This window comes from Collimonas sp. OK307, assembly GCF_900113705.1.
Classification (GTDB): domain Bacteria; phylum Pseudomonadota; class Gammaproteobacteria; order Burkholderiales; family Burkholderiaceae_D; genus Collimonas.
In genome coordinates this window covers 631,607-746,949 of sequence record NZ_FOQI01000001.1, presented here as the reverse complement: position 1 = coordinate 746,949, position 115,343 = coordinate 631,607, and the positions used below count along the sequence as shown (strand labels likewise).

Below are 115,343 nucleotides of genomic sequence, written 5' to 3'. Positions count from 1 at the left end.
CCCTTTTCAGGAAATCCAGTTGCGTTCATTGGCAATCCGTAGGAAATCATTGACATCTTCTTTTAATCCGGCGACTGAAAACGCGCGTTCCAGGTCGTGTGTGATCGTCTGAACGTCGCGCTCGCCGTCGCAGAGTTTGAGGATCTCGGCGGCGCTGCGATTCAGTTTTACCATGCCTTCGGGGTAGAGCAGGACGTAGTCGCTTTGTGCGTCTTCCCACTGCAGTCGAAACAGCCTGGATAATTTTGGTTTTTCTGGCGGAGCATTCATGATGGTTCCAATGCAAAAATGGAATTAATTCAGGGATAAGCCTTTTCGATTGCATCCAACATGCTCCATAGCACGTCGAGTTTGAATTGAAGTATTTCCAGCGCGCGTTCCTGCTGCACACGCGTGACGAAATGATCCAGTGTCACTTGCAGGCCATGTTCGACGTCGCGCTCGGCCAGCGAGATACGGCTGCGGAAGTACTGCAAGCCGTCAGGTTCGATCCATGCGTAATGCCGGGGCCAGTTGGCTAACCGATCCTTGTGGATTTTGGGAGCGAACATTTCAGTAAGCGACGAACAGACGGCCTCCTGCCATGGCGCACAGCGCGCGAAATTGACATAGGCGTCGACCGCAAAGCGCACACCGGGGGCAACATGCTGCAATGACCACACCTCATCGCCCGGAATGCCGGCTGCCATGGCGAGCCGTGCCCAGGCTTCGATGCCGCCCGCATTGTCTTCCCAACCGTCGTGGTCGAGTATGCGTTGTACCCATTTGCGACGGGTTTCGCGATCAGGGCAATTGGCAATGATTGCCGCATCTTTTTGCGGGATCCTGATTTGATAATAGAAACGATTGGCGATCCATCCGCGTACCTGGTCACGGCTGAGCAAACCTTCGTTCATCTTGACGTTGAACGGATGATGAATGTGATAGCCAGCTCCTTTGGCGCTTAGCTGCGCTTCGAATTCGGTGCGATTCCAGGCCGGCAAGATGTTACTTTTCATTGCGTCGTTCATAGCGTGATTTCCATTCCGTCAAATGCGACTTCAATCCCGTGCTGCGCAAGTATCGCGCGCTCAGCGGAGTTTTCGTCAAGGATCGGGTTAGTGTTGTTGATATGAATCAGGACCTTGCGCGTATCGGGAATCGCGTTCAGGACCTCTATCATTCCGCCCCTGCCGGATTGCGGCAGATGTCCCATGTCGGCGGCCATCTTTTTTGAAAAACCCAGCTGTATCATTTCGTCGGCGGTCCAGAAGGTGCCGTCCACCAGAATACAATCGGCGCCATGCATCGCCTTGAGGACGTGAGGTTCGGTCTCGCCCAGGCCGGGAGCGTAAAAGACTTTCTTCCCGGTCTTCTTATCCTCGATGACCAGGCCCAGATTATCTCCAGGCTGCGGCATTTCCCGATGCGGAGAGTAGGGCGGCGCCTTGCTTGAAAGGGCCAGCGGAGTGAAGCTGATATCCGCTATCCGCGGCAATTCCACCGGTGCGGCGTTGTGATTGGCGGTGAGCATATGCCATTGGACACCGCAATAGTGCGACAGCACGTGTACCAGCGGCAGGCCGCCGGTAAGGTCGTCCCAGACTGCGCTGGTGCAATACAGCGGAAGCGGTTTTCCTTCGCGCAGCATTAATAATCCGGTGACATGGTCGATCTGCGCGTCCATCAGCATCACCGCAGCGATGCCGGTATCGCGCTTGCCGCGTGCCGGCTGCAAAGCCGGATTGGCGCGGATTTGGGTCAAGATGTCTGGAGAGGCATTGATCAGTACCCAATCGCTGCCATTGGATGACACGGCAATCGACGATTGCGTACGTGCGCGGGCGTTGACACTACCGTTGCGTACACCATTGCAGTTACGGCAGTTGCAATTCCACTGAGGGAAGCCGCCACCTGCTGCAGATCCTAATACGATGATTTTCATTGTGCTTTCGCGTAAGCCTTGAATGAAGCGCGGTAACCGTTTTACGGTCGCCGCGCGGTCCTCATGAATCAGAGGCGATTAATAGCTGAGGAATAACAACTAAAGATTAATAACGAAGGATTAACGATTGGCGATATACATCGTGATTTCAAAGCCGAAACGCAGGTCGGAAAATTCAGGTTTGCTCCAGGTCATGATTGTCTCCATTCAATTAGAAAAATAACGGGTACGATTTGTGATTGCATGTCAGCATTGCCGATCGTACTTCTTGAAAACTGATGCAATCATGTCGATAAACGCAAGTTCCATGCCGAAGACTTTTCCTGAGCCTGTGCAAGTCGGATATCTGCCCGTAGGCGACGGCCATCGCTTGTATTTCGCCGAATACGGCTGCAGCTTCGGTCCGGCCGCAGTGGTGTTGCATGGCGGTCCGGGCAGCAGTTGTCACGCGGGCATGCTGGACTGGTTCGATTTATCGCGCCAGCGCGTGGTTCTGTTCGATCAGCGCGGTGCGGGACTGAGTCTGCCTGCTGCTTCGCTGGCGCATAACCGGACCTCCGACCTGATTCAGGATATAGAACGCTTGCGCGAACACCTGCAGATTGCCCGGTGGATGGTCGTAGGCGGCTCGTGGGGCGCTGCGCTGGGAGTCTTGTATGCCGGGCGTTACCCGGCACGATTGAGCGCCCTGGTGCTGCGCGGGGTGTTTCTAGCCAGTCCTCGGGAAATGACCTGGTTTTTCCAGTCGCTGCAGGCGTTGGCGCCGGAGGCCTGGGCAGAACTGACAAGTGGATGGAGGCGAGAGCAAAAGAACAATGTGCTCCAATTCCTGACAGCGCTGTTGCAGAATGGAACAGTGGAGCAACAACGCGATGCCGCGATGCGGTGGCGGCGCTACGAGAATGCGTTGATGCAGGCGATGATCGGCGCATCGGCTGCACCCGGTTCAGTTGAGGCCGACCCGGCGGCTGTAGCGAAATACGTGGTGCAATCGCACTATCTGTTTCAGGGTTGCTTTACCAGCGAACGGGAGTTGTTCCGTGCCGCGCGTAATGCGGCGGCGGTGCCGGCCATTTTGATTCATGGCACGCGCGACTGGATCTGTCCGCCCGAGAATGCATGGCGCTTGCGGCGGTTCATGCCGCACGCAGAACTGCGGTGGATCAATGGGGGAACGCATACCCCGGCAGATGCGGCGATAAAGGTAGCGTTGACGCAGGCTATACGCGATCTGGGATGAATCGCCCGAATGGTGATTCCGGGCCGATGGCCAGCCTTAACCGCAGCGCCAGGATTTTATTTTTGGGGAGGAAGTTTTCGGTAAATGGTGTTGCGGGATACGCCCAGTGCCTTGGCCGTGGCGGATACATTGCCGCCGTTGGACTCCAGCGCTTGCTGGATGACCGAGATTTCCATCTCTTCAAGATTGGCGCCGTTGGACACCCGCCAGTTCGTGCTTTCTTCCGGTTTCGGGGTGCGGCACAGGTCGATGTCGTCAAGGAAATCGTCCGGCAAGTGCTGGCGCTGAATGACATTTTCCTGGTCGGCCATGACGATCGCGGTGCGCAACAGGTTCGTCAGCTGACGGAAGTTGCCCGGCCAGTTGTGTTGCTTGAACAGTTGCATGATTTCTGGCGAGACCGTATAGGTTTTTCCCGAAGATTCTGCCAGCAATATTTTTTCTACGACCGTTTCGATGTCGGTCCTCTCGCGTAGCGGCGGCAACCTGACCACCAGGCCATTGAGCCGATAGTAGAGATCTTCGCGAAATTCACCCTTGGCAATCATCTCCCGCAGATTGCGATTGGTCGCGCAAATGAGTTCGATATTCACGGGAATCGATTTGGTGCTGCCCAGCGGCGTGACCATACGTTCCTGCAGCACACGCAGCAAGCGGGCTTGCAGGCTGAACGGCATATCGCCGATTTCATCCAGGAAAAGCGTACCGCCGTTACCTTGCAGGATCTTGCCGACGGCGCCTTTTTTGCGGGCGCCGGTAAAGGCGCCGTCCTCGTAGCCGAATAATTCCGACTCAATCAATGTTTCCGGGATCGACGCGCAATTGACGGCCACGAAAGGGCCGTTGGCGCGTGGCGAATCATTGTGTATCGCTTGTGCCAGCAACTCCTTGCCAGTCCCGGTTTCACCCATGACCAGAATCGGGATGTCGCGTCCCAACACCTTGTTGACCTTGTCAATCAGCGCGGCGACCTGCGGATCGCCGGTGTTCAGATAGCGCAGGCCGGACAGGCGCCTGGCGTTCTGGTTCGTGGCATGGGCGGATGGAGAACCCAGGTTGCCGCTTCTGGCACCATCTCTGGCGCCATCGTCATTGTGGCGGACCAGCTCGGCTGACTGCTGGAATATGCTGTTGGTGGTATTCAGTTCCGCGCGTCCATAGACGCGCACGCCGCTGGGCATGCAAAGATTGAGCAGGCCAGGCATCGCCGTGCGGTAGTGGTCGAAGAGGGCCGAAATGGGCAGGCCGAACAGGGAACTGAAAGTGTGCGATTGCAGTGCCGAGAGCGACAAGCCAAGCTGGAACAGGCCGGTCTTGTTGGCGGAAAGAAAACTTCCGCTAGGCGAGAACGAGGCGATGCCTTCCATCAGCGTGCCGATGAATTCCGGCCTGGTGTTGAAGTGCAAAGTGATCGAATGCTGGAATGCGGTTGAAAACAAGTGATTTTCTATCATCTGCGCAGACATGCGCACCAGCGCCATAGTGTGCTTGTGAAAACTGGACTGGTCGCCCGTTACATCCAGCACGCCGATCACATTGCCCTGATGATCGGAAATTGGCGCTGCGGAACAGGTCAGGAAGTGATTGGCTTGCAGATAATGTTCGTTCGCGTGGATTTGCACCGGTTGGTTCTCGACGATCGCAGTGCCGATCGCATTGGTTCCCTTGCTCGCTTCGGACCAGATGACACCCGGTTTCAACGCAACCCGGTTGGCTTTTTCCAGGAAGTCGTCATCGCCCAGGGTATGCACGATCAAGCCGTTGACGTCGGTCAGTATGACCATGTTGTGCGTATTGATGATTTGTTCGTACAGCGTTTCCATTACCGGCAACGCATGTGCATGCAGGATGCGGTTCTGTTCCAGCAATAGCGAGAAATCAGTCCGCGCGATGGGACTGAAATCCGGTTTTTCCGTTTCGGACAAACCGTAGGCGATCGAACGTTGACGGGATTCTTCTATCATCATATGCGCATCGCATGCAGAAAACGTGCCACTGTTTGCGACGGCCGTAGATACGCCCTTGGACGAACTTTTATTCGTTTCTTTAATTATCAATCGTGACACGACTTGTCTCCTGCGGAACTCCTGCTGAATTGGCTGCTGAATCTGCAGTTGTTCATTTTTTTTATTTTGTATTGTTGATTAATGTAGCACCTGTTCAGTTATGTGACAGGAAAATCGTGTTGGATACGGAAATCCCGCTGGCACGGCAATTGCTGAATTCTCCTCATTCTTTTAAAAAACTGTTGAGGAGACTGTATGAAAACCATCCGAACCATCCTTTCAGCGTGTGCTTTGCTGGCCGCTGCATCCATGCCCCTGACGGCGTCGGCGCATGGCGACGTAACCCCTCAGGCTATGGACACCAAGACCTTGCCAGCACTCGGTACCGAATGGCGAGACGAAAATCCTTACCGCGGCCAGAAAGAGGCTATAAAGATCGGCACCTCGGGTTACGCTGAAAATTGCGCGCGCTGCCATGGATTGCAGGCGCAATCCGGTGGCATCGCTCCCGACCTGCGTTTGCTGGATCGCGATTGCGTCGACCTGAAAGGAGATGTCAAAAAGCAAGCTTGCTACAAAGAAACTGATAAATATTTCCTGACATCCATCCGCCACGGGAAAGTGCGTAACGGCGCGGTCTACATGCCGCCGTTCGAAGGCATCCTGAACCAGGAAGCGATGTGGTCCATCAAGGCTTACCTTGAGACTGTGCGCGCGATTAAATAATCGACGCGGTCGCGCCGCCGGTTGCAATCCGGCTGGCGCGATCATCCGGCATATAACTGCCGATACCAAACACCGGAGCGCCGCACCATGACCAAAATTTCTTACAGAGCCTGTATCGCGATACTGGCGCTCGTTTGCCTGTTCCTGGGTATTAGTCCACCGGTAAGAGCCGGCGAGGATTTTTCAAAAATAACGCAGTCGGGTATTTTGAAGGTGGCTGTGTACAACGAGTTCGCGCCATTTTCGTCGGGTGATGGCGGCATCGACATCGATCTGGCCGAAGCGCTGGCGAAAAAAACGGGATTGAAGCTGAGTCTGCTGCCATTTCCCGCCGGTGACGATCTCGACGAAGATTTACGCAATATGGTGTGGAAAGGCCACTATCTAGGATACGGTCCGGCCGATGTGATGCTGCATGTGCCGGTAGACCCGCGTCTGATGAAGCAGAATGACAAGGTCGAAATTTTCGCGCCATATCATCGCGAGGTAGTACGCCTCGTTACAGACGTGCGCAAAGTGCCGCAATTCGAGAATCTGGATTCGATCGCCGGGAAAAAGATCGGCGTGGAAAAAGTGTCGATAAGTGCGGTCGTGCTGCTCGGTGCGGAAGATGGGAAATTCCGGGATGACGTAAAAATCTACCCGACGGCAACGGCGGCACTGGAGCAGCTGAAAGCAGGCGGGCTGGATGGCGTTGTTGCGAACCTGTCGGAAATCGAATCGGTGTTGAGAGCCGATCCGAATTATCGCATCAGTGAAGTCACGTTCCAGCGATTGCCGCCCAAAGGCTGGGTGGTTGGCATGGCGGTGAAGAAGAGCGATCCGGAGCTCGTCAAACTATTGCAAGACGCGACCAATGCGTTGGTGACATCCGGCGAGATGGCGGCAATTTTTGCCAAACATGGCGTGAAAGTCCTCGCCCCTTGATATTCCCGCTGTTCTGATAGCACAAACAGAAAAACAAAATAATGAGACATGTTCTTGGGACATTGCCGCCGGGGGTCCCCGTCAGACGTAAAATTGTTGTCGTTCTTGCTACTGCATTCGCCGGTTGCTGGTCCGCTCAGGCACTTGCCGACAATCCGGCCGAAGCCATGGAGTTGCCGACAATTGAAGTAATTGGCACTACGCCGTTGCCCGGGCTAGGTACCCCGATTCGTGACGTCGCTGGTAACGTGCAGGTCTTTACACGCAAGGATCTCGCCACTCAGCGACAGGGTAATCTGGCTGAATTCCTGGAGCAGAATCCGACCAGCGTCACCGTCAATTCGTCGCAGGGTAATCCGTTTCAGCCGGACATCAGCTTTCGTGGATTTACCGCATCGCCGCTGCTTGGCTTGCCGCAGGGCTTGTCAGTGTTTCAAGACGGCGTGCGCATCAATGAGGCGTTCGGTGACGTGGTTAACTGGGATCTGTTACCGCAATCGGCGATTTCCAGCATCCAGCTGATTCCCGGATCGAATCCGATTTTCGGTCTCAATACGCTCGGCGGGGCGTTGGCGATCTACACTAAAAGCGGTGCACAAAATCCCGGTGGGGCAGTGGAAGTATCGGCTGGTTCTTTCGGGCGCAAGACGGTCGAATTCGAACAGGGCGGAAAGTTTGGGGCCGGTGGCAATCTGGATTATTTTTTTACCGGTAATTATTCCAAAGATAATGGCTGGGCCGATCACAATCCGAGCAAGGTGCAGCAGTTCTTCGGCAAGGTGGGCTACCAGACCAGCACCACCGATCTGGACATCAGCCTGAGTGCCGCCGACAATTCGCTGCAAGGCACGCAGGCCTTGCCGATGTCGTTTTCCAACAATATCCGCCAGGCTTATACCTATCCCGATAGCAACCAGAATCAGCTTGGGTTCTTGACGGTGAAGGGTAGCCACTTCATAAACGACAAGGTGCTTATCAGCGGCAATCTATATTATCGCCACTACAAGAACAGCGGTTTCAGTAGTAATGTCAACGGTGATGGCGACCAGGCAGATGCTGCCGCAGGCCCGGTCGATATGGCGCAGGCAACGAATAATCGCTCGGAGATCGATCAGGCCGGATACGGTCTTGGCCTGCAAATGACCTTGCTGGGCCAGTTGGCCGGCAAGAAGAACCAGTTTGTAATGGGTGCTAGCGGCGATTTCGGCGACGCCCGCTTTACTCAGGCAAATCAGGATGCTGAATTCACGCCGGATCGCGGTACGGTCGCCACTGGTGATTTTCATCAGGCCACAGATGCCAAAACCCGCAACAGTTATTACGGTATTTTCTTCTCGGATGCGCTATCGATGACTGACCGCTGGACGCTGACATTGTCCGGGCGCTACAACCTGGCGCGTATCAGCATTGCCGACCAGACCGGCGAGTCACCGAAGCTCAATGGCGACCATCAGTTTTCGCGTTTCAATCCAGCCATCGGCGTGAACTACAACCCGACATCGAAGCTGACTATCTATGGCTCCTACAGCGAAGGAATGCGCACACCGACGCCGGTGGAACTGACTTGCGCAGATCCGGATGCGCCGTGCCAGCTGCCCAATAACTTCATTGCCGATCCGGCGTTGAAGAAGGTGGTTTCTCGCACACTGGAGTTAGGTACCCGAGGTAAATTCGGCGAGGAGTCGCAATGGAGCGCGGCGCTCTACCGAACCGATCTGGACGACGATATTCAGTTCATCAGCAGCAATGGCATAGCTACAAATGCCGGTTATTTCCAGAATGTCGGCAAGACGCGCCGACAGGGGCTTGAACTGTCTGCAAGCACCCGGTTTGGCGCATTAGGTGTGTCTGCCCACTATAGTTTCATCGACGCGACTTTCCAGTCGCCGTTTGCGGAAAGTAGTCCGAACAATTCTACCGCGGACGCCAATGGTGTCATTCAGGTCAAGCCAGGCAACCAGATTCCCGGCATTCCACGTCACTCTTTCAAGCTAAGGCTTGATTACGATATTAGCGAAAAATGGTCGATCGGCGCCAACGGCATCCTCAATAGCGCCATATTTGCACGGGGCGATGAAAACAATAGCGACACCCAAGGCAAAGTACCTGGCTATGGTGTGGTCAATCTCGATACCCGCTACAAAATCAGCCATGATCTGGAATTTTTTGCACGCGTCAACAACCTGTTGAACAAACAGTATGCAAATTTCGGCATTCTTGGCCAGAACTATTTCAACGGACCTAACCAGTCGTATGACGCCGTCAATCCCACTATCGAACAGTTTCGCGGCTATGGCGCGCCGCGTGGAATCTGGTTAGGTCTGCGTTATAGCTGGAAGTGATAGTGCCGGGTGCGCCTGGCGTGGCATTCAACAGCTTCGGCGGTTTTTTATGATTCTTTGTTACTTCACTTGAGGATTTAAGCTCGATCAACCTGGCATTCGTAACGATATCCATCAGTTGCTCGACGATGTCACCGATGGTCGTATCCTGCTGAGCTGCCAGTCGCCTTAGTTTCTTGTGATGTCTTTCGTCGATGTTCACAACCAGCTTTACTTCACCCGCACGCACCAGTCCATCCTTCGCAAAACACAGCCAGTAGATGGCAACGCAAGCGATTGCACCGAGAAGAAAAAGTTGGAATTTTGCTGAATCTCGTTCGCCATGAAGCCAGAGTTCACCCCCTGCGGCCAAGCTCACCAGCAAGGCAGACGACCAGACGATCGCGACTAATATCAGGATTCTTTTTTCTCGCCCAACCTCGTCATACAGGAAGCGTTTTCGAAGTAGCTGACGGAATTCTTTCATAGAATTCTCCTTTATATGCACAACGGAACGTTGCGCCGGAGGCCTTGCCCGATGGCGGGGCAAAAGAATTATCCGATGCGCGTCCCTCTCTCCCAAGTAGCCAACATAGTACATTTTCACATGAAAACAATGTATTTTTCCCTTGACGCAGGCTGCTGGCAAGAGATGGCTGCCATTTCGCCTGCAGTAAATCCAAAGCGTTACGAGCGGTTTGGCGCGTGGTAGGATCGCTCCTCTTGAAAAATGAGGTGCAGTGATGGAAGTAAAAAGCTATCCCTATAAGGGACATGCGGTAATCCCCCGGCTGGAACAACAGGGCAGCGGTAAATATGCGGCGTGTTTTACGATTCAGGCGGGCAAAGATGGCGCTGGTGAAACACGCTACGTGCGTATTTCGCCGACTAATGAATTCGATACCGAGGACGATGCAATTTCCTACATTCTCGATTTCGCAGGCGACTGGATCGACGAAAATCCGATCTAGCTGGACGCCATCTCTATACCCGCAAGCTTGCAATCCGACCTCTCGGTGTTTTTCCAGGTTCTATAGTCTTTTTCATCCTTTGCCCGTAGAAACGAGGCGGATGCCGCGCCTGCCTGGGCGCAGGCAACCTTGGCCAAGCCGCTGCGTTTAGCTATTTCATATTGCGTCACGGTGTGAAATGCCGCGTTTCTGTCAATGGCACGTGTACTTTCCCTGGCCACTACTTCAATACCGTCACAGAAGAAATACCAAATGCCAGGGGCAAGAGCGATAAAACAGAAAATCGTTTGTGCTGCGCTTAGATCCTTGCCTCTCACTATGTCTGCCTTCCAATATTGCTCATCGCAAACTATTGAAATCAGGGTGTTATCGACTTCTGATCTTGATCAGGCTGATCGTTAAATTAATTTTTTATCAATTTCTGGCATGTTAATTTAATTTTCAAAAAAAACAATGGTATAAAATTGACAATAGAGAAATAAATCATTTGATTACGTTCGATTGAATGTGTTTTTCATGCGATAAAAGCACGTGTTATTTGAATGGTATTGACGATGGATTCAGGTGAAATTGTGCCTTGGAGTAATCGGCAAGCAAAATCAGAAACGCGCAAACCTGGGTGAGCTGAGGCGAGTGCTGGTACGCCTGCAGCGGCTGCTGGCGCCTAAACCGGCTGCCTTGTTCCGGCTGCTGCAAAGGCCGCCGAACTGGGTGGCTGAAATCGATCTGCAGGAACTGCGCCACGCCACGGAAGAGTTTTCAGTGGTATTGCATGACATCGCAATGCTGCAGGAACGCATCAAATTGCTGCAGGAAGAAATTGCGCGCGCGTCAATGAGGGAAATAATCGTAGCCTGTTCGTGCTGACGATTGTCACGGTGCTGGCTTTGCCGATCAATATCATCGCCAGCCTGCTTGGCATGAATGTGGGAGGTATCCCGTTGGGCCAAGATCCGCAAGGCTTCTGGATCATCGCCACCTTTACGGCGGTCGCCGGCTGGCTGGCCTTCAGGAAGCGTGGGGAGGAATAGCGTTAGCGTCGCTCACGGAATAGAAAAATTCTCTGTATCATCGACGTCGCGGAAATTCACCGGCTGAGCCGCCTATCCCAGCATAACCCAGCATAAAGGAAAATCTCATGTCCAGTCATGTCGCTACTATCGAGTGGCAACGAGCGGATGCGGTATTCGTTGACAACCGATATAGCCGTGCTCACCAGTGGCAGTTCGACGGCGGGGCGGTAGTACCTGCATCGAGTTCGCCGCACGTGGTCAGGGTGCCTTTGTCGAATCCGGCGAATGTCGATCCGGAAGAGGCTTTTGTAGCCTCCTTGTCGAGTTGCCACATGCTGTGGTTCCTCGACATCGCGCGTAGCGCAGGTTATGTGGTCGACCGTTATGTCGATCACGCCACCGGTCACATGCAACGTGGCGCAGATGGTAAAAGCTGGATCGCATTGGTTGAATTGATGCCGGCGGTGGTTTTCTCCGGCGCCAAGATTCCGGATGACGCCGGGCTCGAGCAGTTGCACCACAAGGCGCATGAAGAATGTTTCCTGGCGCGCTCGGTGAAGAGCGAAATCCGGATCGCAGGCACATGGAGCCATGCTGCGTGATGAGCGCCATCTGGCCATCCTTATCCTGATTAGCGCGGAGGCGGGTAAAATACCGGCGGCGCATGCTTGCCGCCCGAGCCGGGATTCGCTGGTGCGGGCGTTGGCAAACTGCCACTATAAGATGTTTAAACAGGAACAATAATGGCAAAGAAGAATGAAGAGCTGGATCCGGAAACGCTGGCTTTGATCAATTGGTGCATTGAAGTCGAAGGCTTTCTGGTAGCCGGCGGCGCCACGCTGGAGCAGGCGCAAGAACATATCGAAGAGCAGGTGGAATGGTTCACCGACCAGTTTTATGATGGCTTGACGCCGGAGCAGGCCGCCAAAGCGGCACTGAGCGATTAACCTTTAGCGACTAAAGATGTTTGCCGAGGCGCGTTTGTCACAATGAATCAACATGAAATAGGGCGCGGCATCAGCTTGTCGGTCGGTGCCTCGATGCTGTTCGCCTTATTGTCCGGCTACACAAAATTGCTGGCGCCGCTCGACGGCCTCGATATATTTGCGTGGCGTGTGGTATGGACGGTGCCCGGCGCGCTGGCTTTGCTGGTCCTGCGCCAGCGTTTGCCGCAGGCTGGCGTCTTGTTGCGCCGTCTGGCTCGCGAACCCTTGACTTGCATTGCCTTGGCGGCAGCAGCAGCGTTGCTCGGGCTGCAGGCTTGGATTTTCATGTGGGCGCCTTTGCACGGCCGCGCGCTCGAGGTCTCGCTCGGCTATTTCCTGCTGCCGTTGACGATGGTGCTGGTCGGCCGCTTCTATTATCGCGAGCGACTGGATCTCCTCCAATGGCTGGCGGTCGCTTGCGCGGTGGCCGGCGTGTTGCACGAACTGTGGCTGGCGCGCAGTTTTGCCTGGCCAACGCTGGTGGTGGCACTGGGCTATCCACCGTACTTTATCCTGCGCCGCAAGATCAATGCCGATCCGGTGGTGGCATTTGCGTTCGAAATGACTTTGCTGTTGCCAGTGGTCGCCATCATGCTGTATGTGCGTGATTCCTTGCCGGTGATTGCCCACCGGCCGGATATGTGGCTATACCTGTTGCCGGGACTGGGTTTGTTGAGCACCGTGGCGCTGGGCGCTTACCTGGGCGCCAGCCGGCTATTGCCGATGGCCCTGTTCGGTATCCTCGGGTACGTCGAGCCTGTATTACTGGTCGGCGTCGCCATCATTTTCCTTGGCGAATCCATGGCGCCGGGACAGCTGGCGACTTACATTCCCATCTGGTGTGCGGTAGCGCTGACTGCGGTGCACAGCGTGCGCTTGTTGCGCAAGCAGCGGGCCGGGCGGTACGCGGGGTAATCTTCACTGCGTGCGGAAACTCAGGAATCGGCATATTCTTCCTGTGATAGTTCATTTGGATAAATAATCGTGCAAATCACCACGCGCAAAAAATTTTCCGACGACGCACGTTTCTGGCGCAGCCCGCTGCTCCCGGATGCCGAACTGCTTACAGCGGAATTCTTCGATCAAGAATTCGCGCCTCACTGGCATGACGGTTTTTCGATTCCGGTCATTCAGGCGGGCGCCCAAACCTACCAATATCGTGGCACGCGCTGCCTCGCCAGCGCACGTTGCATCGCCGCCATCAACCCGGGCGAAGTGCATACAGGTGAACGTGCTACAGAAAATGGCTGGGCGTACCGCGCGTTCTATCCTTCGCTCGCCTGGATGCAGAACCTGGCAAGCGATATCGCCGGCCATCGGGTGAGTACGCCGTGGTTGGTCGATGGCGTGATTCATGATCCGGAAGTCGCAGGCAGACTCACGCTCGCACACCAGATGCTGGAGCAAAATGCGGACCCGTTATCTGCCGAAACGGCGTTGATAACCGCCTTCGCAATGCTGCTGAAGCGCCATTCAGTATTGCCGCCAGAGGTGCATGTCTTACACGCTGATACGCAGCGATTGCATTTGTTGCAGGCAAAACTTGCAGAAGAGTTGACTATCCCTGTCACGTTGACTGAACTCGCGGCAGTTGTCGGCCTGTCGCCATTCCATGTCGCCCGTTTATTTTCGCGCGGCGTCGGCATGCCGCCGCATGCATGGCGCAATCAGCTGCGGCTTAACCGTTCCCAAGGCTTGTTACGCCAGGGTTTGTCTGCGACCGATGTCGCCGCTGCTGTCGGGTTTGCGGATCAAAGCCATTTCGGGCGGCATTTCAAGCGCGCTTTTGGCGCTACGCCGGGGCGTTGGCAGTTAGCCACCGGTCAAAGTCATCGTCCTGTCACAAGACTGCTATAAGTTGACGCTCTGTGTCCGATGATCAGATAAATCATGTACAACAATAGCAAACGATTAATTATCCTTGATGCAGACGGCACGACTATCGATGCCTATAGCGCCATCGACAAGACGTTTTCCCGGCATGGCATGGTGATCGGCGATGAAGAGCGGTTCCAGAAGCGGCGCCGTCTGTTCAAATACCTGGGTGGCCTGAAAGAATTTCCGTCCAATCTGAAAAGGCAGATAGGCAAGCAGAGCCGCAAGCAATTGATCGCCACCCTGACCGAGGTGTACCGGGAAGAAGCACAACTGTATCCGGGTATCGCCGGGCTGCTGCAAAGCCTGATGGCGGACCCCGGCATCGCCGTCGGCCTGGTAACGCGGAACATGACCAACGAGCCGGAGCAGACGCTGAGGCTATTGTTCCGCCGGCACGATATCGATCTGGATGCCTTGGATTTTTTTGCCCACATTCCGTTGAATATGGAGAAAATGCAAGAATTCCGGGCGATTCGCGAGCGGTTGGACATCAACCCGGCGCGCGCCTACATCTGTGGCGATGAGCACAAGGATTACCTGGCCGCAATCGGCTCCGGCATGCATCCTTTCATGGTTTCCTACGGGTTCGAGAGTTACAAACGGCTCATCAAGAAGTTCATGGTGCCGGAAGAGATCATTTCCCGCTCGCCGGAGGAATTGTGCGGACGCGTGCGGCACGCCATGGGGTTGACGGACAGCGCCTGAAGACGCGCCACTACATAACGCAGCTCCCTGTTAGAATTTATTTCTATCCGCCGGCAGAGACCACGGATCGACTCTAAATAAAAATGCGGAGGCTCGTCATGCAGTCAGAAACCGAGTTGTCTGAAGATCAGTTGACGAAGAAGGCGGCATGGCGCCTGATGCCATTGCTGATCCTGGCGGCGCTCGGCGCCGGCGCTCTGATGGCTAAGCGCTGGCAGCGCAGGCGCTATCTGGCGGATGAGGATGATAGCGCGCGGCAGCGTTCGGTTGACTTCCAGGAAGATGGCAGCGAAGATCCTGGCGCGGGTATCGATCAGATGCTCGACATGCATCCTGATCACCTGGAAATGCCTCACGAGAAACCTCCTGCGCATTAACTTCGGCGTTTTCGGCGTATCAGTGAAAATCGCGGCTGCTGGTCCCTAGTTTGCCCAGCAAGGGCGACATGTCGATCAGCAGCTTGGCGACCAGATGCCTGACGCCATCCTGGGTTTGCCAGATACCGTTCACGCCCATCAGCCTCGCTCCGCGCAATTCCTTGCGCTGGCGATCGGCCAGGTCCGGCCAGACGATGACATTGACGGTGCCGGTTTCGTCTTCCAGTGTGACAAACACCACGCCTTTGGCGGTGCCGGGACGCTGGCGCACCGTGACGATGCCGCAAGCCCGAGCCAGCCGGCCGTTGCTGTATGTGTTGAGCACTTCAGCGGCCATGAAGCGCTGGGCGTTTAATCGCGGGCGTAGCAGCGCCAACGGATGACGACCCAGGGTCAAGCCCATTGAACTATAGTCGTTCAGCAGGTTTTCTCCCTCAGAGGGTGCTGCCAGCAGCAGTTCTTCTTCTGCCACCCGGGCCTGCTTCAGCAAACCTTTTTCCGGCGTGCTGACTAGCGCCTGCCACAGTGCCTGACGCCGATTGCCGACCAGCGGGGCGAGCGAATTGGCGGCCGCCAGCGCCTGCAATTGATCGCGCTTCAAGCCGCTGCGCAAGGCCATGTCATTCAGGTCGGTGAAAGCGCGTACTGCGCGTGCCGCTTCAATTTCTTCCGCATTATCGAAGTTCAGGCCGCGCACCAGGTTGAGTCCCAGCCGCACCGCCGGCCGGCCGCTTGAGGCCGGTTCCAGGGTGGCCTCCCAGTTGCTCAGGTTGATGTCGACCGGCAGCACTTCGACGCCATGCCGGCGTGCGTCTTGCACCAGTTGTGACGGCGAATAAAATCCCATCGGCTGGCTATTCAGCAGCGCTGCCAGGAAAGCTTCGGGTTCGTGGCATTTCAGCCAGGAACTGGCATAGGCCAGCAAAGCGAAACTGGCGGCGTGGCTTTCGGGGAAGCCGTATTCGCCGAAGCCCTGGATCTGGCTGTAGATAGCTTTGGCGAAATCTTCTTCATAACCGTTGTTGACCATGCCATCGATCAGCTTGCGTTCGAATTTGTCGAGGCCGCCTTTGCGCTTCCATGCCGCCATCGAACGTCGCAGGCTATCGGCTTCACCTTCGGTAAAGCCAGCCGCGATCACGGCGATTTGCATTACTTGTTCCTGAAAAATTGGCACACCTCGGGTTCTACCCAATGCTCCCTTTAATTCGGGTTTTGGGTAAACGATGTCCTCTTCCCTTTTTTTCCTGTTTTGCAGAAAAGGATGAACCATGCCGCCTTGAATCGGCCCCGGCCGGACGATCGCGACCTGGATCACCAGATCGTAGAATTTACGCGGCAGCAGGCGCGGCAACATGCTCATCTGAGCCCGGCTTTCAATCTGGAACACGCCTATGGTGTCGGCCTGGCAAATCATGTCGTAAGTCACCGGATCTTCACGCGGGATGTCTCTCATTTCGAAAGGTTCGCCGCGTTGCAGCGCCACCATCGCCAGCGCTCGCCGCAACATCGACAACATGCCCAACGCCAGCACGTCGACCTTGAGTATGCGCAGCGAATCCAGATCGTCTTTATCCCATTGCACTACGCTGCGATCCTTCATTGCGGCGTTTTCAATAGGCACCAGCCGCGACAGCTTGCCGCGCGCAATCACAAAGCCGCCCGGATGCTGCGACAGATGGCGCGGAAAACCCATCAGCGTATGGGACAGATCGGCCCATTGTTCTGCAATCGGTGTGTTTGCGGCCATGCCAAGCTCGCTGAAATTTTGCTGCAACTGCTGCTTGTCATCCCACCAGCGTTGCGATTTGGCGACCTGGTCGACCAGGCCCGGATCGACGCCCAGCGCTTTGCCGACATCGCGCAAGACGCTCCGCGGCCGATAACTGATGACTACCGCGGTAAGGGCGGCACGCCGCCGGCCGTATTTGTTGTAGATGTACTGGATTACTTCTTCGCGCCGCTGATGCTCGAAATCGACATCGATGTCAGGCGGTTCATTGCGTTCCCGGCTGATGAAGCGGCCGAACAGCAAGGTGCTTTGCGCCGGATCGACCTCGGTAATGCCGAGGCAGTAACACACCGCCGAGTTGGCCGCCGAGCCACGGCCCTGGCACAAGATGCCTTGTTGGCGGGCAAACTGGACAATGTCGTAGACCGTCAGGAAATAAGCTTCGTATTCGAGTTCATGAATCAGATCCAGTTCGTCTTCCAGCTGTTTCTGCACCACCGCCGGAATCTCATCGGAGAAACGGTCACGCGCGCCGATATAAGTTTGCTGGCGCAGATAGCTGGCCGGGGTATATCCCGGCGGCACAATCTCATCCGGATACTCATAGCGCAGCTCATCCAGCGAAAAGGTACAGGAGTCGGCTATCTCTATGGTTTGGGCCAGGGCGGCGGCCGGATATAGATTGGCCAGCCGCAGCCTGGCGCGCAGATGCTGTTCGGCATTCGGCGCCAGCGCATAACCGCATGCGGCGACAGACTTGCCGAGCCGGATTGCAGTCAGCGTATCTTGCAGTGGCTTGCGCGAGCGGCGATGCATGCAGACGTCGCCGGTGGCAACAACCGGCAAGCCGAGTTGCTGCGCGACTTGTTCAATTACGGCACGTTGCCGTTCATCGCCGACCTGATGCAGCATGGTCAGGCCTATCCAGCCGCGGCCAGGAAAAGTATCGCCTAGCCATGTCGCCTGGCGTATCAGCGTTGCGCTATCGATGCCATGCACGGGCAACAGGATCAGCTGGCAATCAGGTAACTGCCGCAGATGGGCGTTGGCGTTATCTGGCTGGTCCAGGTCTTGCGGCGTGAGCAGATAATGACCCTTGTCGGCGCGGCTGCGCGCCAATGTGATGAGTTCCGACAGATTGCCGTAGCCTTCGCGATTTTTCGCCAGTGCGATGAGGGAAAAAGCCGGGCTGCCATCGGCCTCATGCAGCTGGAACTGGCTACCGATCAGCAACGATATATGGTGTTTCTTTGCCTCCATATGTGCTCGAACCACACCGGCCAGCGAGCATTCATCGGCAATCGCCAATGCTCTGTAACCGAGCTGGGCGGCACGCTCTATCAGTTCTTCGGGATGCGAGGCGCCGCGCAGGAAGCTGAAATTCGAGACGCATTGCAGCTCTGCATATTCTGGCAGCATGGGCGGCGGCGCGGAGGAAAAGTTTTCGTTCATATGCAATAGCCGCGAATCAGGCAAACAAGCCATGCAGGAACCAACGAAAGTCATCGTCGTCGCGTTCGCGGTAGATCCAATAGCAAGCTGCGTCTTCGCCTTCCGCCACGAAGTAATCGCGTATGGTTGCCGCGCCATCCCACCAGCCGCATTCGATACGTTCCGGCCCTGACAGCAGGCGGAGGGGAGAACCATAAAACGGTCGGTTGTTACGCCACGTCAAGGCTAGCGGTTGTTGCAAGAGCCAGAATGGCCGCTGCGGCTGGATCTGCTGCAACGTTTCCTCCTGCGGTCGCTGGCGGCTATTGTCAGTCGCAGCTTGCCAGGCGTTGGCGATTTCCGGCCGGTGATCGGCTAGCGCGGCGGGTTTCAACACATTTTCGCTGCCGAGCCGCGCGCTTAACAGCTCCAGCAAGCGCGCATAAGCACCGGGTGCGCCGCCCGGTTCTGGAAACAGCGAAGCAGTCGGCGGCAGCATCGCTGCCACCTGCGATGCCTGCAAGCGCAAGGCAATCACGGGGGCATCGAGTTGTAGCCGGCCTAATCGTTCCTTTAACAAGCGCAGCAGATGTTCTTCATGCCATGCCGGTTCGGCCAGTGAGATTTCCAATGGCATGGGGGCGATTGCCTGGCGGCCGCGCTCATGTTCCAGCGATAGTAAAAAGCGCGACACTGCCAGTTGCTGCGCTACCAGCCAGCCGACCATTTGCAGGATCAGACGGCGTGCGGCAAACAGCACTGCTTCGGCATGTTCAATGCGGTCCGGTAGTTCCAGCCAGGCGCAGAATGTTTGCGGCGCCTGCACCCATTCAAACATTTCCGGCGCTGTGCCGTAGGCGCGATCCAGGGTTTCCAGGATGTGCTTGTCGCTGCGTCGCTGCAAGCCCGCGCGCGGTAATCTGCGTAAATCGGCAAGGGTCTGGCAACCGATACCCGCCAGCCACTCCTGGTAAGGACGTGCCGCTGGCAAGATCATGAACGGCAAAGCATCCAGCCGCCGCTGCATGCTGGCTAAACGCAAGCTGCGGCGTTGTCGGGCCAAGCCCGGCGCATGGCGACGATGGCGAGCCAGCAGCCATGCGCCTTGCGCGGTTGGCGCCATGCTGACATGGGGCGTGAAGCCAAGTGCCTGGATACTCTCGCGGATGCGGCGGCATAGTGCCAGCCGGCCACCGAAAGCACTCAGGCTGGCGCTGATATCGAGCAGCAGCGAATCTTCTTCAGCATGCGCCACTTCCGGCGTGTATTGCAGCAAGGTCAGCGCGATATCGTCGCGCGCACCTTGTTCGCGCGTCAAGTCCCGCTCGCATAGCGACGCCTGCGGCGCCAGCGCCAGCACGCCGCCGCGGCGCATGCCCGGCCGGATGCCGCTGGCAGCCGCGCTGGCGGTCATGGTCAGCACCTGGTCATGCTCCAGAACCGCGAGCATGCAGGGCTCAGACCAGCGCGGGCGCAATGTTTCCAGCGCCAGCAGCGGCAGGTGTATGCCTATCCAGAGAGCCATGATTGCGTGCGGTAGAAGTAGTTAGCGGAGTGGACGGAGTGAGTGGGGCAGCGGCCGCCGGCTCAGTCTCGGGTATGACTGCCGACAAGGGCAGGTAAAACGCGTGTTCGTGTTGCGGTCCTTTGCGTTTGAGTAGCTGGATTTCGACGCCGCCGCGCGCCGGCCGCAAGGTCAGGCGTAAAGGTGAAGGCGAGGATTCGTGGGCGGCGCTGAGCGGCCGCAGTACCCACAACATGGTGTCGCTGGCCTGGGCCGCCAGATGCAAACGGCGCAAAGCCTCACCCCGGATGTGCGGCTGCCACAACAGCAACGCGCCGCAACTGCCGTTACGCAACACCTGTTCCGCCGACCACAATGCATCGGCGCTGCGTGCGGCTTTTATCCATAACAGTTGCTCGCTGGCCAGGCCGGAGGCGTTCCAGGCGCCGATCTGCGGCAAATGCGGCGGTTGCAGCAAGACGATCCGGCGCTGCCGGGCAAGGCGCGCCAGCGCCGGCTGCAACAAGCGTATTTCGCCACTGCCGGCTTGTTGCAACAGCAACTCTATCAATGCCGAATGCGGCCAGCCGCCATTCGGCAACTCGCGGTCCAGGGCCGGGTAGCCGGAAGCGGTGACCACGCCCTGGTAAGACCCCATCTGGTCTGCGCGCCACAAGGCATGCGGCAACGTCGCAACGACCGATTGGGCGGCGGCGGAAATGCTGGATGGGGCGCTGGCGGGCATTGGCATGACGAGATGGCAAATTTTCAAGGCGAAATTGAGATACATATTATACTGTATGTATGTACAGTATAAATTCAATCTTGCTTTAGTCAATGCGACTGTCGATTGGTTTTGCCAGAGCAGTCATAAAGTTGCCAAATCGATCAGTGTGCTTGATTTTGCAGCCAATCTTGAGTGGCCTGAAAATACGCCGCAGCCCGATCCGCAAGCCAGCCCAATCCCGAGCACAGCACAAAATAAATCAAGCCGATGAACATGAATATCTCTGCCGGATAAATCATCACCCGGCTATTCACCTGTGCCGCCACGAACGACAACTCCCCGACACCTACAATGTAGGCCAACGAGCTGTCTTTGATCAGGGTTACCCATTGATTGACGAACGAGGGCAGCATCATTTGCAACGCTTGCGGCAGTACGATATGGCGCAGCGCCGACATGCGCGTCATGCCTAGCGACAGGCCGGCATCCCATTGGCCTGCCTTGATGCCGCTGATGCCGGCATGTACCGAGTGCGCCAGGTAGGCGCCGCCGATCAGCGCCAGGGCGCACATCACGGACAGGACGCCGGGCACGTTGATATGGAAAACAATCGGCAACAGGAAATAAGTCCAGAAAATCAGCATCAGCACCGGAATCGCCCGGAAGAAGCCGAGCACCATGGTCAGCAGCAGATGCGGCCAGCCGCGCGCCAGCGACAGGGCGATGCCCAGCACCAGGCCCAGCAACGCCGAAGCCAGCGCCGAGCCGATGCTGAGCAATACAGTCAGGGCTGCTCCGCCTAGCGGGCCGTCGGGATAGACGCCCCAAAGCAGGTACGGCAGGTTGTCCGTCAATACGCTGAATTGCATGTTCATCGCTGCACGTTGCCGGCAAGTTTCTGTCGGCGCCGGATCAGTTGCCCCATTGTTTCAATCAGCGCGATGGTGGCGATGTAAAACAAGGTCGCCACGCCGAAAGCCTGGAATGTCTTGAAGGTTTGCGCTTCTACCTGGCGCGAGGTGTAAGACAGTTCAGCCAGGCCGATGGTCATGGTCAATGAAGTGTTCTTGACGATATTCATGTATTGGCCAAGCAAGGGCGGCAGTGCGATGCGTATTGCCTGCGGCAGGATCACGTAACGTAATCCCTGCCAGCGATTCAAGCCGAGTGCCGCAGCCGCCAGTCTTTGCGCATCTGCAACGCCACGCATGCCGGCGCGGATTTCTTCGCTGACGTAGGCGGCGGAATACAGGCTCAGGCCGAAGATCGCGCAGAGCAGCTCGAACGATGGCCATGTCAATTTCAGATAAGGCCCCAGCGCCAGGCTATGTACTGTATTCAGCCATGCCACTGCAGATTCCGGCAACAGGCTGGAGACGCCGAAATACCAGAAAAACAGTTGCGCCAGCAGCGGGGTATTGCGGAATATGGAGAGAAAGCCGCGGGCAGGCAGTGACAGGAAACACCGCTGGCTGGAGCGTGCAGCTGCAATGACTATGCCCAGCAAGGTGGAAAGTACGCTGACTATGGCGGACAGCAGCAGCGTCAGCCACAGGCCGTCGACCAGCCAGCCCAGGTATTTGGGGGCCAGCATTTGCCCCAGGATCGATTGAAACTCAGTCATTTTTTACTTTGCTACAGGTAAACAAAAAACCACCGGTAACCTCGGGGCCTATTAGCACTCCCAAATTAAGTGCTAATAGGCCCCAAGGATTGCCGGTGCAAGACAGATACACGGTGGATGACTAGTTTTGACTCAGCTTGGTATCGCCGATCTTGAACAGGCGCGGCAACGGCGATTTGCTGTTGGGGCCGAACCACTTGTCGTAGATCTTGAGCGCGGTGCCATTCTTTTCAAATTCGTGCAGGGTCTCATTCAGTACATTGACCAGGCGGGTTTCACCCTTGGGCACGCCGATGCCTTCGTACTCTTCGGAAATGGCAAATGCCGGGATTTCATATTTTTCCTTATCCGGGATATTCGCCAGCAGTGCGATCAGCTTGGAGCCGTCCTGGGTGATTGCCTGGACGTTGCCGTTGCGCAGGGCGGCCAGGGCAAACGGGGTGTCATCGTATAGAACAACCTTGGCTGCCGGGTATTTCTCGCGCAAAGTGGTTTCCATGGTGGTGCCTTTGTCGGTTCCTATACGCAGCTCAGTAATTTGCGTTGCATTTTTCAGGACACCTTTCTTGGCCAGGAACTGCTGGCCGGAAGCGAAATAGGGAATGCTGAAGTCGATCACCTGGGCGCGCTCGGCGTTGATGGTGAAATTGGCGAAAACCACATCGACCTTGCCGGATGTCAGCAAGGGAATCCGGTTGGCAGGATTGGTCGGCACCAGTTCCACTTTGACGCCGAGCTTTTTTGCGACTTCGTTGGCGTAGTCGACATCCAGGCCGATGATTTTATTGGTCTTCTGATCGACAAAGCCAAACGGCGGATTGCCGTCGAAAGTGGCGACCCGCAATACGCCGGCCTTCTTGATGTCGTCGAGTTTGTCTGCATGGGCCAGTCCCGACAGCAGCGTCAGGCCGGTAAATAAGATGGCAAGTGATTTCATTGTTATGGTGGTCCCTGGTTGGCATTTCGATTTGTTTGGCGGAACGTGAAAAGCGATCGCCATGCAGGGCAGATTAACAAAACAACATATTGGTGTGAACGATCAAAGTTGCATTTGAATATTACAAGTTTGCGCGCCGTGTTCAGGCGATACCGGCCTGGCACGGAAACACCGTTAAAATGAGGGAAGTGGATGTAGGAAATTAATGTAGAAAACAGGTCAAGGAGCACAGGATATGGCAACAATGAAAAAAGTCGCTCTGGTTACAGGCGCAGGCTCGGGAATCGGCAAGCACATCGCTCTAGCCTTGCTGCGTAACGATTACAGCGTGGTGCTGGCGGGCCGACGCATCGCCGCATTGGAGGACACGATTGCCGCTGCAGGGGCGCTGGGTGCACATGCCTTGCCGGTGTCTGCGGATGTCAGCGATCCGGCGTCGGTCAAAGCGCTATTTGAAAAAGTCCGAGAGCAGTTTGGCCGGCTGGATCTGCTGTTCAATAATGCCGGTATCTTTACCAAGTCGGCATCGCTGGAAGATGTCGATTTCGCGCAATGGAAAGCGTCCGTCGATGTCAATCTGAGCGGCGCTTTCCTGTGTACGCAGGAAGCGTTCCGCATCATGAAGGTGCAAACGCCGGGCGGTGGCCGCATCATCAATAACGGTTCGATTGCGGCCCATGTGCCAAGGCCCAATTCGGTGGCCTATACCGCGACCAAGCACGCCATTACGGGTCTTACCAAGTCGACCTCGCTGGACGGCCGTAAATACAATATCGCCTGCGGCCAGATCGATATCGGCAATGCCGCCACCGACATGACTGAACGGATGGAGCAGGGCATCTTGCAAGCCAACGGCCAAATCGCCGTGGAACCGACGATGTCAGTTGAAAATGTCGCCAATGCGGTGCTGTATATGGCCAGTTTGCCGCTGGATGCGAACGTTCAGTTCATGACGGTGATGGCGACCAATATGCCGTTTATCGGGCGCGGATGATGCCACTGCCGCCATGGGACTGAACCGTCGTTCAGCTTCCGGGCCAACGTTAAATACTTCGTGGTAATAAAGGCGATGGCGTCAATGGCTTAGGACGCGAATGCAGTTGCACATAGGGAAAATGCCGGCGACCCGGTATATTCATGCTACGGCAGGGCGCGCCCGTGATCGGGGCTCATGCTTCACGGTTTGATCAATCGTTCCGCTAACGGGCGCTTGCGCCAATTTGAATGCCGCCTTTTAGTTGTCGATGCGCTGCAATACCGCAGCCAACGCCTCATCTTCAAGAATAGGGACCGTCGTTAATTCCATCAGGTCGCTCCACATCAATGAAAACTCCGCCATGGCTTTTGGATCGTCACTCTCAATCAGATCAAAGCCGCCGTTTAAGTCGACGCGTGTCCAGCGTCCCAGCAGCGTGACCCCTTTTGGCGGTAGTCCGCCAGTCTTTTTGAAGCGGGCAATACCTTCCTCGCGGATCTTCGGGTCGGCTTTCCAAGAGAACGTCGTTATGAATTTCATGGGATTTCTCCTTCGCCATCTGTGAAGCGCTGTCTTGCCAGCGATTTTGTCTTGACTCCTTCTCTTGCATTATCGTTTGAGCAGCGCGTTATAGCGTGCGAACCCGCACGCTAAACTGAATGCTAGGTCAGATTAAGCAAATATCAATCAGGCATTAAAAAGGTTTGAGCAAAGTTGGAAATCCGCGTCGATCACAGTTGATTCCTTGTCTGCGGGGAATTGAATCCTCGTTACGTCTTCAGTTCGACATTGAATGCTTCGCCGGTAGCAAAGAAGGCGCCGCCGGACAGATAGTGCAGCGAGCGTTGATCGTCAGCCGGGAAATGCCAGCGGCCTGCGGAAAAGGCGGCTGCATCGGCCCGGGCGGCGACCACTTCGGCGATAAACAGATCGTAGCGCTGCTGGTTGTGCGGTTCGGGAATCACCTTGCATTCGAGCCAAGCCAGGCAGCCGGACATTAGCGGCGCCGCAATTTTCTCCGCCGGGAACGTCGCAATATCCAGCGCGGAAAATTTGTCGCCGTCGCGGCCCGAACTGGATCCCACCGCCAACGTGGTTTCAGCCAGTGCCCGCGTCGGGATATTCAAGGCGAACTCGCCGGACGCTTCCACCAGTTCGCGGGTCAGGGTGCTGCTGTCGATCACCAGCAGCACTTTGGGCGGATCGAAATCGAGCGACATCGCCCACGCTGCCGCCATCACGTTGCTGACGCCGCCATGCGCGCTGGTGACGATGGTGGTAGGGCCGTGGTTGAGCAGGCGATAGGCTTTGGCCAGTTCTACAGCTTGAATATTTTGCATAAGATTCCAATGATGATGGTGGTGTGCTTTACGGCAATCTCTTATTTTATCCGTGTTCCAATTTTCAGAAATTCCTTACAAAATAAGGTCGGGTTTGTTCTTGACACACTTGTTATTAAATCTATACACTTCGGGCATTGCATTATATGGAGGTCCACTGTGGACTGTAGTTCTAATAGTAGAAGTGGATGGGTGATCAGCCCGGCACAGCCCGCATAGTTTTAGCAGACCTCCCTCCGCTACAGTTTTGCGCAAGCCGAGTTGTAGATGCGACCAGCAAGACCGCACTTTAAATCCCCATCCAATTATTCAATTCGGTTATTAACCGTTTTCCGCACTGCTATAACGAATTTTTCGTGCCTAGCCTGGTTTCGACCTCGCTCGTCCTGACTGATTACGTCATTGCCATTGCGGAAGTATTGGTTAAAGGAGATTGATGTGTCCCATCTTTCCAGACAAATAAATACGTCCCGGGCATGTGCGGCGTACAGCGCGGGCGTGCAACAAACATCGCACGCACGGTTTCCCTACCGCATCGTTACGCTCGTTCGTAGCGCGGACAGTGCCGCCATCAAAGACTTGTTGCGGTTATGCCTGCAAGATGGCCTGGCGCAATATGATTGTTATCAACGCTCTGTTTCGCGGTTTTTGAGCCGCATCACTATCGAATTACTGTGCTCGGTTAGTGAACGTGCAGCTTTGGTGCGGCTGGTGAATCGCCTGGGTTTGGAAAAAAGCGTGCGCAACATCCATTGGGAAAGCATCACGGAAAAATCACTACTGGCATCGCCAGGCAACGCACTGAAGGACCGGTATCGCCCGAATTCTTCAGCCCACTCACCAGCTGTCGGCAACCATGAACCGGTTGCCAACCCGGCGCGCTTATAAAGGAATGTTGACTTGGACTGTCCTCCCAGTTGTCCCTGTTGTAAGGCATCTCTAATACGCAAGCAAGGGCTGTGCAGTGTTGCCGTTTTTCTTCTGATATTGCTTTAGCCTGTCGCCGTTATTTTCCAGCGTCGACAGGCTAGCTGTTGATGAACTAGCGATCCGCTGGCATAACGATCACATATCGTTTGCTTCCACACCGCTGTCAGGCTGGCTAAAAACCTGCCTGGCGTCTTGTCATTGCGCATGCACCTCATGCGCGGCCCTTACTTGCCTCTGATACCGGCTCTCCATTCGAAGAGCCGCTAATCAATCACGACCATTTGAGGCAAATCATGACAATCAAATTATTCGCAACCAACAATCAACAGTCTCGCGCTGCAAACAAATCCAAAGGCTGGATTTTCGGCTGGACTGCACGCCAGGCCACTACAAATGTACGCGAGATACGTTCGCACGACCCTCGGCAACACACTCCGAATTACGGCATTTATGGGGCTTTGACGGGTAACAACGGTCATTGAGAGTTAAAAGAATCGCGTACGGAGGTGGGTATGCATCATCAATTTTTAAGCGCAAGAAACGCAGTATTGCTAGCCCTCGCTGTAGCCATGGCCTGGCTGTTTATTCTATTGAATATATTGTCGCCATTGGAGGTGGATAGCGCAAAGCAGGTGTACACCGCTCCCATCTTTATGAATCATTGATTGGCGTGAAAAAAATGGGTTTCATCAAGGCTGTGTGCTTGCAAATGTACACAAGAGGGCACGGAAAAATTAACTTCAACAAGTGTAACTAAAACTAAAGGATTTCATGGAAGGCGACAGCGAAGGCAGCGATAGGACGCCCGCTTGGATAGTCATCACGATAACCACAGCGGGCGGCCTTCGTCCAAGTATTTTTATCAACCGAACACGCTTAGTCGTGGCGCGGCGGGGGATGGTATTGTCTGAATAAAGACAGGATTTTCTCGCGCCAGCCACGCGGCGCAGGAGAATCAAATGACTCAGACACCACCGCATAAAACAGGTCAGCCCAAGCAGAAGCAGAAAGGATTCGTATCGACGTCGTCTGCATCGGAAGAAGAAATTTCGATGCGCGTAGCCGAAGAATCCGGAAAACCTTTTCAATCCACCTTTAATAGCACCAAAAGCTCGCCACTAGGCCTGTTTGCGCATGAGGCTGCGGAGCGTCTGCGGCGCTCCGGCCCAAACGAAGTCGCGCACGACAAGGCGCCACACGTGCTGGTGCAGCTGTTCCTAGCCTTTAAAAACCCCTTCGTGATCGTGCTGCTGGTACTGGCATGCGTCAGCTTTATTACGGATGTTTATCTGGAAGAGCCTGACGATCGTAGTTACACCGGCATCATTATCCTGGTGACGATGGTGCTTCTTAGTAGTTTCCTCCGTTTTTATCAGGAATACCGCTCGAATCAAGCGGCGGAACGGTTGAAATCCATGGTGCGTAACACTGCCGCTGTCCTGCGCCGGACGAATGATACCGCCAAGCCTGAGCGCCGGGAAGTTCCAATGCAAGAACTGGTGGTCGGTGATGTAGTCAGTTTGCAGGCTGGCGACATGATTCCTGCAGATATCCGGCTGTTTGCATCGCGCGATCTGTTCATCAGCCAGGCAATCCTGACGGGTGAAGCGCTGCCGGTCGAAAAATACGACACGCTCGGCGCCGTAGCGCAGAAATCCGCCAATGCCGATCCAAATACCAATGCCGATCCTGACAGCAAAGCGGACTTGCTTGATCTTTCCGATATCTGTTTCATGGGGACTAACGTCGTCAGCGGTACCGCAACCGCCGTGGTGGTGGCCACCGGCGCCAATACCTATTTCGGTTCGCTGGCAAAAAATGTGGTGAGCCATAAGCGTGTTGAAACCAGTTTCGATCGTGGTGTGAGCAGCGTTTCATGGCTGTTGATTCGCTTCATGCTGGTCATGGTGCCTGTCGTTTTCATGATTAACGGACTGACCAAGGGCGACTGGATGTCGGCACTGACATTTGCGTTGGCGGTGGCGGTTGGCTTGACCCCGGAGATGTTGCCGATGATCGTCTCGGCCAACCTGGCCAAAGGCGCCATGGCTATGGCGCGGCGCAAAGTGGTGGTTAAACGCTTGAACTCGGTACAGAATTTTGGCGCTATGGATGTATTGTGCACCGATAAGACTGGCACGTTGACGCAAGACAAGATCATCCTGGAACGTCATCTGGATATCGGTGGCAAAGAAGATAAAAATATCTTGCAACTCGCCTGGCTGAACAGTTTCCACCAAAGCGGGCAAAAGAATTTGATGGATATCGCTGTTGTCAGCCATGCTGATGAACGGGGCCCGGCCGCGAAACTCCTGCAGTACAGCAAAATCGATGAAATGCCTTTCGATTTCATTCGTCGCCGTCTGTCAGTGATAGTGGAAGATCAAGGCGGCGCACAGTTGATGGTGTCCAAAGGCGCCGTCGAAGAAATGCTGGCGGTGTGCACGCACGCGCAAGAAGGTAATGTCGTACAGCCGCTGGATGAAAAAACGCGTACCGAGTTGCTGGAAAAATCGCGGGAATACAACGAAGAAGGCTATCGTGTCCTGGTTGTCGCGACACGCCAGATTGATGCTGCGGATGCCAAGGCGCAGTACAAGACCTCTGACGAAGAGAAACTGGTTGTGCGCGGCTTCCTTACCTTTTTCGATCCGCCAAAGGACTCTGCCGCACCGGCCATTCGTGCTTTGCAGGATTACGGCGTTGCAGTCAAGGTGTTGACTGGCGATAACGCCATTGTGACGCTCAAAGTCTGTCGCGATGTCGGTCTTGATCCGGGTGTGCCCCTGGTCGGTCCGGAAATTGAGGCGATGGATGATGAGCGCCTGAATGATGCGGTCAAGTACACCACAGTCTTTGCCAAACTTACTCCCCTGCAAAAATCGCGCGTAGTCAAGGCGTTGCAAGCGAACGGCCATACAGTCGGCTTCCTTGGCGACGGCATTAACGACGCGCCGGCACTGCGCGATGCCGATGTTGGTATTTCCGTTGATAGCGGCGCGGATATTGCGAAAGAAACCGCCGATATTATCTTGCTTGAAAAGAGCTTGATGGTGCTGGAAGAGGGCGTCGTCAAGGGGCGTGAAACATTCGGCAATATTCTCAAATATCTGAACATGACTGCCAGTTCCAATTTTGGCAACGTGTTTTCGGTGCTGGTCGCGTCTGCCTGGCTACCGTGGGAGCCAATGCTGGCGGTGCATCTGCTGATTCAAAACCTGATCTACGACATTTCGCAAATGATGCTGCCGTGGGACAAGATGGATGAAGATTTCCTCAAGAACCCACGTAAATGGGAAGCCAAGAATATCCGCCGTTTCATGCTCTGGCTTGGCCCGACTTCATCGGTATTCGATATGACTACCTATGTCTTGATGTGGACAGTGTTTGGCGCCGGCGCCGCTTACTACGCAGGCACCGGAGACGGGGGGGCAAGCATCATGCATTCCGGCTGGTTTATTGAAGGCCTGGTTTCACAGACGCTGGTCGTACATATGCTGCGCACTCGCAAGATTCCTTTCATTCAAAGTACAGCGACATTGCCGGTGCTGCTGTCGACTTCGATTGCCATCGCGATCGGTTGCTACCTGCCGTTCTCGCCATTGGCTGCATCCATAGGATTCATCCCTCTTGATAAATCGTATTTCCTTTGGCTGATCGCCACCATGGTTGGTTACATGGTGCTGACTCAGTTAGTGAAGACGATCTATATCCGTCGTTACGGTCAGTGGTTCTAACCGCACATTAACTTGTAACAAGCAGTCGGGTGAAGCCCATCTGCCTGCTTGTTCATCGCGCATTCAACTCGTCAAAAAAAACAGGAATACAGATATGAAAAATTTATTAAGCGTCATTGGCAGCAGCTGCGCCATTGCATTCTCACCGGCTGTCCTGGCCCAAACCGCGATGCCGGAAGACGATAGGAAGGGCACTCCAAAGACCAGTGTTGTCTTTTATGGTGTGCTGGACGCCGGCGTTACCTTTGTCAACAATGAAGCTGGTCAAAGTAATAGAAAGCTGGATGGCGGGGTGATGGATCCCAATCACTGGGGCATGAAAGGTGTGGAAACCCTGGGGGGCAGGTTGCATGCGGTGTTCCAGCTGGAGAATAGCTTCAATCTGGACAATGGTTCATTGTCCTCGGAAGGCACATTGTTTGACCGGATTGCCATGGTTGGCCTGGGAAGCCGCCATGGCCAGGTGACTTTCGGCACTCAATTGGATTTGATTAATGACTATGTCACACCGTTCAACATTAGTGCCGGCGCAAGCGGTTATGCCGCCCATCAAGGTGATTTCGATCGCATCGCAGGTAATGCGATACAACGTTCAATCAAATTTTCCAGTGCCGAATTCGACGGTTTGACCTTCGGCGCCCTGTACTCATTTGCGGACAAGAGCGCCCACCCCGATGAAGATACTGCGGGCGGTGGCAGCGGTAGCGCATGGAATATAGGGGCACACTATGCCACCGGCCCATTTGCCATCGGCGCTTCCTATATGCAGCTCAATAAACCACGCGGCACAGAAGCTATCGGCCCTTATCAAAGCCTGGGCCTGTCAACTTTCCTGGGTCGGTCTACGTTCGAGATTGATCCGGAAACCGGCGACCGTACACCGATCGAGGATATGGCGATTGATCGCCAGAACATATTTGCCATCGGGAGCGCCTATGAAATTGGCGACTTCACCGCAATGATCAATTTCGCAGACATCAAATTCAAAGGTTACGGCAATACAGAAAATCTGCGCCTGATCGAAATCGGCGGTCATTATCATATCAGTGCTGCTCTTGACGGTACGCTGGGCTATCAGCGCATGCATGTGGCTGGTACAAAAGCAAACCAGGTGTCGCTGGGCCTGGATTACCATCTGTCCAAACGTAGCGACATCTACATCTCAGCGGACTATCGCAGAGCATCAGCCGGCGTGGCTGGTGTCATCGGCGAATCGTTCGAGCCGTCAAGCAGCAACGCGCAGGCGTTGCTGCGGGTTGGCATGCGTCATATGTTTTAAAGCACGGCGAATATTTTTGCCATGTCATTCCGATGTGTGTCGGAATGACATTTTTGGAGACCTGCAATTTCGCAACGGTCAGGATCATGAGGAGTTACGTGTTGCGCTCTTATTGGGTCTTGGTGACCTTGCTCAAATGCCGTGGCTGGTCAGGATCCATGCCACGCGCCACCGCCAGCTGTGCCGCCATTACGTAGAAAGCCTGGATTGCCACGATAGGATCGAGATCCGGAGTAGCGGCGACTGGCAACGTCAGGTCGCGTGTGGCAACATCGTCTGGTGCAGCCAGCAACACTTTGGCGCCACGTCCGCGCATTTCTTCGGCCAACTTGAGCAAACCGCCCTGGGTCGGTCCGCGCGTAGCGAAGATCAACAGCGGATAGCCTTCGTCGATCAAGGCCATCGGGCCATGTTTGATTTCAGCGCCGCTGAACGCCTCGGCCTGGATGGCCGAGGTTTCCTTGAATTTCAATGCCGATTCCAATGCCAGCGGCAGGCTGATGCCGCGGCCTACCACCATGATGCGCGACGAGGGCGCCAACACTTCGATGGCGGGTGCCCAGTCTAACTGGGTGGCGGCAGTCAATGCTTGCGGCAAGGCGTCGATGGCGGCCAGGAATGCGGCGTCGTCTTGCCAGTGCGCGGTGAGTCTGGCGGCAGCTACCAGGCTGGCGATAAAGCTCTTGGTGGCGGCTACGCTCAGTTCGGCGCCGGCATGCAGGGGCAGGGCCCATTCGGCGGCAGAGGCAAGCGGCGATGCGGCGTCGTTGACCAGGGCCACGGTGGTGGCGCCACTATCACGGAAATAACGGATAGGTTCGATCACGTCAGGGCTTTGGCCCGACTGTGAAATAGCGATGGCGAGTGCGTCGCGGGCGATCAATGGCGCTTTGTTCAGGGTCACCAGCGATAGCGGCAGCGAGGCGACAATCCGGCCCAGGCGCGCCATGATCAGATAGGCGCAATAATTGGCGGCATGGTCGGAACTGCCGCGCGCAACTGTCAGGATGGTCGATGGCGGTCCAGCCCTGAGGCGCTGTCCCAGTTCTGCGTAGCGGTCTCTATCCTGGCTGAGCTGCAAGGCGACATATTCTGCCGCCGAGCGGGCTTCTTTAAGCATCAACGAGGTCAATTTTTTCTCCTTCTACATATACGGCTTTGAGTTTGAGCTGGCGATCCAGCACCAGGATGTCGGCGAAGCAGCCTTCTTTGAGGCGGCCGCGTTCCTGCATGCCGAGATAGTCGGCCGGATAGGTGGAGACGCGCAGCGATGCCTCGGCTATTTCCAATCCGAGCGAAACCAGGTTGCGCAAGGCTTGGTCCATGGTCAGCGTGCTGCCGGCCAGCGTACCGTCGGCAAGGCGGACGCCGCCCAGGCATTTATGGACAACCTGGCGTCCCAGCATGTATTCGCCGTCCGGCATGCCCGAAGCAGCGGTGGAATCGGTGACGCAATACAGGCGCGGGATCGCCCGCAGCGCAGTCTTGATGGCGCCCGGATGGACATGCAGCAGATCCGGAATCAGTTCGGCATATTCGGCGTGGGCCAGGGCGGCGCCAGCCATGCCGGGTTGCCGATGATGAAATGAACTCATGGCGTTGAACAGGTGGGTAAACCCGGCGGCGCCATTTTTCAGGGCGGCCACGCCATCTTCATACGTACCCAGGGTATGGCCGATCTGCACCCGCATGCCGAGATTAGAGAGGGTTTTCACCAAGGCCATGTGGCCATTGATTTCAGGCGCGATGGTGATCAGTTTCAACGGCGCAAAACTGCGCAGCCAGTCTACCTGTTCCAAGGTCGCGGCAATCGCAAAATCGGGTTGCGCGCCGAGCTTGCCGGGATTGATATAAGGGCCTTCCAGGTGCGCGCCCAGCACACGCGCGCTACCTGCGCGGCGGCCACGACAGGCACGGCCGATTGCGCCCAGCGCAGCTTCCAGTTCTTCCGCCGGCGCGGTCATGGTGGTGGCCAGCATGCTGGTGGTGCCATGTTGTGCGTGCAGGCGCGAGACCACGTGCACTGCTTCGCCGGCCTCCATGATGTCCTTGCCGCCGCCGCCGTGGACGTGTAAATCGATAAAGCCGGGCAAAATATAATCGCCGTCGGCCGGCGCATGGTCCAGCGCTTCACCGCGGATTTCCGTGATCATGTCGCTGAAGCCTATGCTGCCATCAACCCAGCCGTCGGTGGTCAATACATTACCATGCAGTTGTGTGGCATTGTTAGCCATATTGCTACTCATGTCGTTTCTCCTACAGACTTTGCTGCGAGCTGCTGGCGCAACAGCAGCAATGCGCCGGTTGCGGCGTTGGCGCGCGGCGAAATCGCGCGGGATTTTAACGGTTCCGGCAGATAAGCTTGCAACGGGACGGCGAGGCCGCCGCACAGGGCGATCGGCAATTGCTGCGAAGGATCGAGCGCGTGGGCGATCTGGGCGATTTCATTACCCGCTTTGCGCAAGATGGCAAGCGCGGCTTCATCCTGTCCTGCGTGAGTTACTACCAGCGGCGCCAGTTGCGCAAACAGGCTTTGATTGGCGCTGTTGGCCCAGGCCACCACGCGCTCCCGGTTTTCGCTGGCGCTGCATGTTTCACCGCCGCCGCAGAAACGGACGATGGCGCTGGCCAGCGGCCCTCCGACGGCACGGCCATCCAGCACGCGCTCCACATGATTGGCAGCGCGCAGGCCGATCCAGCCGCCGCTGGCTTCGTCACCGGTGATGAAACCCCAGCCGCCGACCTCGCTGCGGCTGCCGTCCGGCCGCAAGACTTCACCGACGCTGCCGGTGCCAATCGCCACCACCACGCCGGCCTGGCCCAAATGCGCGCCCAGCAAGGTGGTGAAAGCATCGGTGCCAATCGCCAGCGCGCCGAAGCCAGGGTTCTGCTCGGTAAATTGCGTGGCCCACAGTGGGTTGTTAACACCCGACAAGCCACAACCTGCTGCAATTGCCTGAAACGGCGGGCGGCTGATGCCCGCATTCTGAAAAGCGCTATCCAGCGCCGTGACGATGGCGTCCCAGGCCTTGCCGGTGCCATGCATCAGCGCGGATGGCCCGCTGCTGCCGTCGGCGACATGGCTGCCATCCGGGCGTTCCACGCGGATATGGGTTTTAGTGCCGCCGCCATCGACGCCGATCAGATATTCGTACGCTGTTTTCAATTCAACTCCCACGCCTTTTTGAAGGCGCATAGTTTATCGCGGATCCGCATTATTATTGTTTAGATGAAATCATATTGCCCGGCTTCAACCGCGCCAACGCCAGGCCCTGGGCATCGAATACGTGAAAAGCGTTGCTTGGCGCTGACAAGGTAACGCTGTCGCCGATATGCACCGGGTTGTTGCCGTCGCCGCGTACCAGCAGATCCTGGCCGTCTTGCAATGTGACGTAGATGAAGTTGGCTTCGCCCAGATGCTCGACGATGCTGACTTTGCCGCTGAACACTTCACCACTATGCGCGTTTTCCAGTATATGTTCAGGCCGCAGGCCAACCGTGACGGTATCGCCGGCTTTAGTGGACCCCGCAGTAACGTCGGCACGGATTTCCTGGCCGCTGCTAAGTTTGATTCGCAGGTGGTCAGCCTCGATTGCCATCGCCGTGCCCGTGAACAGATTCATTTTCGGCGAGCCGATAAAGGTCGCGACAAACAGGTTTTGCGGACGCTGGTACAGCTCCAGCGGCGAACCTGCCTGTTGGATATAACCGTCGTTCATCACCACGATCTTGTCGCCGAGGGTCATGGCCTCAACCTGGTCGTGGGTGACGTAGACGATGGTGGCTTCCAGTTGTTTATGCAGCTTGGCGATTTCGAGCCGGGTCTGGACCCGCAATGCGGCATCCAGGTTGGATAGCGGTTCGTCAAACAGGAATAGTTTCGGCTTGCGCACAATCGCGCGGCCGATGGCGACGCGTTGGCGCTGGCCACCGGACAGTTCACGCGGCAAGCGATCCAGCAGATGATCGATTTTCAGGATGCCGGCAGCGTGGCGGATGCGCTGGTCGATGGCGGCTTTGTCGGCGCCGGCGATCTTCAGGCCAAAGGCCATGTTCTTGTACACGGTCATGTGCGGATACAAGGCGTAGCTTTGGAACACCATCGCAATACCGCGTTCGGCCGGCGGTAAATGATTGACTACCCGGTCGCCGATCGACAACTCGCCGCTGGTGATGCTTTCCAGCCCGCATAACATGCGCAGCAGGGTTGATTTCCCGCAACCGGAAGGGCCCACCAGCACGACGAATTCGCCATCCTTGATTTCCAGGTTGAGGTCGGCCAGCACGTTCTGCTTGCCGTCATACGATTTGGTGAGTTGCTTAACGCTTACGTTTGCCATGGAATGTCTCGTCTTCTGCTGTGTTTTACTTAATTTCTTACTTGATTTTTACTTCACTGCGCCGGAAGTCAGGCCGCGAATCAATTGTCGGGAGAATATTACGTACATGATCAGGATCGGAATCACGGCCAGCGACAGTGAGGCCAATACCGAGTTCCAGTCGGTCACGTATTGACCGATGAACTGCTGCACGCCGAGGGTGACCGTTTTGGTTTCATCCGAAGGCGCCAGGATCAGCGGGAACCACAAGTCGTTCCAGGCCGGGATCATGGTGAATACGGCTACCGTGGCAATCGCCGGGCGGATCAGCGGCAGGATGATCTGGAAGAAGATCTTGAACTCGCCGACGCCGTCGCAGCGCGCCGCATCTTTCAGCTCTTTCGGAATCTGCCGGATGAATTCGGACAGGATCATCACTGCCAGCGGCAAGCCTTGTGCGGTATACACCAGGATCAGCGCGCTGCGGGTGTTGATCAGGTTGAGGCTGACCACCAGTTGCAAGATGGAAACGGTGCCGAGCCGGATCGGGATCATGATGCCCAGCGCCAGATACAGCGCCATCAGGCGGTTGCCGCGGAATTTGTATTCCGATAAAGCCCAGCCGGCCATTGCGCCGAACAGCACGATCAGCACCAGTGACCCTAGCGTGACCACCAGGCTGTTGCCGAAGTACAGCATGAAATTAGTATTGTGCAATACCTTTTCAAAGCCGATCAGTGAGAACGAATCCGGTGTCGGGAACGCCAGCGGGTTATCGAAGATGGCGTCGCGCGATTTGATCGAATTGATCAGGATCAGGGCGATCGGAAACAGCGCAATCACGGCATAGGTGCACAGCACCACGTGGACCCAGATGCGTCCCAGGTTGGCCAGCCGGCTAGGGCGGACAATCGGCGCAGCTGCGACTGGGGAGAGCGAGGAAATGGAGTTCATGAACGGTCCTCGTTACAGTTCGTAGCGTGTCAGCTTGCGCTGCACGAAATAGAAATAGCTGGCGACGCCGAGCAGGATGACCAGGAACATCAGGGTTGCCACTGCGGCTCCCATGGTCGGGCTGCCGATTTGCGCCTGGTAGCCGAAGAAGGTGCGATAGAAGAAGGTGCCCAGGATATCGGTGGAGTAGTTAGGCCCGGCCAGCGCACCCTTGACCGAATAGATCAGGTCGAAGGCATTGAAGTTGGCGACAAAAGTCAGGATCGTCACCAGTCCCAGCGTCGGCAGAATCAGCGGCAGCTTGATCTGCCAGAAAATGCGGAACGAACTGGCGCCTTCGGCATACGCCGCTTCCAGCACTTCTTCCGGCACCGCGAGCAGGGCGGCATAGATCAGCATCATCGGGATGCCGACGTATTGCCAGACCGAGATCAGGCCCAGTGTCAGCAGCGCGGTGGTTTCTTGTCCCAGCCATGGCGCAAAATAATCGCCCAGGCCGACATGCGTCAGCAAGCCTTCGCCGACACCCCACAGCGGCGACAGGATCAGTTGCCAGATGAAGCCGATGATCACCACCGACAGCAGGGTCGGCAGAAAAATCAGCGTGCGGTAGGTGCGGGCGCCGCGCAGGCCCTTGAGGCTGAACAGGGTGGCAAGCAGCAGGCCGATCGGATTTTGCAGCAGCATGTGAATCCCGAAAAATTTCAGGTTATTCAGCATGGCGTTCCAGAACGCCTTGGACCAGTCCGAATCGAACAGGATGGTGTGGTAATTGGCGAGACCGACGAAACTGTGGACGCCGGCATCGTTGCTGGTATAAAAGCCCAGGCGCAGGGTATCCAATAAAGGCAGCGCGCTGAACATGGAATAGATGATGACTGCTGGCGCCAGGAATACCACGATGTGCCAGGGGAATGTCTTTTTTTGAAGATTCATACCGATTTTCTTTAAATGCAAGAAATGCAGTTCGCCAGGAGGCATAGCGACTATCACGGGGGAGATCGTGAAAGCAGCTACAACCCCACTAAGCGGACCATGGAATCTGGGCGTGATGCCGGCTTATATTTTTGTATCAGTGCCGTTCTTCACGGGCTTACCTAAGCGGCAAGCCTTGGATGCAAGTGTAGTACTACTTCGGAGAAACTACACCTGCTTGCTAGCCGGCAAAGGGTAAGGTGGATCTTAAACCCTTCCTTTGCCAGCCGATAGCACTATTGCAATAGGCTGCAATAGGCGCTTACTGTTGCGGCTTATACCACTTGGCGAAACCGGTCTGGATTTGTGCCGCAGCTTCCTTAGGCGCCAGTTTGCCGTTCAGAACCTGTGCATTCACGTTCCACAGCTGGTTTTCCATGCTCGGTTCACCGCGGTTGAGGATTTGCGCGTTGAGGCGGATGGTCGACGAGCACGACTTACGCCAGTCAATCATTTGCTTTGCAACCGGATCCTTGACCGTGATCAGGTGATCCGACAATGAGAAGAAGCCGGTAACCTTGTTGGTGTAGATGTCAGCAAATTCTTGCGAGCCGAGCCAAGCCAGGAATTTGTAGGCATCTTCCTTGTTCTTGGATTTCTTGTTGACGCCCATGCCGATATCGTTGTGATCGGAGATATAGCATTTGTCGCCGGCTTTAGGCACTGGCGGCGGGAACGCACCCATCGAGATTTTCGAATTGTCGTTGAAATAGGCGATATCCCATGAGCCGGCAGGGTAGATCGCTGCCTTGCCCAGCGCGAACTGATTCTGGCTGTCGCCATAGGTTTGCGAGCTGGCGCCCTTGGACAGGTATTTGCCCAGTTTGGCTTCGTACTCAAAGGCGTTGACGAAGTTCGGATCGGTAAATTTTTCCTTGCCGGAGATCAGCGCCTTGCGGCCTTCTTCGCCTTTCCAGTAGTTAGGGCCGATGCCGGTAAAGATGATCTGGCTGGATTCCCACTGATCGTTCGTACCCAGCGCCAGAGGCGCGTATTTGCCATTGGCCTTGATGGTGTCGAGCACCTTGAAGAACTCGGCTTCAGTCTTCGGCGGTTGCAGGTTCAGGTCTTTGAAAATCTTCTGGTTGTACAGGAAGCCGTGGATCACCGAGGCGATAGGCATACAGAACGTGTCTTTGCCATCGTCGCTCTGCCAGGCTGTCTTGGCTGAGGCAGGGAAGTGTTCCATGCCTGGTTTGCCATCCAGCTTTTCCAGGTTGCCCTTCTTGTACAAAGACAAGGAGACATCGAAAGGACGGCAGGCGATCAGGTCGCCAGCGGTGCCGCCGGCCAGGCGGGCGGTCAGGCTGGAGTCGTATTCGGTAGGGGCGGTAGGTGCAAATTTGACTTCAATTCCAGGATTTTTTTTCTGGAAAGCCGGGATCAGCACGGTTTCCCACAAGGTCTTGTCGTCGACGCGCCAGCTTTCAATCGTCAGCGTGCCGGCTTGTGCCGTGCCAACGGTCGCCAGGGCGATCAGTACGGCATTGCGGATAGTGCGAATTCGGTTGATGGTTTGCATCAATGTCTCCTCTTGGATTTATGGCTTGGTTTTTATTGCTTGGGGTCTCAATTGCTTCTTTAACTGCATCCTCAACTGCTTCTTAACTGCTGCACTTTCTAGAGCGCGATGCTAATTAAAGTGCCGCGAACAGACATTAGCACCATAAAAAATGTGCTGCCATCTTAGTTGCAACTCATCTATAAAATTTATTTAAGTATTTGATTTTATTGGTAAAAATTAAAATGTCAGGTTTTTGCCGATTACATATCTTTACACTGTTCGGAGCCAATTGTTGTTCGTTCATCCTGGGACAGGACAGATCGGCAGCGATACGGGCTTTCCAGAACTATGGATAAAATTACGAAACTTTACGTTTCTTTACAAAACTAGAGAAGCGTTAACGTTGTATACCGGACTTGCGCTATAGTCACACGCGATGTGGGAGATGGAACAAGCATTTATAAGAATATCAACAAGGCGCTAGATGATTGATAAGCGACACGCGGATGACAGGGGAGACGCGAAAACCCGGGTTACAAGATCTCGTAGTTCGATCGTACTTCTGACAGTACTCCTGGCAATACTTTACCTATTCAAATACACGATCGGTATGGCCGATGCCGCCACTATAGCGCCGGCCGCCGTCGCCAATCAACCGGCAGCGGCATTGCAGGTGGTGCATTGGTGGACTTCCGCCGGCGAGCGCAAGGCGGTAGACGTGTTGAGCAGCAAACTGGCCGAAGAAAATATTCAGTGGCGTGACCTGGCCATTCCTGGTGGGGCCGGCCTTGGCGCCAGCAAGGTACTCAAGAGTATGGTGCTGGCAGGTAAAGCGCCTGAAGCCACCCAGCTTAACGGGATTGTGTTTGGCGAGTGGGCCGATCTCGGCTTGTTGCTGGAACTGGACGATGTCGCCACTCCGGGCAACTGGCAAAAACTGTTGTTTCCCACGGTGTGGTCGCTGGTGCATAACCGCGGCCATGTGGTGGCGGTGCCGCTGGGCATACACCGCATCAACAATCTGTTCTATAACAAGAAGATTTTCGACCGGCTCGGTTTGGCGGCGCCCAAGACCTGGGCTGAATTCGACCGGGTGGCAGACAAACTCAAACATGCCGGCATTACCCCGCTGGCGCAAAGCAGCGAGGCCTGGCAAGTCGCTACCTTGTTTGAAACGCTGGTGCTGGCGGAAAGCGGCCCGGCTTATTATCGCTCCCTGTTCGTCGATTTGAATCCCGGCGCGTTTGGCGACGCCCGCATGATCCATGCGTTGAAGCGCCTGCGGGCGCTCAAGGAATGGATGCCGGCGCCTCTCAGAGAGCGCCCGTGGCCGGACATGACACGGCAGCTGGCCGACGGCGATGCCGCCATGTTTGTCATGGGAGATTGGGCCAAGGGCGAGCTGCTGGCCTGGGGTTTGACTACCGATCGGGATTTTTCTTGCGTCGCGGTGCCAGGCACTGCAGACTATCATTTGTACAGCGTCGACACACTGGCCATGTTCGCCGGCGATTATTCGCATCAGCCGGCGCAGGAAAAACTGGCGCAGCTGATCATGTCGCAGCCGGTGCAAACCGCTTACAATCAGGCTAAGGGTGCGATTCCGGTGTGGCGCTCCCCGGATTTGTCGAAAATGGATAGCTGCGCGCGCGCCTCATGGAACGCGTTCACCAAGGGCGGTGCATTCCAGGCGCCAAGCCTGGTGCACCGCATGGCCGCAGACGAAACCGCGAAAGACGCTATCGTGGCTGAAGTGCATCGTTATTTCATGGACGACAAGATGAGCGAGAGCGATATTCAGCGTAAGTTGACCAACATCGCCCGGTCATTGTCGAAAACAGGAAAGCAGGAATAATGCGCAAGATATTGATCGTCGACGACGACCAGAAAACCCGGACGCTGTTAAAAGCCTATCTGGAAAAAAATCAGTATGAAGTGCGCCTGGCGCACAACGGTGAAGCGTTCCTGGCCGAGTTCCAGCGCTACGCGGAAGAGCTGTCGCTGGTGATCCTGGATGTGATGCTGCCGGATACCGACGGTTTTGCCTTGTGCAAAACGGTCCGTCGCCGTTCCAACGTACCGATCATCATGCTCACCGCCAGTTCCGATGAGACCGACCGGGTGGTCGGCCTGGAGCTTGGCGCCGACGACTATATCGCCAAGCCTTACAGCCCGCGTGAACTGCTGGCGCGGATCAAAGCCATCCATCGCCGCACCGGCATAGACAGCGCCGTCGCGCCGCGCTATTACCGTTTTGTCGGCTTTACGCTGGATACCGTAGAGCGCACCCTGAGCGATCCGGACGGCCAGCTGGTGGCGCTTACCGGCCTTGATTATCAATTGCTGAAATACTTTGTCGAGCATCCGGGCGACGTACTCGATCGCGGTGTGCTGTGCGAAGAAACCCGCGGCCGCGATGTCGGGCCGCTGGACCGTTCGCTGGATGTGCAGATCAGCAAATTACGTTTGCGCCTGAACGACGGCGGCAAGGACCCGCATCTGATCAAGACGGTGCGCGGCGCCGGCTATGTATTCTCTGCCGATGTGGCCGCTGCGCAAATCTGAAGCGGTGCCCAGGCGTAGCTGGTCAGCATGGTATAACCAACTGCTGTCCTGGCTGTTGCCGCATACGTTGCTGGGGCGGCTCTCGGTAGTCATGGTGTTCGGCGTGCTGGTGACGCAATTGGCCGGCGGCTTGATCTGGTCTGCGCAGCTACGCAGCAAGGCGGAAATCGAAACCAAGACCGCAGCCCAGCATCTGGCCCACACTGCGGCCAGCGCGATCCGTTTTTTCATGAGCTTGCCGGCAAATTATCGGCCGATCCTGATCCAGCAATTACGTGAAATGGGCGGCACCCGGTTTTTTGTGAACACCAACGACGGCCCCGTCACCATCCACAAGATTGCCGATAATCCCCTGGCCAACATGGCGCTGACCGATATCGGCGCGACGTTGAAAACCGATTTACCTTTCCTGCCCGGATTCCGGCTGGCGTTTGCCTGGCCCGACGATCTGATGGTGTCGCCCGAAGGTCTGCAGGTTGCGGATTTGCCAGACAGCTGGGTCCAGCACACGCTGCTGATCAAGCCGAATCCAGCACCGGTGCTGGTAATCCAGACCGAGCTTGAACCCGGCAACTGGTTATACCTGGCCGCCCTGATGCCTAACCCTTATTTCCTCGATAGCGATAATCCCTTGTCGCCGGAACGCCTGCTGTTGCAAGGCGTGTCGCTGGCCACCGTGCTATTGCTGTCTATCCTGGTGGTGCGTTGGACCACGCGGCCACTGGCGGCGCTATCGGATGCCGCCGAAGCATTCGGCAAAGGCGAGACCGCTCCCGAACTACCCGAAACCGGCAGCCGCGAATTTATCAAGACCGCGCGTGCTTTCCGTGCCATGCGCGAGCGCATCAAGCGTTACCTGGATGACCGCGAGCGTTTGTTCGTCTCCATCTCGCATGATTTGCGCACGCCGATCACGCGCCTGAAGTTGCGTACCGAATTGCTGGACGACGAGGAGCTGCGCAGTGAATTCCATGAAGACCTGGACGAGCTCGACATGATGGTGAAAGGCGCTTTGCAATCGGTCAAGGACAGCGATATCCATGAAAACCGTACCGAGGTAAAGCTTGACGCGCTGATCTTGCGCATGATCCGCGACGCCCGCATGGCAGGGCATGAGGTGGCGTTCAGCGAGTCGGGGTTGACGGTGATGGCAAAGCCGCTGGCGCTCAAGCGCGCTATCGGCAACTTGTTCGACAATGCCTTGCACTACGGTGAAAAAGTCAAAATCGCGGTCACTGCGATTACCGGCGAGTCAGGCAACGAAATCCAGATCCAGATCCGCGATCACGGCCCCGGCGTACCCCAAGAAGCCTTGCATAGCTTGTTTGATCCATACACCCGGCTGGAACATGGCCGCGACCAGAACGCCGGCGGCATGGGACTGGGCTTGGGTATCGCACGTAATATCGTGCAAGCGCATGGCGGCGAGCTGCAGTTGCACAACCACGTCGATGGCGGGCTGGTGGCAACCATCGTCTTGCCTGCGAGTTAGCTCGGCATACGGCATATGCGACAAGCAATCCGAACTTCACTCTGACCCCGCTTAGTGGACCACGGAGCAGAAGCAGTAAAAACGCTAAGAAACAAACCGCCGACAAGTGAATCGCCTATCTCCGTGGCCGTGACGTGTACTACAAACCAAAACTATAATTCTTCGCAACGTGCAAAGCCGCTTCACGCAGGTCGTGCGCCAGTTCCGAGCGGATGCCACCGCTTGGGTAGGCGAGTACGTATTTGTAATTGATGTCGGCCTTGAACGGGCGCGTGATGACGCCGTGAGGACGCCAGATCTTGGCTGCAAACGGCTCCACGATAGCCACGCCGAAACCATTCGCAACCATGGCGTAACGGGTGTGCGAGGTATGCGTCTGAATCGTGTAGTTGGGGCGGATCTGGGATGATTTCAACGTCGATAATTCACGGTCATACGACTGCGCGCTGTTGGGCATCCAGCCGATCACGTTTTCACCGTCAAGATCTTCGGGCACGATGATTTCTTTTTGCGCCAGCGGGTGAGTCGCCAGCATGGCACACAATACGGTTGCCTCCATGATCGGTTCCACCTCGATGCCGGCAAATGGCGGAAACGCCAGGCTCAACGCCATGTCGACCTTGAGATCTTGCAGGCTGACCAGGATCTCGGGCACGGTGCAGCTATCGATCTTGACCGAGACATCCGGATGCTGTTTAAAGAAACGCTGCAATATCTCCGGCAGCAAAGTGGTGGATAACACCGGCAGGCAGGCAATGGTGAGACCTTCCGGCGCTTCATGGCGAATGTTGCCGGCCACTTGCATCAGCCGTTCCAGTCCCAGGAAATTTTCTTCGACCGCTTTATAAAAGCGCACGCCGGCGTTGGTCGGTTCCAGGCGGCCTTTGGCGCGGTTGAACAGACGGAAACCGAGGTCCGCCTCTAAATCGGCAATCAGCCTGCTGATTGCCGGTTGGGTTACATGCATGCGGCGGGCGGCAGACACGCTGGTGCCGGAAATCATGAGTGAGCGGAAGGCTTCGATTTGTCTGAAACGGATCATGGTCTTATGTCAATGCAGAGTGCTGTCTCGTGCGCACCTGAGGCTATATAACAAACTGCTATGGTGCATACGAATTTGTGAGTGGACATCATATTCCATTCTTGTAACACTGTCTGCATTGGAGATATGGTATTTGTCGCTGCCGACAATACCGGTCTTACGAAGAATTACGCTGAATAACATTCAATGATATTCAGTCGGCGCACAGACGGCTCTACGCTGTCATCTGCGCGAAAGAATTCTGGTTATGTCCAGATTTGCCCACAAGGCGCCCTGTATTAAGAGATTTCGAGGCCCTCACGAGGTGGCTTTCGGATCCTGGGGTTATAAGCTGAGCCGCCACGGCCGCAACTCTGTCGATCACTGTTTCTTCTGGTTTGCCCCATCTGCATCTCCCACTACTTCCATACTTCGCTTTTTCTATCTCCAGCTATTTCCGTTAACGGATGAAGTAGCCTGAAACTTTCCAGCTGCCGTCTTTTTCACGCATCGGCGTGATGGTTTCAACCGCGGATTTTTTGTTTTCGAACTGTGTTTCGTACTGGATCACCACGTATTCGCCATCGGGTGCGCCGGGCAGGGTAGTCGCATATTCCGTGCTCTTGAGCTCACGTGCCTTGACTGAGCCCAGCGGCGCCCTTAACGAACGGATGCCGGTTTCCCACGTGTTTTTTGCGATGCCGGTCTTAAAGAATGTGCCTGCGCGTTCCCAGCTCTCGCCATACTTGCCGGCATCGGTTAGCGACACCCAGCTGGTAGCTGCGGCTTGAGCTTGCTTTATGAGTTCGGCTTGCTGATCTGCGGCGAAGGAGGGCGTGGTGGATGCCAGTAGCACGGCGGTGACTAGTGTCAGTATGGTTTTCATTTTCCGTTTCCCCCTGGATTAAATTTCAACAGGTCGCGCAGATAGGCATATGCCTTGCCGATACGCTCAGATCATAGGGGTTGCCGCTGCTATTTGCAATGCAACTGTATTGCCCGTGCTGCCCGGTAACGAACTGCATCGGCGAAATCGAAAAAACAACATTTTCAGGGTTTGTGTTGACGCTAATAATGAGAATCATTACTATTTGTAACTTATCGTAACCGACCGACCCACCGCCAGCCAGTATCTCCCGTTCCCGACCATGTCGCGTAGCAATAGAACAGCCAGTGCGAACATGAATTGCGTATCAGGAGAATAAACCGCATGGCAGTCCTCGAATTTCCCCAGCCTTTGACCACCCCGCGCTTGAAATGCTCTGCTGCCGTCACCCTGGCGCTGGCTGTATTTACTGTGCCGGCGACGCTGCACGCACAGCAAATCGACGCTGCTGCCGCAGAAGAGCATGCGCTGGAATCTATCCAGGTCAGCGGCGACTGGTTAGGCACAGGTCTGCAAAACAGCGTAAAGCGCTATCCCGGTGCGCGTACCGTGATCAAGAAAGAAGATATCGAGGATTCCGGTGCTTCCAGTATCGGCGACGTGATGCGCCGTATCCCTGGCGTACAGGTGAGCGACAACTCCAGTTCTGCCGGCAGTTCCGTCTCGCTGAATATCGGCGTGCGCGGGCTGGCAGGGCGTTTCTCGCCACGCTCCACGGTACTGCTCGACGGTATTCCGCTGGCGGTCGCACCGTATGGCCAGCCGCAGCTGTCCTTTGCGCCGGTCAGCCTGAACAACATCGAATCGATTGACGTCGTACGCGGCGCCGGCTCGGTCCGGTTCGGCCCGCAGAACGTCGGCGGCATCATCAATTTCAAGACCCGCTCGATTCCGACCGAGCCGGGTTTCAATGGCGACGCCACCGTGCGCACCAACAACTGCACCGAGGCCGGCGGCGCCAATCGCCAGTACAGCGCCTTCGTCGGCAGCCAGCTGGACAACGGTCTTGGCCTGGCAGTGCTGTATTCCGGCGTCGACGGCTCCGGCTGGCGCGCCAACAGCGGTGAAACGGTCAACGATTTTGCCTTGAAATACCGCTACCAGCTGACCCCGGGTTCCGAGATCTACGGCAAGCTGTCGTACTACGATGTGCGCTCGCAGACGCCGGGCGGCTTGACCACCGTGCAATACGCGGCCAACCCGTTCCAGAACACCCGGCCCACCGACTTCTGGAGCGGTACCCGCAAGGGCGCCGACATCGGTTACCTGAATACGATTTCCGATACCCAGGAATTCGAGATCCGCACTTATTACAACGAGAGCTTCCGTCAAAGTACGCTGATCAACGGGAAAGTCCTCGGCCATCAGCCGCGCACTTACCAGACGCTGGGGATCGAGCCACGCTATACCCAACGCTTCAATCTTGGCGGCAGCATCAACGATGTGACGGTCGGCTATCGCTATATCCGTGAAACCGGCAATGACCTGGTGTACAACACATCGGTAGCAACCGGGATCGCCACGCCGTTGTCCAGCTCTTTCGACAACTTTACCGGCGCCCATGCGGTCTACATCGACGACAAGATTTCACTTGGCGACTGGCGCATTACGCCCGGCATCCGCTACGAACATATCCGATCGACCCGTACCGACGTCCTCAACGGTCCGGTATTCCCGATCGATAACAACAAGCCGCTGCCCTCGATCAGTGTGGCGTATCTGTTGAACCGGAATCTGACGCTGTTCAGCAATTACAGCACCTCGTTCGGCCCGGTCCAGAATACCCAGCTGAATGCGGCCATCGTCGGCAATCCGCTGGTGCCGGAATTGGCGAAGACCGCTGAAATCGGCGCGCGCTGGAAGAGCCGCCAGCTGTCGGCCGAGATCACCGTTTTCGACATCCGTTTCGACAACCAGATCCAGCAGGTAGCAGGCAGCTCGCCGGCAGTGTTCCAGAATATCGGCGCCACCCGTCACGACGGTATCGAGACGGCGGTCGACTATGCTTTTGACAAGGCGGGTGTATTGGCCGGCCTGAATCTTTATGCAAACTACACCTACACCCGCGCGCTGCAGAAATCCGGGCCGACGGCCGGCCTCGACGTGCCGTTCTACTCGCGCAATACCGACACCATCGGCGCCCGTTATGCGATCGGCGCCTGGGGCTTCGATCTGTCGACCACGCATCAAAGCCGGCAGTTTGCCGATAACGCCAACACCATCGCTGAAAGCGCGAATGGCGGCAACGGCGAGATTCCCGGCTTCCGTACCTGGAACGCGCAAGTCAACTGGAAAGTGCCGGGTTTGAAGGGGACGGAGTTGCTGGCTGGTGTCAATAATCTGACCGGCAAGCGTTATTTCACACGCACTACCGATTCGAATATCGGCAAGCTGGTTGGCGCGCCGCGCATGGTTTACGTGCAGGGACGTATTGCTTTCTGATATCCGGAGAGTGTAGTGCAGGACCAAAAATGGAAGCCGCGGGCTTCCATTTTTATTTGCAGCTATTTGTTTTCGATACGATCTACCTACTGCGTAGGTAGATATCAGCTTTGCAATTTGCTTTACGGCTCCGCGCTATCGTACTAAAGTTCTTGTCATATTATTGGATGAAAAACGAGCTGAATCGGCCGCACCGCAGCAATTTTTGATGGCAGGTCAGCTCTCACAACTACAACAATGTTGATATCACGGGAGACAGCCATGAAATCCGACGAAGGCAATGCTACATCCAGCCGTCGCAAATTTTTGCAGCATGCCGGGCTAGCTGCCGGCTCACTGGCGCTGGCGCCGTTGCACAGCGTTGCGGCCGCCGCCACCACCAGCATACCGGTGGACAACGGCGAGCGAGACCTGATCGCCTATCCGCAAAAACGCCCGTTGATGCGGATCACAACGCGTCCGCCGCATCTCGAAACGCCTTTCAGCGTGTTCAACGAAGGGCCGCTTACCGCCAACGATGCATTTTTCGTGCGCTACCACCTGGCCAATATCCCGACCTCGATTGATGTAAGAACCTATCGCTTGAAGATCAGCGGCCGGGTCACGCGCGAACTGTCATTGTCACTGACTGAACTGAAGGCGATTGCGCCAGCGGTAGAAGTGGTCGCGGTCAACCAGTGTTCCGGCAACAGCCGCGCATTTTCGACACCGCGTGTATTCGGCGCCCAGCTCGGTAACGGCTCGATGGGGAATGCGCGCTGGGTCGGCGTGCCGTTGAAGGCGGTGCTGGAGCATGCCGGCGTGCTGGCCGATGCTAAACAAGTGAGCTTCAACGGACTGGATCAGCCAGTACTACCGACCACGCCGGATTTCATCAAGGCGCTCGATATCGATCACGCCCTCAGCGGCGAACCGATCATCGCCTGGTCCATGAACGGCGCCGATATTCCTTTCTTGAACGGCTATCCGATCAAGCTGATCGTACCTGGTTATTTCGGCACATATTGGGTCAAGCATCTGAATGAAATCGAAGTTCTCGACCGCGTCTATGACGGTTTCTTCATGGCGACGGCGTACCGGGTACCCGACAACGATTGCATGTGTGTGGCGCCCGGAACCGCGCCAGGGAAAACACGGCCGATTTCGCGTTTGAAGACACGTTCCTTTATCACCAGCTTGCACGACGGCTCGGTGGTCCACGCCGGGCGTCGGATCGAACTGAAAGGAATTGCGTTCGATGGCGGCAGCGGCATCAAGACCGTCGATATTTCAGCTGACGGCGGCCAGACATGGAAGAGTGCAGTGCTAGGTAAAGATCTCGGAAAATACTCGTTCCGCGAATGGCGCTTCGGCATCACGCCGTCGCGCAAGGGAGAGTTGCAGCTGATGGTAAGGGCGACCGCGCAGAGTGGTGAAATCCAGCCGCTTGAAGCCACCTGGAATCCTGCGGGTTATGCGCGCAACGTGATCGAAACCACAAAAATAAGCGTTGCTTAGGAGATCGCCATGAACTACGTAAAAACGATGGTTGCCGGCGTCCTGTTTGGTGCAGTTGCGATTGCATCGGCAGCGCCCGTGAGTATTACGCTACCGCAGGAAACGGCCCAGCTCAAGCCTTCCACGCATCCGGGTTATGTGGTCGCCACGCAAATGTGCGCGATCTGCCATTCTGCCGATTACATCAACCAGCAGCCTGGCAAGATGACTCTGACGCAATGGACTGCGGAAGTGGCGAAAATGCAGCACGCATATGGCGCACCTCTGAGCGATGACCAGGTTAAGCAGATTGGAGAATATCTGGCGATCACCTATGGCAGTGAAAAGCCGGCCGCAGCACCGTAGCTGCGCCGGCTGTGAGTTCAGGTCGCTTGCTGCTTACGCTTCGGTCAACGCCGGGTAATCGGTATACCCGTGCTCACCCTCGCCACCATACAACGGCGCATCGGCAAACGGCACATTCAACGGCAAGTTGTGCTGCAAACGATATACCAGGTCCGGATTGGTGATGAAGGCGCGGCCGAAAGCAACCAGGTCGCCATGACCGCTGGCGATGGCTTCACGTGCCATCAAGCGGTCGTAGCCGTTATTCACCATCCAGGCGCCGTCAAAGCGCTGGTGCAATGCTTCGTAATCAAACGGTGCGTTGTCGCGCGGACCGCCGGTGTGGCCTTCGACTACGTGCAGATAAGCCAGGCCAAACTGGTTGAGCTGTTCCACCAGATAGTTGAACAACGGTTGCGGCTGGCTTTCGCTGGAATCGTTGACCGGTGATACTGGCGAGAGGCGCACTCCGACGCGGCCGCCGCCGATTTCAGCGCTGGTTGCGGCTACTACTTCCAACAGCAGGCGGCTGCGATTTTCAATGCTGCCGCCGTAGATGTCGGTACGGTGATTCGAGCCGTCGCGCAGGAAGCTGTCGAGCAGATAGCCGTGTGCACCGTGGATTTCAATGCCATCGAAACCGGCGTCCATGGCACGTCGCGCCGTTTGACAGAAGTCGTCGATCACGCCCGGGATATCAGCCAGCGGCAGTTCACGCGGCACCGAGGTGTCGACATATCCTTCGCCGGGTACAAAGGTCTTGGCGTCGGCGCGGATTGCGGATGGCGCTACTGGCGCCTTGCCGTCCGGCTGGAAGGAGACGTGCGACATGCGGCCGGTATGCCAGATTTGCACCACGATGCGGCCGCCTTTTTCATGCACGGCGTCGGTGATTTTTTTCCAGGCGGCGACTTGTTCCGGCGTATGCAGGCCGGGCGTGTTAGCGTAACCCTGGGCCTGGGCTGAGACCTGGGTCGCTTCGGTAACGATCAGGCCGGCCGATGCGCGCTGGGCGTAATATTTCAGGTTCAATTCGTTCGGTACATTGCCTTCGCCGGCGCGGTTGCGGGTCAGCGGCGCCATCACAATCCGGTTGGATACTTCGATGTCGCCGATGCGGGCAGGTTGGAACAGGCTGTCTTCGGTACGGGTTTCTTGGGTGCGGCTCATGTGCATTCCTTCGTGAATAAATCGCTGTCAGGCGATTGGTGGTTTGACTTGCTGCTAAAAAAACTGCAATGTTGATTAATAAATGACCGGTCGTCTCGGATTTGTTTTAATAAAAAAAATCAATTCCTCCTGTGGCTTCTGTGACGCTAAGGCAGGAAAAAATGATCGAACATCAGATTGACGCAGGCACGCACCGGCGCTGTGGAACGTTCGATTTTCATGCGCAGCAGGGCGCCTTCCCAGGCGTTCCAGAAAAAATCGGTCAGTTGCTCTGCACTCAGGTCGGTACGTACCGAGCCGTCGGCCTGGGCTTTGCGCAGATAGCTGGCGAAACGCTTGCGCCAGCCGCCGACCACTTCCTGCAGGGTGAGGCGGCAGAGTTCGCTGGATTCCGACATTTCGGCAGCAAAATTGCCCAACAGGCAGCCGGCTTTCACTTCGCACTGTTCGTGATAGCTGATGAGGCGTTCGTAGGTGTAACGCAACGCGGCCAACGGTTGTTCCGGGCCCTCGGCAAAGTAAGCCGACCACTTGTCAGCGAAGCCGTCGGCATAAAACGAGATGACCTCGGCGCCGAAGTCTTCCTTGCTCTTGAAATAGTTGTAAAACGAACCCTTGGGTACGCCGGTAGCATCGACGATTTCCTTGATGCCGGTGCCGTTGTATCCTTGCTCTGCGAACAGCCGGAGGCCGGTTTCGAGCAAGGTTGCGCGGGTATCGTTGGGGGTTAGGACTTTATTCATTCCGCTATTATATGACCAGTCGTCTCAAATTGCTTGACGTTGAAAAATGATGATTTATAGATATCTTTTCCGGGTTTCGAAATTTCATCAAAAGGCTTCGGAATGAATCCTCGCTTTCGCTCATTTCACCTATGAACATCCAGCAAATTTAATTTGCGGCGGCAGGTAAATGCCAGCTGCATTACTGCTATCATTTGGTTAATGTTCCCATCAGGAACTATCCGTGCCGCGCTTACTTACCCAGTGTTGCCGCTTTCAGAGAGTTGCATTATTTTTACCGCATTCCGTCAATTTTTCACACGCAAGCTGTCGGCCGATCCGATGCTACGCCACCGCGACTTCCGGCGCTTCTGGCTGACCACCGTCATCGCCAGCTTCGGCGAGCAGATCAGCAGCCTGGCGATTCCGCTCACCGCAGTACTTTTGCTGCAAGCCACTCCGGCCCAGATGGGCATGCTGATTGCCTTGCAGACCTTGCCGTTCGCCTTGTTCTCGCTGCCAGTCGGCGTCTGGCTGGACCGGCGCAGCAAGTATCCGGTACTGCTGTGGTCGGAATTCCTGTTTGGCGTCGTGCTGGCGGTGATCCCGATAAGCTACTGGCTGGGATTGCTGAACATGCATGTGCTGTACGCGGTCGGCTTCCTGATGGGGATCGGCTTTGTCATTGGCGGCAGCGCTTCCCAGGTGTTTCTGGCGCAACTGGTAGGGCGCGAGCATTTACTGGATGCGCAAAGCAAGTTTGCCGCTACCGATTCGATGGCGCGACTGATCGGTCCGGGCATCGCCGGCATGCTGGTGCAATTGCTGACGGCGCCGGTAGCGGTGCTGGTCGATGCCCTCGGGTTTATCGGGTCATGGTGGAATTTGCGTTTTCTGCGCAAGCGCGACACGTATCCTGCGCCGTCCGATCGCCATCCTTTCCGCGAAATGGTGGATGGCATCAAGATGGTGTGGAATCACGAAGTGCTGTGGGCGCTGGCCTGGGGTACCGCCTTGTGGCAAGTGCTGTTCAATGGTTACCTGGCGTTGCAGATCCTGTTCGCCACCCACCAGCTGGGCATGTCGCCAGGCGTGTTGGGCGCAGCGCAAACGCTGGGTGGTCTTGGCGTGCTGGTCAGCTCCATATTGCTCAAGCCTTTGTCACGGCGATTCGGCAGCGGGCGCACGATCCTGATCGGCCTGGGCGGCACTGGCGCGGCGTGGCTGTTGCTGGCAATGATTCCGGCCAACCTGTTTGGCTCGCCGTTGCTGAGCGCATTGGCTTACGGCATAGTGGTGTTCATCTTCGATTGCAGCGCCATGCTGTATTTCATGCCTTACCTGGCACTGCGCCTGAAACTGACGCCCGACGCTTATCACGGCCGCATGGTGTCAACCATGCGTTTCATGACCGTGGCGGCGGCGCCGCTGGGCGCCTTGTCGGCCGGCTGGATTGCCGAGCATCTGGGAGTGCGTAGCGGATTGATTGCGATCGCGGTGGGCGGCAGCCTGCTGACTTTCGGCTTGCTGAAGACTTCGCCGTTGCGCGATATCCGCGACTAAGGCTTTCCCGGTGTTGTAAGGCGGGCACAAAGGCGTGCCCGCCCTACGGAGATGGCGATGCTGATATCGCTACGTTATTTAGCCAAAGCCAGGGCATTGTTGGCGGCGGCAGGTGCATTCCACCCACCACCCAAGGCCCGTATCAAGCCCACCGACGCCACCGCACGCAGGCCAACGGTCTGGCTTTTCGCGCGTTGCGCGGAAAGACTCGAACGTTGCGCGTCGATCACTTCAAAGTAGCTGGTAGAGCCATTCCGATAACGTGAATCAGCAAGGCGCGCCGCCAGTTGAGCCGATTTCACTGCATCTTCCTGGAAGCGGATTTGATTATCCAGAGTGCGCAAGGCGCTCAGGTTATCTTCCACATCCTGGAAGCCGACCAGCACCTGTTGCCGGTAATTGGCCACCACCGATTCATAGTTGGCATCTGCCTTTGCCAGGTTGGCCTTGTTGCGGCCACCGTCCAGTAACGGCATATTGAGCACGGAGCCGACCACCGGTCCCAGCAGCCAGCTGCGGCTGGACCATTGGAACAGGTTGTGCAGCGCATCCGACGCGAAGCCGCCGGAAGCCGTCAGCACCAGGCTCGGAAAGAAGCCGGCTTTGGCCACGCCGATACGGGCGCTGGCGGCGGCCAGCTGGCGCTGCGCCTGGGCGATGTCCGGGCGCCGTTCCAGCAGATCGGAGGGCAGGCCGGGCGGTACGCTGACCGTTACCGGTTGCAGCGGTTCGGTGGCGAGCGAGAACTGGGCCGGCGCCTTGCCGAGCAGGATCGCCAGCGCATGGTCGCGCTGGGCCCGGCTGCGGCTGACGCCTTCCTGTTCTGCCTGGGTCACCGACAGTTCGGTCTGGGCTTGCGCTACATCAAGCTCGCTGGTGTCACCGGCATCATAACGATGCTGCACCAGCCGCATGTTTTCCTGGCGCAACTTGATGGTTTGCTGCAGCACGTCAAGTTCCGAATCGAGCGAGCGGATCGCAAAATACTGCTGGGCGACATCTGCCTGTAGCGCCAGCAACACCGAACGATAGGCCGCTTCCTGTCCTTCAACATCAAGGCGGGCGGCGCGGCTGCTGTCCGACAGGCGACCGAACAGATCGACCTCATAGGAAGCGCCCAGCTGTGCCTGCCATTGGGTGGATGTAGCGCTGGCCGTGCCCTGGCGGGTCGGGCCGAAGGCGGCGCCCAGCTGGAATGCGCGGTCGGCATCGGCCAGGCCGGCGGTGGCGCGCGCTTCCTTGACGCGCGCCAACGCCATTGCCAGGGTCTGGCTGGATTGCGTGGCTTCACCGATCAGCCGGTTCAGCTCCGCATCGCCGAACACCGTCCACCAGGCGCCGCGATCGGCGCCATCGGCCGGTTGCGCGACTTTCCAGCTGCCATCCAGATTAGCGGTTTCGCGATATTGCGTCGGCAGGTCAACCGCAATTTTTTCCGGCGGTTTGGTGGTGGAGCAACCGGCCAGCACCAGTGCGGCAACCAGCGTGCTGAGTTTTAAATTGAAAGTTTTCATATCTAGATTCCTTCTATGTGCGCCACTGAAGCAATGGCTGGCGCTGCCGGTCCGTGCGCCGTCGGCGCCGGACCGGCATGATGTTCCGCTTGCGGTTTGGTGCCGGTAAACCGCGATGCCAGGGTGCGCAGCAATACGTAAAAGATCGGTGTCAGGAACAACCCGAAAGCAGTCACGCCAATCATGCCGGAGAACACCGCGACCCCCATCGCATGGCGCATTTCAGCACCGGCGCCGGTCGACAGGATCAGCGGGATGACGCCGGCGATGAAAGCGATCGAGGTCATCAGGATAGGCCGCAGACGCAGGTGGGCAGCTTCGATTGCAGCGGCGTAGATGGAACGCCCTTGCAATTCCAGTTCATGCGCAAACTCCACTATCAGGATCGCGTTCTTACACGCCAGTCCGACCAATACGATCAGGCTGATCTGGGTGAAGATGTTGTCGTCGCCTCTCGTTAGCCAGACACCGAAGATTGCCGACAAGATGCCCATCGGTACGATCAGCAACACTGCCAGCGGCAAGGTCAGGCTCTCGTATTGCGCCGCCAGTACAAAGAACACCAGCAAGATCGACAAAGGCAGGATGATGAACAGCGTATCGCCGGCAATCTTGTCCTGGTAAGTGATCTCGGTCCATTCGTAGCTGATGCCGCGTGGCAGCGTCTCGGCGGCGATGCGTTCTACCGCAGCCTGGGCCTGGCCGGTACTGTAGCCAGGCGCCGGTCCACCGTTGACATCGGCAGAAGGGAAGGCGTTATAGCGTATCGCCTGATCGGGACCGTAGCTTTGCGTCATCTTCAACAAGGACGACAACGGCACCATCTCGCCGCGGTCGTTGCGGGCTTTCAGCAAGCCGATGTCTTCGGCATGGGCACGGAACGGTGCGTCAGCCTGGACCCTTACCTGGAAGGTGCGGCCGAACTTGTTGAAATCGTTCACGTACAGCGACCCGAGGTAGATTTGCAAGGTATCGAATACCGCCGGGATCGATACCCCCAGTTGCTGGGCGCGAACCCGGTCGACATCGGCATATAGCTGCGGCACATTGATCTGGAAGCTGGAGAACATCCCAGCCAGCTCCGGTGCTTTTTGCGCTTTTGCCATGAATGCCTGCAAACTGTCACTCAATGCCTGGTTGCCGAGTGCGGCGCGATCTTCGATCTGCAGCTTGAAGCCGCCAATCGTACCTAGGCCTTGCACCGGTGGCGGCGGAAAGACGGCGATGAACGCACCTTGGATAGCCGCGAATTTTTGATTCAGCTGCTGCGCAATCGCAATCCCGCTCTGGTCGGCGCCACGGCGCTCGTCAAACGGTTTGAGCGTGGTGAACACGATGCCGGAGTTGGGGCTGTTGACGAAGCCGTTGATCGACAGGCCAGGGAAGGCCACGGCGGATTCCACGCCGGGCTGCTTCAACGCGATTTCCGACATTTTGCGCATTACGTCTTCGGTGCGGTCCAGCGATGCGGCGTCAGGTAATTGCGCAAAGCCCACCAGGTATTGCTTGTCCTGGGCCGGGATGAAACCGTTCGGCACGGTATGGAACAGCAGCACGGTGACACCGATCAATACCGCATACACTGCCAGCGCGGCAGACTTGCGTTTCAAGATGCCGGTCACGCCGCCGCTGTAGGAGTCCGAAGCACGGTGAAAGACCTTGTTGAACACGGCAAAGAAGCCGCCGAAGAAACGATCTATCAGGCGTTGGAACGCATCCTTCTTGGCGCCGTGGCCTTTCAGCAGCAGGGCTGCCAGTGCCGGTGACAAGGTCAGCGAATTGAACGCTGAAATCACGGTCGAAATCGCAATCGTCAGGGCGAACTGCTTGAAGAACTGACCAGTCAGGCCGCTGACGAAAGCCAGTGGAATAAACACGGCGCACAAGGTCAGCGCAATCGCCACGATAGGTCCGGAGACTTCACGCATGGCTTTGTAGGTGGCTTCTTTCGCGGATAAACCGTTTTCGATATTGCGCTCGACATTCTCCACCACCACGATGGCGTCATCGACCACAATCCCGATGGCTAGCACCAGCCCGAACAAACTCAAGGCATTGATCGAAAAACCCAGGCCCATCATCACCGCAAACGTACCGATCACCGATACCGGTACTGCAAGCAACGGGATGATCGAAGCGCGCCAGGTTTGCAGGAAAATGATCACCACGATCACGACCAGCAGAATCGCTTCCAGCAAGGTATGGACCACCGCCTCGATGGATGAGCGGACGAACTGGGTCGGGTCGTATACGATCTTGTAGTCGACGCCTTCCGGCATATCTTTCTTCAGTTCGGCCATGGTGGCGCGGACGTTATCGGAAATTTCCAATGCGTTAGAGCCGGGCGCCTGGAAGATAGGAATCGCTACGGCCTGCTTGTTATCGAGCAGGGAGCGCAACGCATATTCGCTGGCGCCTAGTTCGATTCGCGCTACGTCTTTAAGATAAGTGACGACGCCATCCGGCGAAGTGCGGACTACGATGTTTCCAAACTCTTCCTCATTGGCGAGGCGGCCGCGAGCATTTACCGAAATCTGGTAATTAACCCCGGGCACCGACGGCGAAGCGCCAATCACGCCGGCGGCGACATTGACGTTTTGCTGACGGATGGCGTTGACTACGTCGGTGGCAGCCAGGCCGCGTTCCGCCACCTTGCGCGGATCGAGCCAGATGCGCATTGAATAATCGCCGGAGCCGAACAGCTGGACCGAACCAATCCCGGGCAGGCGCGCCAGCCGGTCTTTGACATTCAACACGGCATAGTTACGCAGGTAGGCCATGTCGTAACGGTCGTTAGGCGACAGCAAATGCACCACCATGGTCAGGTTGGGTGAGCTCTTGACCGTAGTGACGCCTAAGCGCTGGACCACGTCCGGCAATCTCGGCAACGCCTGGTTGACGCGGTTCTGCACCAGTTGCTGGGCCTGGTCCGGCGAAGTACCCAGCTTGAAGGTGATGGTCAGCGTCATCAAGCCATCCGAGGTGGCTTGCGAAGACATGTACAGCATGCCTTCGACGCCGTTAATCTGTTCCTCGATCGGCGTTGCCACGGTTTCCGCGATGGTTTGCGGATTGGCGCCGGGATACTGCGCCTTGACGATCACCGATGGCGGAATCACTTCCGGGTATTCGGAGATAGGCAGGCTGAGCATGGAAATCAGGCCGCCGATCAAGATGATCGCAGATAGAACGCCTGCAAAAATCGGGCGGTCGATAAAGAATTTTGAAATATTCATGGTGTTGGGCTCTGCTTGTGTTTGGCGTCGATAAAATCGTGCTGATCGTCGTTGCCTTTGTTATTTAGCACTAGCCACCGTCACTGCAGCCTTGGCGGGAGAAGTGTTTTCTCCATCCATGGTTACGGTGACCGGCGTGACCAGGTCGTTCGGACGTATCCGTTGCAAGCCGTTGACGACAATCCGCTCATCTTTCTTGAGACCGGAACGGACCACGCGCAAGCCATCGACAATCGGACCGAGCTTGACCGGGCGATACGTGACCTTGTTGTCGGCGCCCAGCACCATGACGTATTTCTTGTCCTGGTCGTTGCCGACTGCCTTGTCGTCGATCAGCACGGCCGTTTCAGCCGCCGAGCCGCCGGTGCGTACCCGGGCGTACATGCCCGGGGTGAGGGCGCCGTTCTGGTTGTCGAACACGGCGCGCACGCGCATGGTGCCGGAGGCGGTGTCAAGCCGGTTGTCGAAAGCCTTTATCTGGCCTTGATGCGGATAGCCGTCTTCGCTGGCCAGGCCGATAGAGACCGGCAAGTGACTCACGCCGGAATTGCCGACGGCGCCGTTGGCGGCGTAGCGGATGTAGGTTTGCTCATCCACTTCGAAGCTGACATACACCGGCGACACCGATACCACGGTAGTCAAGGCCGGTGAAGCGACACCCGCGCCGACCAGGTTGCCGACCGTGATTTCAGCGCGCGAGACGCGGCCGCTGACCGGCGCTGAAATCGATGTGTATTGCAAGTTCAGGCGCGCAGTTTGCACCGCTGCGTCCGCCGCCTTAAGGCTGGCGTCAGCTTCCAGCAGAGCATTGTTACGTTGGTCCAGTTCACGCTGGGCTACTGCATGTTCTTCGATCAGGCGGCTGGTGCGGGCCAGTTCGGTTTTTGCCAACGCCAGTCCGGCCTGGGCGCCAGCCTGGGTAGCCACTGCACGCGCCAGCTCGGCTTGGTAGGGGCGGGGATCGATGGTGAACAGCGGATCGCCCTTTTTCACCAGCTGGCCTTCCTGAAAATGCACGGCGTCGATAGTGCCGGATACGCGTGGCCGTATTTCAACCCTTTCAATTGCTTCCACCCGTCCCGAAAAATCATCCCATTCAGTGACCGATTTTTCCAGGACTGCAGCCACCGAGACCGATACCGCAGCAGGTGGCGGGCTGACCGCTTTGGCTTGGCGGCTAGTCAGGGTGAAGGTGCCGGCGGCGGCGAGGACGAGGATGCCGACCGCAATCGCAATCGCTTTACGAGAAAATAATGGTGTCGAAGTTTGCATGTGAGACCCCTGGATAATATGTGTGGAAACGGAAATGAATAACTGCGTAATCTGAAACAATCACTTGAGCGGAAGACCGTACGGGTAAGGTTTCAAGGTCTAGGTTTGGTCGGGCGACCGGCATTGGCGTTCTTGATTGGCTTGGCGTGCCTCAAATCATGATTAGCAATATAAGGTCGGCTGGCCTTCAGCCGATAGCCGCTTACTGCACGCTTCTTGTCCGATCCTCCAAAAGTGCTGATTCCCTAGTTGTTTGAAAGCAAAAAATCGCGCTCGAAAAACATCGAATTTAATTCTGTGAGACACTAATGTTTCTTTTTGGTCACATCCGGCATCCTCAGAATTTCTATTTAATAGTGATCGCTATGAATTATGATGCGACTCTAGCGGGCTTGTTTTGCGCTGTCAAGTGGTTTAATATCGATCACTATGGAAATGACACAAGACAAGCCGCGCAAGAAGGCCGGCCGTCCTTTATCGTTTGATAGGGAAACTGCGCTGGAGAGCGCGATGATGGTTTTCTGGCGTTACGGGTACGAGGCGACCTCGCTCAATGACCTGACCACCGCCATGGGAATCACGCCGCCCAGCCTGTACACCGCATTCGGCGACAAGGAACGCTTGTTCCTGGAAGCGGTGGAATATTACCTGGCCAAAAAACCCTGTTTTTTTGAGTCGATTGTGGCTGAGCCACTAACGGCAAAGGAAAGCATCAGGAGCTATCTCGAGGTAATCGCGATTTCTCAAACCGACCCGAATCAGCCGCCCGGCTGCATGGTCGTGACTTCAGCCACCAATTGCACCGCAGCCTCGTCGCATGTGCAGGAAGTGCTGGCGGATTACCGTGGACAGATGGAAGCCGGCATCAAAGCGCGGCTGGATCGCGGCGTCGCCGATGGCGAGATGGCGGCCGATACCGACACCGCTTCACTAGCCAGTTTTTTCGTCACGGTCATTCACGGCATGTCGACCCAGGCACGTGACAACGCCAGCCGCGAGAAGCTGCTGGCGATAGGTGCGCAAGCGATGCGCGCCTGGCCGGATCCGCTCTGAGATTAATTGGGCAGGGCAACACATTGCCTCCAATTTTAAGACTTGTCCTATATTCCTTGCCGTCCCCCGTCGCTAGAATGTTAAGCCTGAGCCTCGCAAGAGAGGCAATTCGCGCAACAGAATTTTTTCAGGGGCCGCCACGATGGATCACGTGCAAAAGCAGGAAATCAAGCTTCAAGATGAGCAATGGCAAATGCTGGAGCCGCTCCTGACGGGCAAGCAGAGTGATCCCGGCGCCAATGCAAAAAACAACCGTTTGTTTATCGAGGCGGTATTGTGGGTAGTGGTGAATAAAACCGTGTGGCGTCATTTGCCCCAGCAGTTTGGCAGTTCCAGCACGGCTTACATGCGTTTCAGGCGCTGGACCGAATGCGATTTCTGGCGTCAGCTGGCGCAAAGCGCGATTGACGATGCGGAATTGGTGCGGACGTTGGGACGAATTGTGGAATACGGCGATTTGTATACCCGGCGCATCGAGCAACGGTTACTAAGAAAGAATCAAAAGACCATCTATAAGTCGGCCATCGCAGCCGCCAAGGGCGTCGAGCCAGCCAAGCGCACCCAGTCAGCGCAGGATGAATCAACCTTGCACTGGGTTGGTTTGGTCACTGCTTGAACCCCCGCTGATGCATGGGGACGGGCGGAAACAACGATTGATATTTAATTTGATAGAAATTCCCGCGAAGAACTAGCAATTAAAATAAACAGCAGCTATAATTCGTCCCCTGTTGGGGCGTTAGCTCAGCTGGTAGAGCAGCGGACTCTTAATCCGTAGGTCGTGTGTTCGAATCACACACGCCCCACCAACAGAACATCAGTAAGTGCTGGTAGGCATAAGGGTTTCCGCGAGGAAGCCCTTTTTGCTTTGTGCGGTGCGCACCTAGTGCTTCTGCGTTTTGCGCCATTTTTGCGCCGTTGGGTCTCCAACCAGGAGATTTTTAACATGGCACAAATCCGTAAACGTAGCCCTTCGCAATATCAAGCGCGGGTCCGTATTAAAGGACATCCCGAAGCCGTCCGTACCTTTTCCTCGAACTCTGAAGCGGTTCAATGGGCCTCCGAGAGCGAGGGGCAATTGCTCCAAGGATTAGGTGGTGCCCTAAGGGATGCCGACGCCTTGACACTCGGTAAAGCACTCAGTCGATACGCACTAGAAGTTACTCCTCGTAAGAAAAGCTTTTCCAATGAACTGCGACGTATCAACGCTTGGTTGCGTAATCCGCTCGCATCTTTGCCGCTGCCCGCCATCCGTGGCAAACATCTAGCCGAATACAGGGACATCGCCGCGCTCATATTCCGGCGGCGCCCATAGGTGTTTCAGGCGCTGCTTCAAATTACCCGGCTGCGCCACGTCGCGCCACATCGCAATGAATTCGTGGAAGTTGAGGGTCAGCGGATTGTGGCTGTAGACCTGGCGCTTGATGCCGTAATCTACTGCTTCCTGTTCTTCCACATAGGTCCCGAACAGACGGTCGAAAATGATCAGCACGCCGCCATAATTCTTGTCGATATAGCAGTCGTTGCGGCCATGATGCGCGCGGTGGTTGCTGGGTGTGTCGAACAGATATTCCAGCACCGGATGCAGCTTGCCGACGCTTTCGGTGTGGATGAAGAACTGATATACCAGATCGCAGGCATACAGGATGAACACCACTGCCGGATGCACGCCCAGCAGCACCAGCGGCATGAAAAACAGCCACCAGCCGGTGATCGGATAGAGCATCGACTGGCGCATTGCAGTCGTCATGTTCATATGCTCGCCGCTGTGGTGCACTACGTGGGCGGTCCAGAACCAGCGTACGCGATGGCTGCTGCGATGGAACCAGTAGTAGCAAAATTCGACACCGACGAAAATCGGCAGCAGGGTCCAGCCGTTGATTGGAATCGTAAAGAAGCGATGGTGCCAGAACCAGAAAATGGCGGCGCCGACGAATAGCACATGCACAGCCAGTTCGAACAGCTGGTAGCTGCTGCCGAGGGTGAGATTGGTCAGGATGTCTTTCCAGTAGAACTGCTGGCAGAATTGCTGACGGCTGCCGCGCTTGCGCATGACCTGCCATTCGATGGCAAAACCGATCAGGAACAATGGCGTCATGCCGATCAGCACCACCTGTTTCCACTCTATATGGGAACCGAAGGTGGTTTCCATCCAGGCAATCAGATCCATCATGATGTACCGCCTATGCGCTTTGTCGATGTAATCGATTCTAGTGCCCGCGAAGTTTAAAGGCTTGACCGCGACAGACAAATATTTGACAATTCTCGCCATGCACCCAACCATGACGGAGCAGCCGGTGCGGGGTGTCGTTCCCAGCACCTACGTGCGATTGCTGTATGAGTATCTTGATATGCAGGGTGTGGCCGCTGCCGCCTTGCTGGGCGTAGCCGCGCCGGAAGCAGCCGACCGTGGTTTGCTGCGTTACCCGGTGGCGGCCTGGCGCGCCTTGTTGCAACGCGCCGCCGAACATCTGCACGATCCTTTGCTTGGCCTGCACCTGGGCCAGACCATTACCCCCGCCCATTTCGGCGTGATGGGATATGTGCTGCTGGCTTGCCCGAACCTGGGTGCGGCGCTGGCGCGCACCTTGCAATACCAGCGTCTGCTGTATGACGTCAATCCGATGCGCACCACGATGGAGGGCAGCGATTTGCTGCTCGAATGGGGTGTCGACCAAGGCCGTCCGGGGCCGCTGGTTGACGAATGCGCCATCAGCGCACTCATGCAGCTGATGCACAACGCCACCGGCCGCCGTATCGTGGCGACAGAAATCTGCTTCGTGAATCCGGCGCCTGCCAACCTCCAGCCCTATCGGGACTGGTTCGCCTGTCCGGTATTGTTCGGCCAGGCGGTTACCTCGATCCGCTTCCCGCGCGCGCTGCTGGCATTGCCGTTGCGGCAACCGGACACCGTTCTGTTGAATGTCTTGGAGGGACAAGCCGACGCCTTGCTGGCGCAATTACCGCCAAGCGACGATTTTGAACAGGCGGTGCGGCGCTGCATCGCCCGCCTGGTGCGCGAAGGCCAGCCGGAGCTGGAGATGGTGGCGAACGAGCTGCATGTTTCGACCCGCACCTTGCATCGCCGGCTGGCCGCCAGCGACATCAATTTCAGGGAACTACGTGAGAGTATTCGCCAACACCTGGCCGAAGACTATCTGGCCGACCCGCGCCTGCAATTGACGGAAATCGCTCAGTTGCTGGGCTATTCCGAGCAGAGCGCGTTTAGCCGCGCATTCCGCCGCTGGAGCGGGCAGACGCCGTACGATTATCGGCAGCGCTTGCTCAGTTCGCGAAAGCTGGAATGCCAGTAATTGCGCGACCGAGGATCAGGGCGTGAATGTCGTGGGTACCTTCGTAGGTATTCACAACCTCAAGATTAACCATATGGCGGATGACAGAAAATTCGTCCGAAATGCCATTGCCGCCGAGCATGTCGCGGGCAACACGTGCGATGTCCAGGGCCTTGCCGCAAGAGTTGCGTTTCATGAGGGAGGTCAGGTCGGTTGATGCAATGCCTTCGTCCTTCATGCGGCCAAGCCGGAGGCAACCCTGAAGGCCGAGACTGATTTCAGTGACCATATCCGCCAGCTTTTTCTGAATCAGTTGATTCGCGGCCAAAGGACGGCCAAATTGCTTGCGGTCGAGGACATATTGGCGTGCCGTTTCGTAGCAGGATTCGGCCGCGCCCAATGCGCCCCAGGCGATCCCGAAGCGAGCAGAATTGAGGCAGGTGAAGGGGCCTTTCAGGCCGCTGGCGCCGGGCAACATGTTTTCCTTGGGTACGAACACCTGATCCATGACGATCTCGCCGGTGATTGAAACGCGCAGGCCAACCTTGCCGTGGATGGCGGGAGTGGAAAGGCCTTTCCAGCCTTTTTCAAGAATAAAGCCGCGTATCACGCCGTCTTCGGTCTTGGCCCATACGACGAATACATCTGCTATGGGAGAGTTGGTGATCCAGGTCTTGTTGCCGGAGAGTTCGTAGCCGCCGTCCACCGCCCGCGCACGGGTAAGCATCGAGCCAGCATCAGAACCGTGGTTGGGTTCGGTCAGGCCGAAGCAGCCCACCCACTCGCCACTGCTGAGCTTTGGCAGATACTTGTGTTTCTGCTCCTCGGAGCCGAATTCGTTGATCGGCACCATGACCAGAGACGACTGGACGCTCATCATTGAACGATAGCCAGAATCGGTGCGTTCAATTTCCCGTGCGATCAGGCCATACGAGACGTAGTTAAGGCCGGCGCCGCCATACTGTTCTGGAATGGTCGCACCAAGAAGGCCGAGTTCACCCATTTCGTTGAAAATGGCGCGGTCGGTATGTTCATTTCGAAAGGCGAGCTGGACGCGCGGCATTAATCGCTCTTGCGCATAGGCGCGGGCTGCGTCGCGCACCATGCGCTCTTCGGCGCTCAGTTGCATATCCAAGAGCAACGGATCCTCGTGATTGAATTGAATTTTATATGTGCTCATGTCAAATTTCCTTTGTTGTGCAGGATAGGTCGCCAGTTCAACCACTTTGGCATTTTGTCACGATTCCGTGCCACGTCTATAGATTCAGGCGATACCCAACAGCTTGATCAGGCAAAAGCTGATTACGGACAATACGAGCAAGGACAGGATGACCACGACGGTGACCCGTCCGCCGGCCTTCAACACCGATCGGGCATCAACGCCGAGTCCGAGTGCAGCCATCGACATGATAGTCAGGAAATTCGCCGATATCTGCGCCGGCTGGATCGCGAACTGCGGGATAAGACCGGAGGAGCGCAGCACCATCAACAGCAGGAAGCCGACGATAAACCACGGGACCATCTGCGATAACGGTGGACGGAGGCCACTCTCCTTGCGGCCGAACAGGGACAACACCAGCACAACCGGGCCCAGCATCAGGACGCGGACCAGCTTCACCAGCGTGCCGATGTGCGCACTTGTCATTGATACCGCTCCGGTGGCCGCCAGCACCTGGGGTACGGCATAGACGGTCAATCCGGCAAAAATGCCGTACTGGACCGGCGACAGCGATAGCAACGGCACCAGGAATGGCAGTACTAGCACCACCACGACACCGAGCACGGCGGTAAACGCGATCGAGGCGGCGACATCCTTGCCGTCGGCGTCGATTACTGGCGCCACCGCGGCAATGGCAGAGTTGCCGCAGATGGAATTACCACAGGCAATCAGGATCGCCATTTTGCTCGGCAGCCCAGCTGCCCGTCCGATGTAATAACTGCCAAGTATGGCGATCGCCACCACGATCGCGATACCGCCGATCAGGTCCGCCCCTTTATCCAGAATGGCGCCGGCGCTGACCGATACGCCCAGTAATACTACGGCGATCTCCAGGACCATCTTGGCGCCGAAACGAATGCCGGCGTCGAAGCGCGGATTCAGGCTGTAACAAGTCCGCACGATACTGCCGAGCAAGATTGCGAGCACCAGGCTTTCCAGCCAGGCGCGACCGAACAGATGCGTTTCCAAGCTTTCCAGCGCAAAGGCGGCTACTGTGACAAGCCCGCACAGGGCCAGTCCGGGAAGAAGTTTTTTTGTATTTGTTATTACATTTACGCTCATTTTGCCCGCCCGTTATTACCTAAATGCGATGAGGTGATTATCGGATGGACAAATCGTTGAGTCCATCTTACAATTTTTCACATTACGTTAAATAAAATCGAACGATTAAATGATGCTGAAACAATGACACTGGAACAATTGCGCATCTTTGTCGAGGTGGCTGAACGCGAGCACTTGACGCAAGCGGCGACGGCCCTCTCACTGACGCCTTCAGCAGTGAGCGCCTCCATTCGCATGTTGGAAAGCCGGTATGGCACGCCGCTGTTCAACAGAGTAGGGCGGCGCATCGAGACCAGTGCGGCGGGGCGGATTTTTTTGACGGAAGCGCGAGCCACGCTGGCTAGCGCGCGTGCGGCGGAGCTGACATTGGCCGAATTGGGCGGACTCACGCGTGGGACGCTGAGCATTCAAGCCAGCCAGACGATTGCCAGCTATTGGCTGCCGGCGTTGCTGGTGCGGTTCCGCCAGACGTATCCGCAAATTGAACTCAACCTGACCGTCGGCAATACCCAGCAAGTGGCGCACGCCGTGGTGGAGGGGGCTGCCGACCTGGGATTCATCGAAGGGCACATCGACCAGGCGGCATTGGCGATAGAAACGGTCGACGAAGACCGCATCGTTGCTGTCGTCGCGCCTGGCCATCCATGGGCAAACGGCGAGCGGCTGAAGCCATCGGAATTACTTGCCGGCCAATGGATCATGCGTGAACAAGGTTCGGGCACCCGCTCCGCCTTCGAAGCAATCCTCGCGGAAATCGGAGTCGACCTGGACGGGCTGCAGATCGCCTTGACACTGCCGTCGAATGAAGCAGTGCGCTCGGCCGTGATGGCGGGGCCTTTTGCGACGGTGGTGTCGGAACTTGTAGTCGCTTCGCACCTGCAAGCCGGCTTGCTTTGCAAGGTCAACATCGACCTGCCGCCGCGCTCGTTTTACCTGTTGCGTCACAAGGAGCGCTACAAAACCAAGGCGTCGCTGGCGCTGCAAGAAGTTATTCAGCAGCGGCAAGCGGTAATGTGAACCTGAAGAGGACGTAGCTGCGGTGCCGCCTGTCCTATGTCGGAATCTGGCTGCCGCACAGATTTATCAAGCCTTACGTTCGATGTTTATATCGGCGACCCCGACTGCGATTCCGGGACGTGTAGCCGGGGTCGCCGAGACCGGATCGTCGAGACGTCTGACTGGAGATGCCAGGAGCCTTAACTGAACGGCATTAGCCACTTCGAGGGGTTTTTCCTTGTGCCCCACCCAAACATGCGCCTGGAGTAGCCGTTATAGCGAAACCATTCGGCATTAACGGAGCAATTTTCTGTGTTCGTCAACGCACAGACCTCGCAATGAATCCTGAATATTCTGGTCTCAAATCGTGAAGCGCCGATTGTGGCAGGCCTTCGGGCCATGCGCGCATGTCGGCCGCAGATACGGTCGTGCAGTAGCGGTGGCTTGATCTGCCGACGCTCATCCTTGTCGCCAGAGACTGATCAAATCTGGGTAACTGCCCACAATAACGTGTGCAGTTCTGGTTAATCACACAAAGGAATAATCATGAGATATTCAATGCAACTTGCCGCCATAGCGGCGACACTCACGCTGGCTGGATGTTTTACGTTGCCTACGGGCCCGGCCGGACCGCAAGGCGCGACCGGATACACAGGGGCCACCGGTAACACCGGATATACAGGCGCAACCGGCCGCCCCGGAGCAACTGGCGGTACTGGCGCAACCGGCGATACAGGTGCAACCGGCAACACCGGATATACAGGCGCAACCGGCGATACAGGTGCAACCGGATATACGGGTGCAACTGGTAGTACAGGCGCAAGAGGGAGCACCGGCGCCAGAGGCGCCACTGAGGCTGGAACCGTTGTGGTTATGCCGGCTCGTTAATTAAGTTGAAGGCGAATCCAGGCTGACATTGCTGGATTCGCCAAAGCTGAATATAACTGTGGAGTCAGGAGAGATTATTTTTTCCGCTGCGCGCATGGCTAAGTCACGTCGAAAATCAGGGATCACTAGATCTTGACGGGTTTTCCATTGCAACTGGCTCTGATCGCTTTTTGACACCAATACAATGATTTTTCCTGTTGCGGCTCGCAGCCGGTTAGCAGGCACATGGTGGTAACGCCCAGCATGTAGAGCTTGAACCACCAAGCCATCCGGAATTCAATCAGATCGGTGGACATGGCGGTTCTCGATGGTGATGGCGACAGGATCGGTGCGGGATGCGTATCTGGTTTGGTATTCATTTTTGGATGTCCTTTGCAGCGGCTCGCTACGTTTAGTCCAGTTCCAATTGGCGCTTAGGTAAATCTCCGGATGCGTACGTGATTGATTATCTTGCCGACGCCTTCTATACGCCTGACCAGCGCCAGGTTGCGATCGACCTGAGCCTGGCTGTCAGCGAAACCGCTCAACAAAACCTGGTCTTTTTGCGTCTGGATTCTTATATCAAAATTACCCGTGTCGCCACTTGCCGTCAAAGCAGCTTTGATTTTAGTTGTGAGCGCTGAATCCTGTACTGAGGCGCTGATCGTAGTGGGCGGGGCGGCAACAGGCATGCCTTGAACGTTGTTACAGCCCGATAAAGCTACCGGCAATGCAAAAATAGTCAGCGTGGCCAGGAATGCAAAGAGGTTGGCGGGCGTTATCATGATTTTTCTGTACAAAATAAGAGAATTCCAATCGATGTACAGAACTTTGATCTTGACCGTTATTTATTTCTGTTCGCTAGCGCACCTAGGAACTAATAGGTTTCTCGCTCCGGGTCATTTGACAGTATTCCGGCGCTGTATTTTTCCAGTATGGAAGAAAGTTGACGCAATGTGGGATAGCGAACGGATATGAGGCCAAAAAAGTTTTATAAGATCATTCATTGAGTGAGTAATGCGGAATCCTCGTCGTTGTATTCGCTATTCCACGCTCACTCAATACTCACACGAGAGAACGATCATGGAAAAGTATGTGCTGGGATGGATCCTGGGAGCACCGATGGTGATATTGGTAGCGCTCTATTTTTTTGTGCACTGATCGATTGCTTTTGTTGTTGTGCGCACAAAATTCTTTATCGAGTCGTCTCCTGAAAAGGATAGCAGCATGGGAATCGAATGGTTTAACGGATGGACCAGAAGGTACGCGGTGACACCGGAAAAATTGGCGAAAAATGAATTGAGCGATGCGCGCCTGTCACTATTCCAGTCGGAAAGGCTGTTGTTGGAAGCGGGAATGCGGGTAGATTACCATCGTAACATTCTGGCGTTCCTTGAGGCGATTTCTACCGATGGCGTGGAAAGCGTCGCCGACAGGCAAAGGCCGCAACCGACGTCTTCAGGCCAGCAAGCTCCTCTTGTGCTGCATCAGATATTGCAAGAAGAGCAGATCGATACGAGAAGATCCATGCGGGCAGGGAAGGTGAGTTACGAGTGAGCCGTAATTTGACGAAGCCGGGACTGAAAGACGTGATGGCATAAAGCAAAGAGGCATTGTCCAATTCAATTGTTGTTATTTCATTCCGCATTGGAAACATCATGAATACGCTTCTGAAGCGTTCCTTCCGCCTGGGGGCAATCGTCTCGTGCATCCTGCTTGCCTCGCTGTTCTCTTCATTAGCCGGCTGCAATAAAACAAGAGACATGACCGCAAATCAGCCGTCGGTTGCAATCGATACTGCGGTTGACGATTCAGTGATTACCGCCAAGGTTAAAGCGGCGCTATTGGTGAGCGGTGATCTCAAAAGCCTTGATTTGCAGGTGCAGACGAAGGATCATGAAGTAACATTGAGCGGGTTTGCCGACAATCGCGATCAGGTTGATAGCAGTATCGCGATCACCAAGTCTATCGACAGGGTAACCAGCGTGGTCAACCATATCACCGTCAAAAAATGAGTAAGCTGGTGTTGCTTGATACGAAAAATTCCCTTGGAATACAACACGCTAACACGCTATTCGTCTAGTTTCATGCACGCAGGCTGCATCGGCATGAACTTCGGGTTCACGGTTACCACCTGCACCGGCTTGCCAGCCAGCGCGTTGAGCGCTTGCTTGAGTTGCCAATCCTTGTCGCTGCCGAATTCTTTTTGCGGCAGCGGCGCGCCCTTGGTCTCGTCCAGTTTGGCGAATGCGCGCCGGTCGCGCAAGTGCTGGCGTTCCTTGCGGACGGTGGCAAAAGGGTCGGGCGTAGATTTGCTGGCATAGGCAGGGCGCGGAATGTCGACCTCGCGATAGCTAAGCAAGACACCGTCCATATCCGCATCTTTGCGGGGCGGTACGATCCAGTCCGGCACCACGCCGTAACCTTCCATCGGGCAACCGTTCGGCCGCAAGTTGCGTGCATTGGTCCAGATCAGGTGGGTACCGTCCCGCGTGTCGACCCCGGTTTGGGCCATGCCCTTGCCGTAGGTCGGCGTTCCCAGCAATTTGGCGCGGCCAAGGTCTCTCAGCGCTGCCGCGGTGGCTTCGGCGGCAGAGGCGCTCTGGCTGTCGACCAGCACGATCAGCGGCACGCTGCGCCACCAGTCATCTCCTTGCAATGGTGCGAGCGGGTCTTGTCCTTGCATTACCGGCAGGATGTAATCCGGCCAGTTGGTGGTGACGCGGTGCTGCATTTTATCGTCGCGTTGTAGCGTGACCATCGCCGTCTTGTTGCGTCCCGTGAACAGCGCCGTGATGCCGATTGCTGCGTTGAGTGCGCCACCGCCGTTGATGCGCAAATCGAGAATCAGCCCTTTGACCGCAGGATTCTTTTGGCGCTCTGCCTGCACGGCCTCGATGTAGTCGCCGATGGCGGGTTCCGGAAAGTTGGCCAGCCGGGTGTACAGCACGTTGCCATCGAGTAGCCTGGCGGTAGCTGGTCGTGGCCTGATGAGCGCGCGTACCAGGGTGAATTCGAGCCGTTGGTGTGACGCACCGCGTAGCAACGTGACCTTGAGCGGGGCGCCAGCTTCGCCATTGGCGTACTTTGCAATGTCGCTGTTATCGACGCCCGCCAGGCTGTTGCCGTCCATTGCCACCACCAGATCACCGGTACGGACACCCGCATGCGCGGCGGGCGCGTCCGGCACCACATCGATGATATGCAGGCCGGTGGGCAAAATTTCAAAGATGATGCCGATGCCAGGTGTGCCGTTGCGCGCGCGTTGGTCTCTTTGAGCCTGCTCTTGCAGTTCGGCGGTACTGATAAAGCGGGCGTAAGGCAGCGTTTTGACGCCAAGGCGAATGGCTTCGTCGAGAAAGGCGGGCATGTCGATTTCTGTCAGGTGCTCTTTCTTGAGCACCTCCACCACCGATTTGAGTTCACAAATTTGCGCTTCCCAATCCGCCGGGCAGGGCGAGACCTCGGTAGCGCGGGCCGGCGCATGAAAGCCGGAAGCACAGAGCAGCAGCGGCGCAAAAAGCGCGGCAAATGCGGACCGATGTCGGAGACGATGCGGAGCCTGGGCGGCATCATGCCTGGGGACCGCGGCAGAACCTGATTCACTTTCGAACGAGCCTGGTGTGTGCATTTTTTGCCATTCGATAGGTGCGAAGCGCCGGGATTAAAGTCTATCAGCCGGCAGTCGAATCGTGGTGGATTGATCTCATCGCGTCGGTTGGCAGATATAGATTTAGCTTCGATAGAAAAATAGTAAAAGAAGTAGTAAAAGAAGTAGCAAAAAAACTTGCGTCGGCGCAGACAGTCCGGCATACTCGGTTTCGATGTAGACGTCATCGCACGCATCAAAAAATTATTTGATGGCAGATACCTGAGTAGATTCATTCGCGGCGCAATCACTTTGCAGATAGCATTGGATGGCGCGAATCTCCTCAAGTATCGGTAACTATCAAAGCCCGCTTCGGCGGGCTTTTTTTATTTGTAAGAAAAATAGACCAAGAGAAACCGGGATTCAGTCCCGCACGCGTGAGTGACGCGCGATCCAGTTGGTCTCCCACGTCTTGCCGCCATCGGTCGACAGCGCTTGCTCCCAAGTTGCGTTATCGGCTGAGAGTACCGACCATGTGTAACGGACCCGGACTGGCTTGTTGTCCCATATGTCGTCGCCTTCGAAAATTCCTACGCCGTTGATGAACTTGCCGACCACTGGAGCTAACAGCGAACCTGTTTTATCCATCCCTCCGGTCTTGTTGTCGAGCCAGTAGATACTCCAGAGCTTGGTTTCGGGGTTGAAGATGCGCAGCGACATGGCGACAAATCCGGGCCGCCAGTTGATGGGATGAAAGTCATCGTAATTGCCGATGCCGGCCGGCAGCTTGCGAGCTTCTTCGGTGGACTCGAAGGTCTCCCATTGGTTTGAACCTTGCAAGCTTGTCAGCAGTCGCTGGTTAACCGTGTGCCAGCGCCCTATGACGAAATCGAAATCGCGCGCGCCGTCAGTCAGCTGTTCTGTGGTTTTCATGGGCGCTTCTCCTCTTTGCGTGGTGGCACAGCCACCTATATTGGATGCTGATAGAAGTATCGTCGACACAAACGACAGGCGACGCAGATGCAATGCCGTTGCCGAGACTGCTGCCATTTTGTTTCCTTTCGCTGGAAGTGCTTTCTGTTTGACCGGATGGTTGCCACGGACCGGTTGCTTGCCTGAAGCTGCTTGCATGGTAGGCGCTAAATAGGGCGTTATCCGCCCTGTTTGCCGAGGTAGTTGAAAGGATGATTCGATTGTTTTTTTGTGCAGGTTGACTAAACCGGAAGGGCGGAGATTCAAGGTATGATTCCGGAGGTGCAGGAATCGGCCAGCGCATCCGGGCAGGCAGCCGCCAGCCAGCAATCACAAGCCGGTGTGCTGCACCGCGCAAAAAAACCAACCGCCAGAGACGATGCCAATAAGCGACACGATTGAAGGTATTTACCGCAGCGAATCGCGACGCGTATTCGCCACCTTGATTCGCCTGTTGGGCGACTTCGATATGGCCGAAGAGGCCTTGCAAGAGGCATTCAAAGCCGCGATCGAACAATGGCCGCGCGACGGCATTCCCGACAAGCCGGTGCCATGGCTGGTATCGGCAGGGCGCTTCAAGGCGATTGATGGTATCCGTCGCGGGGCAAGATTCACTGCCTATGATGAAGTGGCCGAAACGATCGAGGCGATTGCCGACGATACGCCGGCTTTGGACGACCGTGAGCATGTCGAGGATGATCGACTGCGCCTGATTTTTACCTGTTGCCACCCCTCGCTGGCGCCGGATGCGCAGATTGCGCTGACCTTGCGTGAGGTCTGCGGCCTGACAACCGAAGAGATCGCACACGCTTTCCTTACGCCGGCAACCACGCTGGCGCAACGGATTGTCCGCGCCAAGGCCAAGATCCGCGATGCCCGCATTCCATACCAGATTCCCGGCCGCGATGAATTGCCGGCACGTCTTGAGACGGTCCTGCGGGTCGTCTACCTGGTGTTTAACGAAGGCTATTCCGCCTCGTCGGGAGCGACGCTGACCCGCCATGATCTGTCGCAAGAAGCGATCCGCCTGGCGCGCCTCCTGCTGGAGCTGCTGCCCGAGCCCGAGGTGATGAGTCTGCTGGCCTTGATGCTGTTGCACGAATCGCGCCGCACTGCGCGCAGTTCGGTTGACGGCGACCTGATACCGCTGGACGAACAGGACCGGACTTTGTGGAACGCCGTGCATATAGCTGAGGGTTCAGCCCTGGTGGAGCGGGCCTTCGCAACGGGGCGCTTCGGAACTTATGCGTTGCAGGCTGCCATTTCGGCCATCCATGCAGAAGCCCGCCATGCCGACGCCACCGACTGGGAACAAATCGTCGGCCTGTATGACGCTTTGCTACGGCTGGAACCTACGCCGGTGATCGAATTGAATCGCGCGGTGGCAGTCGCCATGCATCAGGGGCCGGCAGCCGGGCTGGCTTTGGTGGAGAAACTGATTACTGGTGGCCAGTTGCAAAACTATCATCTGGCACATGCTGCGCAAGCCGATTTGCACCGGCGCCTGGGTCACGTTGCGGAGGCGCGTGCCGCTTACGGGCGGGCGCTGGCTTTGACCCGGCAAGAGCCGGAACGCCGTTTTCTGCATCGACGCCTGGCGGATTTGCCTGATTAGCAACTCCTCGTTGCGCTCGATCGTGCCAGAGAAATAAAAATATTGCAGGTGTTGTCAATTAGTTGTCGATTTTGCCGCTCCCGATTCGACTATCTAATGCAAATGCTTTTGAAGCGACACTGGCGGGCAATGCACCGCACCGTTGGTCGTCATCCACCAATATCCATCCATCTATTGGAGACCATGATGAATTATTTATGCCTCGTCTATCTTGCGCAGGACAAACTCCACGCCTGTCCGGACAGCGTCTGTTTTGCGTATGGGGAGGAGCTGCGCAACAGTGGCCACTTCATTGCCGGACAAGCGCTGCAATCGACAGACACGGCCACCACCTTGCGGGTACGTAACGGCCAACTCTCCCTGACCGACGGCCCGTTCGCCGAAACCAAAGAGCAACTGGCGGGTTTCTACATGATCGAGGCCAAGGATCTCAACGAAGCAATCCACCTGGCCTCGAAAATCCCGCCGGCCAGGTTTGGTAGCATAGAGGTGCGCCCGGTACGGGAACTTGACCTTACCAACATCGCGCCGGCGCCAGCGGCCGCCTGAGCCCGGATTGCGTTAATTGAAAGTTGAATGGCCATGTGTGGGAGCTAGTGGATAAGGCGTCGCTGCCTAGACCGAAGACATGAGGCGAACGATTTCTTTCCACAGGAAGTTAGCCGCCGGGCTGAGTTTTCGTCCCACGCGAGTTGCCACATAGCGGTCGAACGTATTGGCGATCGGATGCTGAATCGGCACGGCCACCACGAGTCCGGCGGCCACCTTTTCCTTGGCCGCCAACTTTGTCATGAATGCAATGCCCAGGCCTTCAGCCGCAAGCGATGACGCGACGGAGAAGAGATCGCAGGTGATTGTTGGCGATACACTCAGGTTGGCGTCCCAGAACATGGCGGTAACGTAACTCTGTGCCGCAAACTTTCCCGACATGAAAATGAGCGGGTCGTGTGTCAGATCTTCGATACATACGGACGTTCTCGAAGCCAGCGGATGGCTGGCAGCGACGATCGCACACAACGGTTCTCGCTGGAACAGACGCGCATTCAGAAGGGGATCGCGGGAAGTGCCGACGGAGACGCAGATGTCGGCTTCATCCTCCCGGATCATGCGAACCAGCTCCGGCAGCGGCCCCGTGCGAATGTTAAGGGCGATGTCCGGGTACTTTTGATGAAAGCGCTTGAGCACCACTGAAATCAGGCTGCCAACCAGCCCTTCACCAACCGCCAACGTGACATGCCCGCGCCGGAGGTCGCGATACTCGGCTAGCTGCGCACCAAAGCGTTTTGCATGGCGTTCTCGCTCGTGGCCGTACTCAACTGCGGCAAGGCCCACCTGGGTGAGCGAAATACTACGCCCCTTGCGCGACACCAGCGCCAGTCTCAGGTGGCGTTCCGTTGCTGCGATCTGACGGCTAATCGTCGATACATTCACCCCTAGAGACGCGGCGGCTTGCCGCATTCCTCCATGTTTCGCCACCGCGCCCAAGTACTCGAGCGTGCGCTCGCTGATCCCTTCGTTCTCTGTCGGCATGCGTCTCTCCTGTTGCGTCCAACGCAACATTATCGCACATCCGGATGTCAGTTTTAGTGCTGCTTCTGGCGCATACTTCGAGCTCAAACATAGGGCCCAACCGTTATCTGCGGGTCGACAAGCCAGCGCGGCTGTCGATTTGGACAGCCGGCGCCCGCCAGAAAACCATATGAGGAGACAAAATGGAGGCTAACCAAATTTCGTCCGGCACGGTGGCGCCAGATGCGCGCGATAACTTGCAACGCAAGCACACGGCGATCAGCCCGTATGTGTTGCTTTTCGCTGTGCTGATGATTGCGGCGATTGCCACATGGATAATTCCGGCCGGTGAATTCGACCGGGTGGTCAAGAACGGCATCAGCTTCGTGGTTCCGCATAGTCTCAAGAGCGTTCCGCAGCACGGAGTCGGTCTCGGGGCAGTCTTCATGGCAATCGCGAAAGGGATGGTCGCTTCGGGGGAGATCATCTTCCTGATTCTGTTTACCGGCGGTGCACTGGCAGTGTTGGAGAAAACCGGGGCGGTCAAGGCTGCGCTCGGCCGCATCGGGACCGGATCAAATGCGCAGGACGTCTCGGTCATTCTCACCGTCTGCATCATCTTTTCCTTGTTGGGGACCATCGGCGTAGTGACCAATTCGGTAGTGGCGTTCGTGCCGCTGGGTCTCTTGATGGCACGTTCGTTGCGCCTGCCCGCCGTCTTCGGCGTGGCCTTCATCTACCTGGGGACATATTCGGGTTTCAACAGCGGCGTTCTTAATCCGGTAACAACCGGGTTGTCGCAGCGCCTGGCGGAATTGCCCATGTTCTCCGGAATCGTGTTTCGCTCCGCGGTGTACGTCCTCTTTGTCATCGCGACAATCGGATTTCTTATTGTCAACGTCCGTGCATATCGGCGTAATCCGCAGGCACGGAGATTCCTGATCGCCGAACAGGATTTCGTCGCGAGTACACCAACAGAGAGCAGCGCACGCTTGACGTGGCGGCAGATTGCCGCGATCACCTTCTCCGCCGGCGCGCTCTGTGTCTTTGTTTTCGGCGCCGTGGAACTGCATTGGGGTGAGACCGAGATGATCTCGATGTTCATGATCATCGCCATCGGCTCTGGTCTTATCTGCGGGGTGCGGCCCACCCAGATTGCGGATGAATTTCTGGCCGGATCGGGAAAACTGGTCCACGGGGCGCTCATAGTCGGTCTTGCGCGCGCCATTTCTACCGTGCTGAGCAACGGCAAGATCCTCGATCCCATCGTTAACCTTCTTTCCGATATGCTGGCGCCCCTTCATCCTATGATGGCCGCCATCGGCATGTTCCTGAGCGCGGCGGTAATGCATATCGCGATCTCGTCAGGGTCGGGAGAGTCGGCGGCGTTGATTCCCATTTTCGCGCCGCTGGGAGATGCACTTCATCTGACGCGCCAGGTCACCGTGCAAGCCGTACTCCTGGGCGAAGGGATCATGAACTGCTTCAATCCAACGTCCGGGGTGTTGATGGCCGTACTCGCAACCGCACGGATTCCTTACGGACAATGGGTACGTTTCCTCATGCCGCTCATTCTGCTGTGGACTGTCATCTGCATCGCCGCGCTGATAGTAGGCGTCCTGATTAATTGGGGACCGTTCTAAGCGACGCGCTTGTCCGCATCGATGCAAGGGTGTCCTGTGGCGTCGCCGCAACCGTCGTTTCAATCAATCATTCATGGAGGCTCTCAATGCCGCTCAAGATTTTTACATCACTTACCGATATTGCGCCTCATGAGCCGGATCTGACTCGCTTGCGCTATCAGTTGCATTGCAATCCGGAACTGGCTTTCTGCGAGGCCGAAACCTCGGATCTGGTGGCCGATCAGCTACGAGCATACGGTTATCAGGTTCACAGGAATATCGCGAAGACCGGACTGGTAGGGACACTCACGGCAGGCGAGGGACGTCGTACGATCGGCATCAGGGCCGATCTCGACGCATTGCCGATTACCGAGGCGAACACCTTCGCACACGTGAGCCGGAATCTCGGGAAAATGCATGCTTGCGGCCATGATGGCCACACGGCAATGCTATTGGGCGCGGCGAAGCATCTTGCGCAGACGCGGCGGTTTAGCGGCACGGTGAACCTGATCTTTCAACCTGCCGAAGAACGCGGGTTCGACAGCGGCGCCAAGCAGATGGTTGCCGAGGGGCTGTTCGAGCGGTTTCCGTGTGACGCCGTGTTTGCCTTGCATAACCATCCCGGCAAGCCGGCTGGCACTTTCATGTTTCGCTCCGGTGCTTTCATGGCGGCAGGCGACCGCGTATATATCAAAATCGTCGGCCAGGGCGGCCATGCGGCCAGACCGCATCTTGCCCACGATCCTATTGTCGCCGCATCGAGCATTGTGATGGGGTTGCAGACCATTATTTCGCGAAACGTCGATCCAACGAAGGCAGCCGTGATTACAGTCGGAAAATTTGCGGGGGGAGATGCCCCTAACGTTATCCCCGGCCAGGTTGAACTGAGCTTGAGCGTACGATCGTTTGACCCGGATGTTCGAGCCATGCTGAAAAACAGGATCATCGCGCTCGTGGATTCCCAGGCGAAGAGTTTCGAGGTTGACGCGGTCATCGATTATATGGAGGGATATCCGGTTGTCAGCAATGCCGACGAAGAGACGCGCTTTGCCATTGAGGTAGCACGGGAGCTGGTAGGGAGCGACGCAGTGAACGACAACATGGAAATGCTCATGGGCAGTGAGGATTTCGCCTATATGCTGCAGGCTCGTCCTGGCTGTTTTCTGCGCATCGGGAATGGCCCCGCCGATCAAGGGCGGGGCTTGCATAGCCCGAACTACGACTTCAACGACCAGAATCTTACGGTCGGGGCGGCGTTCTGGTCGCGTCTGGTCGAGCGTTATCTAGATCCGGATCGCGTGGCGGCTTGACGATATTTTTTATATGCTCTCTCTCGGATGGCTGTACGCGGCCAGAAGCAAAGGCTCGCGGCAGGTTGCGGTCCGGAGCGTCTGTGACTGCATTGCCCTGGAGCGATGGAAAGGCTGTCAGCCGCGCCGGTCCGGACGTAGTTGTAGTACCGACTCAGGCAGCGATTCAGGCCGGGCCGGAACATATCTCTTCCTGCTATCCAGGAAGAGTATGATAAATACCCCCCTCTCTGATTTGTCTGAGATCGGGTTGCAATATGGCATGTATCAAAGAATAATTTTTTTCCAATAACAAGGAGAAAACTATCATGCTGCATTTCCACCATCCCCCCATTCAACTCAAAACCACCATCTTGCATTCAAGCTTGCCGTCGGCGTGCTACTGGTCGGCGTTATTTCCGCCATTCCTCGCGTTGCCGCCGCAGATGAATCCCACCACTGGTTGATCGCCGACCAATTCAATAATCGTGTCATCGAGGTCGATCCGCATACCCATCAAATTGTCTGGCAATTCGGTAACGGTGCGGACAAGCCAGGGCCGCAGAGCATCGTTGGCACCAACGACGCCGAACGCGTCGGCACTTTCACGTTGATATCCGGCACCGGCATTCCGCCTAGTACACCGCCATTACCGGGCTGCTCCGATCCGGTCAACGGTTGTCCCGACAACCGGGTGATCCTGATTAATAAAGATGGGCACATCGTTTGGCAATATGGTCAAAACGATGGTGTGGCGGGTGCCGGTTTCAATCAGTTGAATACACCGGTGCAAGCGGCGGTGTTACCGCAGTTCCAGCGGCGCCACGGCCTGCATGTGATCATTGCCGACCAGGCGAATCAACGCATCATCGTAGTGGATCGCCAACATCGCTTGGTATGGCAATACGGCACTACTGGAGTCGTTGGCAACGGCCAGAATCAATTGAGCAATCCTAACAGCGCCGAGCAGCTGGACAACGGGAATATCCTGATCGCCGATGAAAACAACAACCGGGCCATTGAAGTCTCCACCGATTTGCAGATCGTCAAGCAATTCACCGCCGGCGGGACGTTAAGCGGGGTTGCGTTCGCCAGCCGGCTATCTAATGGTCATACGCTGATTACTGACTCCAACAACAACCGCATCGTCGAAGTTGATGGCAACGATACGATCGTGTGGGAGTACCCCACCAACACACTGACCGGCAGCAATCCCAATCCGTTGCCCACGCGCGCGGTTCGCCTGAAAAATGGCAACACCTTGATCAGCGATCAATTCAACAATCGCGTCATTGAGGTCACGCCAGCCAAGAATATCGTGCAGCAACAAGGGGCGCTCAATGTAGCCGGCAATGGCTTCAATCGCTTGAACGGGCCATACGATGCTAAGGGGATCGGGGATTTCACCGGATTGACTCCAGCAAGAGATGTCGATCTCAGCGACTGATAGCTGTTTTGCGTAAATTCCGGGGGATGCCACCGTTCGGCATCCTCTTTTTTTGCTGTGAAGCAGCTCACGAGGATGATAGGAAATATGATTTGCCAACTGCGATTACAGCGGCGTTATAGCGATATCAACAACTCAGGAAACTTCGTCTAGAAGCACCAACTTGAACCGTTGGGGTAAGGTGCTCCCATTCGAACTGAGCGCGTGCGGAGCTACAGGTTCTATAGAGCTCAGCGCATAATTTAATGGTCCCCGGTGGAATGTTTCGTAGAACTTCACCACCGAAGGAAGAAATCTTCTGAAATCGAGCAGAAAAGGAGCCCAGTCATGAAGCCACGCATTACAGTCCTTACCCTTGGCGTCGATGACCTCGAAAGATCGCTCCGCTTCTATCGTGATGGTCTAGGGTTAAAAACAGAGGGCATCATCGGAACCGAGTTCGAGTACGGTGCAGTTGTGTTCATTGAGCTGGAGGGAGGTCTGAAGCTTGCTCTCTATCCGCGCAAGAGCCTTTCTCTCGACTCCACACTCCCACTCGGACAACCCAGCGCAACCGAACTATCCATCGGCCACAACGTCACCTCCAAGAAGGAAGTAGACGCCGTCATGGAGCAGGCATGCAAGGCCGGGGCGGTAATTGTCAAAGCGGCTCACGACACCTTTTGGGGCGGCTACGGAGGCTACTTCCAAGATCCCGACCAGCATCTCTGGGAAGTCGTGTGGAATCCGCAGTGGCTGGCCGGAGGTCAGGCATAACCCTGCGTTCGAGGTGACCTGCGCGAGAAAGCCGCGCAGGTGCCTCGACTCCATGCTCCTGAGCGTCCGCTTTTCCAAGCCGGCTACTTCCGCTTAGGGTCGGGCCCTCACTTTTGCGACAGGCTGTATGCGGCCAGGAGCCACCGGTCGCACAGCTCTTGTCGAACGTCCGTTCCACAACTTTCAGCTGACGTTCAAAATCGACAGCAATGCTGTATTGGAACGGGGTTGCTTCAAATCTCGCTTTTCCTTACAAGATTTTCCACCAGCCGTTGCCCAGCGACCGGCAACGCGTCAAAATCCCGATAGCAAATCGAAAATTCCCGCTGTGCCCACGAGTCGGTTAACGGGATCATTTTCACCTTCAGTGCTGACGCATATAGCGTGCTTATTTCTGCCGGAATCACGCCAACCGCCAAATTGGCTGCCACAACGCGAAACGCCGCATCAAAATTCGATACCAAAACGCGAAAGCGGACAGACCTTTCCACTTGCGCCGCTGCGCGCTGAAGCATGACGACGACAGCGCTGTCAGGACGCATGCCTACATGTTCATAATCAAGCGTGTCCTCAAAACGCAATTTGTCATAGATCGCTAACGGATGTTCCTGGTGTACAGCCAGTGCCAGCTTGTCCTTGCGATAGGGACGTTGCTGCAAGTCTCCAAGATCGGTGTGATTCCAACACACTCCGATGGCAGAACTTCCTTCACGCATATTACGCAACAGCTCGCTGGTAACGCATTCCTCTATATCCACTTTGATCTCGCGATTGACCGGTTCGCGCATGAAAGCAGAAATATCTTCCAGCAGGGATTCGGCAATCGCCGAGGGTGTCGCTAGTATCCGTACGGTCCCCTTGATGCCCCCGGCGAAGGCGGTGACATCGTTTTCGATTCGCTCGGCGGCAAACAACATGGTGCGAGCATGCTCCACTAGCGCCAGACCGGCAGCGGTGGGCTGCACGCCCCGTCGCGTACGGGTCAGCAATGAGACCCCCAAATTTGATTCAAGCTGAGCGATACGCTTGCTGATGGCGGAGGGAGCAATATGCGATTGCTCTGCGACGCGCGCCATATTCTGTTGCTCGCAGACGGCTACCAATAAGCGTAGCGTAGTGAGGTCGAGGTCTCTCATTGTTCAATCTCTCAATCAGGGTTTCCGAATCGGAATGTCTAGCGTTCCAATATAGCGCTTGTCAATGAAATAGAGAAGCCTAAAATCACTACACGTATTCCGATTCATCAGGACTTGTGTCATCGCACAAGCCTTGGGATCAACATAAAAACAAACTGGTATCAGCCAGATAACGACTCAGGAGACAAAGTCATGACACGTATTGCGCTTGTTTATCCGTTTTCTCCATCGCACTCGTCGCAGTCGCGGCTTCGTACACCGACTTGTTTTTGCATGTCGGACGTTGCCCGCTGTTCACAGCTTTAGAAGAAAATGATGAGCACACCTTCTACGGCCTTGCCGCTAAAAAATATAGACATTCCCGTTCGCGCTGCGACGGGTTCTTCTGCCGACATCACCGCACGCATGGACCGGCTACCTGTCACCAGAAGTTCCTGGATGCTGGTTCTGCTGATTTCGCTGGGCGGGTTTTTTGAGATTTATGACCTGGTCTTCACCGGCTACATTGCGCCGGGGATGGTAAAGAGCGGCCTGCTTAGCACCACCACCGCGCATTTTTTCGGGACTCAAGGTATTGGCGCTTTCATTGCAGCGACCTTCGCCGGCTTGTTTATCGGTACCTTCTTCTTCGGCTTTTTGCCGGACCGCTACGGTCGCCGTGCGATCTTCACGGTTTCACTGCTGTGGTACTCGATCGGCTCTGCCATCATGGCTTGTCAAACCAGTTCGGATGGCTTGCTGTTGTGGCGTTTCCTTACCGGCATCGGCGTCGGCATAGAGATTGTTACCATCGATAGCTATATCACCGAAATCGTACCGCAGCACATGCGTGGTCGCGCCATGTCGCTAAACCAGGCGGCGATGTTCATGGCTGCACCGGTAGCGGCTATCCTGTCCTATTGGCTGGTGCCGATTGCCCCGTTCGGTTTCGATGGCTGGCGTTGGGTCGTGATGATCGGTTCGGTCGGCGCCATACTGGTGTGGTTCATTCGCCGCGCGGTTCCTGAAAGCCCTCGTTGGCTAGCACAAAAAGGCCGGCTTGCCGAGGCTGAAGCCGTCATGCAACGCATCGAAGCGAAAACAGCTGCCGAGTTCGGTGCGCCGTTGCCACCACCATTACCCGCCATTGTCGAGCCACCCCAGGCTGCTGCAGCGTTCAATGAACTGTGGAAGCCGCCGTACCGCTCCCGCTTCATCATGCTGCTGGTGTTCAATTTCTTCCAGGCTATCGCGTTCTACGGCTTTGCCAACTGGGTTCCAACGCTGCTGATCGCACAGGGTATTACAGTCACCAAGAGCCTGCTTTACTCTTTCATTATCGCCTTTGCCAGTCCGATTGGTCCTTTATTGGTGATGCTGGTGGCTGACAAGATCCAGCGCAAATGGCTGATCGTCGGCGCTGCCGGTGCCGTGATCGTATTCGGTATCGCCTTCGCGCAGATGAAGGTCGCGCTGCCGTTGATCGTACTCGGCATCCTTATCAGTCTGGCCGGTTCCATGATCTCCGTGAACTACCACGCCTACCAGACTGAATTATTCCCGACCCGCATCCGTTGCCGTGCAGTCGGCATCGTGTACTCGTCAAGCCGCGTCGGCGCGATGCTGTCGGGCTTCTTGATTGCCTTCTTCCTGCGTGACTTCGGCGTAGTGGGCGTATTTGCCGGCATTACCGGTTCCATGCTCATGGTGATGCTGTCGATCGGAATCTTCGGTCCCAAGACCAATGGCCTGCGTTTGGAAGAATTGTCGAAATAAGTTATCGAAACAAGTTATCGAAACACAGAAAGAAAGACCTCAGATGACACATGCAGACAACACTGTAATCGTCCAGGAAGTCGGACTACGCGACGGCTTGCAGAGCATTCCGCAAATCATGTCGACCGACGATAAAAAGCGCTGGATCGATGCCGCCTGCGCCGCCGGTGTGCGCTATCTGGAAGTTGCCTCGTTCGTACCCGCACGGTTGCTGCCGCAGATGGCCGACGCGGAGCAGGTGATCGCCCACGCTCTGACCTATCCGCACCTGACCGTTACGGCATTGGTGCCCAATCTCAAGGGGGCTGAAAAAGCGATTGCGTCCGGCGTGCATCGCATCGTCGCGCCGATCTCGGTCAGTGCGGCGCACAGTCAGGCCAACGTCCGCAAAACGCCGGTTGAGATGGTGGAAGAGTTTCAGCGGATCCGTCAGTTGATCGATGTCTCGACGCACAAACCGCGCCTGATCGCCGGTTTGTCGACCGTATTCGGCTGCACCATCCAGGGCCTGGTGCCGCTGGCGGATATCGAAGACATTGTGAAACGCGTACTGGATGCCGGTTGCGACATGCTGGCGCTAGCTGACACCACTGGCCATGCAACGCCGGGGCAGGTGTCCAAGATATTCGGTGCGCTACGGCAGCTGGCCGGCGATAGACTGTCTATCGCCCACTTTCACGATACACGCGGCCTGGCTTTGGCCAACACTATCATTGCGCTTGAACACGGCATTCGTGAATTCGATTCCACGCTTGGTGGGTTGGGTGGCTGCCCGCATGCGCCGGGAGCATCCGGTAATGTAGCAACCGAAGACCTCGTATTCGTGTTGGATAGTCTCGGCTATCACACCGGCATCGACGTAGAAAAATTGCTCGCGTCGCGCAGTATTCTTGCGCAGAGCCTTCCGGGCGTTATTCTTTACGGCGCATTAGCCCGGGCAGGCTTGCCGCACGGTTACACAGCGCAACAATTTCATCCAGAAGAGGTAGCCGCATGACATCCACCGCATCCAATCAACGTGACGACGATCTGCCGCTCAAAGGCATCCGTGTAGTCGAGATGTCGCATATGGTCATGGGGCCTACCTGCGGAATGATCTTGGGCGATCTGGGCGCAGACGTCATCAAGGTCGAACCTCCGCGCGGCGACGGCACACGACGGCTGCTCGGTACCGGAGCTGGCTTCTTCCGTACGTTTAACCGTAACAAGAAGAGCGTGACGCTGGATATGGACAGTGCTGCGGGCATCGAGGCGATGCACAGGCTGATAGACAGCGCCGACGTGTTCATCGAAAACTTCAAGCCCGGCCGCATGAAAGACCTCGGTATCGATTATGAAAGCGTGCGCGAACGTAATCCGAAGATCATCTACGTTTCCCACAAGGGTTTTCTCCAAGGACCATACGAGAAGCGCCTGGCGCTTGACGAAGTGGTGCAGATGATGGCGGGTCTGGCGTATATGACAGGCCCTGTGGGGCGTCCGTTAAGGGCAGGCAGTTCAGTCAATGACATCATGGGCGGCATGTTCGGCGCCATTGGCGTACTGGCAGCCTTGTTCCAGCGTCAACACAGCGGCGCAGGCAAGGAAGTGCAAAGTGCGCTGTTTGAGAATTGCGTGCTGCTGTCAGCCCAGCATATGCAGCAATACGCCGTCACAGGCGAGGCCGCAGCGCCTATGCCGTCGCGGATCAGTGCCTGGGCCGTGTATGACGTCTTCGAGCTGGCAAACAGTGAACAAATGTTTATCGCCGCGACCGGCGATACGCAGTGGCGCGCGCTATGCGATCTGATCCAGCGTCCAGACCTGCTAGGCGATCCGAGCTTGCAAACCAATAATCAGCGAGTCGTAGTGCGCGAATGGCTACTGCAGACGCTGCGTGAAACGTTCCTTAAACTGGATGGCAAGAAGCTGGCGCCAGAGCTGGAGAACCGCGGCATTCCTTTCGCGCCGATCTGCAAGCCGGAGGAACTATTCGACGATCCGCACCTGAAAGCCAGCGGTGGCATGGTCAAGCTGACGCTGGAGGATGGTTCGCAAACCGATATGCCGCTGTTGCCAATCGCTATGGATGGCAAGCGTCTGCAGCCGCGCCGACCGATCGCTGGCATCGGGGAGCACACGTATGAAGTCATGCGTGAATTCGGCTATAGCGATGCGCAGATCGACGGCTTTTCGCATGAAGCAGCCGAGCAGAGCGCCTGAAATTTCCCCTAACACCGATACCTGAAAAGAAATCACATTACATGGCAACTTATCAAATAGCCGACAAAGTGCCGCAGATTCATGACAGCGCGTTCGTCGCCGAGCAGGCAGTCGTCATTGGCGATGTCGTCTTGCAAGAAAACGTCAGCATCTGGCCCGGCGTTGTTCTACGCGGTGACAATGAATCCATCACTATTGGCGCCGGAAGCAATGTGCAGGAAGGCGCGGTGTTGCACACTGACCCAGGCTATCCGCTCATCGTCGAAAATAACGTTTCCATTGGCCATCAGGCCATGTTGCACGGTTGCACGGTGCAAGAAGGAAGTCTTGTCGGCATCCAGGCCGTCATCCTGAACGGCGCGGTAATCGGCAAGAACTGCCTGGTGGGCGCTGGCGCGCTGATTACAGAAGGGAAGGTATTTCCCGATAACTCGCTGATCATCGGTTCGCCGGCCAAGGTGGTGCGAGAGTTGACTGCCGAGGCGATCGCAGATATGCATCGAAACGCCGCGGAATACGTCGCCCGTCGCGGCGACTACAAAAATTCGCTGAAACGCCTGGGCTGAAACTACGACAACTTATTTTGGAGGCATTCATGCCAGAAATTTTAGACAATCTGATGGGATTGATGGGATTCGAGTTTGTCGAATTCGCCTCTCCCGAGCCAGGTCTGCTGGAAAGCGTGTTCGCCACCATGGGCTTTATCAAGGTGGCGCAGCACCGCTCCAAGCAAGTCACCCTGTATCGCCAGGGGGACATCAATTTCATCATCAATCACGAGCCGCGTAGCGCAGCGTCTTACTTTGCCGCCGAACACGGTCCCTGTGCCTGCGGCATGGCTTTTCGCGTCAAGGATGCGCACAAGGCCTATGCCCGCGCTTTGGAACTAGGTGCGCAGCCGATGGAGATCCCCACTGGCCCGATGGAGTTGCGTTTGCCAGCCATCAAAGGCATCGGCGGTGCGCCGCTCTATCTGATTGACCGATTCGGTGAAGGAAAGTCGATCTATGATATCGATTTCGAATTCATTGAGGGCGTAGACCGCAATCCCCCCGGCGCCGGGCTGAAAGTGATTGACCATCTCACCCACAATGTCTACCGCGGGCGCATGGCGCATTGGGCGGCGTTTTATGAGCGGCTATTCAACTTCCGTGAGATTCGGTACTTCGACATCAAGGGCGAATACACTGGGCTGACCTCACGCGCTATGTCGGCGCCGGATGGCATGATCCGTATCCCGCTCAATGAAGAATCGTCGAAAGGTTCGGGCCAGATCGAGGAGTTCTTAATGCAGTTCAATGGCGAGGGTATCCAGCATATCGCCTTGCTGACCGACGACCTGATCAAGACTTGGGACATTTTGCATAAAGCCGGAACACCATTCATGACAGCACCGCCCGCAACTTACTATGAAATGCTGGAAGGACGTTTGCCGCAGCACGGCGAGCCGACCGAGCAACTGAAAGCGCGAGGCATCTTGCTCGATGGTACATCTGGTGACGGCGGGCAGCGCCTGCTGTTGCAGATTTTTGCCAAACCACAGCTCGGCCCGGTGTTCTTCGAATTCATTCAGCGCAAGGGCGATGATGGTTTCGGCGAAGGTAATTTCAAGGCACTGTTCGAATCGATCGAGCGAGATCAGGTAACCCGAGGTGTTCTAAACGCTATCTAAAACTGTAAAAGATCGGTAGGCGGTTTTTTATCGCTACCGAGCTTCTCTGATGTTTGCTTTGAAGCGCCATTCAACGTCTGCTATCGCTTGCATCACAGACGTTCTATGAATCAGACTTGACCGGTTACTTAGGGTCGAGCTCTGACTTTTGCGACAGGCCGTATGCGTCCAGGAGCTACCGGTCACGGATGTGACCCGAAAGCGGTCAATCAGACGCCTCCGGTGTATGCTCATGCAGCAAATCCTGATTTGCTGCTTTTCGGGGAAGTCAGGACGGTACAAAATAATATCAAGGCACTCGGGACGCAGACGGCATGCCGTCTCAGACCTTTAATCGGGGCGGCGTCATATAGCAGTACCCGAGGTGGCGAAGTTCCATATATTTTCCTCCGTCTCCGCTGGCGCTTACTTTGCTATCTGATAGCTACCGCATCGGATTCCTGGGATTGCCAACCACCGCCGAGCGCCTTGAATGCAGCGACTGCCGCGCGGGCGGATTCGGTTTGCGCTTGTGCTCGCATGTCGGAGGCACGTAGCAGGTTCTCGTCTGCTTGCAGGACTTCGATAAGGCTGACGATCCCTTTCTGGTATGCCGCAAACGAGGCCCCCCGCGCTCGACTGAGTGAATCCACACCCTGACCGAGTATGCCAGCCTGTTCCTCGCGTTTTACCAGGGCAGAGAACGCGTTTTCCACGTCTTCGGTAGCACGCAGCACGGCGAGCCGATAGCCGGCTAGCGCCTCTGCTTCCTGGCCTTTGGCCAGGTCAATCTGCGCGTTGATGCGGCCGAAGTCGAACAGACGCCAGCGAAGGCCCAGCACGCCGGCGGCTTGACTTGCGCCGGCGGTGAACAGGTTGCCGCTAGATAAAGATGTCGCGCTGCCGATCAGTCCGCTAAAGGAGAGCTTGGGGTAATACTCGGCGATTGCCATGCCGATACGAGCGTTCGACGCAGCCAGACGGCGTTCGGCCACGATCAGATCTGGCCGACGCCTGAGCAAATCACCCGGCGATCCGGTTGATGCGATCTGCGGGGCGACCGGAATAACACCAGCATTAGCCAGCTCCTCCCGGTGTGTACCGGGCGGTGTGCCCAGCATCACGTCCAGCGCATTCATGGCTGTTTCCAGCCCTGTTTCGAGGACCGGTACTGATGCCCGCACTTGGGCGAGCGCGCCCTCGGCCTGCCGCACTTGAAGTTCGGCTGCCAACCCCTTGCCATAAAGCAGATTGATAGTTGAGAGTAGTTCCTGTTGCGTCTGTACCTGCCTGCGAGCAACGTCTAGGCGAGTTTGCAGTCCACATATACTGATGTAGATGTCAGCGGTCTGCGCCGCCACCGCCAATCGTGTCGCCGCCGCGCCAGCCTCCGAAGCCTGATACTCGGCCAGTGCCGCTTCCCGTCCGCGACGCACGCCACCGAATACGTCCAGCTCCCAGCCTACGCCGAGGTTGGCCTCATAGGCGTTGCCGTAACGATCGAAATTGGGCCTTGAATTCAAGACTTGCCCCAATGGCGTTTCAACCGACTGGTAGGCTCGCGCACCCTGGGCATTGATGTTGCCGGAAGGCAGCAGCGCGGCATTCGCCGCTCCTAGTCCTGCGCGCGCCTGCGCGACGCGAGCGGATGCTTGCGCAAGATCCAAATTCTGCTCCAGCGCAAGCGTCACGAAGCGGGTCAATTGTGGATCGCCAAAGCTTCCCCACCACACAGTGAAATCGGCAGTGGTGTTGGCATGCCGTTGCTCAACTGCCGTTTGACCAAGGTAGCGATCTGGCATGGGCGTGTCGGGCCGAATGTAATCTGGCCCGACAGCGCAACCCGCTGAAAGACTGGCGACGACTAACATGAAGAGAGTGCGTTTAAGTAGCATGGGTATCTTTCTCGACGTGAAAGGGAAAAATTATGAAGTGACTATATCATGAAATAGTCACTTGTTGTGCAAGTCGAATATAAGAGGTAAGCTGTTGAATATGAGTAAAGCAACCACTAATCCGGGCTTAGCCCGAGGCCCAGTCGATCACGAAGTGCGAGATCAAATTGTTGTCGCAGCTACCGAGCACTTCCGTCTGTACGGCTACGAAAAGACCACCGTCTCTGACCTTGCCAAGGCCATCGGCTTTTCCAAAGCCTATATTTACAAGTTCTTCGAGTCCAAACAGGCCATTGGCGAATTGATTTGCGCAAATTGCCTGCACGAGATCGAAACGGATGTCAGAGCAGCCGTTGACGGAGTCGACGGTCCGCCAGAGAAGCTTCGACGCATGTTCAAAACAGGCGTCGAGTCATGCCTTCGCCTGTTTTTTGAAGATCGCAAGCTCTATGACATTGCAGCCTCGGCCGCCACCGAGCGCTGGGAGTCGGTGCGCGCCTTTGAGGAGCGCATTCAGGCAATGCTGCAGGACATCCTGCGCCAGGGGCGCGAGACAGAGGAGTTTGAGCGCAAAACGCCGCTCGATGAAACGGCGACGGCGATTTACCTGGTCATTCGCCCCTATCTCAATCCGTTGCTTTTGCAGCATAGCTTTGATTCGGCGGATGATGCTCCAGCGCAACTATCTAATCTGGTGTTGCGCAGCCTATCGCCATAAATGCCAAATATCACTGTGACCATTGACATAAGTGGTCACTAGTCCCAAAATAGAAATCCTGTTTAGCTCTTTATGGGATTTCTATGCTCCGCCGCCTCGTTTTCTCTGCCGCTCTATCTACATTGCCGTTTGCACTGGTCGCTTGTGGCGAAAAACTGCAATCCGATCCACGTACCGAAGCGCCGTTGGTACGTGCGGCTACCATTCAGGGCGCGGTCGCCGCATCACGTACGTTCACAGGAACCGTAGCCGCTCGGGTACAAAGCGATCTTGGTTTCCGGGTCTCTGGCAAGGTGTTGGAGCGGCTTGTGGACGCAGGGCAAACCGTTAAGCGTGGGCAACCGCTCATGCGCATCGACCCTGTCGATCTGAAGCTGGCAGCCCATGCTCAGCAAGAAGCGGTCGCCGCAGCCCGGGCACGGGCGCAGCAAACGGCGGACGATGAAGCCCGCTACCGCGACCTGCGCGGAACCGGCGCGATATCGGCTTCAGCCTACGACCAAGTCAAGGCTGCGGCAGATACTGCCAAAGCCCAGCTCAATGCAACCGAAGCCCAAGCCGAAGTTGCTCGCAACGCTAGCCGATACACGGAGCTGGTGGCAGATTCCGATGGCATCATCATGGAAACGCTAGTCGAACCCGGCCAAGTCGTCAACGCGGGCCAAGTCGTGGTGCGTGTGGCCCATGCTGGACACCGCGAGGCCATCATCCAATTGCCGGAAACCTTGCGCCCTGCCATCGGTTCAGTCGGCCAAGCCACGCTCTTTGGCAAAGAGGGCGTTACCGTTCCAACCAAACTCAGGCAGCTCTCGGATGCCGCAGACCGACTAACCCGCACCTTCGAGGCGCGGTATGTGCTGGACGGGGAGATGTCCAGCGCCCCATTAGGTACAACAGTCACCGTTCAGATCCCGGACGCACATCCCGCTGAGCAAGGCGGCTTGTGGGTACCGATTGGCTCGCTGTTCGACGCGGGCAAGGGGGCGGGAGTCTGGGTCATCGAAGGCAAGCCAGCAAAGGTTTCCTGGCGGGCGGTCACGGTCCAGCGACTGGACGACGACGGTGCGCGCATTGCAGGCCAACTCAAGCCAGGTGACCGGATAGTCGCACTCGGCACTCACCTGCTGCACGAAGGCGAGCAGGTCCGTGTGGCTGACCAGGCCGCCGCCGCAACCGTGGGAGTGCGGCCATGAGCGAAGGTCGCTTCAACCTGTCGGCGCTCGCCGTGCGCGAGCGCTCCGTCACCCTGTTTCTGATCTGCCTGATCTCGCTGGCCGGGTTCATCTCCTTCTTCAAACTTGGCCGGGCGGAAGACCCCGCGTTCACGGTCAAAGTGATGACCATCGTTACTGCCTGGCCAGGCGCCACCGCACAGGAAATGCAGGACCAGGTCGCCGAGAAAATCGAAAAGCGCATGCAGGAGCTGCGCTGGTATGAACGTACCGAGACCTACACAAGACCTGGTTTAGCCTTCACCACCTTGACCTTGCTCGACAGTACGCCACCTTCGGAGGTCCAGGGAGAGTTTTACCAAGCCCGAAAGAAAGTCAGCGATGAGGTAAACAACCTTCCCCCTGGCGTGATCGGACCGATGGTCAACGACGAATACGCGGACGTCACCTTTGCCCTATTCGCACTCAAGGCCAAGGGCGAACCACAGCGCCTGCTTGTACGCGATGCGGAGACGTTGCGCCAGCGCCTGCTGCACGTGCCCGGTGTAAAGAAGGTCAACATCGTTGGCGAGCAGCCTGAGCGCATTTATGTCGAGTTTTCGCATGAGCGCCTGGCAACGCTGGGCGTCAGCCCACAGGAAGTATTCGCCGCACTCAATAGTCAGAACGTGCTAACACCGGCTGGCTCCGTGGAAACCAAGGGACCGCAGGTGTTTATTCGCCTGGACGGCGCTTTCGATCAATTGCAAAAGATCCGCGATACGCCGGTCGTGGCGCAAGGTCGCACATTGAAACTGTCGGACATCGCCACGATCAAGCGTGGCTATGAGGATCCGGCGACTTTCATGATCCGCAACGGCGGCGAACCTGCACTGCTGCTCGGCATCGTCATGCGCGACGGTTGGAACGGGCTCGATCTGGGCAAGGCGCTGGATAAGGAGGTTGGTGCGATCAACGCCGATATGCCGCAGGGTATGGGCCTGACCAAGGTCACAGACCAAGCCGTCAATATCAGCTCGGCGGTCGATGAGTTCATGGTCAAGTTCTTTGTCGCGCTGCTGGTGGTCATGCTGGTGTGTTTCGTGAGTATGGGTTGGCGTGTGGGTATCGTCGTTGCTGCGGCTGTGCCGCTGACGCTGGCGGCAGTCTTCATCGTGATGGCCGCGACCGGAAAGAACTTCGACCGCATCACGCTGGGCTCGCTGATCCTGGGCCTGGGCCTGCTTGTGGACGACGCCATCATCGCCATCGAAATGATGGTGGTAAAGATGGAGGAAGGCTACGACCGTATTGCCGCGTCTGCCTATGCGTGGAGCCACACTGCCGCGCCAATGCTCTCGGGCACGCTGGTGACGGCCGTCGGCTTCATGCCCAATGGCTTCGCCCGCTCCACCGCCGGTGAATACACCAGCAATATGTTCTGGATTGTCGGCATCGCACTGATCGCGTCTTGGGTGGTCGCCGTGGTATTTACACCTTACCTTGGTGTCAAGCTGCTACCCGATCTCAAAAAAGTCGAAGGCGGCCACGACGCACTCTACGATACACCACGCTATAACCGCTTCCGCCAAGTGTTGGAGCGCGTTATCGCACGCAAGTGGCTGGTCGCCGGTACTGTAGTGGGTCTTTTTGTTGTAGCCGTGCTCGGAATGGCGGTGGTCAAGAAGCAATTCTTCCCGATCTCCGACCGCCCCGAAGTGCTGGTCGAGGTGCAGATGCCCTATGGCACTTCGATCGGCCAGACCAGCGCCGCCACAGAGAAGGTGGAAGCATGGTTGGCTAAACAGCCGGAAGCGAAGATCGTCACGGCCTATGTTGGTCAAGGCGCGCCACGCTTCTACCTGGCAATGGGACCAGAATTGCCTGATCCGTCGTTTGCCAAGATCGTGATCCGCACAGACAACCAGGATGAGCGCGAGGTATTGAAAAACCGGTTACGCAAGGCAATCGCCGACGGCCTCGCTTCTGAGGCGCGCGTGCGCGTCACCCAACTGGTGTTTGGTCCCTATTCGCCGTTCCCGGTCGCCTACCGGGTCACAGGACCGGACCAGGACAAGCTACGCAGTATCGCGACTGAAGTGCAGCGGGTCATGGATGCCAGTCCGATGATGCGTACGGTCAACACCGACTGGGGCACGCGCACGCCTATGCTGCACTTCACCTTGCAGCAAGACCGATTGCAGGCCGTCGGGCTGACCTCCAGCGCCGTGGCGCAGCAACTGCAATTCTTGCTAAGCGGTGTGCCTGTCACCGCCGTCCGTGAAGACATTCGCACGGTGCAAGTCACGGCCCGTTCGGCTGGCGACAGCCGGCTCGACCCGGCCAAGATCGCGGACTTCACGCTGGCTGGCGCCAATGGGCAACGTATCCCCCTGTCGCAGGTGGGTAAGGTCGACGTGCGCATGGAAGAACCAATCATGCGCCGTCGCGACCGGATGCCGACGATCACCGTCCGGGGCGACATCGCCGATGGCTTACAGCCGCCGGACGTGTCGGCAGCCATCACCCAGAAGCTCCAGCCCATCATGGACAAACTGCCTGACGGATACCGCATCGAGGAGGCAGGGTCCATCGAAGAATCGGGCAAAGCGACAAAAGCAATGTTGCCTCTCTTTCCAATCATGCTGGCGATAACCCTGCTCATGATCATTTTTCAGGTGCGCTCGATCTCCGCGATGGTCATGGTCTTCCTGACCAGCCCGCTTGGGCTGATCGGTGTGGTGCCAACGTTGATTCTGTTCCAGCAGCCATTTGGCATCAATGCGCTGGTCGGCCTGATTGCACTGTCGGGTATCCTGATGCGCAACACACTGATTCTGATCGGGCAAATCCGCCACAACGAACAGGCGGGATTGAGCCCATTCCACGCGGTTGTCGAGGCAACCGTGCAGCGCTCCCGACCGGTGGTCTTGACCGCATTGGCGGCGATCCTGGCCTTCATCCCGCTTACCCATTCGGTGTTCTGGGGCACGCTCGCTTACACACTGATCGGCGGCACATTTGCAGGGACGATCCTGACCCTCGTGTTCTTGCCGGCGATGTATTCCATCTGGTTCAAGATCAGGCCAGCCCCATCGCAAAGTTGATCTGCCGCTCATCCCAATTCACCCATACCAAAGGAACTGTCATGTCGAATTCTAAAGTCGTCGTTATTACCGGTGTGTCATCAGGCATCGGGCGTGCCGCCGCGGTGAAATTTGCCAAGCGTGGTTGTCGAGTATTCGGCACCGTACGCAATGCTACAAAAACACAGTCAATATCTGGTGTTGTGCTGGTCGAGATGGATGTCCGCGACGACGCTTCAGTTCAGCGTGGAATCCAGACCATCATCGCTCAGGCCGGGCGCATCGATGTACTTGTCAATAGTGCAGGCGTGACCCTGCACGGCTCGACGGAAGAAACGTCGATTGCCGAGGCTCAGTCGCTGTTCGATACCAACGTTTTTGGCATCTTGCGCACAACACAAGCGGTACTGCCGCACATGCGCGCGCAGCGTTCGGGAAGAATCGTCAACATCAGCTCAGTGCTGGGCTTCCTTCCGGCTCCATACATGGGGCTCTATTCAGCATCCAAGCATGCCGTTGAGGGGATGTCCGAGACTTTGGATCATGAGGTGCGCAAGTTCGGAGTCCGCGTGGTGCTTGTTGCGCCTTCCTACACCAAGACCAGTCTGGATATCAACGCGCCCCAGGCGGCGTCCAAAATCCCGGCCTATGACGATGAGCGCGACGGCGTGTTCCGCGCAATTGAACAAAATGTTAAAGCCGCACCGGAACCCGATGGTGTCGCAACCACGATTATCGATGCCGCTTTGGGTGCATGGAAAATGCGGCGTACCCCCAAAGGCCAGGCCTCTCTTCTGAGCAAACTGCGCCGTTTCATGCCTGCCGGCCCCGTCGATGCAAGCCTGAGGAAAACATTTGGACTCGCCTGAAATCGGTTCGCTGTTTTCACGTCAAGACCCGAACTCAACGAAATTTGCTCTGCGCGAACCTAGCGCACCTAATTATCAGGAGAACCCTATGACCGTAACGACGACTATTGACTGGAGCGTTCAGCAAGTAGCTTCGCTGCAACGTTCGATTGCAGGCGGCGGCAAGCCTGGCCTCGCCCGAATGGAACAACTCGCAGGTAAGAGCGGGCGCGAAATTCTCGAAGCCATAATGTCCGGCGAGTTGCCGTACCCACCCATGAACGAGACCATGAACATGACGTTGCTAGAGGTGGGCGACGGACGTGCCGTGTTTCAAGGTATTCCGCTGCTACAGCACTACAACCCGTTGGGCTCGGTGCATGGTGGCTGGTTTGCCACGCTCCTGGACTCAGCGCTGGGCTGTGCAGTGCAAACCACGCTACCGGCCGGGCGTTCCTACACCACGGCCGAACTCAGCATAAACATTGTGCGACCAGCGTCACACAAGACGGGCCCGCTACGCGCGGTCGGCACGATTATCCACGTTGGTCGACAGATCGCCACGGCAGAGGCCCGTATCGAAGACGAAAAAGGCAAGCTGTACGCCCACGCGACTACAACCTGTTTTGTCTTCGACGTGCCGGTAGCTTGACGACAAGTAGCACTAGCTGACTGCAAGTTATTGGCTCCGGGCTGACGTTCATATTTGCGGCAGAGCAGCTCAAAAGCTCGGAAGAGTGGAGCAATGTAGCCGTCTGGGCCAAGCGCGCATAGAACAGGTTTGCTTGAGCTCGGTGGCGGGCCGCGCTCAAGCAAACGGATCATTCACTGTTACTTCGCCACGCAGCTGACGTCTCATTTCGGCCCATTCGATAAGCGCCTCCATGGAAGGCCCGAGCGCTATGCCTAGCGCCCCGAGGGTGTACTCAACCCGTGGGGGCACCTCTGGGTACGCCTTGCGCTTGACGATGCCATCCATTTCCAATTGCTTGAGTTGCTGGATGAGCATCTTCTGATTGACGCCATCGATCAGCCTCTCAAGGTGTTGTAGTTCTTACCTGCGCCCGCCATTTTTTCAAATACTGATCAATCAGGGCAGTGTGATATATCTGCGGTTCAGAATGATTCACGTCGCCGGATTTTCCGGCGGCCTTGATGTCATCGTTTTCCCAGGTCGTGACCAGGGTCTTGGCCTTATCGAAAGCGTCGCTAAAGGACGCACTGCCAGGTAATGATTTTTGGAAAAACGCTCTACCGAAATAGGTGAAGTCATTGTCGTCGGAACAGCCGAAGGAGGTCCTGTCCTGGCGTGCGGCGGCAATCACCATGGTGTGTTCGTCTTTTAACGGTGGAATGAAACCACCCGCGTAACAGGCCGAGACTACAACTACCTTCCAGCGTATGCCCGAATCGGACAGTAATTTCCCTAGCTCCTTTGCTTCAAGATTGCGTAACTCCATGCCATTCTGGGCCAGACTCAATTCATGATCCCGCGATCCGTGGCTGGTCAGGAACAGAAACAGAATGTCGTTTTCTTTGTCCATCCGGCTGGCGATGGCGTTCAGGCTTTCGCGGATGCTGGTCACTGTCGCCATCGGCGCCTGGGCGACCGTATTGCGGCTGTTCACTAGCACTACGGAACGTCCCTGGGTGCCAAAATCACGGTCGAATTGTTTACGGACAAAATCTGTCTCGCGGTGAAATACTTCTTGCGAACCGTCGCCGGCGACAGCTAGCAGGTACAGATTGATCTTGCCCGGTTCATGCGGCGCAATTGCGGCCAACGCCTTGTCGAGCAGGGTGCGCTGATTGTATAAGGCGGTTTCTATGTTCAGCCTGGCTTGCGCTTCAGCTTTCTTGTCGTCCAGGACGCCGTAGCTCCAGGTGCCGCGGTCCTCGGTGCGGCCATCTTTTTGTGGCGACGCGTAAGTAAGAACGCCTTCACCCTCATACATGCCGTAGGCAAAATTTCCTGTATAACGATCGCCTTTGGCGTTCCGGTAAGTCCCTTGTCCGTGGTATTTCCAGTTTTTGAATTCGCCTGTATAGCTGCTGCCGTCCTTACCGACGTAGTGTGCTTTCCCGGTCAGCCTGCCATCGGCAAAAATGCCTTCATAGACATTGCCGTTTGCATCGGTAAGGCGGCCACCACCTTGTGGGCGCCATTTCTTGAATGCGCCGACGTAGCGAGAACCCTTGTATACCTGGTAGATGCCATACCCTGTGAATTCTCCTTTGTCGAATTCGCCCACGTAGAATTCTTCATCTTTTACTTCGAATCGCCCTTTGCCTTGATATTGTCCGTTGGCGAATTCACCCGCATATGTGCGGCCGTCCTGGTACTTTATTACCCCTTTGCCGGTGTACGTTCCTTGCTTGAATTCGCCGTCATACAGGTAGCCTGTTTCTGAACGGTACTTTCCTGTTCCCGAAAACAGTCCTTTGTCAAAACTGCCTTCGTAGCTGGCGCCGCTCGGCCACTCTATTTTTCCCTGCCCCTGCATCTTGCCGTCTGCGAGCTGGCCATGATATTGGCCGCCGTCTGGCGTAATTGTGCCCGGAGCAGGTGGTGTTGCAGCGGCGGCGATCATCAGTCCCGAGAAAAATACGCATGTAGCTATCGCACTTGCGGCCATGAGGCTGCGGCCGCGATTGCCTTTTATAGTCTTGTTTTCATGCATATATTTTCCCGCTTCGAAGATTTTTGATTGTCGCAAGTTGCAGAGTGGCAATTTAACATGGAATGTTGTCTTTTTGCATAAAATCTAAAGTTGGAGGAGCTGTTGCTCTGTGCGCTATCGAACAAGCGAGCGTATTTCGGGTTTATACTCAAAACACGTTTCCAGCGTCGTCAGCGTTACTTCCAATAGCCAAACCAGCCTTGGAGTTTCATCATGGAGAAGCCTCCGGATCCCAGGAAAAACCATTTGCTCGCCGCGCTTCCGTACGCTGAATGGCAGCGTTGGCTACCACAGCTGGAAGCTGTCGAAATGCCGCTCGGCCAGGTACTGTACGAATCGGGTAGCACGCTGAATTATGTCTATTTCCCGACAACGTCCATCGTTTCGCTGCTGTATCTGCTGGAAGACGGCGCCTCGGCCGAGATCGCCGTGGTGGGTAACGAGGGCATCGTCGGCGTTTCCCTGTTCATGGGTGGCGAATCCACCCCTAGCCGCGCAGTGGTGCAAAGCGCCGGCCAGGGTTTTCGGCTGCGGGCGCAGGTAATGAAGGAGGAGTTCAACCGCGCCGGCCCGGTGCTGCACCTGCTGTTGCGCTACACCCAGGCTTTGATCACGCAGATGTCGCAGACGGCGGTGTGCAACCGGCACCATTCGCTGGACCAGCAGCTATGCCGCTGGTTGCTGTTAAGCCTGGATCGATTGCAGGGCAACGATCTGGTGATGACGCAGGAATTGATCGCCAACATGCTCGGCGTACGTCGTGAAGGCGTTACCGAGGCTGCGGGAAGTTTGCAGGCGGCAGGGCTGATACGCTATGTGCGCGGACACATCACTGTGTTGGACCGGGAAGGGCTAGAGCAACGCACCTGCGAATGTTATGCAGTGGTCAAGAAGGAGTGCGACCGGCTGCTTCCTGATAAATTGGCAATCTGAATCAAGACCGTCCGCCCGGCCGCTCTACATCGGGCGCGGCAATTAAATTCCCCTATGTGTGCTAACAGACAGTCAGGCGTGAATGCCGGCTGCAAACTACTGTTACTACCCGACATTGTATTTGCCAATAACGCGATCTTCATCTCGCCCCGGCCTCACGCAAATTAAGGTGGTGGGCCGGCATTAACCGGAGAACTGGTTTGGGCACCGTCGAGAATCATTTAATCGAACTGCTTCCGCGTAGGGAGCGGTTGCGTCTGCTTGCCGTCAGCGAATTGATTAATCTGGAGCCGGATGAAATATTGTGCGAGCCAGGCAAGCCTATCCATCATGTCTATTTTCCTATCGAAGCATCGATTTCGCTGTTGGCTTTGATTGATGGCAGCCCCGGTGTGGAGGTTGGCATGGTGGGGCGGGAAGGCATGTTGGGAGGGCAGATGGCGCTGGGGGTGGCCATGGCGCCGGTGCATGCGCTGGTACAAAACCCAGGCACTGTGCGGCGCATAAGTGTCAGCGCCTTCCGTAGCGAACTAGCGTGCAGCCCGGCTTTACAACGCGGCATGCACAATTATCTATATGTACGCATGGCGCAGATGATCACCTCGGCGGCGTGCCTGCGTTTTCATTTGATCGGACCGCGCCTGGCGCGCTGGCTCTTGATGAGCCAGGATCGGGCGCATTCCGACCACTTTCACGTTACCCATGAATTCCTGGCTGCCATGCTCGGTGTACGCCGCGAAGGCATCACAGCTGCCGCCAGCGCCTTGCAGCGTGACGGGCTGATAGAGTATCGGCGCGGCCAACTCAAGGTGCTTGACCGACCAGGGCTGGAAGCTGCTGCATGCGGTTGTTATGCGGTAGATCGGGAGGCTTATGCAGCGTTGCTGTAGTTAGCGATCACTGAAACACGCGTGGAAGCGGGCCGCGGCCTGCTATTTTTATAGCAAGACGCCGACAATTTTGTCAGGAGCAAGCGTATCGGCCCCGCCACGCAATTAACGAATTAACGCTTTCCTGCCTGATTACCGATTACACCGCCAACCGCAGCGCCGCCGACGGTGCCAAGTGCGCTACCGTTGGTCAATACTGCACCGCCGACGGCGCCTATACCGGCGCCGATCGCCGTGTCCGTGCCGCGGCGGGACATGCCGTCGCATGCGCTCAAACCGAGCACCATGAGCAGAGTCATTGCACCGACTGAAAGTTTTTGGTTCGTTTTCATGGAACACCTCTTTGTCAAATATTGAGTTATAGGGAAATGCCTACACCCTGGCTTTGAACATAACCTCAAAACAGTAATCGGTCGGTGCGGTGGCGCACCTAAGCATGCATTTTGTAACTTGTCCGATTTCGCAGCCGGTTGCCTCGCCGCCGCATTCGTGGCAGCATGTTCTGAAGTACTTTTCGCAGTCTGCAGTCAAGACTGGGAGTAACTACCGGGAGTAACCAGCTATGAATATCGACGAGCTAAAATCGGTGGCTAGCGCCATCGTTGCGCAACAGAAGGGTATCCTGGCCGCGGACGAAAGCGGGCCGACCATCAAGAAACGGTTCGATGCAATCAAACTTGAATGCACGGAAGAGAACCGCCGTCGCTATCGCGAAATCCTGTTCACTACCGAGGGTGTGGAGCCTTATATCGGTGGCGTCATTCTGTACGATGAGACGTTACGGCAGAGCAGTGCGGAGGGAACGCCTTTTGCCGAGCTGCTGACGCGCCGCGGCATCATCCCCGGCATCAAGGTAGATGGCGGCGCCAAGCCGCTGGCATTGCATGTGGGTGAAAAAATAACCGAAGGACTGGACGGCTTGCGCGAACGCCTTCAGGAGTATCAACAGCTGGGCGCCAGGTTTGCCAAATGGCGCGGCGTGATCGAGATTTATGAAAGCGACATCCCGAGTGCGTCTGCCATCCAGGCCAATGCCCACGCGCTGGCGCGCTACGCAGCGCTGTGCCAGGAAGTCGGCATTGTGCCTATCGTTGAGCCGGAAGTGCTGATGGACGGTTCCCATGGCATCCAGCGCTGCGAGGCGGTAACTTCACAGGTGCTGGAAATTGTGTTCGCCGAACTGGATGCGCAGCGCGTCGCGTTCGAGGGCATGCTGCTCAAGCCCAACATGGTCATCGCCGGCATGAAGTGCCCGCAGCAAGCCGATGTGCAGCAAGTTGCCGAGGCTACCATGCGTTGCTTGACACGTTATGTGCCCGCTGCCGTGCCTGGCATTGTCTTTTTGTCGGGCGGGCAAAGCGCACAAGATGCAACGGCCCATTTGAATGCCATGAACCGGCTCGGCGCGCATCCCTGGCCGGTGAGTTTTTCATACGGACGGGCGCTGCAGGCGCCGGTGTTGACGGCGTGGAAGGGACTGGAACAGAACGTGGCCGAAGCACAAAAAACCTTCTTCCGCCGTTGCCAGTTGAACGGCCTGGCGCATCTCGGCAAGTACGATAGCGCCATGGAGGCTACGCCGCCATAAGGGGGGCAGGGTGGACAGGGCGGACGCGGATCAGCCAGAGGTATTCCGTATCTTGGCGACCGGATGAGCGCGCAGGCGGAAGCCGTCCGGCATGCCCGATCCCAGCAAGGGTTGCAGGTAGAGTCGGAAAGCATCGGTGACGTCGGTGCCGCTGGCAGCGATCAGCTCGTCTTCCATGACCCTGGTTTTACCTGCTACCACATCCAGATCCAGCAATTCGTAGTCTACCGAGTAAGCACCGTTACGCTTGATGGCGACCGTGCCGTTGCGGCCTTCATGCACCGCAAACTGCAGCGCTTTTTCACCGACCTCACGCGCTTCTCGCTGGTCCACATCAGATACGCAGCCCATGAACGAGCGCTGCAGATAGCCGAAGGTATCGCCGCGGACGCGCTTGATATTCAATTTCGACTTGATCTCTTCGCACAGCAAATCGGCCAGGGCGCCATTGCCGGATAGTTGCACGTTGCCGTGGGCATCACGCTCCACCGTCTTCGCCAGCAGGCTGGCGATAGGCGTGCCCGATGCATCGTGTATGCCTTCGGAAACGGCAATCACGCAGCGGCCGAAGCGTTGATAGGCTTGTTTCACATCGGCCAGGAATTTCTCCAGTACAAAAACACGCTCCGGCAGATAAATCAGATGCGGCCCGTCATCGGGGAATTTTCTGCCTAGCGCCGATGCCGCCGTCAAAAATCCGGCGTGCCGACCCATCACCACGCCGACATAGACGCCGGGCAGGGACGCGTTATCGAGGTTGGCGCCGGCAAATGCCTGGGCTACGAAGCGCGCCGCCGACGGAAAGCCTGGCGTGTGGTCGTTGCTAACCAGATCGTTGTCGATGGTTTTGGGGATGTGGATGCAGCGTAACGGAAAGACCAGCTTTTCCGCCTCCAGGCTGAGAATGCGCAGCGTGTCGGATGAGTCGTTGCCGCCTATATAGAAAAAATGATTGATCTGGTGCGCTTGCAGCACCTGGATAATTTCCTGGCAATATTTGAGGTCGGGTTTGTCACGCGTCGATCCCAGCGCGGAAGATGGCGTGTTAGCCACCAGTTCCAGGTTGCTGCCGGTTTCCTGGCCGAGGTCGAGAAAGTCTTCGTTGACTATGCCGCGCACACCATTGCGTGCCCCGTACACCAGGTCGACATCAGGTATGCCGCGCGCTGCCAGGACCACTCCCACCAGCGATTGGTTGATGACGGCGGTAGGGCCGCCGCCTTGCGCGATAAGAATTCTTCTGGATTGCATTTGCATTCTCCCTGAACATTCACTATCGTTGAACGGAGCTGCCACTTTCCGATTCTACCCCCATCGTGCAGGCGCGGGCTAACGGCCTTCGGGGCAATAGCTTATTTCCCCCAGATTTTCTTATACTCCGCGCGGTAACCGTTATTCGGTTCAAAGGTGTTTTGCGGACCGCCGTGAAATGCGATGTTCTGCTCTGTGAGCAGATATGCAGGAGTGGCATAGGCGCTGGCTTTTTCGCCGGCAAACGAGCGATTCAACTCATCGATGATTTGCCAGCCTTGCTGGCTGAACGGTTCCGGCACGGTGGCGACCTGGAAGCTCTTGCTGCGGATGCGTCGATAGGCCGATTCAGAACCTTCTCCGGCTGATAGCGCCTCAATCTTGTTGCCGGCGATAATCGCCGCCGAGGCCGGCGTTGCCAGCAGATCAAGGTAGTTGTCATTGACACCGATGATGTGGGTCCATTTTTTACCGAAACGTTGCGTCAGCGAGGTGAGCAAGGCCGGCATCTTGTCGGCGGTGGTGGCTACAGGCAGTGCTTCTACACTGAGCAAGCTGCAGGTCCGGCATTGTTTGATTGCAGCCACTATCGCGTTCGATTTCGACTGCTCATACAGGCTGTTGGGATCGGTGAGAATCACCACCCCGGCCTTGCCGTTTGAATTGACTACTCCTAACAGGGCTGCAATCAACGCCTCTTCTTTAGGATCTGCGGTGACGTTGGTGAACAAGCCGTCGCTGGGGCCGATCCTGGTAGAGGCATGCCAGCCGATCACCGGCACCTTCTGGGCGTTGGCGTTGTTCATTTCCTTAGGTTGTTCGTTGGCGTCGATTCCAGCCAGGACGATGCCATTCGGCTGCAAGGCAAGCGCCCGGCTGAAGGCTTCCGCGTGTTTGCTGTTGACACCCCAGCAATCGATCACAAAAACGTCCCAGCCGGCTACTGCCGCCGCTTCTTTGACGCCGTTGGCAACGCGCATGACGCCATTGTTCTTGAGGTTAGAGGCAATCAGTACAATCGATTTTTTTTGTGCCGGAATTTTCGGGCCGCTGGTGGGGCCGTCCCAGGTGGTTTTGAAGGCCATCGCCTTGGCGATTCTGGCGTTGGCGCGGTTCAGGTATAGCGTTGGATCTTCCTGGGCGAATGCTGAACTGGTTAAACAAAAGACAAGTACTACCGTTACGAAATTAAAATTGATCAATTTCATTATTTTTATCCGGATTTGACTGCGTATGGTCGGAGCGGATTTCCCGCTTGTTTTTTTTATTGCAAACTAAAAGCTCCTGACTACTCCCTGTACTGCAACCGCCATATTTCTCCCTGAGCTAGTATTGACGCCGTTTTCAAGCAGATTGGCAGGCGTTGAAAACGGCGTCGGCAGCAGCGTGCCTTAGCTTACGCAAAGGTTAAATGCTTGTCTATTGGAAATCTATTCTAGAGTTGCCGCATGGAATGTATTTATGAAAATAAAATTATTATTTCGATAATCTTATCTATATCGATGCCCGACGTTTGCGTACCGGGGGCAAAATAACGAAAGGGCTACCTGTCGCGAAGACGGGTAGCCCTTATCGGTAACGGTAGATGCCGGCGACCGGCGGATTGCGGCTCAGGTCAGGGCCGAAGTGACTTTCAAGACTTCTTCTACCGTGGTGACGCCTTCCATTACCTTCAGCGCGCCGGCCAGGCGCAATGGTTTCATCCCATCGGCGATGCTTTGCTGTTTCAGCGCGTGGATGTCGGTTTCGGTCTGGATCAGTTTTGAGAACGGCTGGGTGACGGACAGCAGTTCGTACAGGCCGGTACGTCCACGGTAGCCGGTCTGGCGGCATTCCGGGCAGCCTACCGGATGATAGATGGTGGCAGGTTTCGGCAGGTTCCAGCTTTCAACCAGCGTGGCCCAGACTTCATCGGCGACATGGCCGTCTGCGCTTTTGCAGTGGATGCAAAGCGTGCGCACCAGGCGCTGCGCCATGATACCGATCAAGGTGGTTTCCAGCAGATAGTAAGGCACCCCCAGTTCCAGCAAGCGCATCACTGCCGACGGCGCATCGTTGGTATGCAGGGTCGACAGTACCAGATGGCCGGTAAGGGCCGCCTGGATGGCCATTTCCGCAGTTTCCAGATCGCGGATTTCGCCCACCATGATGATGTCCGGATCCTGCCGCATCAAAGCCCGCACGCCGTCGGCGAAGGTGAGGTCGATGCCGTGGTTGACCTGCATCTGGTTGAACGAAGGCTCCACCATTTCAATCGGATCTTCTACTGAGCAGACATTGACTTCGGAAGTGGCCAGCGCCTTCAGCGTGGTATACAGCGTCGTGGTTTTGCCGGAGCCGGTCGGGCCGGTTACCAGGATAATGCCATACGGCCGCTTGGTCAGCGCATCCCAGCGCAAGGCATCGTCAGTCGGGAAGCCCAGTTCCGGCAAGGTTTTCACCACCACATCCGGATCGAAAATCCGCATCACCAGTTTCTCGCCGAAGGCAGTCGGCAGGGTGGACAGGCGCAGTTCGATTTCCTGGCCGCCGGCGGTACGGGTCTTGATACGGCCGTCCTGCGGCCGGCGCTTTTCGATAACGTCCATCCGCCCCAGTAATTTGATACGCGCGGTCATGGCAATCATGACGACCGCCGGCACCTGGTACACCTGATGCAGGACGCCGTCGATACGGAAACGGATGGCGCTGAAATCGCGCTTTGGTTCCATGTGGATGTCGGAAGCGCGTTGTTCAAACGCGTATTGCCACAGCCAGTCGACGATATTGACGATATGCTGGTCGTTGGCGTCGACTTGCTTGTTGGATTTACCGAGTTCAACCAGTTGCTCGAAGTTGTTCCGCAGCGCCAGATCTTGTCCGCCTGTTTTGTGGGCGCTCTTGATCGATTTCGCCAGCGTGAAAAACTGCGTGATGTATTGCGTGATATCGAGCGGATTGGCAATCACCAGGCGGATGTTGCGGCGTGAAATCTTGGCGATTTCCGCCTGCCATTCGGTGCGGAACGGCTCGGCGGTGGCAATCACCAGGTCGGTCAGGCTCAGTTCAACCGGCAGGATATTGAAGCGCGTGGCATAACTGGCCGACATGACGTCGGCGACCTTGGCGAAATCGATCTTCAGCGGGTCGATCCGGTAGAACGGCATTTGCACCTGGCGCGCCAGCCACTCGGTGAGCCACTCGAGCGTGATGGCGCGGTGCGGCGGCAGCGCCGACAGGCGTTTGCACTGGGCGACCGCATTGAGTGGATGGATCGCAATCGGAGCGTTGCGGAAAATTCCCTGCGCCTGGGTGTAAAAGAGTTTGACTTCGTTTTTGTCGACCGTGCCATCGTTCAGCAACCAGGTGAAGATTTGCTGCAAGTCCAAGGTTTTTTGCGATGCAGTGTTCATTGCAATAGGGATGTCGGTTGGTTGAGCCAGGTTTATCTGATGTGCTTATCTTCAATTGAATTGAATTGAATTGAGAAGCACTACATTAATCTCTTTATCTCTTACTGCGGCGAATGCCAGGCCTTCAATCCATTGACCCACGATTTGGCCGGCAGCCTGGTGGCTGCGGTAATTTCGGCTGCGCGCTCGTACAAGGCGCTGAAATCGACTGGCGGCGCTTTTTTGAACGCGATGGCGATGACATTGCCTTCGTGGACTTCTGGCAGGCACCAGACAGCGTCGAAGGCAAATTTCATGGCTTTCAGGTTCTTGGCATAGCTTGGATGGTCGCCAAACAGGTTGACCGTCATGATACCGTCATCCTTCAGGCAAGCTGCGCAAGCACTGTAGAACTCAGGCGTATCCAGTACCGGGCCGCGTGCGGTGGCGTCGTACAGATCGACCTGCAGGGCATCGATGGTGTCGTGGTTATGCGGATCGAGCACGTAATCCATGGCGTCCATTTCCAGCACTGACAGCCGTTCGTCGTCGGCGGGCAGTTTGAACATCAATGAGCAAATCGCCAATACCGACGGGTTCAGTTCGATTGCGGTGACACGGGCCTCAGGAAACTGGCGATAGCTGAACTTGGTCAGCGCCGCGGTGCCCAGGCCCAGTTGCACGATGTGTTGCGGTTCCGGATTAAACAGCATCCAGGCCATCATCTGCTGGGCGTATTCCAGTTCAGGCCAGTCAGGCTTGCGCAGCCGCATGGCGCCTTGCACCCATTCGGTGCCGAAATGGAGGAAGCGTACGCCGTCTTGTTCGGACAAGGTTACCGGGGCGAATTTGGGTTTGCGTGCGGCCTTGACGGCGTCTTTTGCCGGATGTTTGCCGGGGCCGGCCATCCGGGGAGCTGCTTTGCGGGGACCGGCCATGCGGTTGGCATCGGCTTCGATGGATTTGCGTTTGATCAGCATTAGGTGAAATTTAGTAGCAACAAATAGAGTTGGATCAAAAAATAAATGACTATCTCCCAATGATACCGCGCCACAGGAGCAATTCCTGGGTAAATGTTGTCCGGGTGTTGTCAAAATGGCAGTGTGCAAGTGTTAGATACCGCCGATTCCAGATTCAAGCCGCTCCTGCAGAGAATAGCGTTGCATGCAGCGTTGTATGCTGGCGAGAAAGGCAAGATCGGCAGCATTCATCTTGCGCTCGCGATTCCACAATACATCTACGTCGACATCGATCAGTCCCTCATCCGGCGGCAGACGCCACAGGCGCTGCTGGGCCAGGTCAGCTCGCACAATATGCTCCGGCAGGCAGCCGATGCCAAAGCCGGCAAAGATCAGGCGCCGAACTTCATCCAGGCTCGGAGACGATGCCACGATACGCCCCGTAAATCCCTTCTGATCGCGAAATACCGTCAGCGGCGACAGGCTGTCGCCGATCTGGTCGCTGGTGAACGAGACAAAATTCTCTGCCAGTAAATCGTTCATGGTGAGTTGTGAACGGCCAAACAGGCGATGGTGCGGGCCGCAGAACAGTGCATAGCGCTGCCGCAGAAAACAGTGCCGCTCTAGCTTGTCAATCGGGCTGCGGCACAGGCTCAAACCTACCGTTGCGGTTTTTTGCAGGAGCGAAGAAATGATGTCCGACGAACGCATCACTTCAATTTGCAGTTCGATCCGGGGGTAGGCGCGATGAAAGTCGGCCAGGAATTCGTCATAAACGGCGGAGTCGATCCGGCTGATCGTCAATAAGCGGATCGAGCCTGTAATGTCGTCGGTCTTGTCATCCAGCTCGGTTTCGAGGCGCGTGATGTGACCATAGATGTCGCCGGCAATCCGGTAAACCTCTTCACCAGCCGCGGTCGTTTCGAAGTGCGGTCCGCGCCGCTGGATCAGAGTGTGACCAAGGGTTTCTTCCAGCCGTTTCAGGGCCTGACTGACTGCCGGTTGCGTGACGTGCAGCCTGGCCGCGGCGCGGCTCACGCTACGCTCCTGGACGATGATCAGGTAGGTACGCAGCAGATTCCAGTCGAGCCGGTTGTTCAAATAATGCGAAATGTCGAGGCGCATGGGGATATTGTTGTCGATGTAGATACATTAGTTAAATTTATATCGTGAATAATAATTGAAAATTTGACTAATGATAGGGCCGGATCGACAATTTGGCGGTACTCCCAAGCTGCTTGAGGCGTATCCGGTGACCGCAACGGCGGCGTCGCGTTTTAAAAAAGTGCGCCGCAATCTCTCTGCGAGCGTACTAAAAGGAGATTACATGACAGCTTCAACACCTTCTTCGCGCCAGCCGGTACGGGCCGCGACTGCCGCTTTCATCGGCACCATGATCGAGTGGTACGACTTCTACATATACGCGATGGCCGCTGCGCTGGTCTTCGGCGAGTTGTTCTTCCCGTCGAACGATCCGTTCTTCAGCACCATGGCGTCATTCGCCACCTTTGCCGTCGGCTTCTTTGCGCGACCGATAGGCGGGATCGTGTTTGGCCACTTGGGCGACAAGATCGGTCGCAAAAAGGCTTTGATGACGACATTGATGATGATGGGCGTGGCGACCGTCTGTATCGGCCTGCTGCCCTCCTTTTCAAAAGTCGGGATACTGGCGCCGGTGTTGCTGGTGCTGCTGCGCGTGGTGCAGGGCATTGCGGTCGGCGGCGAGTGGGGCGGTGCTGTGTTGATGGCGGGCGAGCATGCGCCAAAGGGCCGTCGTACTTTCTTTGCCTCGTTCGCGCAGCTCGGCAGTCCGGCCGGACTGATACTCGCCTTGACTGCATTTCGCGCTGTCAGCTCGATGGATAAGGCCGCATTCCTGGACTGGGGCTGGCGCTTGCCGTTTCTAGCCAGTGCGATTTTGTTGATTGTCGGGATTCTGATCCGTCTCGGCGTCAACGAATCGCCGGAGTTCCAGCAAGCCAAGGAGTTGCGCAAGACCGTCAAGCTGCCGATTGCCGAAGTATTCCGCTCTTCCTCGGGACTGGTGTTTCTATGCATCGGCGCGAACACGATCGGGATTGCCGGAGTCTACTTCACCAACACATTCATGATCGCTTACACCACCCAATATGTCGGGGTGACCAAGGCGTTGATACTCGATTGCCTGTTCGCGGTTGCCATCATTCAGTTCTGCGTGCAGCCACTGGCGGCCAAACTGGCTGAGCGCATCGGCAGTGCCCGGTTTTTGAAGCTGGCGGCATTGGCGGCGATGATTTCTCCCTATCCGATGTTCGTGCTGGTGCAGAGCGGTGAAGTGGTTCCCATGGTCATCGGCATTGCGCTTGCCGTGGTCTGCATGGCTGGTTTCTATTCGGTTATCGCCGGTTATGTCAGTGCCTTGTTCCCGACCAATGTGCGCTACTCGGCAATCTCTCTGTCCTATCAAGTGTGCGGTGCTGTAGCCGGTGGCTTGACGCCGCTGGCCGGCACCTATCTGGCACATCGTTTCATTGGTCAATGGTGGCCACTGGCGGTTTTCTACACGTGTCTGGCGGGCATCTCATTGCTGAGTATTGTCGTACTCGACGCCAGAAGCAAGCGCCGTGCGGCTGCCGGCGAGGAACTGCTGGCGGTCTGAAACCTGTTTTTTCTAAACGAATTTTTAATGATTACTAAAGATTACTGTTAGGGATTGATTATGTTGCAAGTGAACGGCGAGCGCCTGTGGGCCAGCCTGATGGAGATGGCGCAGGTCGGCGCAACAGCCCGTGGCGGGGTGCGTCGTCTGGCGCTGACGGATGAAGACCGGCGTAGTCGCGACCTGTTTTCGCACTGGTGCCGGGATGCCGGCATGAGCGTCAGTGTTGATCAGGTCGGTAACGTGTTTGCGCGGCGGGCCGGCCTGGATGCTGAACAGGCGCCGGTGTTGATCGGGAGTCATCTCGATACGCAGCCTGAAGGAGGACGCTTCGATGGCGTGTACGGGGTACTGGCCGGACTCGAACTGGTGCGGGCCCTGAATGATGCCGGCGTGACGACCCGCAAGCCGATCGACATCGTCTCGTGGACCAACGAAGAAGGTGCGCGCTTCACGCCTGCGATGCTCGGCTCGGCAGTCTTCACCGGCGCGACGCCGCTGGCGGAAGCATTGGCAAAGAGCGATGTGCAGGGTATTACGCTGGCAGATGCGCTCGATAGCAGCGGCTATCGCGGCATGCGTGCGGCCACCGGCAATACGGTTGATGCCTACTTTGAAGTACACATCGAACAAGGCCCGGTTCTGGAGAACAACGGTACGACGATTGGCGTCGTGACAGGCGGCCAGGCGATTCGCTGGCTTGATGTCACACTCACAGGTGTTGCCGCGCACGCCGGTACGACGCCGATGCGCTATCGCAAGGATGCATTCTTTGCCTGCGCACAGATCGCTGCGGAACTGGAACAGATAGTGGAACAATATGCACCGCGTGGACTGATAACGATCGGTCAGGTTGATATTCCCAATTCGTCCCGTAATACAATCGCCGGACAGATCGCGTTCACGGTCGACCTGCGCCACCCTGACGACGCACAACTGGACGCGATGGAGCGCGATCTGCGCGGGGCCTGTGCCCGCGTTGCTCAGGCACGTGGCGTGAATCTGCAGGTGTCTACATACTGGAGCAGTCCTGCCACGCCTTTCGATCCGGTATGCGTGGCGCTGGTGGCGCAGGCGGTCGAGGCGCTCGGGTATTCGCACGAGCGGATTGTCAGCGGAGCAGGGCACGATGCGATTCATCTGGCGCGCCATTGCCCTAGCGCGATGGTATTCATTCCTTGCGTCGATGGTTTGTCGCATAACGAAGCGGAAGACGCCTTACCGGACGACGTGACGCGCGGTGCGAATGTGCTGCTCGGCGCGGTACTGGCGCGCGCCGGCCTGATCGGCAGATCGTCACCAGGGGAATAACAATGCTGACCTATTTTCATCCGGAACAATTACTGCATCACCCGCGTAGCTATCTGTCGCGTGGACAGATGCGCACGCCGCAAGAAATTCCCGAGCGCGCTGCGCGTCTGGTCGCGGCCTCGAAAGCGCTCGGTTTCGATGTCCGCGAGCCGGCCGATTTCGGTATGGCCCCCTTGCAGGCGGTGCACGACGCGGGCTATTTGCGCTTTCTTGAGGCAGCCCATGGCGAATGGAAAAAGATACCGGACGACTGGGGCGACGAGGTCATGTCGAACATCTATATACGCGATCCGAATCCATTGCGCGGTGTGCTGGCGCAGGCGGCGCGGTTTCTGGCAGACGGCAGTTGCCCGATAGGAGCGAATACCTGGCGCTCGGCATACTGGTCGGCGCAGAGCGCGCTGGCCGCAGCGGCGGCCATCAACGATGGCGCGCGCCAGGCCTACGCGCTGTGTCGTCCGCCCGGCCATCATGCGCGTGCCGATGGCGCCGGCGGTTTTTGTTATATTAACAATGCTGCTGCTGCCGCACAGGCGTTGCGTAGCCGCTTTGGCCGTGTCGCGATTCTGGATACCGACATGCATCATGGTCAGGGCGTGCAGGAAATTTTCTATGACCGCAGTGACGTGCTGTACGTCTCGATTCACGGTGACCCGACAAATTTTTATCCGGTAGTCGCCGGTTATGAGGAAGAGCACGGGGTAGGGGCGGGCGATGGCTTTAATGTCAATTTTCCAATGCCGCATGGATCGTCGGAGAAATTATTCTTCGAACGGGTCGAAGACGCCTTAGACACATTAAAACGCTTCGCGCCGGACGTGGTGGTGCTGGCGCTGGGTTTTGATATTTATAAAGAGGACTCGCAATCGCGCGTGGCAGTGACGACCGACGGCTTCAGGCGCCTGGGCGACGCAGTCGGCGCGCTAGGCTTGCCTACGGCAATTGTGCAGGAAGGCGGATATCACATCGAAAGCCTGGAAGCTAATGCGGCTGCATTCTTTGGCGGCTTTGCCGGCGCCCGTTAATCATATGGTGCCGTTCAAATGGCGCATCTGCCTCAACTGGCCCATTTTTTTAGTTCTTGCCATGCAATTAATTTTTCTGAGTACGCCAGGGTGTAAGCGGGACTGCTGGACGGCAATGTGATGATGCGGTAGCGTTCGGCGTGACCTGTCAAGGCTTTCAAGCCGAGCCGCGTGGCAGTGCCGCCGTTAAAGGCAATCGTGGTCAGGCGGGGCAGCTTAGCCAACAGACCGATCAGGTCATTCTCCACCTGGTCGCGAATCTTGCTGTCCAGGCTGCCGGTTCGGTGTGCATCGGCCACCACATCCCATAAGCCGATGTGTCTGGCCAACAGAGCCTGCAACCGGTCTGGATAGGGCAAGGCCGGAAGGTCGGCGCCGGTCACTTCCGACAGCAATTTCCAAAAGCGATTTTGCGGATGCGCGTAATACTGGCTGTGGGCCAGGGATACATTACCTGGCAAACTGCCCAGTATCAGGATACGGACCTGTTCATCCACTACCGGTGGAAAGCTGCGCTTGCGAGTCATTGCTGCGGGTTCAACCTGTCAGGAGTGGAATTGGCGCAAACCATCCAGGTCAAGGATGGTGATGCTGCCGTAATCCACCTTCAACAATCCCGCCTTTTCCAGTACCTGCAAAGCCTGGTTGGCGCGCTGGCGCGAGGCGCCGGAAAGATTGCCGACTTCTTCCTGCGAAATTTGCAGCTCGCGGCCAATGCCTGGATTCAGGTAAGGGTTGAACAACGCTGCCAGGCAACGTGCAACGCGTGCGTCCGGTTCCAGCATGCGGTCGTATTCCACCAGCGAAATAAACAGCGCCAGCCGTTCATTGAGTTGAGTGACCAGGAATCGATTGAATTGGATGCTGTTGTCGAGCAGCCATAGATAAGTCGCTTTCGGCATGTACAGCAGTTCGCTGTCACGCAGCGCTACCACGTCGTACTTACGCGGTTCGCTCTTGAGCAACGAGCCTTCGCCCAGCCAGCCGCCGTTGGCCATGCCGGCAAAGGACACGGTTTTCCCTTCGGGCGAAACGCTGCTCATTTTCAGCAGTCCTTCATGCACGCCAATCCAGTGCGTGACCGGATCGCCTTTATGGCAAACAAAGGCACCGCTCGAAATCTTGCGGCTGAACATCTCCGCTTCAACGCGCGTCAGTTGTTCGCCGGTGAGCGAGCGCGCCCACATGGTCTTGGCCAGCATGTCTTTAATCGAGGTCTCTGTGATCATTATGATGCGTTGCAATATCGAAAATTCGGCAATTGTCTGCGAGATGACAACCCCATCTCCCGACTCACACTACTATCATCGCATAAAGCAGCGAATAACCGGCACTATAGTAAGTGCGACGTAAGGATGCCGGCCCAGACTGACTAGACACTGACAAGCGCGCATGGCACCGGTATCGATGCCATGGAGGCAAATAAAAAAGGTGGGGGCGATGGTGGAGACAACACAACGTCCAGGAGCAGAGACATTTCCAGGTTTGCTCCTGAAGCATGCCAAGGAACGCCCGCAGCAGCCGGCGTTCCGGGAAAAAGATCTCGGCATCTGGCAGGCGACGAGCTGGGCCCAGGTTGCAGGGGAAGTCCGGGCCTTTGCCTGCGGTTTGGCGGCACTTGGCTTCCGGCGCGGCATGAGCCTGGCGATAGTCGGCAATAACTGCCCGCGGCTGTATTGGGCGATGTCAGCTGCCCAGTGCCTGGGCGGCATGCCGGTGCCGTTATATCAGGATGCGCCTGCGGCCGACATGGCTTATGTCATGGACGATGCTGAAATCGATTTCGTGGTGGTTGAAGACCAGGAGCAGGTCGACAAGGTGTTTGAAATCAAACAGACGCTGTCGCCGCGCCGGATCAGCCGCATCATCGTCGACGACGAGCGCGGCATGCGCAATTATCATCAGCCGGAACTGACATCGTTTGCCAAGGTGACAGAGATGGGCCGGGCTTATGACCAGATGCATCCCGATTTCTTCATGAGCCAGGTCAGCGCCGGGCGGGCCGACGACATCGCCATCATCCTGTATACCTCTGGCACCACAGGCAAACCGAAAGGTGTGTGCCATACGCATGCGGCGATGATCACCACGGCACAGACCCTGGTTGAGTTCGATCAGTTGAACCAGCAAGACGATGTGTTGTGTTACCTGCCGCTGGCCTGGGTCGGCGATTTCCTGTACTCGTTTGCCCAGGCGCATGTCGCCGGGTTCTGCCTGAATTGCCCGGAATCGCCGAATACCGTGATGATGGATCTGCGCGAGATCGGGCCGACGTATTATTTCGCGCCGCCGCGTATCTATGAAAATATCCTGACGCAAGTGATGATCAGGATCGAAGACGCCGGCTGGATAAAACGCAAGATGTTCCACGCCTTCATGGGTATCGCGCGGCGGGTCGGGATTCGCATATTGGATAAAAAATCAGATGTGTCGCTCACCGATCGTTTGTTGTACGCGGTCGGCGATCTGCTGATCTACGGGCCGTTGAAGAATGTGCTCGGCATGTCGCGGATCCGGGTTGCCTATACCGGCGGCGAGGCTATCGGCCCCGATCTTTTCGATTTCTACCGTTCTCTGGGCATCAACCTGAAGCAGTTGTACGGCATGACTGAAACCTGCGTTACCGTCTGCATGCAGCCATCCGGCGACGTCAAGCTGGATACGGTGGGGCGGCCGATGAGAGGGGTCGAGGTGCATATCGATAGCAAGGGCGAAGTGCTGGTGCGTTCGCCGGGTTTGATGAAAGCGTACTTCAAACGGCCGGAGGCTACCGCCGAAGCGATCGACGCTGAAGGTTATTTTCATACTGGCGATGCCGGATTTTTCGACGGCGACGGCCATTTGAAGATCATCGATCGCGCCAAGGATGTCGGCAAGATGGCCGGCGGCACCTTGTTTGCGCCCAAGTACATAGAAAACAAATTGAAGTTCTTCCCCTTCATTAAAGAAGCGGTGGTGTTCGGTAATCAACGCGAGCAATGCACGGTGTTTATCAATATCGACATGGATGCGGTAGGCAACTGGGCTGAGCGTCGGAACCTGGCTTACAGCAGTTATGCCGACCTTGCCGCGCAGCAGGCGGTGTATGCGCTGATCGGCGACTGCGTCGAAAAGGTGAATGCCGACCTGGTCCAGGATCCTTTGCTGGCGGCGTCGCAGATTCACCGCTTTTTGATCCTGCACAAAGAATTGGATGCCGATGACGACGAGTTGACGCGGACTCGCAAGGTGCGGCGCGATTTCATCGCCACCAAGTACGCAGTGCTGATCGATGCGTTGTATGGCGGCAGGCAATCGCAATACATAGAAACCCAGGTCAAGTTCGAAGACGGCCGGCAAGGCATGATCGCTGCCGATTTACAGATCGTTGACGCCAAGATTTTCGCCACCATTGATAAAGCGGCCTGACCTTATGAGTGCGATCCTGAAAAGAGATGTCACGGAAGAAGTCTTCCCGGTGGAAACGGCAATGCCCGGTGCAGCACTATACGATCCTGATCCGCAAGCGACCGGCAAGGGCCGCAACATCGGCGAAGTGGTGCTGGACCTGCAGAATATTTCGTTGTCGTTCGGCGGCGTCAAGGCGCTCACCGATATTTCGTTCAATGTGAAAGAACATGAGATCCGCGCCATCATCGGCCCTAACGGCGCCGGGAAAAGTTCGATGATCAACGTCATCAACGGCGTCTACCATCCGCAAAAAGGCAGCATCGTGTTTCACGGCGTGCCACGGCACAGCATGAATCCAAGCACGGTGGCGCGGCAGGGGATTGCGCGTACTTTCCAGAATATCGCCCTGTTCAAGGGGATGACGGTGCTTGACAACATCATGACTGGCCGTAATACCAAGATGCATTCGAGTTTCCTGGCTAACGCCATCTGGTGGGGCCGGGCGCGCAATGAAGAGGTGCAGCATCGGCGCAAGGTCGAGGAAGTCATCGATTTCCTGGAAATCCAGCACATCCGTAAAACGCCGGTCGGACGCTTGCCCTATGGCCTGCAAAAACGGGTGGAGCTGGCGCGCGCGCTGGCGGCGGAACCAAGCATGTTGCTGCTGGATGAGCCTATGGCCGGCATGAATGTCGAAGAAAAACAGGATATGTGCCGCTTCATACTGGATGTCAACGATCAGTTCGGCACCACCATCGTCCTGATCGAACACGACATGGGCGTGGTGATGGATATTTCGGACCGTGTCGTGGTGCTCGATTACGGCAAGAA

General features: G+C 56.5%; 102 protein-coding genes, 1 tRNA gene and 2 pseudogenes (2 of these 105 running past the window's edge). 56 read left to right on the top strand and 49 right to left on the bottom strand.

Annotated features, from left to right (window positions below; translation table 11 throughout):
• The 5 genes from pqqE to pqqA all read right to left on the bottom strand — a co-directional run.
• Window positions 1-29 carry the 5' portion of a pyrroloquinoline quinone biosynthesis protein PqqE gene (gene pqqE, locus BM205_RS03365; protein WP_092412470.1) on the bottom strand. 1,129 nt of this gene lie to the left of the window's left edge, so only the first 29 of its 1,158 coding nucleotides appear in the window; the start codon lies at window positions 27-29; its stop codon lies off the left edge, out of view.
• A complete protein-coding gene (pqqD, locus tag BM205_RS03360) occupies window positions 7-270 on the bottom strand; it encodes a pyrroloquinoline quinone biosynthesis peptide chaperone PqqD (RefSeq protein ID WP_092412468.1) in 264 nt (87 codons plus the stop codon). Before pqqD ends, pqqE begins: the two co-directional genes overlap by 23 nt.
• A gap of 29 nt (window positions 271-299) precedes the next feature.
• The gene (pqqC, locus tag BM205_RS03355) at window positions 300-998 is read right to left on the bottom strand and encodes a pyrroloquinoline-quinone synthase PqqC (protein WP_254783710.1); all 699 of its coding nucleotides are present in this window, start codon (window positions 996-998) and stop codon (window positions 300-302) included.
• 8 nt (window positions 999-1,006) lie between these two features.
• Entirely contained in the window at window positions 1,007-1,924 is a 918-nt protein-coding gene (gene pqqB, locus BM205_RS03350) for a pyrroloquinoline quinone biosynthesis protein PqqB (protein ID WP_092412464.1), read from the bottom strand.
• 120 nt (window positions 1,925-2,044) lie between these two features.
• Window positions 2,045-2,119, bottom strand: coding sequence for a pyrroloquinoline quinone precursor peptide PqqA (gene pqqA, locus BM205_RS03345; RefSeq protein ID WP_139217194.1), 75 nt, complete (start codon window positions 2,117-2,119; stop codon window positions 2,045-2,047).
• 112 nt (window positions 2,120-2,231) lie between these two features.
• On the opposite strand from pqqA, the gene BM205_RS03340 reads away from it, so the two are divergent.
• Window positions 2,232-3,164 (top strand): alpha/beta fold hydrolase, encoded by a 933-nt coding sequence (locus BM205_RS03340; protein ID WP_175511129.1) that lies wholly within the window; start codon window positions 2,232-2,234, stop codon window positions 3,162-3,164.
• Between the two features lie 56 nt (window positions 3,165-3,220).
• Here BM205_RS03340 and BM205_RS03335 read toward each other — a convergent pair whose 3' ends face one another.
• The gene (locus tag BM205_RS03335) at window positions 3,221-5,128 is read right to left on the bottom strand and encodes a sigma-54-dependent Fis family transcriptional regulator (protein ID WP_092412693.1); all 1,908 of its coding nucleotides are present in this window, start codon (window positions 5,126-5,128) and stop codon (window positions 3,221-3,223) included.
• A gap of 297 nt (window positions 5,129-5,425) precedes the next feature.
• Between BM205_RS03335 and pedF the strand changes: the two genes are divergently transcribed.
• The 3 genes from pedF (at window position 5,426) to BM205_RS03320 (ending at window position 9,165) form a co-directional block, all read left to right on the top strand.
• Window positions 5,426-5,896 (top strand): cytochrome c-550 PedF, encoded by a 471-nt coding sequence (gene pedF, locus BM205_RS03330; RefSeq protein WP_092412460.1) that lies wholly within the window; start codon window positions 5,426-5,428, stop codon window positions 5,894-5,896.
• An 87-nt stretch (window positions 5,897-5,983) separates the two neighbouring features.
• Window positions 5,984-6,823 (top strand): substrate-binding periplasmic protein, encoded by an 840-nt coding sequence (locus tag BM205_RS03325; protein ID WP_092412458.1) that lies wholly within the window; start codon window positions 5,984-5,986, stop codon window positions 6,821-6,823.
• Between the two features lie 41 nt (window positions 6,824-6,864).
• Window positions 6,865-9,165, top strand: coding sequence for a TonB-dependent receptor (locus BM205_RS03320; RefSeq protein WP_092412456.1), 2,301 nt, complete (start codon window positions 6,865-6,867; stop codon window positions 9,163-9,165).
• On the opposite strand, the gene BM205_RS03315 is transcribed toward BM205_RS03320, so the two are convergent.
• Window positions 9,095-9,631, bottom strand: coding sequence for a hypothetical protein (locus BM205_RS03315; protein ID WP_092412454.1), 537 nt, complete (start codon window positions 9,629-9,631; stop codon window positions 9,095-9,097). The genes BM205_RS03320 and BM205_RS03315 overlap by 71 nt on opposite strands.
• Before the next feature lie 256 nt (window positions 9,632-9,887).
• On the opposite strand from BM205_RS03315, the gene BM205_RS03310 reads away from it, so the two are divergent.
• The 8 genes and pseudogenes from BM205_RS03310 to BM205_RS03270 all read left to right on the top strand — a co-directional run bounded on the left by BM205_RS03310 (window position 9,888) and on the right by BM205_RS03270 (window position 15,074).
• Window positions 9,888-10,115 (top strand): hypothetical protein, encoded by a 228-nt coding sequence (locus tag BM205_RS03310; protein ID WP_092412452.1) that lies wholly within the window; start codon window positions 9,888-9,890, stop codon window positions 10,113-10,115.
• A gap of 588 nt (window positions 10,116-10,703) precedes the next feature.
• Window positions 10,704-11,146 (top strand): annotated as a pseudogene (locus tag BM205_RS03300) (CorA family divalent cation transporter); the annotation flags it as partial.
• A gap of 107 nt (window positions 11,147-11,253) precedes the next feature.
• Window positions 11,254-11,730: an OsmC family protein gene (locus BM205_RS03295; RefSeq protein ID WP_092412448.1), complete on the top strand. Its 477-nt coding sequence runs from the start codon at window positions 11,254-11,256 to the stop codon at window positions 11,728-11,730.
• Between the two features lie 141 nt (window positions 11,731-11,871).
• Window positions 11,872-12,075: a hypothetical protein gene (locus tag BM205_RS03290; protein ID WP_092412446.1), complete on the top strand. Its 204-nt coding sequence runs from the start codon at window positions 11,872-11,874 to the stop codon at window positions 12,073-12,075.
• A 42-nt stretch (window positions 12,076-12,117) separates the two neighbouring features.
• The gene (rarD, locus tag BM205_RS03285; protein ID WP_092412444.1) at window positions 12,118-13,029 is read left to right on the top strand and encodes an EamA family transporter RarD; all 912 of its coding nucleotides are present in this window, start codon (window positions 12,118-12,120) and stop codon (window positions 13,027-13,029) included.
• Window positions 13,030-13,098: 69 nt separating this feature from the next.
• Window positions 13,099-13,971, top strand: coding sequence for an AraC family transcriptional regulator (locus tag BM205_RS03280; protein ID WP_371326446.1), 873 nt, complete (start codon window positions 13,099-13,101; stop codon window positions 13,969-13,971).
• Window positions 13,972-14,004: 33 nt separating this feature from the next.
• On the top strand, window positions 14,005-14,697 hold the full coding sequence (locus BM205_RS03275) for an HAD family hydrolase (protein ID WP_092412442.1): 693 nt from the start codon (window positions 14,005-14,007) through the stop codon (window positions 14,695-14,697).
• Between the two features lie 98 nt (window positions 14,698-14,795).
• Window positions 14,796-15,074 (top strand): hypothetical protein, encoded by a 279-nt coding sequence (locus BM205_RS03270; protein ID WP_092412440.1) that lies wholly within the window; start codon window positions 14,796-14,798, stop codon window positions 15,072-15,074.
• 19 nt (window positions 15,075-15,093) lie between these two features.
• Here BM205_RS03270 and BM205_RS03265 read toward each other — a convergent pair whose 3' ends face one another.
• The 6 genes from BM205_RS03265 to BM205_RS03240 all read right to left on the bottom strand — a co-directional run bounded on the left by BM205_RS03265 (window position 15,094) and on the right by BM205_RS03240 (window position 23,029).
• A complete protein-coding gene (locus BM205_RS03265; RefSeq protein ID WP_254783709.1) occupies window positions 15,094-18,258 on the bottom strand; it encodes an error-prone DNA polymerase in 3,165 nt (1,054 codons plus the stop codon).
• Between the two features lie 16 nt (window positions 18,259-18,274).
• On the bottom strand, window positions 18,275-19,762 hold the full coding sequence (locus BM205_RS03260; protein WP_092412436.1) for a Y-family DNA polymerase: 1,488 nt from the start codon (window positions 19,760-19,762) through the stop codon (window positions 18,275-18,277).
• Window positions 19,695-20,531 carry a translesion DNA synthesis-associated protein ImuA gene (gene imuA, locus BM205_RS03255; RefSeq protein WP_254783708.1) on the bottom strand — a complete coding sequence of 279 codons (837 nt, stop codon included), beginning with the start codon at window positions 20,529-20,531 and terminating at the stop codon, window positions 19,695-19,697. Before imuA ends, BM205_RS03260 begins: the two co-directional genes overlap by 68 nt.
• Before the next feature lie 98 nt (window positions 20,532-20,629).
• Window positions 20,630-21,337, bottom strand: coding sequence for an amino acid ABC transporter permease (locus BM205_RS03250; RefSeq protein ID WP_254783707.1), 708 nt, complete (start codon window positions 21,335-21,337; stop codon window positions 20,630-20,632).
• A 2-nt stretch (window positions 21,338-21,339) separates the two neighbouring features.
• Complete coding sequence (locus tag BM205_RS03245; RefSeq protein WP_092412432.1) at window positions 21,340-22,092, bottom strand: amino acid ABC transporter permease; 753 nt, start codon at window positions 22,090-22,092, stop codon at window positions 21,340-21,342.
• Between the two features lie 121 nt (window positions 22,093-22,213).
• Window positions 22,214-23,029, bottom strand: coding sequence for an ABC transporter substrate-binding protein (locus BM205_RS03240; protein ID WP_092412430.1), 816 nt, complete (start codon window positions 23,027-23,029; stop codon window positions 22,214-22,216).
• A 235-nt stretch (window positions 23,030-23,264) separates the two neighbouring features.
• Between BM205_RS03240 and BM205_RS03235 the strand changes: the two genes are divergently transcribed.
• Complete coding sequence (locus BM205_RS03235) at window positions 23,265-24,023, top strand: SDR family oxidoreductase (protein WP_092412428.1); 759 nt, start codon at window positions 23,265-23,267, stop codon at window positions 24,021-24,023.
• Between the two features lie 240 nt (window positions 24,024-24,263).
• Here the strand turns inward: BM205_RS03235 and BM205_RS03230 are convergent, their stop codons facing one another.
• Together BM205_RS03230 and BM205_RS03225 are read right to left on the bottom strand one after the other, a co-directional pair.
• Entirely contained in the window at window positions 24,264-24,545 is a 282-nt protein-coding gene (locus tag BM205_RS03230) for a DUF3303 domain-containing protein (protein WP_092412426.1), read from the bottom strand.
• A 230-nt stretch (window positions 24,546-24,775) separates the two neighbouring features.
• A complete protein-coding gene (locus BM205_RS03225; RefSeq protein ID WP_092412424.1) occupies window positions 24,776-25,345 on the bottom strand; it encodes a flavin reductase family protein in 570 nt (189 codons plus the stop codon).
• Between the two features lie 498 nt (window positions 25,346-25,843).
• Between BM205_RS03225 and BM205_RS03220 the strand changes: the two genes are divergently transcribed.
• The 3 genes from BM205_RS03220 to BM205_RS03205 all read left to right on the top strand — a co-directional run bounded on the left by BM205_RS03220 (window position 25,844) and on the right by BM205_RS03205 (window position 31,291).
• Window positions 25,844-26,233: a hypothetical protein gene (locus BM205_RS03220; RefSeq protein WP_139227202.1), complete on the top strand. Its 390-nt coding sequence runs from the start codon at window positions 25,844-25,846 to the stop codon at window positions 26,231-26,233.
• 1,001 nt (window positions 26,234-27,234) lie between these two features.
• A complete protein-coding gene (mgtA, locus tag BM205_RS03210; protein WP_092412418.1) occupies window positions 27,235-30,012 on the top strand; it encodes a magnesium-translocating P-type ATPase in 2,778 nt (925 codons plus the stop codon).
• Window positions 30,013-30,106: 94 nt separating this feature from the next.
• Window positions 30,107-31,291, top strand: a complete 1,185-nt coding sequence (locus tag BM205_RS03205; RefSeq protein ID WP_092412416.1) for a porin — start codon at window positions 30,107-30,109, stop codon at window positions 31,289-31,291.
• Between the two features lie 109 nt (window positions 31,292-31,400).
• Here BM205_RS03205 and BM205_RS03200 read toward each other — a convergent pair whose 3' ends face one another.
• The 7 genes from BM205_RS03200 to BM205_RS03170 form a co-directional block, all read right to left on the bottom strand.
• On the bottom strand, window positions 31,401-32,411 hold the full coding sequence (locus tag BM205_RS03200; protein ID WP_175511150.1) for an SIS domain-containing protein: 1,011 nt from the start codon (window positions 32,409-32,411) through the stop codon (window positions 31,401-31,403).
• On the bottom strand, window positions 32,404-33,537 hold the full coding sequence (gene nagA / locus BM205_RS03195; RefSeq protein ID WP_254783706.1) for an N-acetylglucosamine-6-phosphate deacetylase: 1,134 nt from the start codon (window positions 33,535-33,537) through the stop codon (window positions 32,404-32,406). Before nagA ends, BM205_RS03200 begins: the two co-directional genes overlap by 8 nt.
• Window positions 33,534-34,487: a glucosamine kinase nucleotide-binding domain-containing protein gene (locus BM205_RS03190; protein WP_092412414.1), complete on the bottom strand. Its 954-nt coding sequence runs from the start codon at window positions 34,485-34,487 to the stop codon at window positions 33,534-33,536. Before BM205_RS03190 ends, nagA begins: the two co-directional genes overlap by 4 nt.
• Window positions 34,488-34,509: 22 nt before the next feature.
• Window positions 34,510-35,631: an ABC transporter ATP-binding protein gene (locus BM205_RS03185; RefSeq protein WP_092412412.1), complete on the bottom strand. Its 1,122-nt coding sequence runs from the start codon at window positions 35,629-35,631 to the stop codon at window positions 34,510-34,512.
• 48 nt (window positions 35,632-35,679) lie between these two features.
• Window positions 35,680-36,564, bottom strand: coding sequence for a carbohydrate ABC transporter permease (locus BM205_RS03180; RefSeq protein WP_092412410.1), 885 nt, complete (start codon window positions 36,562-36,564; stop codon window positions 35,680-35,682).
• A gap of 12 nt (window positions 36,565-36,576) precedes the next feature.
• A complete protein-coding gene (locus BM205_RS03175) occupies window positions 36,577-37,500 on the bottom strand; it encodes a carbohydrate ABC transporter permease (RefSeq protein ID WP_092412683.1) in 924 nt (307 codons plus the stop codon).
• A 301-nt stretch (window positions 37,501-37,801) separates the two neighbouring features.
• Window positions 37,802-39,061 carry an ABC transporter substrate-binding protein gene (locus BM205_RS03170; RefSeq protein WP_092412408.1) on the bottom strand — a complete coding sequence of 420 codons (1,260 nt, stop codon included), beginning with the start codon at window positions 39,059-39,061 and terminating at the stop codon, window positions 37,802-37,804.
• A 592-nt stretch (window positions 39,062-39,653) separates the two neighbouring features.
• On the opposite strand from BM205_RS03170, the gene BM205_RS03165 reads away from it, so the two are divergent.
• From BM205_RS03165 to BM205_RS03155, 3 genes are all read left to right on the top strand, one after another.
• Entirely contained in the window at window positions 39,654-40,898 is a 1,245-nt protein-coding gene (locus BM205_RS03165; protein WP_175511128.1) for an ABC transporter substrate-binding protein, read from the top strand.
• Window positions 40,895-41,608 carry a response regulator gene (locus BM205_RS03160; protein ID WP_175511148.1) on the top strand — a complete coding sequence of 238 codons (714 nt, stop codon included), beginning with the start codon at window positions 40,895-40,897 and terminating at the stop codon, window positions 41,606-41,608. The genes BM205_RS03165 and BM205_RS03160 overlap by 4 nt, the downstream gene beginning before the upstream one ends.
• Window positions 41,609-41,699: 91 nt before the next feature.
• The gene (locus BM205_RS03155; protein ID WP_254783724.1) at window positions 41,700-43,100 is read left to right on the top strand and encodes an ATP-binding protein; all 1,401 of its coding nucleotides are present in this window, start codon (window positions 41,700-41,702) and stop codon (window positions 43,098-43,100) included.
• A 139-nt stretch (window positions 43,101-43,239) separates the two neighbouring features.
• On the opposite strand, the gene BM205_RS03150 is transcribed toward BM205_RS03155, so the two are convergent.
• Both BM205_RS03150 and BM205_RS03145 read right to left on the bottom strand, forming a co-directional pair.
• Window positions 43,240-44,142 carry a LysR substrate-binding domain-containing protein gene (locus BM205_RS03150; protein ID WP_092412400.1) on the bottom strand — a complete coding sequence of 301 codons (903 nt, stop codon included), beginning with the start codon at window positions 44,140-44,142 and terminating at the stop codon, window positions 43,240-43,242.
• Window positions 44,143-44,581: 439 nt separating this feature from the next.
• On the bottom strand, window positions 44,582-45,007 hold the full coding sequence (locus tag BM205_RS03145) for a DUF4019 domain-containing protein (protein ID WP_092412398.1): 426 nt from the start codon (window positions 45,005-45,007) through the stop codon (window positions 44,582-44,584).
• A 324-nt stretch (window positions 45,008-45,331) separates the two neighbouring features.
• Between BM205_RS03145 and BM205_RS03140 the strand changes: the two genes are divergently transcribed.
• From BM205_RS03140 to BM205_RS03130, 3 genes are all read left to right on the top strand, one after another.
• Window positions 45,332-47,449, top strand: coding sequence for a TonB-dependent receptor family protein (locus tag BM205_RS03140; protein WP_092412396.1), 2,118 nt, complete (start codon window positions 45,332-45,334; stop codon window positions 47,447-47,449).
• Between the two features lie 261 nt (window positions 47,450-47,710).
• Entirely contained in the window at window positions 47,711-48,946 is a 1,236-nt protein-coding gene (locus tag BM205_RS03135) for a SorA family sulfite dehydrogenase catalytic subunit (RefSeq protein ID WP_092412394.1), read from the top strand.
• A gap of 9 nt (window positions 48,947-48,955) precedes the next feature.
• Window positions 48,956-49,291: a SorB family sulfite dehydrogenase c-type cytochrome subunit gene (locus BM205_RS03130; protein WP_092412392.1), complete on the top strand. Its 336-nt coding sequence runs from the start codon at window positions 48,956-48,958 to the stop codon at window positions 49,289-49,291.
• A gap of 33 nt (window positions 49,292-49,324) precedes the next feature.
• Here the strand turns inward: BM205_RS03130 and BM205_RS03125 are convergent, their stop codons facing one another.
• Both BM205_RS03125 and BM205_RS03120 read right to left on the bottom strand, forming a co-directional pair.
• Complete coding sequence (locus tag BM205_RS03125; RefSeq protein WP_371326445.1) at window positions 49,325-50,440, bottom strand: alkene reductase; 1,116 nt, start codon at window positions 50,438-50,440, stop codon at window positions 49,325-49,327.
• A 146-nt stretch (window positions 50,441-50,586) separates the two neighbouring features.
• Window positions 50,587-51,183 carry a TetR/AcrR family transcriptional regulator gene (locus BM205_RS03120; protein WP_092412388.1) on the bottom strand — a complete coding sequence of 199 codons (597 nt, stop codon included), beginning with the start codon at window positions 51,181-51,183 and terminating at the stop codon, window positions 50,587-50,589.
• A gap of 201 nt (window positions 51,184-51,384) precedes the next feature.
• Between BM205_RS03120 and BM205_RS03115 the strand changes: the two genes are divergently transcribed.
• On the top strand, window positions 51,385-52,725 hold the full coding sequence (locus tag BM205_RS03115; protein WP_254783705.1) for an MFS transporter: 1,341 nt from the start codon (window positions 51,385-51,387) through the stop codon (window positions 52,723-52,725).
• A gap of 74 nt (window positions 52,726-52,799) precedes the next feature.
• On the opposite strand, the gene BM205_RS03110 is transcribed toward BM205_RS03115, so the two are convergent.
• The 3 genes from BM205_RS03110 to BM205_RS03100 are packed head-to-tail and all read right to left on the bottom strand — an operon-like array spanning window position 52,800 to window position 58,747.
• Complete coding sequence (locus BM205_RS03110; protein ID WP_092412384.1) at window positions 52,800-54,239, bottom strand: efflux transporter outer membrane subunit; 1,440 nt, start codon at window positions 54,237-54,239, stop codon at window positions 52,800-52,802.
• A 2-nt stretch (window positions 54,240-54,241) separates the two neighbouring features.
• Entirely contained in the window at window positions 54,242-57,475 is a 3,234-nt protein-coding gene (locus BM205_RS03105; RefSeq protein ID WP_092412382.1) for an efflux RND transporter permease subunit, read from the bottom strand.
• A 60-nt stretch (window positions 57,476-57,535) separates the two neighbouring features.
• Window positions 57,536-58,747, bottom strand: coding sequence for an efflux RND transporter periplasmic adaptor subunit (locus tag BM205_RS03100; protein WP_092412380.1), 1,212 nt, complete (start codon window positions 58,745-58,747; stop codon window positions 57,536-57,538).
• A 429-nt stretch (window positions 58,748-59,176) separates the two neighbouring features.
• On the opposite strand from BM205_RS03100, the gene BM205_RS03095 reads away from it, so the two are divergent.
• From BM205_RS03095 to BM205_RS23945, 4 genes are all read left to right on the top strand, one after another.
• Window positions 59,177-59,800: a TetR/AcrR family transcriptional regulator gene (locus BM205_RS03095; protein WP_092412378.1), complete on the top strand. Its 624-nt coding sequence runs from the start codon at window positions 59,177-59,179 to the stop codon at window positions 59,798-59,800.
• A 142-nt stretch (window positions 59,801-59,942) separates the two neighbouring features.
• The gene (locus BM205_RS03090; RefSeq protein ID WP_092412376.1) at window positions 59,943-60,416 is read left to right on the top strand and encodes a transposase; all 474 of its coding nucleotides are present in this window, start codon (window positions 59,943-59,945) and stop codon (window positions 60,414-60,416) included.
• A 114-nt stretch (window positions 60,417-60,530) separates the two neighbouring features.
• Window positions 60,531-60,606, top strand: a tRNA-Lys gene (locus tag BM205_RS03085).
• Between the two features lie 137 nt (window positions 60,607-60,743).
• Window positions 60,744-61,112: a hypothetical protein gene (locus BM205_RS23945; RefSeq protein ID WP_139227201.1), complete on the top strand. Its 369-nt coding sequence runs from the start codon at window positions 60,744-60,746 to the stop codon at window positions 61,110-61,112.
• Here the strand turns inward: BM205_RS23945 and BM205_RS03080 are convergent.
• Window positions 61,062-61,970: a sterol desaturase family protein gene (locus tag BM205_RS03080; RefSeq protein ID WP_092412374.1), complete on the bottom strand. Its 909-nt coding sequence runs from the start codon at window positions 61,968-61,970 to the stop codon at window positions 61,062-61,064. The genes BM205_RS23945 and BM205_RS03080 overlap by 51 nt on opposite strands.
• Before the next feature lie 82 nt (window positions 61,971-62,052).
• Between BM205_RS03080 and BM205_RS03075 the strand changes: the two genes are divergently transcribed.
• Entirely contained in the window at window positions 62,053-63,111 is a 1,059-nt protein-coding gene (locus BM205_RS03075; RefSeq protein WP_254783704.1) for an AraC family transcriptional regulator, read from the top strand.
• Here BM205_RS03075 and BM205_RS03070 read toward each other — a convergent pair.
• Entirely contained in the window at window positions 63,083-64,270 is a 1,188-nt protein-coding gene (locus BM205_RS03070) for an acyl-CoA dehydrogenase (RefSeq protein ID WP_092412370.1), read from the bottom strand. The two genes, BM205_RS03075 and BM205_RS03070, sit on opposite strands and share 29 nt — an antisense overlap.
• Before the next feature lie 84 nt (window positions 64,271-64,354).
• Window positions 64,355-65,371, bottom strand: a complete 1,017-nt coding sequence (locus BM205_RS03065; protein WP_092412368.1) for a YeiH family protein — start codon at window positions 65,369-65,371, stop codon at window positions 64,355-64,357.
• Window positions 65,372-65,494: 123 nt separating this feature from the next.
• Here BM205_RS03065 and BM205_RS03060 point away from each other — a divergent pair, with 123 nt between their 5' ends.
• Window positions 65,495-66,388 (top strand): LysR family transcriptional regulator, encoded by an 894-nt coding sequence (locus BM205_RS03060; RefSeq protein WP_092412366.1) that lies wholly within the window; start codon window positions 65,495-65,497, stop codon window positions 66,386-66,388.
• A 525-nt stretch (window positions 66,389-66,913) separates the two neighbouring features.
• The gene (locus BM205_RS03055; RefSeq protein WP_092412364.1) at window positions 66,914-67,255 is read left to right on the top strand and encodes a hypothetical protein; all 342 of its coding nucleotides are present in this window, start codon (window positions 66,914-66,916) and stop codon (window positions 67,253-67,255) included.
• A 125-nt stretch (window positions 67,256-67,380) separates the two neighbouring features.
• Here the strand turns inward: BM205_RS03055 and BM205_RS03050 are convergent, their stop codons facing one another.
• On the bottom strand, window positions 67,381-67,614 hold the full coding sequence (locus BM205_RS03050) for a hypothetical protein (protein WP_092412362.1): 234 nt from the start codon (window positions 67,612-67,614) through the stop codon (window positions 67,381-67,383).
• A gap of 54 nt (window positions 67,615-67,668) precedes the next feature.
• Entirely contained in the window at window positions 67,669-68,019 is a 351-nt protein-coding gene (locus BM205_RS03045) for a BON domain-containing protein (RefSeq protein WP_092412360.1), read from the bottom strand.
• A gap of 442 nt (window positions 68,020-68,461) precedes the next feature.
• Here BM205_RS03045 and BM205_RS03040 point away from each other — a divergent pair, with 442 nt between their 5' ends.
• Together BM205_RS03040 and BM205_RS03035 are read left to right on the top strand one after the other, a co-directional pair.
• On the top strand, window positions 68,462-68,791 hold the full coding sequence (locus tag BM205_RS03040; protein WP_175511127.1) for a hypothetical protein: 330 nt from the start codon (window positions 68,462-68,464) through the stop codon (window positions 68,789-68,791).
• A gap of 56 nt (window positions 68,792-68,847) precedes the next feature.
• Window positions 68,848-69,249: a BON domain-containing protein gene (locus BM205_RS03035; RefSeq protein WP_217646005.1), complete on the top strand. Its 402-nt coding sequence runs from the start codon at window positions 68,848-68,850 to the stop codon at window positions 69,247-69,249.
• A 56-nt stretch (window positions 69,250-69,305) separates the two neighbouring features.
• On the opposite strand, the gene BM205_RS03030 is transcribed toward BM205_RS03035, so the two are convergent.
• Both BM205_RS03030 and BM205_RS03025 read right to left on the bottom strand, forming a co-directional pair.
• A complete protein-coding gene (locus tag BM205_RS03030) occupies window positions 69,306-70,865 on the bottom strand; it encodes a S41 family peptidase (protein WP_092412356.1) in 1,560 nt (519 codons plus the stop codon).
• A 381-nt stretch (window positions 70,866-71,246) separates the two neighbouring features.
• Complete coding sequence (locus BM205_RS03025; RefSeq protein WP_092412354.1) at window positions 71,247-71,756, bottom strand: hypothetical protein; 510 nt, start codon at window positions 71,754-71,756, stop codon at window positions 71,247-71,249.
• Between the two features lie 418 nt (window positions 71,757-72,174).
• Between BM205_RS03025 and BM205_RS03020 the strand changes: the two genes are divergently transcribed.
• Both BM205_RS03020 and BM205_RS03015 read left to right on the top strand, forming a co-directional pair.
• Window positions 72,175-73,410, top strand: coding sequence for an RNA polymerase sigma factor (locus tag BM205_RS03020; RefSeq protein WP_092412352.1), 1,236 nt, complete (start codon window positions 72,175-72,177; stop codon window positions 73,408-73,410).
• Between the two features lie 183 nt (window positions 73,411-73,593).
• The gene (locus BM205_RS03015) at window positions 73,594-73,959 is read left to right on the top strand and encodes a YciI family protein (RefSeq protein ID WP_254783703.1); all 366 of its coding nucleotides are present in this window, start codon (window positions 73,594-73,596) and stop codon (window positions 73,957-73,959) included.
• A gap of 66 nt (window positions 73,960-74,025) precedes the next feature.
• On the opposite strand, the gene BM205_RS03010 is transcribed toward BM205_RS03015, so the two are convergent.
• On the bottom strand, window positions 74,026-74,940 hold the full coding sequence (locus BM205_RS03010; protein WP_175511126.1) for a LysR family transcriptional regulator: 915 nt from the start codon (window positions 74,938-74,940) through the stop codon (window positions 74,026-74,028).
• Between the two features lie 182 nt (window positions 74,941-75,122).
• Here BM205_RS03010 and BM205_RS03005 point away from each other — a divergent pair, with 182 nt between their 5' ends.
• The 4 genes from BM205_RS03005 to BM205_RS02990 all read left to right on the top strand — a co-directional run bounded on the left by BM205_RS03005 (window position 75,123) and on the right by BM205_RS02990 (window position 80,033).
• Window positions 75,123-76,562: a YfcC family protein gene (locus BM205_RS03005; protein ID WP_092412346.1), complete on the top strand. Its 1,440-nt coding sequence runs from the start codon at window positions 75,123-75,125 to the stop codon at window positions 76,560-76,562.
• 86 nt (window positions 76,563-76,648) lie between these two features.
• Complete coding sequence (locus tag BM205_RS03000) at window positions 76,649-77,851, top strand: M20 aminoacylase family protein (protein WP_092412344.1); 1,203 nt, start codon at window positions 76,649-76,651, stop codon at window positions 77,849-77,851.
• Window positions 77,852-78,227: 376 nt separating this feature from the next.
• A complete protein-coding gene (locus tag BM205_RS02995; RefSeq protein ID WP_139227200.1) occupies window positions 78,228-79,277 on the top strand; it encodes an NHL repeat-containing protein in 1,050 nt (349 codons plus the stop codon).
• Window positions 79,278-79,604: 327 nt separating this feature from the next.
• Window positions 79,605-80,033 (top strand): VOC family protein, encoded by a 429-nt coding sequence (locus BM205_RS02990; protein WP_092412340.1) that lies wholly within the window; start codon window positions 79,605-79,607, stop codon window positions 80,031-80,033.
• A 233-nt stretch (window positions 80,034-80,266) separates the two neighbouring features.
• Here the strand turns inward: BM205_RS02990 and BM205_RS02985 are convergent, their stop codons facing one another.
• Complete coding sequence (locus BM205_RS02985) at window positions 80,267-81,169, bottom strand: LysR family transcriptional regulator (RefSeq protein WP_092412338.1); 903 nt, start codon at window positions 81,167-81,169, stop codon at window positions 80,267-80,269.
• A 315-nt stretch (window positions 81,170-81,484) separates the two neighbouring features.
• Between BM205_RS02985 and BM205_RS02980 the strand changes: the two genes are divergently transcribed.
• Genes BM205_RS02980 through hppD form a run of 5 tightly spaced genes read left to right on the top strand, consistent with a single transcriptional unit; the run spans window position 81,485 to window position 86,798 of the window.
• Window positions 81,485-82,924, top strand: coding sequence for an MFS transporter (locus BM205_RS02980; protein ID WP_092412336.1), 1,440 nt, complete (start codon window positions 81,485-81,487; stop codon window positions 82,922-82,924).
• Window positions 82,925-82,967: 43 nt separating this feature from the next.
• A complete protein-coding gene (locus tag BM205_RS02975; protein WP_092412334.1) occupies window positions 82,968-83,921 on the top strand; it encodes a hydroxymethylglutaryl-CoA lyase in 954 nt (317 codons plus the stop codon).
• Window positions 83,918-85,126, top strand: coding sequence for a CaiB/BaiF CoA transferase family protein (locus BM205_RS02970; RefSeq protein ID WP_092412332.1), 1,209 nt, complete (start codon window positions 83,918-83,920; stop codon window positions 85,124-85,126). Before BM205_RS02975 ends, BM205_RS02970 begins: the two co-directional genes overlap by 4 nt.
• Window positions 85,127-85,167: 41 nt before the next feature.
• Window positions 85,168-85,692, top strand: a complete 525-nt coding sequence (locus BM205_RS02965; RefSeq protein ID WP_092412330.1) for a gamma carbonic anhydrase family protein — start codon at window positions 85,168-85,170, stop codon at window positions 85,690-85,692.
• Between the two features lie 29 nt (window positions 85,693-85,721).
• Window positions 85,722-86,798: a 4-hydroxyphenylpyruvate dioxygenase gene (gene hppD, locus BM205_RS02960; RefSeq protein WP_092412328.1), complete on the top strand. Its 1,077-nt coding sequence runs from the start codon at window positions 85,722-85,724 to the stop codon at window positions 86,796-86,798.
• Between the two features lie 413 nt (window positions 86,799-87,211).
• Here hppD and BM205_RS02955 read toward each other — a convergent pair whose 3' ends face one another.
• Window positions 87,212-88,672: an efflux transporter outer membrane subunit gene (locus tag BM205_RS02955; protein WP_092412326.1), complete on the bottom strand. Its 1,461-nt coding sequence runs from the start codon at window positions 88,670-88,672 to the stop codon at window positions 87,212-87,214.
• 100 nt (window positions 88,673-88,772) lie between these two features.
• Between BM205_RS02955 and BM205_RS02950 the strand changes: the two genes are divergently transcribed.
• The 5 genes from BM205_RS02950 to BM205_RS02930 all read left to right on the top strand — a co-directional run bounded on the left by BM205_RS02950 (window position 88,773) and on the right by BM205_RS02930 (window position 95,127).
• Window positions 88,773-89,390: a TetR/AcrR family transcriptional regulator gene (locus BM205_RS02950; protein WP_092412324.1), complete on the top strand. Its 618-nt coding sequence runs from the start codon at window positions 88,773-88,775 to the stop codon at window positions 89,388-89,390.
• Between the two features lie 83 nt (window positions 89,391-89,473).
• On the top strand, window positions 89,474-90,583 hold the full coding sequence (locus BM205_RS02945; RefSeq protein ID WP_092412322.1) for an efflux RND transporter periplasmic adaptor subunit: 1,110 nt from the start codon (window positions 89,474-89,476) through the stop codon (window positions 90,581-90,583).
• Window positions 90,580-93,648, top strand: coding sequence for an efflux RND transporter permease subunit (locus BM205_RS02940; protein ID WP_092412320.1), 3,069 nt, complete (start codon window positions 90,580-90,582; stop codon window positions 93,646-93,648). The genes BM205_RS02945 and BM205_RS02940 overlap by 4 nt, the downstream gene beginning before the upstream one ends.
• A gap of 41 nt (window positions 93,649-93,689) precedes the next feature.
• Window positions 93,690-94,496, top strand: coding sequence for an oxidoreductase (locus BM205_RS02935; RefSeq protein ID WP_092412318.1), 807 nt, complete (start codon window positions 93,690-93,692; stop codon window positions 94,494-94,496).
• An 88-nt stretch (window positions 94,497-94,584) separates the two neighbouring features.
• A complete protein-coding gene (locus tag BM205_RS02930) occupies window positions 94,585-95,127 on the top strand; it encodes a PaaI family thioesterase (protein ID WP_092412316.1) in 543 nt (180 codons plus the stop codon).
• 156 nt (window positions 95,128-95,283) lie between these two features.
• Here the strand turns inward: BM205_RS02930 and BM205_RS02925 are convergent.
• Both BM205_RS02925 and BM205_RS02920 read right to left on the bottom strand, forming a co-directional pair.
• Window positions 95,284-95,517: pseudogene (locus tag BM205_RS02925) on the bottom strand (winged helix-turn-helix transcriptional regulator); the annotation flags it as partial.
• Window positions 95,513-97,066 carry a C13 family peptidase gene (locus BM205_RS02920; RefSeq protein ID WP_256381753.1) on the bottom strand — a complete coding sequence of 518 codons (1,554 nt, stop codon included), beginning with the start codon at window positions 97,064-97,066 and terminating at the stop codon, window positions 95,513-95,515. The pseudogene BM205_RS02925 and the gene BM205_RS02920, both read right to left, overlap by 5 nt.
• A 303-nt stretch (window positions 97,067-97,369) precedes the next feature.
• Between BM205_RS02920 and BM205_RS02915 the strand changes: the two genes are divergently transcribed.
• Window positions 97,370-98,089: a Crp/Fnr family transcriptional regulator gene (locus BM205_RS02915; RefSeq protein ID WP_092412310.1), complete on the top strand. Its 720-nt coding sequence runs from the start codon at window positions 97,370-97,372 to the stop codon at window positions 98,087-98,089.
• Between the two features lie 200 nt (window positions 98,090-98,289).
• Window positions 98,290-98,979 carry a Crp/Fnr family transcriptional regulator gene (locus BM205_RS02910; protein WP_092412308.1) on the top strand — a complete coding sequence of 230 codons (690 nt, stop codon included), beginning with the start codon at window positions 98,290-98,292 and terminating at the stop codon, window positions 98,977-98,979.
• Window positions 98,980-99,092: 113 nt separating this feature from the next.
• On the opposite strand, the gene BM205_RS02905 is transcribed toward BM205_RS02910, so the two are convergent.
• A complete protein-coding gene (locus BM205_RS02905; protein ID WP_092412306.1) occupies window positions 99,093-99,311 on the bottom strand; it encodes a glycine zipper 2TM domain-containing protein in 219 nt (72 codons plus the stop codon).
• A gap of 230 nt (window positions 99,312-99,541) precedes the next feature.
• Between BM205_RS02905 and BM205_RS02900 the strand changes: the two genes are divergently transcribed.
• Entirely contained in the window at window positions 99,542-100,567 is a 1,026-nt protein-coding gene (locus BM205_RS02900) for a class I fructose-bisphosphate aldolase (protein WP_092412304.1), read from the top strand.
• 30 nt (window positions 100,568-100,597) lie between these two features.
• Here BM205_RS02900 and BM205_RS02895 read toward each other — a convergent pair whose 3' ends face one another.
• The 5 genes from BM205_RS02895 to BM205_RS02875 all read right to left on the bottom strand — a co-directional run bounded on the left by BM205_RS02895 (window position 100,598) and on the right by BM205_RS02875 (window position 107,273).
• Window positions 100,598-101,818 carry a 6-phosphofructokinase gene (locus tag BM205_RS02895; protein ID WP_092412302.1) on the bottom strand — a complete coding sequence of 407 codons (1,221 nt, stop codon included), beginning with the start codon at window positions 101,816-101,818 and terminating at the stop codon, window positions 100,598-100,600.
• A gap of 101 nt (window positions 101,819-101,919) precedes the next feature.
• Window positions 101,920-103,026, bottom strand: coding sequence for a substrate-binding domain-containing protein (locus tag BM205_RS02890; RefSeq protein ID WP_092412300.1), 1,107 nt, complete (start codon window positions 103,024-103,026; stop codon window positions 101,920-101,922).
• Between the two features lie 402 nt (window positions 103,027-103,428).
• Window positions 103,429-105,210: a type IV pilus assembly ATPase TfpB gene (locus BM205_RS02885; protein ID WP_092412298.1), complete on the bottom strand. Its 1,782-nt coding sequence runs from the start codon at window positions 105,208-105,210 to the stop codon at window positions 103,429-103,431.
• Window positions 105,211-105,311: 101 nt separating this feature from the next.
• Window positions 105,312-106,169 (bottom strand): spermine/spermidine synthase domain-containing protein, encoded by an 858-nt coding sequence (locus BM205_RS02880; RefSeq protein WP_092412296.1) that lies wholly within the window; start codon window positions 106,167-106,169, stop codon window positions 105,312-105,314.
• A gap of 132 nt (window positions 106,170-106,301) precedes the next feature.
• Window positions 106,302-107,273: a LysR family transcriptional regulator gene (locus tag BM205_RS02875; protein ID WP_092412294.1), complete on the bottom strand. Its 972-nt coding sequence runs from the start codon at window positions 107,271-107,273 to the stop codon at window positions 106,302-106,304.
• A 202-nt stretch (window positions 107,274-107,475) separates the two neighbouring features.
• Here BM205_RS02875 and BM205_RS02870 point away from each other — a divergent pair, with 202 nt between their 5' ends.
• The 3 genes from BM205_RS02870 to BM205_RS02860 are packed head-to-tail and all read left to right on the top strand — an operon-like array spanning window position 107,476 to window position 111,122.
• The gene (locus BM205_RS02870) at window positions 107,476-108,786 is read left to right on the top strand and encodes an MFS transporter (RefSeq protein ID WP_092412292.1); all 1,311 of its coding nucleotides are present in this window, start codon (window positions 107,476-107,478) and stop codon (window positions 108,784-108,786) included.
• Window positions 108,787-108,846: 60 nt separating this feature from the next.
• Window positions 108,847-110,097, top strand: a complete 1,251-nt coding sequence (locus tag BM205_RS02865; protein WP_092412290.1) for a Zn-dependent hydrolase — start codon at window positions 108,847-108,849, stop codon at window positions 110,095-110,097.
• A 2-nt stretch (window positions 110,098-110,099) separates the two neighbouring features.
• A complete protein-coding gene (locus BM205_RS02860) occupies window positions 110,100-111,122 on the top strand; it encodes a histone deacetylase family protein (RefSeq protein ID WP_092412288.1) in 1,023 nt (340 codons plus the stop codon).
• Window positions 111,123-111,154: 32 nt separating this feature from the next.
• Here the strand turns inward: BM205_RS02860 and BM205_RS02855 are convergent, their stop codons facing one another.
• On the bottom strand, window positions 111,155-111,649 hold the full coding sequence (locus tag BM205_RS02855; protein ID WP_092412286.1) for a DNA-deoxyinosine glycosylase: 495 nt from the start codon (window positions 111,647-111,649) through the stop codon (window positions 111,155-111,157).
• An 18-nt stretch (window positions 111,650-111,667) separates the two neighbouring features.
• A complete protein-coding gene (locus BM205_RS02850; RefSeq protein ID WP_175511147.1) occupies window positions 111,668-112,324 on the bottom strand; it encodes a Crp/Fnr family transcriptional regulator in 657 nt (218 codons plus the stop codon).
• Between the two features lie 238 nt (window positions 112,325-112,562).
• On the opposite strand from BM205_RS02850, the gene BM205_RS02845 reads away from it, so the two are divergent.
• Window positions 112,563-114,530, top strand: a complete 1,968-nt coding sequence (locus BM205_RS02845) for an AMP-dependent synthetase/ligase (RefSeq protein WP_092412282.1) — start codon at window positions 112,563-112,565, stop codon at window positions 114,528-114,530.
• A 61-nt stretch (window positions 114,531-114,591) separates the two neighbouring features.
• A protein-coding gene (locus tag BM205_RS02840) for an ABC transporter ATP-binding protein (protein WP_254783722.1) crosses the window boundary here: on the top strand, window positions 114,592-115,343 show its 5' portion. It continues 76 nt past the right edge of the window; the window shows 752 of its 828 coding nt (coding positions 1-752); the start codon lies at window positions 114,592-114,594; its stop codon lies beyond the right edge, outside the window.

Bases quoted from the DNA above. Each gene is read 5' to 3' on its own strand.
- BM205_RS02965 (WP_092412330.1), top strand. From the start codon at position 85,168: ATGGCAACTTATCAAATAGCCGACAAAGTGCCGCAGATTCATGACAGC.
- BM205_RS03275 (WP_092412442.1), top strand. From the start codon at position 14,005: ATGTACAACAATAGCAAACGATTAATTATCCTTGATGCAGACGGCACG.
- BM205_RS23945 (WP_139227201.1), top strand. From the start codon at position 60,744: ATGGCACAAATCCGTAAACGTAGCCCTTCGCAATATCAAGCGCGGGTC.
- BM205_RS02975 (WP_092412334.1), top strand. From the start codon at position 82,968: ATGACACATGCAGACAACACTGTAATCGTCCAGGAAGTCGGACTACGC.
- BM205_RS03025 (WP_092412354.1), bottom strand. From the start codon at position 71,756: ATGAAAACCACAGAACAGCTGACTGACGGCGCGCGCGATTTCGATTTC.
- BM205_RS03110 (WP_092412384.1), bottom strand. From the start codon at position 54,239: ATGAAAACTTTCAATTTAAAACTCAGCACGCTGGTTGCCGCACTGGTG.
- BM205_RS03320 (WP_092412456.1), top strand. From the start codon at position 6,865: ATGAGACATGTTCTTGGGACATTGCCGCCGGGGGTCCCCGTCAGACGT.
- BM205_RS02900 (WP_092412304.1), top strand. From the start codon at position 99,542: ATGAATATCGACGAGCTAAAATCGGTGGCTAGCGCCATCGTTGCGCAA.
- BM205_RS03335 (WP_092412693.1), bottom strand. From the start codon at position 5,128: ATGATAGAAGAATCCCGTCAACGTTCGATCGCCTACGGTTTGTCCGAA.
- BM205_RS03310 (WP_092412452.1), top strand. From the start codon at position 9,888: ATGGAAGTAAAAAGCTATCCCTATAAGGGACATGCGGTAATCCCCCGG.
- BM205_RS02880 (WP_092412296.1), bottom strand. From the start codon at position 106,169: ATGCTGATCAAACGCAAATCCATCGAAGCCGATGCCAACCGCATGGCC.
- BM205_RS03065 (WP_092412368.1), bottom strand. From the start codon at position 65,371: ATGAGCGTAAATGTAATAACAAATACAAAAAAACTTCTTCCCGGACTG.
- BM205_RS03100 (WP_092412380.1), bottom strand. From the start codon at position 58,747: ATGCAAACTTCGACACCATTATTTTCTCGTAAAGCGATTGCGATTGCG.
- BM205_RS03045 (WP_092412360.1), bottom strand. From the start codon at position 68,019: ATGATAACGCCCGCCAACCTCTTTGCATTCCTGGCCACGCTGACTATT.
- BM205_RS03265 (WP_254783709.1), bottom strand. From the start codon at position 18,258: ATGAACGAAAACTTTTCCTCCGCGCCGCCGCCCATGCTGCCAGAATAT.
- BM205_RS02915 (WP_092412310.1), top strand. From the start codon at position 97,370: ATGGAGAAGCCTCCGGATCCCAGGAAAAACCATTTGCTCGCCGCGCTT.
- BM205_RS03125 (WP_371326445.1), bottom strand. From the start codon at position 50,440: ATGAGCCGCACCCAAGAAACCCGTACCGAAGACAGCCTGTTCCAACCT.
- BM205_RS03165 (WP_175511128.1), top strand. From the start codon at position 39,654: ATGGCCGATGCCGCCACTATAGCGCCGGCCGCCGTCGCCAATCAACCG.
- BM205_RS03315 (WP_092412454.1), bottom strand. From the start codon at position 9,631: ATGAAAGAATTCCGTCAGCTACTTCGAAAACGCTTCCTGTATGACGAG.
- nagA (WP_254783706.1), bottom strand. From the start codon at position 33,537: ATGAGTAGCAATATGGCTAACAATGCCACACAACTGCATGGTAATGTA.
- BM205_RS03015 (WP_254783703.1), top strand. From the start codon at position 73,594: ATGATGAATTATTTATGCCTCGTCTATCTTGCGCAGGACAAACTCCAC.
- BM205_RS03260 (WP_092412436.1), bottom strand. From the start codon at position 19,762: ATGGCTCTCTGGATAGGCATACACCTGCCGCTGCTGGCGCTGGAAACA.
- BM205_RS03205 (WP_092412416.1), top strand. From the start codon at position 30,107: ATGAAAAATTTATTAAGCGTCATTGGCAGCAGCTGCGCCATTGCATTC.
- BM205_RS03055 (WP_092412364.1), top strand. From the start codon at position 66,914: ATGAGATATTCAATGCAACTTGCCGCCATAGCGGCGACACTCACGCTG.
- BM205_RS03090 (WP_092412376.1), top strand. From the start codon at position 59,943: ATGGATCACGTGCAAAAGCAGGAAATCAAGCTTCAAGATGAGCAATGG.
- BM205_RS03290 (WP_092412446.1), top strand. From the start codon at position 11,872: ATGGCAAAGAAGAATGAAGAGCTGGATCCGGAAACGCTGGCTTTGATC.
- BM205_RS03130 (WP_092412392.1), top strand. From the start codon at position 48,956: ATGAACTACGTAAAAACGATGGTTGCCGGCGTCCTGTTTGGTGCAGTT.
- BM205_RS03185 (WP_092412412.1), bottom strand. From the start codon at position 35,631: ATGGCAAACGTAAGCGTTAAGCAACTCACCAAATCGTATGACGGCAAG.
- pqqC (WP_254783710.1), bottom strand. From the start codon at position 998: ATGAAAAGTAACATCTTGCCGGCCTGGAATCGCACCGAATTCGAAGCG.
- BM205_RS02930 (WP_092412316.1), top strand. From the start codon at position 94,585: ATGACCGTAACGACGACTATTGACTGGAGCGTTCAGCAAGTAGCTTCG.
- BM205_RS03020 (WP_092412352.1), top strand. From the start codon at position 72,175: ATGCCAATAAGCGACACGATTGAAGGTATTTACCGCAGCGAATCGCGA.
- BM205_RS03115 (WP_254783705.1), top strand. From the start codon at position 51,385: ATGTTCCCATCAGGAACTATCCGTGCCGCGCTTACTTACCCAGTGTTG.
- pqqB (WP_092412464.1), bottom strand. From the start codon at position 1,924: ATGAAAATCATCGTATTAGGATCTGCAGCAGGTGGCGGCTTCCCTCAG.
- BM205_RS03070 (WP_092412370.1), bottom strand. From the start codon at position 64,270: ATGAGCACATATAAAATTCAATTCAATCACGAGGATCCGTTGCTCTTG.
- BM205_RS03155 (WP_254783724.1), top strand. From the start codon at position 41,700: ATGGTGTTCGGCGTGCTGGTGACGCAATTGGCCGGCGGCTTGATCTGG.
- BM205_RS03105 (WP_092412382.1), bottom strand. From the start codon at position 57,475: ATGAATATTTCAAAATTCTTTATCGACCGCCCGATTTTTGCAGGCGTT.
- hppD (WP_092412328.1), top strand. From the start codon at position 85,722: ATGCCAGAAATTTTAGACAATCTGATGGGATTGATGGGATTCGAGTTT.
- BM205_RS02855 (WP_092412286.1), bottom strand. From the start codon at position 111,649: ATGACTCGCAAGCGCAGCTTTCCACCGGTAGTGGATGAACAGGTCCGT.
- BM205_RS03150 (WP_092412400.1), bottom strand. From the start codon at position 44,142: ATGATCCGTTTCAGACAAATCGAAGCCTTCCGCTCACTCATGATTTCC.
- BM205_RS02865 (WP_092412290.1), top strand. From the start codon at position 108,847: ATGTTGCAAGTGAACGGCGAGCGCCTGTGGGCCAGCCTGATGGAGATG.
- BM205_RS03245 (WP_092412432.1), bottom strand. From the start codon at position 22,092: ATGACTGAGTTTCAATCGATCCTGGGGCAAATGCTGGCCCCCAAATAC.
- pedF (WP_092412460.1), top strand. From the start codon at position 5,426: ATGAAAACCATCCGAACCATCCTTTCAGCGTGTGCTTTGCTGGCCGCT.
- BM205_RS03145 (WP_092412398.1), bottom strand. From the start codon at position 45,007: ATGAAAACCATACTGACACTAGTCACCGCCGTGCTACTGGCATCCACC.
- BM205_RS03325 (WP_092412458.1), top strand. From the start codon at position 5,984: ATGACCAAAATTTCTTACAGAGCCTGTATCGCGATACTGGCGCTCGTT.
- rarD (WP_092412444.1), top strand. From the start codon at position 12,118: ATGAATCAACATGAAATAGGGCGCGGCATCAGCTTGTCGGTCGGTGCC.
- BM205_RS03005 (WP_092412346.1), top strand. From the start codon at position 75,123: ATGGAGGCTAACCAAATTTCGTCCGGCACGGTGGCGCCAGATGCGCGC.
- BM205_RS03180 (WP_092412410.1), bottom strand. From the start codon at position 36,564: ATGAACTCCATTTCCTCGCTCTCCCCAGTCGCAGCTGCGCCGATTGTC.
- BM205_RS02945 (WP_092412322.1), top strand. From the start codon at position 89,474: ATGCTCCGCCGCCTCGTTTTCTCTGCCGCTCTATCTACATTGCCGTTT.
- BM205_RS03230 (WP_092412426.1), bottom strand. From the start codon at position 24,545: ATGAAATTCATAACGACGTTCTCTTGGAAAGCCGACCCGAAGATCCGC.
- BM205_RS02890 (WP_092412300.1), bottom strand. From the start codon at position 103,026: ATGAAATTGATCAATTTTAATTTCGTAACGGTAGTACTTGTCTTTTGT.
- BM205_RS03040 (WP_175511127.1), top strand. From the start codon at position 68,462: ATGGGAATCGAATGGTTTAACGGATGGACCAGAAGGTACGCGGTGACA.
- BM205_RS03170 (WP_092412408.1), bottom strand. From the start codon at position 39,061: ATGCAAACCATCAACCGAATTCGCACTATCCGCAATGCCGTACTGATC.
- BM205_RS03200 (WP_175511150.1), bottom strand. From the start codon at position 32,411: ATGCTTAAAGAAGCCCGCTCGGCGGCAGAATATGTCGCCTTGCAGCTC.
- BM205_RS02950 (WP_092412324.1), top strand. From the start codon at position 88,773: ATGAGTAAAGCAACCACTAATCCGGGCTTAGCCCGAGGCCCAGTCGAT.
- BM205_RS03340 (WP_175511129.1), top strand. From the start codon at position 2,232: ATGCCGAAGACTTTTCCTGAGCCTGTGCAAGTCGGATATCTGCCCGTA.
- BM205_RS02990 (WP_092412340.1), top strand. From the start codon at position 79,605: ATGAAGCCACGCATTACAGTCCTTACCCTTGGCGTCGATGACCTCGAA.
- BM205_RS03135 (WP_092412394.1), top strand. From the start codon at position 47,711: ATGAAATCCGACGAAGGCAATGCTACATCCAGCCGTCGCAAATTTTTG.
- BM205_RS03030 (WP_092412356.1), bottom strand. From the start codon at position 70,865: ATGCACACACCAGGCTCGTTCGAAAGTGAATCAGGTTCTGCCGCGGTC.
- BM205_RS02980 (WP_092412336.1), top strand. From the start codon at position 81,485: ATGAGCACACCTTCTACGGCCTTGCCGCTAAAAAATATAGACATTCCC.
- BM205_RS03175 (WP_092412683.1), bottom strand. From the start codon at position 37,500: ATGAATCTTCAAAAAAAGACATTCCCCTGGCACATCGTGGTATTCCTG.
- BM205_RS02870 (WP_092412292.1), top strand. From the start codon at position 107,476: ATGACAGCTTCAACACCTTCTTCGCGCCAGCCGGTACGGGCCGCGACT.
- BM205_RS03000 (WP_092412344.1), top strand. From the start codon at position 76,649: ATGCCGCTCAAGATTTTTACATCACTTACCGATATTGCGCCTCATGAG.
- BM205_RS02875 (WP_092412294.1), bottom strand. From the start codon at position 107,273: ATGCGCCTCGACATTTCGCATTATTTGAACAACCGGCTCGACTGGAAT.
- BM205_RS02895 (WP_092412302.1), bottom strand. From the start codon at position 101,818: ATGCAATCCAGAAGAATTCTTATCGCGCAAGGCGGCGGCCCTACCGCC.
- BM205_RS03225 (WP_092412424.1), bottom strand. From the start codon at position 25,345: ATGCAAAATATTCAAGCTGTAGAACTGGCCAAAGCCTATCGCCTGCTC.
- BM205_RS02860 (WP_092412288.1), top strand. From the start codon at position 110,100: ATGCTGACCTATTTTCATCCGGAACAATTACTGCATCACCCGCGTAGC.
- BM205_RS02985 (WP_092412338.1), bottom strand. From the start codon at position 81,169: ATGAGAGACCTCGACCTCACTACGCTACGCTTATTGGTAGCCGTCTGC.
- BM205_RS03235 (WP_092412428.1), top strand. From the start codon at position 23,265: ATGGCAACAATGAAAAAAGTCGCTCTGGTTACAGGCGCAGGCTCGGGA.
- BM205_RS02935 (WP_092412318.1), top strand. From the start codon at position 93,690: ATGTCGAATTCTAAAGTCGTCGTTATTACCGGTGTGTCATCAGGCATC.
- BM205_RS02905 (WP_092412306.1), bottom strand. From the start codon at position 99,311: ATGAAAACGAACCAAAAACTTTCAGTCGGTGCAATGACTCTGCTCATG.
- BM205_RS03120 (WP_092412388.1), bottom strand. From the start codon at position 51,183: ATGAATAAAGTCCTAACCCCCAACGATACCCGCGCAACCTTGCTCGAA.
- BM205_RS03080 (WP_092412374.1), bottom strand. From the start codon at position 61,970: ATGATGGATCTGATTGCCTGGATGGAAACCACCTTCGGTTCCCATATA.
- BM205_RS03295 (WP_092412448.1), top strand. From the start codon at position 11,254: ATGTCCAGTCATGTCGCTACTATCGAGTGGCAACGAGCGGATGCGGTA.
- BM205_RS03060 (WP_092412366.1), top strand. From the start codon at position 65,495: ATGACACTGGAACAATTGCGCATCTTTGTCGAGGTGGCTGAACGCGAG.
- BM205_RS02955 (WP_092412326.1), bottom strand. From the start codon at position 88,672: ATGCTACTTAAACGCACTCTCTTCATGTTAGTCGTCGCCAGTCTTTCA.
- BM205_RS03095 (WP_092412378.1), top strand. From the start codon at position 59,177: ATGGAAATGACACAAGACAAGCCGCGCAAGAAGGCCGGCCGTCCTTTA.
- BM205_RS02940 (WP_092412320.1), top strand. From the start codon at position 90,580: ATGAGCGAAGGTCGCTTCAACCTGTCGGCGCTCGCCGTGCGCGAGCGC.
- BM205_RS03270 (WP_092412440.1), top strand. From the start codon at position 14,796: ATGCAGTCAGAAACCGAGTTGTCTGAAGATCAGTTGACGAAGAAGGCG.
- BM205_RS03240 (WP_092412430.1), bottom strand. From the start codon at position 23,029: ATGAAATCACTTGCCATCTTATTTACCGGCCTGACGCTGCTGTCGGGA.
- BM205_RS02845 (WP_092412282.1), top strand. From the start codon at position 112,563: ATGGTGGAGACAACACAACGTCCAGGAGCAGAGACATTTCCAGGTTTG.
- BM205_RS03250 (WP_254783707.1), bottom strand. From the start codon at position 21,337: ATGCAATTCAGCGTATTGACGGACAACCTGCCGTACCTGCTTTGGGGC.
- BM205_RS02920 (WP_256381753.1), bottom strand. From the start codon at position 97,066: ATGATCGCCGCCGCTGCAACACCACCTGCTCCGGGCACAATTACGCCA.
- BM205_RS02970 (WP_092412332.1), top strand. From the start codon at position 83,918: ATGACATCCACCGCATCCAATCAACGTGACGACGATCTGCCGCTCAAA.
- mgtA (WP_092412418.1), top strand. From the start codon at position 27,235: ATGACTCAGACACCACCGCATAAAACAGGTCAGCCCAAGCAGAAGCAG.
- BM205_RS02885 (WP_092412298.1), bottom strand. From the start codon at position 105,210: ATGAACACTGCATCGCAAAAAACCTTGGACTTGCAGCAAATCTTCACC.
- imuA (WP_254783708.1), bottom strand. From the start codon at position 20,531: ATGTATCTCAATTTCGCCTTGAAAATTTGCCATCTCGTCATGCCAATG.
- pqqD (WP_092412468.1), bottom strand. From the start codon at position 270: ATGAATGCTCCGCCAGAAAAACCAAAATTATCCAGGCTGTTTCGACTG.
- BM205_RS03050 (WP_092412362.1), bottom strand. From the start codon at position 67,614: ATGAATACCAAACCAGATACGCATCCCGCACCGATCCTGTCGCCATCA.
- BM205_RS03140 (WP_092412396.1), top strand. From the start codon at position 45,332: ATGGCAGTCCTCGAATTTCCCCAGCCTTTGACCACCCCGCGCTTGAAA.
- BM205_RS02850 (WP_175511147.1), bottom strand. From the start codon at position 112,324: ATGCTGGCCAAGACCATGTGGGCGCGCTCGCTCACCGGCGAACAACTG.
- BM205_RS03190 (WP_092412414.1), bottom strand. From the start codon at position 34,487: ATGCGCCTTCAAAAAGGCGTGGGAGTTGAATTGAAAACAGCGTACGAA.
- BM205_RS03010 (WP_175511126.1), bottom strand. From the start codon at position 74,940: ATGCCGACAGAGAACGAAGGGATCAGCGAGCGCACGCTCGAGTACTTG.